The 109,926-nt window shown below is 70.3% G+C and carries 105 protein-coding genes, 1 tRNA gene, 3 pseudogenes and 1 riboswitch (2 of these 110 only partly in view); of the genes and pseudogenes, 57 read left to right on the plus strand and 52 right to left on the minus strand.

The genetic code is table 11. From position 1 onward, the window contains the following. On the minus strand, nt 1-475 hold the 5' end (the start) of the coding sequence (locus ACWDAG_RS06355) for a lipid-transfer protein (RefSeq protein WP_450694448.1). It extends 716 nt beyond the left edge of the window; the window shows 475 of its 1,191 coding nt (coding positions 1-475); the start codon lies at nt 473-475; its stop codon lies off the left edge, out of view. A 216-nt stretch (nt 476-691) separates the two neighbouring features. On the opposite strand from ACWDAG_RS06355, the gene ACWDAG_RS06360 reads away from it, so the two are divergent. From ACWDAG_RS06360 to ACWDAG_RS06385, 6 genes are all read left to right on the plus strand, one after another. After that, nucleotides 692-2,428 carry an MFS transporter gene (locus ACWDAG_RS06360; protein ID WP_450694449.1) on the plus strand — a complete coding sequence of 579 codons (1,737 nt, stop codon included), beginning with the start codon at nt 692-694 and terminating at the stop codon, nt 2,426-2,428. Between the two features lie 167 nt (nt 2,429-2,595). Then, nucleotides 2,596-3,249 (plus strand): class I SAM-dependent methyltransferase, encoded by a 654-nt coding sequence (locus ACWDAG_RS06365; protein WP_450694450.1) that lies wholly within the window; start codon nt 2,596-2,598, stop codon nt 3,247-3,249. 22 nt (nt 3,250-3,271) lie between these two features. After that, on the plus strand, nt 3,272-4,243 hold the full coding sequence (locus tag ACWDAG_RS06370) for an N-acetylmuramoyl-L-alanine amidase (protein ID WP_450694451.1): 972 nt from the start codon (nt 3,272-3,274) through the stop codon (nt 4,241-4,243). A gap of 83 nt (nt 4,244-4,326) precedes the next feature. Beyond that, nucleotides 4,327-5,106: a hypothetical protein gene (locus ACWDAG_RS06375; protein WP_450694452.1), complete on the plus strand. Its 780-nt coding sequence runs from the start codon at nt 4,327-4,329 to the stop codon at nt 5,104-5,106. A gap of 119 nt (nt 5,107-5,225) precedes the next feature. Then, entirely contained in the window at nt 5,226-6,236 is a 1,011-nt protein-coding gene (locus ACWDAG_RS06380; protein WP_450694453.1) for an LLM class F420-dependent oxidoreductase, read from the plus strand. A 55-nt stretch (nt 6,237-6,291) separates the two neighbouring features. Next, a complete protein-coding gene (locus ACWDAG_RS06385) occupies nt 6,292-6,579 on the plus strand; it encodes a hypothetical protein (protein WP_405873382.1) in 288 nt (95 codons plus the stop codon). 25 nt (nt 6,580-6,604) lie between these two features. Here the strand turns inward: ACWDAG_RS06385 and ACWDAG_RS06390 are convergent, their stop codons facing one another. Genes ACWDAG_RS06390 through ACWDAG_RS06400 form a run of 3 tightly spaced genes read right to left on the minus strand, consistent with a single transcriptional unit; the run spans nt 6,605 to nt 9,791 of the window. Continuing rightward, nucleotides 6,605-7,675 (minus strand): prenyltransferase/squalene oxidase repeat-containing protein, encoded by a 1,071-nt coding sequence (locus ACWDAG_RS06390; protein ID WP_450694454.1) that lies wholly within the window; start codon nt 7,673-7,675, stop codon nt 6,605-6,607. Continuing rightward, nucleotides 7,672-8,421, minus strand: a complete 750-nt coding sequence (locus ACWDAG_RS06395) for a class I SAM-dependent methyltransferase (RefSeq protein ID WP_450694455.1) — start codon at nt 8,419-8,421, stop codon at nt 7,672-7,674. Before ACWDAG_RS06395 ends, ACWDAG_RS06390 begins: the two co-directional genes overlap by 4 nt. Next, the gene (locus tag ACWDAG_RS06400) at nt 8,415-9,791 is read right to left on the minus strand and encodes a glycosyltransferase family 4 protein (protein ID WP_450694456.1); all 1,377 of its coding nucleotides are present in this window, start codon (nt 9,789-9,791) and stop codon (nt 8,415-8,417) included. The genes ACWDAG_RS06395 and ACWDAG_RS06400 overlap by 7 nt, the downstream gene beginning before the upstream one ends. Before the next feature lie 209 nt (nt 9,792-10,000). Between ACWDAG_RS06400 and ACWDAG_RS06405 the strand changes: the two genes are divergently transcribed. Together ACWDAG_RS06405 and ACWDAG_RS06410 are read left to right on the plus strand one after the other, a co-directional pair. Beyond that, the gene (locus ACWDAG_RS06405) at nt 10,001-10,645 is read left to right on the plus strand and encodes a TetR family transcriptional regulator (RefSeq protein ID WP_450694457.1); all 645 of its coding nucleotides are present in this window, start codon (nt 10,001-10,003) and stop codon (nt 10,643-10,645) included. Nucleotides 10,646-11,346: 701 nt separating this feature from the next. After that, the gene (locus ACWDAG_RS06410; protein ID WP_450694458.1) at nt 11,347-14,646 is read left to right on the plus strand and encodes an NACHT domain-containing protein; all 3,300 of its coding nucleotides are present in this window, start codon (nt 11,347-11,349) and stop codon (nt 14,644-14,646) included. A 325-nt stretch (nt 14,647-14,971) separates the two neighbouring features. On the opposite strand, the gene ACWDAG_RS06415 is transcribed toward ACWDAG_RS06410, so the two are convergent. Beyond that, a complete protein-coding gene (locus ACWDAG_RS06415) occupies nt 14,972-15,145 on the minus strand; it encodes a hypothetical protein (protein ID WP_450694459.1) in 174 nt (57 codons plus the stop codon). Nucleotides 15,146-15,312: 167 nt separating this feature from the next. Here ACWDAG_RS06415 and ACWDAG_RS06420 point away from each other — a divergent pair, with 167 nt between their 5' ends. Further along, a complete protein-coding gene (locus ACWDAG_RS06420; protein WP_450694460.1) occupies nt 15,313-18,927 on the plus strand; it encodes a hypothetical protein in 3,615 nt (1,204 codons plus the stop codon). A 6-nt stretch (nt 18,928-18,933) separates the two neighbouring features. Here ACWDAG_RS06420 and ACWDAG_RS06425 read toward each other — a convergent pair whose 3' ends face one another. Together ACWDAG_RS06425 and ACWDAG_RS06430 are read right to left on the minus strand one after the other, a co-directional pair. Next, entirely contained in the window at nt 18,934-19,167 is a 234-nt protein-coding gene (locus tag ACWDAG_RS06425; protein ID WP_450694461.1) for a ferredoxin, read from the minus strand. Between the two features lie 6 nt (nt 19,168-19,173). Beyond that, the gene (locus tag ACWDAG_RS06430; protein ID WP_450694462.1) at nt 19,174-20,631 is read right to left on the minus strand and encodes an aldehyde dehydrogenase; all 1,458 of its coding nucleotides are present in this window, start codon (nt 20,629-20,631) and stop codon (nt 19,174-19,176) included. Between the two features lie 188 nt (nt 20,632-20,819). Between ACWDAG_RS06430 and ACWDAG_RS06435 the strand changes: the two genes are divergently transcribed. From ACWDAG_RS06435 to ACWDAG_RS06445, 3 genes and pseudogenes are all read left to right on the plus strand, one after another. Continuing rightward, nucleotides 20,820-21,863, plus strand: coding sequence for an MBL fold metallo-hydrolase (locus ACWDAG_RS06435; RefSeq protein WP_450694463.1), 1,044 nt, complete (start codon nt 20,820-20,822; stop codon nt 21,861-21,863). A 42-nt stretch (nt 21,864-21,905) separates the two neighbouring features. Then, a pseudogene (locus ACWDAG_RS06440) lies at nt 21,906-22,352 on the plus strand (nuclear transport factor 2 family protein); the annotation flags it as partial. Nucleotides 22,353-22,415: 63 nt separating this feature from the next. Then, complete coding sequence (locus ACWDAG_RS06445; protein WP_450694792.1) at nt 22,416-22,760, plus strand: RidA family protein; 345 nt, start codon at nt 22,416-22,418, stop codon at nt 22,758-22,760. A gap of 5 nt (nt 22,761-22,765) precedes the next feature. Here ACWDAG_RS06445 and ACWDAG_RS06450 read toward each other — a convergent pair whose 3' ends face one another. Beyond that, the gene (locus ACWDAG_RS06450) at nt 22,766-23,005 is read right to left on the minus strand and encodes a hypothetical protein (protein ID WP_450694464.1); all 240 of its coding nucleotides are present in this window, start codon (nt 23,003-23,005) and stop codon (nt 22,766-22,768) included. A gap of 46 nt (nt 23,006-23,051) precedes the next feature. Beyond that, nucleotides 23,052-23,149, plus strand: a riboswitch (cobalamin riboswitch). Between the two features lie 137 nt (nt 23,150-23,286). Here ACWDAG_RS06450 and ACWDAG_RS06455 point away from each other — a divergent pair. From ACWDAG_RS06455 to ACWDAG_RS06480, 6 genes are all read left to right on the plus strand, one after another. Then, nucleotides 23,287-24,507: a prenyltransferase/squalene oxidase repeat-containing protein gene (locus ACWDAG_RS06455; RefSeq protein ID WP_450694465.1), complete on the plus strand. Its 1,221-nt coding sequence runs from the start codon at nt 23,287-23,289 to the stop codon at nt 24,505-24,507. Next, nucleotides 24,504-25,139 carry an SCO2322 family protein gene (locus ACWDAG_RS06460; RefSeq protein WP_450694466.1) on the plus strand — a complete coding sequence of 212 codons (636 nt, stop codon included), beginning with the start codon at nt 24,504-24,506 and terminating at the stop codon, nt 25,137-25,139. The genes ACWDAG_RS06455 and ACWDAG_RS06460 overlap by 4 nt, the downstream gene beginning before the upstream one ends. Then, a complete protein-coding gene (locus tag ACWDAG_RS06465; protein WP_450694467.1) occupies nt 25,132-26,319 on the plus strand; it encodes an energy-coupling factor transporter transmembrane component T in 1,188 nt (395 codons plus the stop codon). Before ACWDAG_RS06460 ends, ACWDAG_RS06465 begins: the two co-directional genes overlap by 8 nt. After that, nucleotides 26,316-28,073 carry an ABC transporter ATP-binding protein gene (locus ACWDAG_RS06470; RefSeq protein WP_450694468.1) on the plus strand — a complete coding sequence of 586 codons (1,758 nt, stop codon included), beginning with the start codon at nt 26,316-26,318 and terminating at the stop codon, nt 28,071-28,073. Before ACWDAG_RS06465 ends, ACWDAG_RS06470 begins: the two co-directional genes overlap by 4 nt. Next, nucleotides 28,070-28,882 (plus strand): ECF transporter S component, encoded by an 813-nt coding sequence (locus tag ACWDAG_RS06475; protein ID WP_450694469.1) that lies wholly within the window; start codon nt 28,070-28,072, stop codon nt 28,880-28,882. The genes ACWDAG_RS06470 and ACWDAG_RS06475 overlap by 4 nt, the downstream gene beginning before the upstream one ends. 321 nt (nt 28,883-29,203) lie before the next feature. Beyond that, nucleotides 29,204-29,623, plus strand: coding sequence for an aggregation-promoting factor C-terminal-like domain-containing protein (locus ACWDAG_RS06480; protein WP_450694470.1), 420 nt, complete (start codon nt 29,204-29,206; stop codon nt 29,621-29,623). Between the two features lie 15 nt (nt 29,624-29,638). On the opposite strand, the gene ACWDAG_RS06485 is transcribed toward ACWDAG_RS06480, so the two are convergent. Continuing rightward, nucleotides 29,639-30,895 carry an alpha/beta hydrolase family protein gene (locus ACWDAG_RS06485; protein WP_450694471.1) on the minus strand — a complete coding sequence of 419 codons (1,257 nt, stop codon included), beginning with the start codon at nt 30,893-30,895 and terminating at the stop codon, nt 29,639-29,641. 103 nt (nt 30,896-30,998) lie between these two features. Between ACWDAG_RS06485 and ACWDAG_RS06490 the strand changes: the two are divergent. Continuing rightward, nucleotides 30,999-31,624 (plus strand): annotated as a pseudogene (locus tag ACWDAG_RS06490) (YoaK family protein). A 42-nt stretch (nt 31,625-31,666) separates the two neighbouring features. Here ACWDAG_RS06490 and ACWDAG_RS06495 read toward each other — a convergent pair. Further along, nucleotides 31,667-32,500 (minus strand): alpha/beta fold hydrolase, encoded by an 834-nt coding sequence (locus ACWDAG_RS06495; RefSeq protein WP_450694472.1) that lies wholly within the window; start codon nt 32,498-32,500, stop codon nt 31,667-31,669. Nucleotides 32,501-32,663: 163 nt separating this feature from the next. Between ACWDAG_RS06495 and ACWDAG_RS06500 the strand changes: the two genes are divergently transcribed. Then, nucleotides 32,664-34,943 carry an ATP-binding protein gene (locus ACWDAG_RS06500; protein ID WP_450694473.1) on the plus strand — a complete coding sequence of 760 codons (2,280 nt, stop codon included), beginning with the start codon at nt 32,664-32,666 and terminating at the stop codon, nt 34,941-34,943. Here the strand turns inward: ACWDAG_RS06500 and ACWDAG_RS06505 are convergent. The 6 genes from ACWDAG_RS06505 to ACWDAG_RS06530 form a co-directional block, all read right to left on the minus strand. Beyond that, a complete protein-coding gene (locus ACWDAG_RS06505) occupies nt 34,916-35,146 on the minus strand; it encodes a hypothetical protein (protein WP_450694474.1) in 231 nt (76 codons plus the stop codon). The two genes, ACWDAG_RS06500 and ACWDAG_RS06505, sit on opposite strands and share 28 nt — an antisense overlap. A gap of 12 nt (nt 35,147-35,158) precedes the next feature. After that, complete coding sequence (locus ACWDAG_RS06510; protein ID WP_450694475.1) at nt 35,159-35,638, minus strand: hypothetical protein; 480 nt, start codon at nt 35,636-35,638, stop codon at nt 35,159-35,161. A gap of 51 nt (nt 35,639-35,689) precedes the next feature. Further along, nucleotides 35,690-36,208 (minus strand): N-acetyltransferase family protein, encoded by a 519-nt coding sequence (locus ACWDAG_RS06515; RefSeq protein WP_450694476.1) that lies wholly within the window; start codon nt 36,206-36,208, stop codon nt 35,690-35,692. 33 nt (nt 36,209-36,241) lie between these two features. Beyond that, nucleotides 36,242-38,431, minus strand: coding sequence for a tetratricopeptide repeat protein (locus tag ACWDAG_RS06520; RefSeq protein WP_450694477.1), 2,190 nt, complete (start codon nt 38,429-38,431; stop codon nt 36,242-36,244). A 37-nt stretch (nt 38,432-38,468) separates the two neighbouring features. Beyond that, nucleotides 38,469-38,942 carry a hypothetical protein gene (locus tag ACWDAG_RS06525; RefSeq protein ID WP_450694478.1) on the minus strand — a complete coding sequence of 158 codons (474 nt, stop codon included), beginning with the start codon at nt 38,940-38,942 and terminating at the stop codon, nt 38,469-38,471. 90 nt (nt 38,943-39,032) lie between these two features. After that, nucleotides 39,033-39,419 (minus strand): ATP-binding protein, encoded by a 387-nt coding sequence (locus tag ACWDAG_RS06530; RefSeq protein WP_450694479.1) that lies wholly within the window; start codon nt 39,417-39,419, stop codon nt 39,033-39,035. Between the two features lie 128 nt (nt 39,420-39,547). On the opposite strand from ACWDAG_RS06530, the gene ACWDAG_RS06535 reads away from it, so the two are divergent. Next, nucleotides 39,548-40,384: a helix-turn-helix domain-containing protein gene (locus ACWDAG_RS06535; RefSeq protein WP_450694480.1), complete on the plus strand. Its 837-nt coding sequence runs from the start codon at nt 39,548-39,550 to the stop codon at nt 40,382-40,384. After that, complete coding sequence (locus ACWDAG_RS06540) at nt 40,356-40,625, plus strand: DUF397 domain-containing protein (RefSeq protein ID WP_450694481.1); 270 nt, start codon at nt 40,356-40,358, stop codon at nt 40,623-40,625. The genes ACWDAG_RS06535 and ACWDAG_RS06540 overlap by 29 nt, the downstream gene beginning before the upstream one ends. Here the strand turns inward: ACWDAG_RS06540 and ACWDAG_RS06545 are convergent. After that, the gene (locus tag ACWDAG_RS06545) at nt 40,609-40,851 is read right to left on the minus strand and encodes a hypothetical protein (RefSeq protein ID WP_450694482.1); all 243 of its coding nucleotides are present in this window, start codon (nt 40,849-40,851) and stop codon (nt 40,609-40,611) included. The two genes, ACWDAG_RS06540 and ACWDAG_RS06545, sit on opposite strands and share 17 nt — an antisense overlap. Nucleotides 40,852-40,897: 46 nt before the next feature. Beyond that, complete coding sequence (locus ACWDAG_RS06550) at nt 40,898-42,067, minus strand: steroid 3-ketoacyl-CoA thiolase (RefSeq protein ID WP_450694483.1); 1,170 nt, start codon at nt 42,065-42,067, stop codon at nt 40,898-40,900. 247 nt (nt 42,068-42,314) lie between these two features. Here ACWDAG_RS06550 and ACWDAG_RS06555 point away from each other — a divergent pair, with 247 nt between their 5' ends. After that, nucleotides 42,315-43,550 (plus strand): cytochrome P450, encoded by a 1,236-nt coding sequence (locus tag ACWDAG_RS06555; RefSeq protein WP_450694484.1) that lies wholly within the window; start codon nt 42,315-42,317, stop codon nt 43,548-43,550. Here the strand turns inward: ACWDAG_RS06555 and ACWDAG_RS06560 are convergent. Next, nucleotides 43,513-45,585, minus strand: coding sequence for a bifunctional glycosyltransferase 87/phosphatase PAP2 family protein (locus tag ACWDAG_RS06560; protein ID WP_450694485.1), 2,073 nt, complete (start codon nt 45,583-45,585; stop codon nt 43,513-43,515). The two genes, ACWDAG_RS06555 and ACWDAG_RS06560, sit on opposite strands and share 38 nt — an antisense overlap. A 166-nt stretch (nt 45,586-45,751) precedes the next feature. On the opposite strand from ACWDAG_RS06560, the gene ACWDAG_RS06565 reads away from it, so the two are divergent. Both ACWDAG_RS06565 and ACWDAG_RS06570 read left to right on the plus strand, forming a co-directional pair. Then, complete coding sequence (locus ACWDAG_RS06565) at nt 45,752-46,885, plus strand: DUF2330 domain-containing protein (RefSeq protein WP_450694486.1); 1,134 nt, start codon at nt 45,752-45,754, stop codon at nt 46,883-46,885. Between the two features lie 103 nt (nt 46,886-46,988). After that, a complete protein-coding gene (locus ACWDAG_RS06570; protein WP_450694487.1) occupies nt 46,989-47,660 on the plus strand; it encodes an O-methyltransferase in 672 nt (223 codons plus the stop codon). 33 nt (nt 47,661-47,693) lie between these two features. On the opposite strand, the gene ACWDAG_RS06575 is transcribed toward ACWDAG_RS06570, so the two are convergent. Then, nucleotides 47,694-48,086, minus strand: coding sequence for a hypothetical protein (locus ACWDAG_RS06575; protein WP_450694488.1), 393 nt, complete (start codon nt 48,084-48,086; stop codon nt 47,694-47,696). Between the two features lie 81 nt (nt 48,087-48,167). Here ACWDAG_RS06575 and ACWDAG_RS06580 point away from each other — a divergent pair, with 81 nt between their 5' ends. Then, nucleotides 48,168-48,629 (plus strand): DnaJ family domain-containing protein, encoded by a 462-nt coding sequence (locus ACWDAG_RS06580; protein ID WP_450694489.1) that lies wholly within the window; start codon nt 48,168-48,170, stop codon nt 48,627-48,629. Here the strand turns inward: ACWDAG_RS06580 and ACWDAG_RS06585 are convergent. The 3 genes from ACWDAG_RS06585 to ACWDAG_RS06595 form a co-directional block, all read right to left on the minus strand. Then, the gene (locus ACWDAG_RS06585) at nt 48,618-49,040 is read right to left on the minus strand and encodes a hypothetical protein (RefSeq protein WP_450694490.1); all 423 of its coding nucleotides are present in this window, start codon (nt 49,038-49,040) and stop codon (nt 48,618-48,620) included. The two genes, ACWDAG_RS06580 and ACWDAG_RS06585, sit on opposite strands and share 12 nt — an antisense overlap. Nucleotides 49,041-49,045: 5 nt before the next feature. Then, a complete protein-coding gene (locus ACWDAG_RS06590; RefSeq protein ID WP_450694491.1) occupies nt 49,046-49,717 on the minus strand; it encodes a hypothetical protein in 672 nt (223 codons plus the stop codon). A 102-nt stretch (nt 49,718-49,819) separates the two neighbouring features. Then, nucleotides 49,820-50,311 (minus strand): CGNR zinc finger domain-containing protein, encoded by a 492-nt coding sequence (locus tag ACWDAG_RS06595; protein WP_450694492.1) that lies wholly within the window; start codon nt 50,309-50,311, stop codon nt 49,820-49,822. 64 nt (nt 50,312-50,375) lie between these two features. On the opposite strand from ACWDAG_RS06595, the gene ACWDAG_RS06600 reads away from it, so the two are divergent. Then, the gene (locus ACWDAG_RS06600; protein WP_450694493.1) at nt 50,376-51,080 is read left to right on the plus strand and encodes a hypothetical protein; all 705 of its coding nucleotides are present in this window, start codon (nt 50,376-50,378) and stop codon (nt 51,078-51,080) included. A 50-nt stretch (nt 51,081-51,130) separates the two neighbouring features. Continuing rightward, a complete protein-coding gene (locus ACWDAG_RS06605) occupies nt 51,131-51,628 on the plus strand; it encodes a GNAT family N-acetyltransferase (RefSeq protein WP_450694494.1) in 498 nt (165 codons plus the stop codon). Here the strand turns inward: ACWDAG_RS06605 and ACWDAG_RS06610 are convergent. Next, nucleotides 51,621-53,702, minus strand: coding sequence for a DHA2 family efflux MFS transporter permease subunit (locus ACWDAG_RS06610; protein WP_450694495.1), 2,082 nt, complete (start codon nt 53,700-53,702; stop codon nt 51,621-51,623). The two genes, ACWDAG_RS06605 and ACWDAG_RS06610, sit on opposite strands and share 8 nt — an antisense overlap. 168 nt (nt 53,703-53,870) lie before the next feature. Between ACWDAG_RS06610 and ACWDAG_RS06615 the strand changes: the two genes are divergently transcribed. Next, complete coding sequence (locus tag ACWDAG_RS06615; protein WP_450694496.1) at nt 53,871-54,827, plus strand: peptidoglycan-binding domain-containing protein; 957 nt, start codon at nt 53,871-53,873, stop codon at nt 54,825-54,827. Between the two features lie 217 nt (nt 54,828-55,044). Here ACWDAG_RS06615 and ACWDAG_RS06620 read toward each other — a convergent pair whose 3' ends face one another. Both ACWDAG_RS06620 and ACWDAG_RS06625 read right to left on the minus strand, forming a co-directional pair. Further along, the gene (locus ACWDAG_RS06620; RefSeq protein WP_450694497.1) at nt 55,045-55,710 is read right to left on the minus strand and encodes an HAD family hydrolase; all 666 of its coding nucleotides are present in this window, start codon (nt 55,708-55,710) and stop codon (nt 55,045-55,047) included. 192 nt (nt 55,711-55,902) lie between these two features. Continuing rightward, nucleotides 55,903-56,484 carry a TMEM165/GDT1 family protein gene (locus ACWDAG_RS06625; RefSeq protein ID WP_450694498.1) on the minus strand — a complete coding sequence of 194 codons (582 nt, stop codon included), beginning with the start codon at nt 56,482-56,484 and terminating at the stop codon, nt 55,903-55,905. A gap of 379 nt (nt 56,485-56,863) precedes the next feature. Here ACWDAG_RS06625 and ACWDAG_RS06630 point away from each other — a divergent pair, with 379 nt between their 5' ends. From ACWDAG_RS06630 to ACWDAG_RS06650, 5 genes are all read left to right on the plus strand, one after another. Next, entirely contained in the window at nt 56,864-57,508 is a 645-nt protein-coding gene (locus ACWDAG_RS06630; protein ID WP_450694499.1) for an HNH endonuclease family protein, read from the plus strand. Nucleotides 57,509-57,599: 91 nt separating this feature from the next. Beyond that, on the plus strand, nt 57,600-59,246 hold the full coding sequence (locus tag ACWDAG_RS06635; protein WP_450694500.1) for an alkaline phosphatase D family protein: 1,647 nt from the start codon (nt 57,600-57,602) through the stop codon (nt 59,244-59,246). 170 nt (nt 59,247-59,416) lie between these two features. Beyond that, on the plus strand, nt 59,417-61,306 hold the full coding sequence (locus tag ACWDAG_RS06640; protein ID WP_450694501.1) for an FAD/NAD(P)-binding protein: 1,890 nt from the start codon (nt 59,417-59,419) through the stop codon (nt 61,304-61,306). A gap of 82 nt (nt 61,307-61,388) precedes the next feature. Further along, nucleotides 61,389-61,844 carry a DoxX family protein gene (locus ACWDAG_RS06645; protein ID WP_450694502.1) on the plus strand — a complete coding sequence of 152 codons (456 nt, stop codon included), beginning with the start codon at nt 61,389-61,391 and terminating at the stop codon, nt 61,842-61,844. A gap of 194 nt (nt 61,845-62,038) precedes the next feature. Further along, nucleotides 62,039-62,650, plus strand: coding sequence for a DedA family protein (locus tag ACWDAG_RS06650; protein ID WP_450694503.1), 612 nt, complete (start codon nt 62,039-62,041; stop codon nt 62,648-62,650). 167 nt (nt 62,651-62,817) lie between these two features. Here the strand turns inward: ACWDAG_RS06650 and ACWDAG_RS06655 are convergent, their stop codons facing one another. Then, a complete protein-coding gene (locus tag ACWDAG_RS06655) occupies nt 62,818-63,042 on the minus strand; it encodes a DUF2277 domain-containing protein (RefSeq protein ID WP_030931896.1) in 225 nt (74 codons plus the stop codon). A gap of 93 nt (nt 63,043-63,135) precedes the next feature. Between ACWDAG_RS06655 and ACWDAG_RS06660 the strand changes: the two genes are divergently transcribed. Further along, nucleotides 63,136-64,038, plus strand: a complete 903-nt coding sequence (locus tag ACWDAG_RS06660) for a ketopantoate reductase family protein (protein WP_450694504.1) — start codon at nt 63,136-63,138, stop codon at nt 64,036-64,038. Here the strand turns inward: ACWDAG_RS06660 and ACWDAG_RS06665 are convergent. Further along, nucleotides 64,035-64,571 carry a GNAT family N-acetyltransferase gene (locus tag ACWDAG_RS06665; RefSeq protein ID WP_450694793.1) on the minus strand — a complete coding sequence of 179 codons (537 nt, stop codon included), beginning with the start codon at nt 64,569-64,571 and terminating at the stop codon, nt 64,035-64,037. The two genes, ACWDAG_RS06660 and ACWDAG_RS06665, sit on opposite strands and share 4 nt — an antisense overlap. A gap of 261 nt (nt 64,572-64,832) precedes the next feature. Here ACWDAG_RS06665 and ACWDAG_RS06670 point away from each other — a divergent pair, with 261 nt between their 5' ends. Further along, complete coding sequence (locus ACWDAG_RS06670) at nt 64,833-65,159, plus strand: hypothetical protein (RefSeq protein WP_450694505.1); 327 nt, start codon at nt 64,833-64,835, stop codon at nt 65,157-65,159. A 54-nt stretch (nt 65,160-65,213) separates the two neighbouring features. On the opposite strand, the gene ACWDAG_RS06675 is transcribed toward ACWDAG_RS06670, so the two are convergent. Then, nucleotides 65,214-65,285, minus strand: a tRNA-Val gene (locus tag ACWDAG_RS06675). Between the two features lie 173 nt (nt 65,286-65,458). Between ACWDAG_RS06675 and ACWDAG_RS06680 the strand changes: the two genes are divergently transcribed. Further along, entirely contained in the window at nt 65,459-66,241 is a 783-nt protein-coding gene (locus tag ACWDAG_RS06680; protein ID WP_450694506.1) for a DUF4097 family beta strand repeat-containing protein, read from the plus strand. A gap of 81 nt (nt 66,242-66,322) precedes the next feature. Continuing rightward, the gene (locus ACWDAG_RS06685) at nt 66,323-67,696 is read left to right on the plus strand and encodes a hypothetical protein (protein ID WP_450694507.1); all 1,374 of its coding nucleotides are present in this window, start codon (nt 66,323-66,325) and stop codon (nt 67,694-67,696) included. 151 nt (nt 67,697-67,847) lie between these two features. On the opposite strand, the gene ACWDAG_RS06690 is transcribed toward ACWDAG_RS06685, so the two are convergent. Both ACWDAG_RS06690 and ACWDAG_RS06695 read right to left on the minus strand, forming a co-directional pair. Beyond that, complete coding sequence (locus tag ACWDAG_RS06690; protein WP_450694794.1) at nt 67,848-69,125, minus strand: hypothetical protein; 1,278 nt, start codon at nt 69,123-69,125, stop codon at nt 67,848-67,850. A gap of 394 nt (nt 69,126-69,519) precedes the next feature. Further along, nucleotides 69,520-69,840: pseudogene (locus tag ACWDAG_RS06695) on the minus strand (transglycosylase domain-containing protein); the annotation flags it as partial. A 140-nt stretch (nt 69,841-69,980) separates the two neighbouring features. On the opposite strand from ACWDAG_RS06695, the gene ACWDAG_RS06700 reads away from it, so the two are divergent. Further along, the gene (locus tag ACWDAG_RS06700) at nt 69,981-70,196 is read left to right on the plus strand and encodes an FmdB family zinc ribbon protein (RefSeq protein ID WP_450694508.1); all 216 of its coding nucleotides are present in this window, start codon (nt 69,981-69,983) and stop codon (nt 70,194-70,196) included. An 87-nt stretch (nt 70,197-70,283) separates the two neighbouring features. On the opposite strand, the gene ACWDAG_RS06705 is transcribed toward ACWDAG_RS06700, so the two are convergent. From ACWDAG_RS06705 to ACWDAG_RS06715, 3 genes are read right to left on the minus strand one after another with little or no spacing between them, the layout of a single operon-like run. Beyond that, complete coding sequence (locus tag ACWDAG_RS06705; protein ID WP_450694509.1) at nt 70,284-71,102, minus strand: HAD family hydrolase; 819 nt, start codon at nt 71,100-71,102, stop codon at nt 70,284-70,286. Continuing rightward, on the minus strand, nt 71,102-73,762 hold the full coding sequence (locus ACWDAG_RS06710) for a phosphoribosyltransferase (protein WP_450694510.1): 2,661 nt from the start codon (nt 73,760-73,762) through the stop codon (nt 71,102-71,104). The genes ACWDAG_RS06705 and ACWDAG_RS06710 overlap by 1 nt, the downstream gene beginning before the upstream one ends. Nucleotides 73,763-73,790: 28 nt before the next feature. After that, on the minus strand, nt 73,791-74,957 hold the full coding sequence (locus ACWDAG_RS06715) for an HpcH/HpaI aldolase/citrate lyase family protein (RefSeq protein WP_450694511.1): 1,167 nt from the start codon (nt 74,955-74,957) through the stop codon (nt 73,791-73,793). A gap of 208 nt (nt 74,958-75,165) precedes the next feature. On the opposite strand from ACWDAG_RS06715, the gene ACWDAG_RS06720 reads away from it, so the two are divergent. Continuing rightward, nucleotides 75,166-75,951 carry a TerD family protein gene (locus tag ACWDAG_RS06720; RefSeq protein ID WP_450694512.1) on the plus strand — a complete coding sequence of 262 codons (786 nt, stop codon included), beginning with the start codon at nt 75,166-75,168 and terminating at the stop codon, nt 75,949-75,951. Nucleotides 75,952-75,984: 33 nt separating this feature from the next. On the opposite strand, the gene ACWDAG_RS06725 is transcribed toward ACWDAG_RS06720, so the two are convergent. The 6 genes from ACWDAG_RS06725 to ACWDAG_RS06750 all read right to left on the minus strand — a co-directional run bounded on the left by ACWDAG_RS06725 (nt 75,985) and on the right by ACWDAG_RS06750 (nt 80,504). Continuing rightward, nucleotides 75,985-76,722 (minus strand): TerD family protein, encoded by a 738-nt coding sequence (locus ACWDAG_RS06725; protein WP_450694513.1) that lies wholly within the window; start codon nt 76,720-76,722, stop codon nt 75,985-75,987. Between the two features lie 122 nt (nt 76,723-76,844). Beyond that, nucleotides 76,845-77,993, minus strand: coding sequence for a DUF475 domain-containing protein (locus ACWDAG_RS06730; RefSeq protein WP_450694514.1), 1,149 nt, complete (start codon nt 77,991-77,993; stop codon nt 76,845-76,847). A gap of 52 nt (nt 77,994-78,045) precedes the next feature. Further along, on the minus strand, nt 78,046-78,624 hold the full coding sequence (locus ACWDAG_RS06735) for a TerD family protein (RefSeq protein WP_351470240.1): 579 nt from the start codon (nt 78,622-78,624) through the stop codon (nt 78,046-78,048). Between the two features lie 121 nt (nt 78,625-78,745). After that, nucleotides 78,746-79,321: a calcium homeostasis/redox stress adaptation protein gene (locus ACWDAG_RS06740; RefSeq protein WP_115908402.1), complete on the minus strand. Its 576-nt coding sequence runs from the start codon at nt 79,319-79,321 to the stop codon at nt 78,746-78,748. 112 nt (nt 79,322-79,433) lie between these two features. Further along, on the minus strand, nt 79,434-79,892 hold the full coding sequence (locus tag ACWDAG_RS06745; RefSeq protein ID WP_099928631.1) for a peroxiredoxin: 459 nt from the start codon (nt 79,890-79,892) through the stop codon (nt 79,434-79,436). 180 nt (nt 79,893-80,072) lie between these two features. Continuing rightward, nucleotides 80,073-80,504 (minus strand): DUF3052 domain-containing protein, encoded by a 432-nt coding sequence (locus ACWDAG_RS06750; RefSeq protein WP_030931848.1) that lies wholly within the window; start codon nt 80,502-80,504, stop codon nt 80,073-80,075. Between the two features lie 369 nt (nt 80,505-80,873). Between ACWDAG_RS06750 and aceE the strand changes: the two genes are divergently transcribed. Beyond that, nucleotides 80,874-83,621, plus strand: coding sequence for a pyruvate dehydrogenase (acetyl-transferring), homodimeric type (aceE, locus tag ACWDAG_RS06755; protein WP_450694515.1), 2,748 nt, complete (start codon nt 80,874-80,876; stop codon nt 83,619-83,621). Between the two features lie 71 nt (nt 83,622-83,692). Continuing rightward, nucleotides 83,693-84,430, plus strand: coding sequence for a potassium channel family protein (locus tag ACWDAG_RS06760; RefSeq protein WP_450694516.1), 738 nt, complete (start codon nt 83,693-83,695; stop codon nt 84,428-84,430). 142 nt (nt 84,431-84,572) lie between these two features. On the opposite strand, the gene ACWDAG_RS06765 is transcribed toward ACWDAG_RS06760, so the two are convergent. Beyond that, nucleotides 84,573-84,881: a small hydrophobic protein gene (locus ACWDAG_RS06765; protein ID WP_450694795.1), complete on the minus strand. Its 309-nt coding sequence runs from the start codon at nt 84,879-84,881 to the stop codon at nt 84,573-84,575. 279 nt (nt 84,882-85,160) lie between these two features. Next, on the minus strand, nt 85,161-86,780 hold the full coding sequence (locus ACWDAG_RS06770) for an MFS transporter (protein ID WP_450694517.1): 1,620 nt from the start codon (nt 86,778-86,780) through the stop codon (nt 85,161-85,163). A gap of 66 nt (nt 86,781-86,846) precedes the next feature. Here ACWDAG_RS06770 and ACWDAG_RS06775 point away from each other — a divergent pair, with 66 nt between their 5' ends. From ACWDAG_RS06775 to ACWDAG_RS06785, 3 genes are all read left to right on the plus strand, one after another. After that, on the plus strand, nt 86,847-87,473 hold the full coding sequence (locus ACWDAG_RS06775; protein WP_450694518.1) for a TetR family transcriptional regulator: 627 nt from the start codon (nt 86,847-86,849) through the stop codon (nt 87,471-87,473). 113 nt (nt 87,474-87,586) lie between these two features. Further along, nucleotides 87,587-88,804 carry an alpha/beta hydrolase gene (locus tag ACWDAG_RS06780; RefSeq protein WP_450694519.1) on the plus strand — a complete coding sequence of 406 codons (1,218 nt, stop codon included), beginning with the start codon at nt 87,587-87,589 and terminating at the stop codon, nt 88,802-88,804. Between the two features lie 57 nt (nt 88,805-88,861). Then, nucleotides 88,862-89,716: a DUF4429 domain-containing protein gene (locus tag ACWDAG_RS06785; RefSeq protein WP_450694796.1), complete on the plus strand. Its 855-nt coding sequence runs from the start codon at nt 88,862-88,864 to the stop codon at nt 89,714-89,716. Between the two features lie 77 nt (nt 89,717-89,793). On the opposite strand, the gene ACWDAG_RS06790 is transcribed toward ACWDAG_RS06785, so the two are convergent. Next, nucleotides 89,794-90,810 carry an aldo/keto reductase gene (locus ACWDAG_RS06790; protein WP_450694520.1) on the minus strand — a complete coding sequence of 339 codons (1,017 nt, stop codon included), beginning with the start codon at nt 90,808-90,810 and terminating at the stop codon, nt 89,794-89,796. Further along, on the minus strand, nt 90,807-91,247 hold the full coding sequence (locus ACWDAG_RS06795) for a MerR family transcriptional regulator (protein WP_450694521.1): 441 nt from the start codon (nt 91,245-91,247) through the stop codon (nt 90,807-90,809). The genes ACWDAG_RS06790 and ACWDAG_RS06795 overlap by 4 nt, the downstream gene beginning before the upstream one ends. A gap of 112 nt (nt 91,248-91,359) precedes the next feature. Here ACWDAG_RS06795 and ACWDAG_RS06800 point away from each other — a divergent pair, with 112 nt between their 5' ends. Then, on the plus strand, nt 91,360-91,830 hold the full coding sequence (locus tag ACWDAG_RS06800) for a GNAT family N-acetyltransferase (protein ID WP_450694522.1): 471 nt from the start codon (nt 91,360-91,362) through the stop codon (nt 91,828-91,830). Between the two features lie 18 nt (nt 91,831-91,848). Continuing rightward, entirely contained in the window at nt 91,849-92,670 is an 822-nt protein-coding gene (locus ACWDAG_RS06805; RefSeq protein WP_450694523.1) for a serine hydrolase domain-containing protein, read from the plus strand. 240 nt (nt 92,671-92,910) lie between these two features. Here ACWDAG_RS06805 and ACWDAG_RS06810 read toward each other — a convergent pair whose 3' ends face one another. Beyond that, nucleotides 92,911-93,579, minus strand: coding sequence for a pirin family protein (locus tag ACWDAG_RS06810; RefSeq protein ID WP_450694797.1), 669 nt, complete (start codon nt 93,577-93,579; stop codon nt 92,911-92,913). Nucleotides 93,580-93,641: 62 nt separating this feature from the next. Between ACWDAG_RS06810 and fasR the strand changes: the two genes are divergently transcribed. From fasR to fabF, 5 genes are all read left to right on the plus strand, one after another. After that, entirely contained in the window at nt 93,642-94,847 is a 1,206-nt protein-coding gene (fasR, locus tag ACWDAG_RS06815) for a fatty acid biosynthesis transcriptional regulator FasR (RefSeq protein WP_450694524.1), read from the plus strand. A gap of 89 nt (nt 94,848-94,936) precedes the next feature. Continuing rightward, entirely contained in the window at nt 94,937-95,854 is a 918-nt protein-coding gene (locus tag ACWDAG_RS06820; RefSeq protein ID WP_450694525.1) for an ACP S-malonyltransferase, read from the plus strand. A gap of 21 nt (nt 95,855-95,875) precedes the next feature. Next, the gene (locus ACWDAG_RS06825) at nt 95,876-96,877 is read left to right on the plus strand and encodes a beta-ketoacyl-ACP synthase 3 (protein ID WP_450694526.1); all 1,002 of its coding nucleotides are present in this window, start codon (nt 95,876-95,878) and stop codon (nt 96,875-96,877) included. Nucleotides 96,878-96,984: 107 nt separating this feature from the next. Next, complete coding sequence (locus ACWDAG_RS06830) at nt 96,985-97,233, plus strand: acyl carrier protein (RefSeq protein WP_030931809.1); 249 nt, start codon at nt 96,985-96,987, stop codon at nt 97,231-97,233. A gap of 79 nt (nt 97,234-97,312) precedes the next feature. Next, the gene (gene fabF / locus ACWDAG_RS06835) at nt 97,313-98,584 is read left to right on the plus strand and encodes a beta-ketoacyl-ACP synthase II (protein ID WP_450694527.1); all 1,272 of its coding nucleotides are present in this window, start codon (nt 97,313-97,315) and stop codon (nt 98,582-98,584) included. Between the two features lie 165 nt (nt 98,585-98,749). Here fabF and ACWDAG_RS06840 read toward each other — a convergent pair whose 3' ends face one another. Next, nucleotides 98,750-99,244, minus strand: coding sequence for a DUF3145 domain-containing protein (locus tag ACWDAG_RS06840; RefSeq protein WP_450694528.1), 495 nt, complete (start codon nt 99,242-99,244; stop codon nt 98,750-98,752). A 268-nt stretch (nt 99,245-99,512) separates the two neighbouring features. Between ACWDAG_RS06840 and ACWDAG_RS06845 the strand changes: the two genes are divergently transcribed. Both ACWDAG_RS06845 and ACWDAG_RS06850 read left to right on the plus strand, forming a co-directional pair. Further along, on the plus strand, nt 99,513-100,400 hold the full coding sequence (locus ACWDAG_RS06845) for an SGNH/GDSL hydrolase family protein (RefSeq protein ID WP_450694529.1): 888 nt from the start codon (nt 99,513-99,515) through the stop codon (nt 100,398-100,400). 46 nt (nt 100,401-100,446) lie between these two features. Continuing rightward, on the plus strand, nt 100,447-101,421 hold the full coding sequence (locus ACWDAG_RS06850; RefSeq protein ID WP_450694530.1) for an aldose epimerase family protein: 975 nt from the start codon (nt 100,447-100,449) through the stop codon (nt 101,419-101,421). A 64-nt stretch (nt 101,422-101,485) separates the two neighbouring features. Here ACWDAG_RS06850 and ACWDAG_RS06855 read toward each other — a convergent pair whose 3' ends face one another. Beyond that, on the minus strand, nt 101,486-103,930 hold the full coding sequence (locus tag ACWDAG_RS06855; RefSeq protein ID WP_450694531.1) for a beta-glucosidase H: 2,445 nt from the start codon (nt 103,928-103,930) through the stop codon (nt 101,486-101,488). 144 nt (nt 103,931-104,074) lie between these two features. Between ACWDAG_RS06855 and ACWDAG_RS06860 the strand changes: the two genes are divergently transcribed. Further along, nucleotides 104,075-104,653 (plus strand): TetR/AcrR family transcriptional regulator, encoded by a 579-nt coding sequence (locus ACWDAG_RS06860; RefSeq protein ID WP_351470293.1) that lies wholly within the window; start codon nt 104,075-104,077, stop codon nt 104,651-104,653. A 9-nt stretch (nt 104,654-104,662) separates the two neighbouring features. Here ACWDAG_RS06860 and ACWDAG_RS06865 read toward each other — a convergent pair whose 3' ends face one another. Genes ACWDAG_RS06865 through ACWDAG_RS06875 form a run of 3 tightly spaced genes read right to left on the minus strand, consistent with a single transcriptional unit; the run spans nt 104,663 to nt 106,244 of the window. After that, complete coding sequence (locus tag ACWDAG_RS06865) at nt 104,663-105,001, minus strand: YrdB family protein (protein WP_450694532.1); 339 nt, start codon at nt 104,999-105,001, stop codon at nt 104,663-104,665. Between the two features lie 25 nt (nt 105,002-105,026). Beyond that, nucleotides 105,027-105,416, minus strand: coding sequence for a RidA family protein (locus ACWDAG_RS06870; protein WP_450694533.1), 390 nt, complete (start codon nt 105,414-105,416; stop codon nt 105,027-105,029). A gap of 9 nt (nt 105,417-105,425) precedes the next feature. Then, on the minus strand, nt 105,426-106,244 hold the full coding sequence (locus ACWDAG_RS06875; RefSeq protein ID WP_450694534.1) for an NAD(P)-dependent oxidoreductase: 819 nt from the start codon (nt 106,242-106,244) through the stop codon (nt 105,426-105,428). Between the two features lie 50 nt (nt 106,245-106,294). Between ACWDAG_RS06875 and ACWDAG_RS06880 the strand changes: the two genes are divergently transcribed. Together ACWDAG_RS06880 and ACWDAG_RS06885 are read left to right on the plus strand one after the other, a co-directional pair. Further along, nucleotides 106,295-107,245 (plus strand): LysR family transcriptional regulator, encoded by a 951-nt coding sequence (locus ACWDAG_RS06880; RefSeq protein ID WP_450694535.1) that lies wholly within the window; start codon nt 106,295-106,297, stop codon nt 107,243-107,245. A 134-nt stretch (nt 107,246-107,379) separates the two neighbouring features. Further along, a complete protein-coding gene (locus ACWDAG_RS06885) occupies nt 107,380-108,636 on the plus strand; it encodes a pyroglutamyl-peptidase I family protein (RefSeq protein ID WP_450694536.1) in 1,257 nt (418 codons plus the stop codon). On the opposite strand, the gene ACWDAG_RS06890 is transcribed toward ACWDAG_RS06885, so the two are convergent. Together ACWDAG_RS06890 and ACWDAG_RS06895 are read right to left on the minus strand one after the other, a co-directional pair. Beyond that, nucleotides 108,614-109,429 carry an EI24 domain-containing protein gene (locus ACWDAG_RS06890; RefSeq protein WP_450694537.1) on the minus strand — a complete coding sequence of 272 codons (816 nt, stop codon included), beginning with the start codon at nt 109,427-109,429 and terminating at the stop codon, nt 108,614-108,616. The two genes, ACWDAG_RS06885 and ACWDAG_RS06890, sit on opposite strands and share 23 nt — an antisense overlap. Nucleotides 109,430-109,482: 53 nt before the next feature. Next, on the minus strand, nt 109,483-109,926 hold the 3' portion of the coding sequence (locus ACWDAG_RS06895) for a hypothetical protein (RefSeq protein WP_450694538.1). 420 nt of this gene lie beyond the right edge of the window; 444 of the gene's 864 nt are visible here — the last part of the coding sequence; its start codon lies off the right edge, out of view; the stop codon is at nt 109,483-109,485.

The raw sequence follows: 109,926 nt of genomic DNA on the forward strand, positions 1-109,926 counted from the left end.
CACGGGCCGCGTCGCCGAAGATCTGGGCGGTGGGCGGGGTCATCTCGAAGCCGTGGCGGGCGGCCATGATGCCGTAGTGCCGGGCCACGGGTGAGGTGGAGAAGTCCCCGCTGTCGGCACCCCCGCCCAGCGCCCCCTTCTTCATCTTCTCGAAGCCCAGCGCCAGTACGCAGTCGGCCGCCCCGCCCTCGACGAGCTGCCGGGCCAGCATCAGCGCGGTCGAGCCGGTCGCGCAGTTGTTGTTGACGTTGTAGACGGGCACGCCGGTGAGACCCAGCTCATACGCGGCGCGCTGCCCGGCGGTGGAGGGCTGGAAGCAGTACCCGACGGGAACCTGTTCCACATCGCCGTACGAGATCCCGGCGTCGGCCAGGGCGGCGGCGCCTGCCTCCCGCACCATGTCCCAGTACTGCCAGTCACGGGTCTCCGGCCTCTCGAACCGGGTCATACCCACCCCGACGACGTAAGCCTTCATGGCGCGGTATGCCTTGCGCGGTATGCCTTCATGGCGCGCGAGACTAGAACACGCTCCACCAACCCGCCAGGCCTGACGACTGATCAGATTCCCATGACCGGGTCAAGAATTCATTAGAGACCTGAAGCAACGGAATAGTTGCCTGTGCATACGAGGTTTACCCACCACTTATCTCGCACAGCTCTTCATCTCGTACCGGCCTGGAGGCCTCACTCAATGACGCACACGACGACCGAACAGCCCGCCCGGCGGGCGAGCGGGGCCGTGGTCCCGGTGCTCGCCTTCGCGGGCATCGTTGTCGCGGTGATGCAGACCCTGCTCGTCCCGGTCATCAAGGACCTGCCGCAGCTGCTGGACACCGCACCCAGCAACGCCACCTGGGTCCTGACCTCGACGCTTCTCTCGGGAGCCGTCGCCACCCCGATCATGGGCCGCCTCGGCGACCTCTACGGCAAGCGGCGGATGCTGATCCTCAGCCTCGCCGTGATGGTGGTCGGCGCCCTGGTCAGCGCCCTCACCAGCGAACTGCTCACGATGATCGCCGGCCGTACGCTCCAGGGCTTCGCCATGGGCGCCATCCCGCTCGGCATCGGCCTGATGCGCGACATGCTGCCCCGCGAGAAGCTCGGCTCGGCCATGGCCCTGATGAGCTCCTCCATCGGCGTCGGCGGCGGCCTCGCACTGCCCCTCGCGGCCCTGGTCGCCCAGCACGCCGACTGGCACGCCCTCTTCTACGGCGCCGCGGGCCTCGGCGCCCTCTCGATCCTCCTCACCCTCCTGGTCGTACCGGAGTCCCCGATGCGCGCCGAGGGCTCCTTCGACCTGCTCGGCGCACTCGGCCTCTCCGCCGGCCTGGTCCTCTTCCTCCTCCCCATCACCAAGGGCAGCGACTGGGGCTGGACCTCGGGCACGACGCTCGGCCTGTTCGGTGCGTCGGCCGTCGTACTCGTGCTTTGGGGCGTTCTCGAACTCCGTACGAGCGCCCCGCTGGTGGACCTGCGGACGACGGCCCGCCCTGCCGTGCTGTTCACCAACCTGGCCTCGATCATGGTCGGTGTCTCCTTCTACGTCGTCTCCCTCGTCCTTCCCCAGCTGCTCCAGCTCCCGAAGGCGACCGGCTACGGCCTCGGCCAGTCGATGGTCGTCGCGGGCCTGCTGGTGGCCCCGCTGGGCCTGACGATGATGTTCACGGCGCCGGTCTACGCCCGTCTGTCGGCGAAGTACGGCCCGAAGTTCACCCTGATCCTCGGCATGCTGATCATCGCGATCGGCTACGGCGCGGGGCTGGGCCTCATGAGTGCGGCCTGGCAGAGCCTGGTCATCGCGGTGGTGCTGGGCGCGGGCATCGGCCTCGCGTACTCGTCCCTCCCCGCACTGATCGTAGGCGCGGTCCCGGCCTCCGAGACAGGCGCGGCGAACGGGCTCAACACCCTGATGCGCTCCATCGGTACGTCCGTGTCGAGCGCCGTCATCGGCATGGTGCTGGCCAACACGGCGAACAACGTCGGCGGTGTCGAGATCCCGACCATGCACGGCTTCCGCGTCTCCTTCCTGATCGCGACCGGCGCGGTCGCCGTGGGCCTGCTGATGGCCCTCTTCCTTCCGAAGCCGAACCGGGCGCCGCAGCTGCTTGCGAGCAGCGAGGAGGACGACGCCGTCGTGGAGCGCGCGGAGGAAGTGCTGCGTGGGTTCCGTGGCCGGGTGCTCGGCGCGGACGGCTCTCCGGTGGCCCGTGCCAAGGTCACGCTGATCGATCGGCGTGGCCGCCAGGCGGGCGCGACGCTGTCCGACGAGGACGGGAGCTATGTGCTGGCCGTGCCGGCCGAGGGGGCGTATGTGCTGGCCGCACGGGCTGTGGGGCATGGGCCGCTGGCTTCGTCTGCGACGCACGGGGGTGAGGAGCGGGCGGTGGATCTGGATCTGTCGCTGCCGGAAGAGACGGTGAGCGCGTAGCGCCTAACGGGTTGCCTCGACATGTCACCTTGCGTCTGCGGATGTGTCGTGGCTGGTCGCGCAGTTCCCCGCGCCCCTTAAGAGCCCTTGCTGCACCCCCCTGCCACGGAAGTGACGGGGGGTGCGGCAACATTGGCGCCTGGACACGTACGACCGAAAGGACCCGCATGCCCGCGGCCGCCCCCAAGCCCGAGATCCTGGCCGCGTTCGAAGCGGCGAAGGGGTTCATGCCCGTCGATGAGGGGCTGGCGCTCTACGCGGCCGCTGTCGAGGCGGGGGCGCTGGGGCTGCCGTTGCTGGAGGTCGGTACGTACTGTGGCCGCTCCGCGATCCTGCTCGCCGATGCCGCCCGCGAGACCGGGGTCACCGCGCTGACCCTCGACCACCATCGCGGCAGCGAGGAGCAGCAGCCGGGCTGGGACTACCACGATCCGGAGACGGTGGACCCGGAGATCGGCCTGATGGACACGCTGCCGACGTTCCGCCGCACGCTCCACAAGGCCGGTCTGGAGGAGCATGTGGTGGCACTGGTCGGCCGCTCCCCGCAGATCGCGAAGTTCTGGCGGACTCCCCTCGGTCTGGTCTTCATCGACGGCGGCCACACCGACGAGCACGCCACCGCCGACTACGAGGGCTGGGCCCCCCATGTGGCCGAAGGCGGCCTGCTCCTCATCCACGACGTCTTCCCGGACCCGAAGGACGAGTTCACCGGCCAGGCGCCGTACCGCGTCTACCTGCGGGCACTGGAGTCCGGCGCGTTCACGGAGGTCTCGGTGACCGACTCGCTGCGCGTCCTGCGGCGAACGGGAGCGGGGATCTGAGGGCCCGGTTAGAGTCGCAGACGTGTCGTACGTAGGCCCGGACTTCGATCCTCCCCAGCCCCGCCGCCCCCGGCGCAGCCCCCTGACCGTGGCGGTCGCCGCGCTCGTGCCGGGCGCGTTGCTCGGGTGGCTCGTGTACGCGGTCGTGGGCGGGAGCGGGGACGACGGCGGCGGGGTGGCCCACGCCACCGTACGGAGTTCCGCGGTGGCGACGTCCGGCGCGGCCGCCTCCTCCCCCGCCGGCGACGACAGGAATCCGGGCAGCACGGCGCCCACCCTCGCCTCCCCCACCTCGTCGGCTCCCGCCGCCTCCGGCCCCCTCAAGGGCAAGGTCGTCGTCATCGACCCGGGCCACAACCCCGGCAACTTCCAGCACGCCACCGAGATCGCCCGCAAGGTGGACATCGGCACGAACAAGAAGGAGTGCGACACGACGGGTACGTCCACCAACTCGGGCTACACGGAAGCCCAGTTCACCCTGGACGTGTCCCATCGCCTGAAGGCCCTGCTGGAGAAGCAGGGCGCCACGGTGAAGCTGACCCACGACGGCAACTCCCCCGTCTGGGGCCCCTGCGTGGACCGGCGGGCGCAGATCGGCAACAAGGCCCACGCCGACGCCGCGATCTCCATCCACGCGGACGGCTCCGCGGCCGGCAACCGCGGCTTCCACGTCATCCTTCCCGGCTCCGTCCACGCGGGCGCCGCCGACACCCGCCCCATCGTCGCCTCCTCCGCCGCCCTCGGCGAGCGCATCGCGGGCAACTTCGTCCGCGTCACGGGTGAACCGCCCTCCAACTACATCGGCGACGGCACCGGCCTCGTCACGCGTAAGGACCTGGGCGGTCTCAATCTGTCAACGGTTCCCAAGGTGTTCATCGAATGCGGGAACATGCGCGATAGCAAGGACGCGGCACTGCTCACCAGCGGGGCCTGGCGACAGAAGGCCGCGCAAGGAATTTCTGATGGAATCGTGAGTTTCCTGCACGGTTCGTGATCAGCGGGCCGATCCCGGCGGACGCCTTGCTCGGACGGACGATAGTGTCTACCGACGACGAGACGACTTACGAAGGACCTGAAGTGAATATCCGCTCCCTCACACGAGGCGACGGCGTGGTGATCGGAGCAGCGGTGTTGCTCTTCATCGCGTCGTTCCTCAACCTCTACAGCGTGTCCGGGTTCGACATCGACGTGAACGCGTGGGACACACTCGGCACGGGTCTCGGCGTGTTCATGGGCGGGGTCATCGGCGCCGCACTGATCGTCGTCAACCGCTGCCTTCCGCAGCCGCGCAAGGTCGCCGGGCTCGACCTCGGAGTGGCGGGCGTGGCGTTCAGCGTCCTCTCGGCCTGGACCCTGTTCTGGTACCTGGTCGACAGCGGCAAGAACACCAGCCCCGCCGCCGGCCTCGTCCTCGGCTTCATCGCCGCCCTGGTCCTGGCGGGCGCCGCCGTCGCCACTCCCCTCGTCCCCGCACTCCAGGCGGCCCTGATCCCGGCCCCCAAGCCCCAGGCCCCCCAGCCCTACGGCGCCCAGCCCCCCGGTGGCTATGGCTACCCCGGTGCCGGACAGCAGCAGCCCTACGGCGGACAGCCGCAGCCCGGCCAGCCCTACGGGGGTGCCCAGCCGCAGCAGGCGCAGGCTCCGCAGCCGCCGGCCGGGGACTTCTCGCCGTTCTGGTTCGCCGTTCCGGTGCCGCGGCCGCTGTTCGCGGAGGACGGTTCGCCCACGCCGATCGCCGAACTCGCGCCGGGCACCTGGTACCTGGCCGTCGAGCAGCGCGGCCCGGCCCTGGTCGCCCAGACGCAGGACGGCCGCCGCGGCGTGCTGCAGGACACCTCCGGGATCCAGCGCGGCTGACGCCCGCCAAGAACGGGCAGCCAACGGCCCCTCGCCCTTCCGGGCGGGGGGTCGTTGTCGTACAGTCGCAGCTCCCGGCCCCATAACTGACTGACCGTCAGATACCTGATGGAGGCGCCATGCGACTCGGTCTCGCCCTCGGTTACTGGGGCCGCGGCCCCTCCCCCGACCACGTACCGCTCGCGCAGGAGGCCGAGCGGCTCGGGTACGACTCCGTGTGGACGGCCGAGTCCTGGGGATCCGACGTCTTCACCCCGCTGACCTGGATCGCGGCGCAGACCTCAACGATCAAGCTCGGTACGGCCGTTGCGCAGATGGCCGCCCGGTCGCCGACCACCACCGCCATGCACGCCCTCACCCTCGACCACCTCTCCGGTGGCCGCATGATGCTCGGGCTGGGGCTGTCGGGGCCGCAGGTGGTGGAGGGGTGGTACGGGCGGCCGTTCCCGAAGTCGCCGCTGACCGCGACCCGGGAGTACGTGGACGTCGTGCGGCAGGTGCTCAGGCGGGAGGGGCCGGTCGTTCTCGACGGCCGCTTCCACTCCCATCCGTACAGCGGCCCGGACGGCACCGGCATCGGCAAGGCCCTCAAGTCCATCACGCACCCCTTGCGTCCCGACCTTCCCGTCCTCCTCGGTGCCGAAGGGCCGAAGAACGTCGCGCAGACGACCCGTATCGCCGACGGCTGGCTCCCCCTGTACTGGTCGCCCACCCGTCCCGAGGTCTACGAGGCCTCCCTCACCGATGCCCCCGACGGCTTCCTCGTCGCCCCCATGGCACAGGTCCGGGTCTGCGACGACGTACGCGAAGGCCTGCTGCCCGTGAAGACCATGCTCGGCTTCTACATCGGCGGCATGGGGCATGCGGCCCGTAACTTCCACGCCGATCTCATGGCGCGCATGGGGTACGAGGAAGAGGCCCGCCGGATCCAGGAGCTGTTCCTGACCGGGCGGCGCGAGGAAGCCGTCCTTGCCGTTCCCGATGCCTTCGCGGACGAGATCTCGCTGGTCGGGCCGCGTGAACGGATCGCCGAGCGGCTGGAGATGTGGCGGAAGGGACCGGTGACGGATCTGCTGGCCCTCTCCCCGGACCGGGCGTCGCTTCGGGTGCTGGCGGAGCTCAACTCGTAGCCACCGGTCAAACCCGTTCGGGTTTCATACAGGATTCGGCGGCAATCCGGAAAGTATGTCTCGATATAGCAGCGGCAATCGGGCCGGCGCGGTCATAGCGATCGTCGCCGACATCATGGCCCTCATCCTGGGCCTGTGGATCCTGATGTACCTGTTGGACGCCAACCGTGCCAACGACCTGGTGCAGTTCGTCCACAACGCGGCCAACTGGCTGGCCGGCTGGTCGCGTGACCTGTTCACCTTCGACAAGGCCTGGGCCCGCGTGATCGCAGGTTACGGCCTGGCAGCGGTGGTCTACCTGTTCGTCGGCCACGCGATCGCCGGACGGATGACCCGGCACTGACCACCCGTCCGGCCGCGCCCGGAAGTCAGGCGCAGCAGTCCGGGTCCAGCCCCCTGGGCAGCTGCTCGCCGCCGAACACCGTGCAGGTCGCCTCGTGGCCGCCGAGGGCGGCGACCGCCAGGAGCAGGGAGCCCGCCGTCCAGGTGGTCAGTTCCTGGGGCCAGATCGCCTCGTCCTCGAAGACGTAGCCCGTCCAGTACAGGCCGGTCTCCGGATCCCGCAGGTGCTGGATCGACTGAAGGATGTCCAGCGCGCGGTCGGACTCGCCCATCGCCCAGAGGGTGAGGGCGAGTTCGGCCGATTCGCCGCCGGTGACCCACGGGTTGGGGACGACGCAGCGCACGCCGAGGCCGGGGACGACGAAGCGGTCCCAGCTCTCCTCGATACGGGACTTGGCCTCCGCGTCGGTGAGCGCGCCGCCCAGGATCGGGTAGTACCAGTCCATCGAGTAGCGGTCCTTGTCGAGGAACCGCTCCGGGTGGCGTCGGATCGCATGGCGGAGGGCTCCGACCGCCAGCTCCCAGTCCGGCTGCGGCTCTTCACGCTGTTCGGCGACGGCGAGTGCGCAGCGCAGGGCGTGGTGGACGGAGGAGGAGCCGGTCAGCAGTGCGTCCGTGGTGGACGTCCCGTCGTCCTCGCCCTTCCAGCCGATCTGGCCGCCCGGCTGCTGCAGCCGCAGCACGTACTCGATGGCCGCGTAGACGGACGGCCACATGCGGTCCAGGAACGTGTCGTCGCCTGTGGAGAGGTAGTGGTGCCACACGCCCACCGCGATGTACGCGACGAAGTTCGTCTCGCGTCCGCGGTCGGTGATGTCCTCGGCGTCCCCGTCGGCGTAGGCCGCGTACCAGGAGCCGTCTGTGTTCTGGTGCCGTGCGAGCCACTCGTACGCCCGCTCGGCGGCCTCGTGCTCGCCCGCCGCGTCCAGGGCCATCGCGGCCTCGGTGTGGTCCCAGGGGTCCAGGTGGTGTCCCCGGAACCACGGGATCGCCCCGTCCTCCCGCTGTACGGCGAGGATGCCTCGGACGGTCGCGGCAGCCTGCTCGGCGGTGAGGACCCCGGGCAGGACGAGGTGTTCTGTCCGGGGGGTCGTCACTTGGCGTCCGTCCCGGCCTCGTTGAGCTTCGGCAGGTGGGGCTTGGTCGCGTAGGCCACGAAGCTCTTGCCGATCAGGGGGTTGAGGGCCTGTTCGGCGACCCGGGTGGCCAGGGGCTTCTTCATGATGTCCCAGACCAGGAGCTTGTGGTACGCCTTCACCGGCAGTGCCTTGTCGTTGTCGACGCCGAACGCGCACTTCAGCCACCAGTACGGCGAGTGCAGCGCGTGGGCGTGGTGCGTGCCGTACGGCTTCAGGCCCGCCTCGCGGATCTTGGCGAGCAGTTCGTCGGCCTTGTAGATGCGGATGTGGCCGCCCTCGACCTCGTGGTAGGCGTCGGAGAGCGCCCAGCAGACCTTCTCGGGGCCGTAGCGCGGGACGGTGATGGCGATCCGGCCGCCGGGCCTGAGCACCCGGACCATCTCGGCGAGCACGCCCTTGTCGTCCGGGATGTGCTCCATGACCTCGGAGATGATGACGACGTCGAAGGACTCGTCGGGGAAGGGCAGCGCCAGGGCGTCGCCCTCCATCGCCGTCGCGGTGGCGCCCGCCGGGGCCTCACCGGCCTCCTTCATCGCGGCGAACCACTTCGCGACCTCGCGGATCTCCTCGCCGTTCTGGTCCAGCGCCACGACCTGGGCGCCGCGCCGGTAGCACTCGAACGCGTGCCGGCCGGCCCCGCAGCCGAGGTCCAGGACGCGGTCGCCCGGGGCGAGCGGGAACCGGGAGAAGTCGACGGTCAGCACGTGGCCCTGCTTTCGGAGTAGACAGCCTCTGAGGCCGCGAAGCGGCCGGGATTCTTGGCGGCGGACCCGCCGATCGCCTCTCGGTACCGGGCCACCGTGCCCTCGGCGGCGCGCGCCCATGTGAAGTGCCGCAGCACCCGCTCACGCCCGGCGCGACCGAGCCGCGCCCTCAGTTGCGGGTCGGACAGGAGACGGTTCAGCCCTGCCGCCAACGCCCCCGAATCACCCGGCGGCACGGCGAGGCACGTCTCCCCGTCCCGCCCGGCGACCTCCGGAATCGCACCGCCGGTGGTCGCGACGAGCGGCGTGCCCGTGGCCATCGCCTCGGCCGCCGGGAGGGAGAAGCCCTCGTACAGGGAGGGCACGCAGGCGACCTCCGCCGAGCGGACCAGGTCGACCAGTTCGGCGTCCGAGATGCCCTTCACGAACTCGACGGCGCCTTCGAGGCCGTAGCGCTCCATGGCCTGGGCGACGGGCCCCTCGGCGGGCCGCTTGCCGACGACGACCAGGTGGGCGTCGGGGTGCTCGGTGCGGACCTTCGCCAGTGCTTCGACGAGGAACACCAGGCCCTTGAGGGGGACGTCCGCGCTGGACGTCGTCACGATCCGGCCGGGCACCACGGGGACGGACGGGTCGGGCGAGAAGAGGTCGGTGTCGGCGCCGATGTGGACGACGTGGATACGGTCGTCGCGTACGCCGAGGTGGTCGATGATCTCGGCGCGCGAGGTGCCGGAGACGGTGAGGACGGAGGGCAGGCGGCGGGCGACGCGCTTCTGCATGCGGGTGAAGGCGTACCAGCGCCGTTTGCCCCACCGCTGCTGCCAGTTCTCGGCGGCGTCCAGTTCCAACTGCCGGTCTACGGTGATGGGGTGGTGGATGGTGGTGACCAGAGGCGCGCCCACATCGCCCAACAGCCCGTAGCCGAGCGTCTGGTTGTCGTGCACGACGTCGAACTCGCCGCGCCGGGCGCGGAGATGGCGGCGGGCGCGCAGCGAGAACGTCAGCGGCTCCGGGAAGCCGCCGGTCCACATGGTGGCGACCTCCAGCGCGTCGATCCAGTCGCGGTACTCGTCGCGCCCCGGGGTGCGGAAGGGGTCCGGCGAGCGGTAGAGGTCGAGGCTCGGCAGCTCGGTGAGGCTCAGGCGGCCCGCGTGGTCCGCGCCCTCGTCGAGGACGGGGTACGGCTGGGAGCCGATGACCTCGACGCGGTGGCCGAGACGGGCCAGCTCGCGGGAGAGGTGGCGGACGTAGACGCCCTGGCCGCCGCAGAACGGGTTCCCTTTATAGGTGAGGAGCGCGATGTGGAGCGGTCGCTCGCCGTCGGCGGCGAGGTCCTCCTGGGGACCCGCCTGACTGGCCTCAGCGGTCACTCTGGGCCCCCTTCTGCGTGCACTGTCCCGCGAGATTACGCCGGGACGCTAATCTAGAACAAGTTTCAGACTTGATCGTCCAGGAGGCTCTGAATCTACCGGCAGGTAGGGGCGCGGTGAGCAGTGGATCAGGTGATTCGCGCCACGGCAAAGGCCCTGCCAAACTCGGTGCGATCACCAGCCCTCACCGACTGTCACGGACGGGATCCATGCCTGCGCAAGCGAAGGTGGCCAAGGTGGAAGCACGTACCTCGCAGCCGGCCTCCCCGCCCCTCACGGAGCGGCAGGAGGCGCGTCGTCGGCGCATCCTGCACGCGAGCGCGCAGCTGGCCAGCCGGGGTGGTTTCGACGCGGTGCAGATGCGCGAGGTCGCGGAGTCCTCGCAGGTGGCGCTGGGCACCCTCTACCGCTACTTCCCGTCCAAGATCCATCTGCTGGTCGCCACCATGCAGGACCAGCTGGAGCACATGCACGGCACGCTGCGGAAGAAGCCGCCGCAGGGGGAGACGGCGGCCGAGCGGGTCGCCGAGACCCTGATGCGGGCCTTCCGCGCGCTGCAGCGCGAGCCGCATCTGGCGGACGCGATGGTGCGCGCGCTGACCTTCGCCGACCGCAGCGTCTCGCCCGAGGTGGACCAGGTCTCCCGTCAGACCACCGTGATCATCCTGGACGCGATGGGCCTGGAGAACCCGACCGCCGAGCAGCTCTCGGCCGTCCGTGTCATCGAGCACACCTGGCACTCGGCCCTGATCACCTGGCTCTCGGGCCGCGCCTCCATCGCCCAGGTCAAGATCGACATCGAGACGGTGTGCCGGCTGATCGACCTCACGGATCCGGAGGGGCGCTCCCGCTGACACCCACTCCAACGACGCAGCGCGCCGGCAGCCGGTCAGCACCCTGAGCGCTGCCTGCCGTCGGGCCGGCTTGCGGGACCAGACGGCCGGAAGGGCGACGCCCGCATGGAGCGCGGCGAAGACAGCCACCGCTGGTGGTACAGGCAGTCGGAAAACGGGAACGCCGGGGGCTTGCTCCAGGACGATGGTCGGCCGTGTGCCGAACGAGAGTCGCCCCGGGCCGGTTCACCCAGGCACAACCTTGACTCCCGCCGAACCCGGGGCAAACCCCGCAGGTCAGGCCGTACGCTTCGGAATGGCTCGCCGAACTGCACCGAAGGGGTTGGGAGTTGGCCACACCACCGACGGGTCCCATCGCGGACTTCTGCACCGAGCTGAATCGCATTGTGGGCAAGTGCCGTGTGCCACAGGGAAAGATCGCCGAAGCGCTCGGCCTGAAGAGCACCAGCTCAGTCTCGGAGCTGCTGAACGGGCGGCGTCAGAGGGTGCCGGACTGGGAAACGGTGCGGCTCATCGTCACGCTGTGCGCGGAGCAGAACGGAACAGCCTCACCGCCACCGACCGTGAACCTGGACGTCCGATGGTGGAAGAGTCGGCACGCGGAGTTGGAACGAAGGGCCGAAACAGCCCCGGGCCCGGCCCGACGGCTGTCCGCTCGTACCACTCCCCCTCTGGAGCTCAGTGCAGGAGACAGCGTCAGCATGAGTGTCGAGGAAGCGGTTCGCATGCTGGCCACTGGCCGTATGGAGCTGGTAGCCGCCGTCGACACGCTGATGAGTCCGCCTCGCGGGAGGCGGAGCGGGCGGACGCAGAACGAGCCCGGCATCCTGCATGACCTGCTGAGGCACTTCCCAGAGCGTGTACGGGCAGCGCATGGTGTCGAACGCGCTGCCCTGATTCAGGCCGCGCGGGTGGTGCTCGTGGCGGCGGCAGTCGTGCAGGACACCCCGAGCCGCGAGGAAGCCACTCGTCGCATCCGAAGCCTGGCAGCCGGCATGCACATGGCCTACGCCTCCCCAGCGCGCACCCTCCCCCACTATTTCCCCGCCGAAGCAGTACCGCATGTCATCCGCGACTACGTCCGCCTGGCCACCCCGCTAGCCGCGTCATGCCCTGAGTTCGCGTTGGTGACAGACCTGCCCAACGTGACTCTGGGCGATACCTTGGACAGCCCGGCTGCAACCGCATTGGCCGGCCTGGGGGATCTTCTGTCGGAATTCGCTGTACGGGACGACGAGTTCTCCGTCACCGACCGATCACAACTGCGCCGTCCGATTGCCGAACTCGACTCCCACGGCCCTCAAGCCCCGAGCCTCGCGGAGGGCTACATCAACCCTCGTTTCCGGCTGGCCGACCGGTACGGCTCGTCACACGACGGATTGGCCGCGGACAAGTGGTGGAAGCTACAACCGTCGCACGACGGCATGGAGCGTTTTCTCGCCGCCCACTTCATTGGCCTCCCCGCCCTGCTCACACCTCTCGTCGTGCTTGGTGACCCGGGTGCCGGGAAGTCACTGCTCACAAAGCTGCTGAGCGCGCGGCTGCCGACCCGTGAGTTCCGCCTTTTGCGAGTGGAGTTGCGGCATGTCCCGGCGGAAGCGGACCTGCAATCGCAGTTGGAGCATGCGCTGAGAGAGGAGAAGGGCCGGCAAGTCCATTGGCCGGACTGGTCGGCGCAGGAGTCGGGGCCGGTGCCTGTGGTCCTGCTGGACGGGTTCGACGAACTGCTGCAAGCCGGGGCACAAAGGCTCGGTTCCGCAGGACATTGGAACTATCTGCAGGGCATCGAGGCCTTCCAACAGCGTGAGGCGCGGCTGGGTCGACCGCTGATCGTGATCGTGACGAGCCGCACGGTGGTCGCCGACCGTGCGGACATCCCCCGAAGCAGCCCCGTGGTGCGCCTGGAACCCTTCGAGGAGCCAGAGCTGAAGCGGTGGCTCGCCATCTGGAACGCCACCAACGCGGGTTACTTCGAACGACACCGCGTGCAGCCGCTGGCCCTGGAAGGGATACTCTCCCACCTCGAACTTGCGTCGCAGCCCTTGCTGTTGCTCATGCTGGCGCTGTACGACGCGGTCGACAACAAGCTGCACCGATCGTGTGACCAAGGAATCAGCCGGACCCAGCTGTACGACCGGATGCTCGAGGAGTTCATCCGACGCCAGGTGGACAAGGACAGACCGCTGCCCCCCGACAAGGCGGCCGTCGCGGTCGAACAGGAGTTGTACAGCCTGTCGGTGATCGCCCTCGGGATGTTCCACCGCGGAGCTCAGTCCATTGGCAGCGAGGAGGCCGACAGGGATCTGCAGGCGCTGGGCGCTTCGGCACCCGGCGACACGGAGAAGGGCTCGGGGCTGCTGTTCGGGCGCTTCTTCTTCGTGCACGAGGCGCAGGCCGTCGTCTCAGAGGAGAGACTACGAAGCTACGAGTTCATGCATGCGACCTTCGGCGAGCACCTGGCCGCCCGGCTGATCGAGAAGACACTGCGGGGGATCGCCGACATCGTGGCCGCAGGTTTGCGCACCACGCCCGACGACGGCGAACTGTACGCGCTGCTGTCTTTCGCCCCGCTGACCGACCGGGCGCAGCTCTTGCAGAACCTGCACGACATGGTCGCTGCCTGGCCGGACCAGGCGCGCACCGGCCTGGTACCCACACTCATCGACCTGTTCCGCGCGGCCGCGTGGGAGCCCGAACACCGGACGGCCGTGCCGCACACCCCGATCCGGCTGACGAGGACGTACCGGAACGCGGTGTACGAGGCCAACCTGGTGCTGATCGTCGTCCTGATGGCGGACGAGGTGTCCGCCTCGGAGCTCATCGAGCCCGACAGCGACGCGGTCGACGGCTGGCGACGTCATGCCTTGGGCTGGCAGGGGCAATTGTCCAGTGCATCCTGGACCGCGTTGACCTCGGCTCTCGTCGCGGAGCACTGCTGGCACGCCACTCTGACGGACACCGGCGAGCGGAGGACCGATCTGCGCATCAGTACACGCCGGACACCGCTCGTCCATCATGAGCTCAACTGGTCGCTCCGAAATTCCCCGCCCCGGGCCCCCAAGCCTCTGGCGGGGAATCTGGAGGATCGGCTCTCCGACACGGGCCTTCCGGATCTGATCAGGCGCGTCTCGTTCGTCGGCGATCAGGACATCGAGCTGCTGCTTCATGTCTGCTACCCGGTACTGCTCCAGCTGCCGAGCACCATCTCGCTGTTCAGCGTGGACTCAAACAGGCGAATCCAATCAGCCGCTCAGTCACTCGTCGCCCTGCTGACACGCGATGTGTACGCGCCCACGGTTCTGCCCGACCTGTACCGCGAGTGCCTCGAACACATAATGATGCTGGCGCGGCAGGAGCGCGGGCCCTATATCGAAGCGGTGCTGCGTCATCTGGTCCACGACGCCCCCGCAATGTCCGACGAAGTACTTGCGTCTGCGCTGTCCAAGCTGGGCGAAGCGTTCCTGGACGGCGAGGTCTCCCTCACCCGGGCAATGGAGCAGCCGCTGCTGGACTGCATCCGCCACGCCCTGGCCCGCGGAAGTCGTCTACTGGCCGACCCGGTCGACTCCTTGCGGGGGGCGTTCGTCCGGGACACCGACCCCGGGAACAGTCGCCACACCTCACTGCACCACCTGCTGCTCATGACCCACCTGAGCGACTCCACCCGCACCTGGCAATGGTCGGCCTCTTCCACTTGGCGCGGTCAGGCCGCAGCCCGCAGCTTCGACGGTCTGCTCAGCGAAGTCGACCTCTCCGCAGTCGCCGTCACCCACCCCTCCGCCGTCATCGACCTGCTCCGCCTCGCTGCGGAACTCGGTCTCGACACCTGGCTGAGCGAGCACGCGGCGCAGCTTCTCGGCGCGCTCCCCAGCACGGCTTTTGGTCTGCTGCGCCCCTCGGACCTGGCCCATCTACGGACCGCGCTGCCGGAGGGTGCGTACGCCACCGAGTTCGAGGAGATGGAGCGGGTCTGGCGAGACCCGAACCCTTCGTCACCTTGAGGTGCCCTCCGATCACCAAGAGCAACGCCGGGAGGGGTGTCAAGAACCTACGAGACGGGTTCCCTTCGCCGGCATTGCCCGGATCAGGTTCTGGGGGTCGCCTTCCGGCCTGACCACTGCCTTCCGGCCTCTCAGCCCGACCGTCGACGTCGGCCCCAGCGGATGCGGATGCGTCTCGCCGAAGTCGGCTACTCCGGTCGAACTCCCTCACTCGTCCCGTAGGCCAATACGAGAATAGAACGGCTGAAGGAATACAGAACCCCCCAAAGCTTACTTTTTTCGCTGCCTCCCGCCCCGGCCGACGGGTACCGGGGGACCTCCGTGGTCATCGCCTTCGGTGGCGGAAGGCGCCGAGGAGCTCCGTGAGCACCTTGAGGGCTGCGTTACGGCGGGCCGGGCGACGGGACCACACGGCGGGCAGGACGACACCTCCGTAGACGGCTACGAAGACGAGCGTGGCCGTGCAGAGGAACGGCAGGGGGAGCGACGGGAACGTCATGGTGTTTCTCCGGGTGCGACGGTTACGGGACGGCTTGCGTCCCGACGATCACCCGCCCGTACCGGGGCGCGGCCCGATCCCGACTCCCGCCGAACTTCCAGCGGAAGACGCAGGTCAGGCCCTACGCTTCGGAGGTATCCGCCGAACCGCGCCGAAGGGGTTGGGAGTTGGCCACACCGCCCGCGGGTCCCGTCGCGGACTTCTGTGCCGAACTGCGCCGCCTGGTGCGCGCCTGCGGTGTCGCGCAGGCGGAGATCGCGCAGGCGCTCGGCCGGGGCGCAAGCTCGGTCTCGGAGCTGCTGGGCGGGAGACGGCGTACCGCTCCGGACTGGGATGAGGTGCGGTTGATCGTCGGCCTCTGCGCACAACGGCACACGGTGCGGTCCCGGTCGGTGGGACCGCGCCCGGACGTCGAGTGGTGGCGCGGGCGGCACGCCGAGTTGGAACGCGCTGTGGAACGCACGCGGACGACGCCCGCGGCCGGTCCCCTTGCGCCGCTCTCCGTCACGCCTCCCCCTCCCGCCCCTGCCGCCTCACCCGTCCTCGACGCGGCCGACTGCCTCGACATGGGGGTGGACAAGGCGGTCTCCCTGCTGGCCGACGGCCGTACGGAGCTGATGGACACGGCGGACGGACTGCTGGAGCCGCTGCACGGGGACAGCCGCCCGCCGTACGTCCTGGACGCCCTTCTGGAGGGCTTCCCGCAGCGGGTACGAGCCGTGCACGGCCTGGCGCGTGGCGCGCTCCTCCGGGCCGCCAGGGTGGCACTGGCGGAGGCACTGACCCAGTGCGCGGAACATCTGTCCCAGCTGGGCGCCGAGGACTTCGTACGGCTTCTCACGCGCGAGGCGCTCCAGCCGCCGGAACCCGACCGGACGGACACCGACGACACGAGTGACAGCAACGACTCCGAGCAGCGGGCGCGCTACGTCCACTGCGTCCAGTCGGTCACCCGGCTGACCTTGTCCTGCCCTGAGTTCGCCCTCAATTCCGCTCCGCGAGGCACCGTCGTACGGGCCACCGCGGACGGGCCGGACGCGACCGGACTGGCCGGGCTGGAGGCGCTGCTGGCCGAATGCGCCGGTCAGGACATGCACCTTCGGGCCGAAAGTCCTCGGCTGCGCGACCCCATCGCCTCGCTCGATTCGCCCGGCCCACGGCTGCCCAGCCTGGCACAGGGGTACGTCAACCCACGTTTTCGGCTGGCCACCCCGCAAGGGCCGGAGGGCTTCGAGCGGGGCATCGCCTCCGACAAGTGGTGGGCACAGCAGCCCGCGTACGACACCGTCGAGCACTTCTTCGCTGCATACCTGCTCGGTCTGCCCGCCCTGCTCTCCCCTCTCCTCGTGCTCGGCCACCCCGGTGCCGGCAAGTCGCTGCTGACCAGACTCCTGGCGGCCCGGCTGCCGACGGGCGAATTCCGTCCGCTGCCGGTCGAGCTGCGGTACACGCCGGCAGAGGCCGATGTGCAGACGCAGCTGGAGCACGCCCTGAAGCGGGCCACGGGGCGGTCGGCGAGCTGGCCGGACTGGTCGGAGGCGGAGCCCGGGGTGATCCCGGTGGTGCTGCTGGACGGCTTCGACGAGCTGCTCCAGGCGGGTGCCCAGCGGCTCGACGCGGCACGGCAGTGGGGATATCTGCAGGAGGTCGAACGCTTCCAGCGACGGGAGGCGGAGCTCGGCCGCCCCCTGATCGTGATCGTGACGAGCCGCACGGTCGTCGCGGACCGCGCGGTCATTCCGCAGACCAGTCAGGTGCTGCGTCTGGAGCCGTTCGGACAACCGCAGATCGCGCGCTGGCTGTCCATCTGGAACACCGCGAACACCGACTACCTGACCCGGCTGGGCCTGCGCCCGCTGGCCATGGCAGACGTCTTCGCCCACCATGAACTGGCCGCCCAGCCCCTGTTGTTGCTGATGCTCGCTCTCTACGACGCGGTCGGCAACGGGCTCCAGCGGCTGCGCGAGGAGGACATCAGCCGAACGCAGCTGTACGACCGGCTGCTCACCGAGTTCGTCCGCCGCCAGGTCGAGAAGGACGGCCCGCTGCCTCCGGCGGAGACAGACGCGGCCGTCGAACGGGAACTGCATCGCCTGTCGGTGATCGCCCTCGGCATGTTCCACCGCGGCGCCCAGTCCATCAGCGGTCAGAAGGCGGGCCTGGACCTGGCAACGCTCGACACCTCGGCACCGGACGATTCCGGCCTGCTCTTCGGACGGTTCTTCTTCGTGCACGAGGCACAGGCCGTCGTGACGGAACAACGGCTGCGCAGCTACGAGTTCATGCACGCGACCTTCGGCGAGCACTTGGCCGCGAGGCTTGTCGACCAGGCGCTACGGCGGCTCGTGGACGCCGAATCTCCCGTGAACGACGGGGAGTTGTACGCACTGCTGTCCTTCACCCCGCTCACCGACCGGGCCCAGTTGATGCAGAACCTGCGGGACCGGCTGGAGGCGTGGCCGACGGACCGGCCGCCGACGGTCCTGGTCCAAGCGCTCATCGGCCTGTTCCGGGCGACAAAGTGGGACCCGGAGGACCGTACGCACACGAAGTACCGCCCGCTACGGGTTCCCCGGCGGTACCGGGAAGCGGTGTACGAGGCCAATCTCCTGCTGGTCATGGTGCTCGCGGCGGGCGAGGTGCACGCCTCGGACCTGATCGGGGCAGAGGACGAGACGGTCACCGGCTGGCGGCGGCACGCATTGGGGTGGCAGGCTCAGTTGTCCGGGAGCTCATGGGATCTGTTCTGCTCGACGCTCAGCCTCGAACGCCGTATGAGACGCCTCGATGACGGCGGGCCGTTGTTTCCGGATCTGCTGATCAGTACTCGCCGGACGCCACTCGTCCATCATGAACTCCGCTGGCCGACCACCGATACGGCACCGGATCCCCTGCCGGAGCGGATGCAGCTTCGACTCGACTCGACGGGCATCACACGTCTGATCAGGCGCAGCACGTTCGCCGGGGACTTCGACACCGACCTTCTGCTGCACCTCGGTTACCCCATGCTGCTCCAGCTACCTGACGCTGCGCGGATCCTGTCCGGCCCCCGGTCCCCGGTCCACGCGCTCCTCGCCCTGCTGACCAGAAACGTCTACGACCCCTGGGAGCTGCCGGGCCTGTACAGAACGTGCCTGGGGGCCATGCGATCGCTCGACGGCGACGAAGTGTCCCCCTACCTGGACTCTGTGCTGCGCCAACTGGTCCATGACGCCCCTACGTTGCCCGCCGAGGCACTCGCGTCCGTGCTGACCGAACTGTGCCGGGCGCTGTCGGACGAGCGGGCAACCTCTCAGGACACGGAGCGGCTGCTCCTGCGCATCGTGCGGGAGGCCCTGGATCGCGGAGGCCCCGACCTCATTCACGCCCTGGCCCCGCTCCGCAAGTTCTTCATCAGGCGTGGCAGCGCCGTCGGCTACCTTGAGGAGCTGACCCACATCAGCCACTCCACCCTGACGTGGAAGTGGTCGGGCTCGCTACGCGGCCAGACCGGCGCCCACCACCTCGATCGCGTCCTGGAGAACCTCGATCTGGCCACAACAGCCTCGACCCACCCCGCGGCCATCGTCACGCTCCTGCGCCTGGCCACGGAACTGGATCTCGACGACTGGCTGAAGGCGAACGCCCCGAAGCTGCTGGCAGCTCTGCCCGCCCGCGCCTTCGGCCTCCTGCGCCCCTCGGACCTGGGCCCCCTGCGGGCCGCGCTGCCCGAGGGGGCCTACGTGGAGGAGTTCGAGCAGATCGAATGGACCTGGCGCGACCCCGAACAGACACCATGGTGAGGCGAGCTACTCCTCCGGCGGGAACACCGGTTCCCCACTCCCCAACAGCGTGATCACGATCGCCTCCACCGGGCAGTTCTCCGCAGCCTCCAGGATGCGTTCGTTGGCGTCCGTCTCCGGCTCGACGGGATGCGACTGCATGGCGGAGTCGAGGCGGAAGGCGGCGGTCGCCCGGTGGACGCACTGGGCCGAGCCGATGCAGACGGAGCGGTCGACCTCGACGTGCCAGCGGTCGCCCATGGTCGCTCAGCCCTCCCAGCCCGCCGGGAGATGGATCATCTTGTGTTCGAGGTACTCGCCGTAGCCCTCGGGGCCGAACTCCCGCCCCAGGCCCGAGTTCTTGTAGCCGCCGAAGGGGCCGAGCATGTCGAGGCTGAAGGTGTTCACCGAGTACGTGCCGGTGCGGACCTGTCGCGCCACCTCGATGCCGTGCCCGACGTCCGCCGTCCACACGCTGCCGCTCAGCCCGTAGTCGGAGTCGTTCGCAATCTTCAGGGCCTCGGACTCGTCGCCGTACGGGAGCAGGCAGATCACCGGGCCGAAGATCTCCTCCCTCGCTATCCGCATCGAGTTGTCGACGTCGCCGAAGAGGGTCGGCTCGACGTACCAGCCGCGGTCCAGGCCCGGCGGGCGGCCGCCGCCGGTGAGGATCTTGGCGCCCTCCTCCTGGCCGATGCGGATGTAGTCGAGGTTGCGCTGCTGCTGGCGCCTGGCGACGAGGGGGCCGACCTGGGTCGCCGCATCCAGCGGGTCGCCGACGACCAGGGCGCTCGCCGCCGCCGCGAAGGCCTCGGCGAACTCGTCGTAGCGCGAGCGCGGCAGGAGGATGCGGGTCTGGGCCACGCAGGCCTGGCCGTTGTTCATCCAGGCCGCCGGGACCACGCCCGCGACGGTGGTCGCCACGTCCGCGTCCGGCAGGACGACCGCCGCCGACTTGCCGCCCAACTCCAGGGTGACGCGGGTGAGGTTGCGGGACGCCACCTCCATCACGCGCTTGCCCGCGGCCACCGAACCGGTGAAGGCGACCTTGTCGATCCCGGGGTGCCCGACCAGGTACTCGCTGACCTCGCGGTCCGCGGGGAGGATCGACAGCACCCCCTCGGGCAGGCCCGCCTCGCGGGTGATGTCGGCCAGGATGTACGCGTCCAGCGGCGACTCGGGCGACGGCTTGAGCACCACCGTGCAGCCGGTGAGCAGCGCGGGTGCGAGCTTGGCGGCGGCCACGAACTGCGGGACGTTCCAGGGGACTACGGCCGCCACGACCCCGACGGGCTCCCGCCGCACCAGGATCTTCCCGAGCACACCGTCGCGCTGCTCCTCGTGCGTGAAGTTCCGGGCGACCGTGATCGCCGCGTCCCACACCATCATCGCGCCGAGCGCCTGCGCGAGGACGCTCCAGGAGTACGGGGAGCCGTTCTCGGAGGAGATCACGCGGGCGATCTCCTCGTGCCGTACGGCGATCGCGTCCTTGATGCGGGTGACGACCTCGATCCGTTCGTCGAGGGTCATCCGCGGCCAGGGCCCCTCGTCGAAGGCGCGGCGCGCGACGGCGACGGCCCGGTCGACGTCTTCCCGCGAGGCGTGCGGCACCCGCCCGATGACCTCCTCCGTGTGCGGCGAGATCACCTCGATGACGTCCTTGCCGAGGGGGTCGGTCAACTCCCCGCCGATGAACAGCTGTCCGTGTTCCACGAGCTCGGTCATGGCCGACTGCCTCCCGGAGCGCCTGTCTCTGACGGTTCATCAGATACGGCACTGATACCAGTTCCCCTCGGAGGAGTCCACGGGCCGCACACGACTTGACCGCGTGAACAGGTGACTTGGGCTCCCATCGAAACGCGTTCTAGTTATAGTGGCCCGAGCGTGGCCGGTTCGCGGTGATTGGGGAGCCCATGACGCAGGAGCCCACGACGCAGGTGTACGACCACGGCGGAGGCGTCCGGTCGATCAAGGTCCCCATCCCGGACAATCCGCTCGGCCATACGCTGGTCTACGTCGTCGACACCGACCGCGGGCCCGTACTGATCGACACGGGGTGGGACGACCCCGCCTCCTGGGACACGCTCGTCGAGGCGCTGGCGGCCTGCGGTACGGCGGCGGGCGAGGTGCACGGCGTCGTCATCACCCACCACCATCCCGACCACCACGGCCTCTCCGGCAAGGTGCGCGAGGCGTCCGGCGCCTGGATCGCCATGCATGCCGCGGACACGGCGATCGTGCGGCGCACCCGCGAAACCCGGCCGGGGCGCTGGTTCGCATACATGACCGCCAAGCTGGTCGCCGCCGGCGCCCCCGAGGAGCACGTGGCACCGCTGCGCGACGCGGCCTCCCGCACCACCCTGCCGGGCTTCTCCCCCGCCCTGCCCGACCGGGAGATCGTCCCCGGCGAGCTCCTCGGCCTCCCTGGCCGCCGGCTGCGCGCGATCTGGACGCCGGGGCACACCCCCGGTCACGTCTGCCTGCACCTGGAGGAGCGCCATCCGGCTCAACTGCCCGGCCACGGGCGGCTGTTCTCCGGCGACCACCTGCTCCCCGAGATCACCCCGCACATCGGCCTGTACGAGGACCCCGACGACACCACGGTCACCGACCCACTCGGCGACTACCTCGACTCCCTCGAACGCGTCGGCCGTCTCGCCCCCGCCGAGGTGCTCCCCGCCCACCAGCATGTGTTCGCCGACGCCCCCGCCCGCGTACGGGAGTTGCTGGACCATCACGAGGAGCGGCTCACCGGCCTCCGGTCCCTCCTGGTGGAGCCGCTCACCCCGTGGCAGGTCGCCGAGCGCATGGAGTGGAACCGGCCCTGGGCCCAGATCCCGTACGGGTCGCGGAACATCGCGGTCTCGGAGGCCGAGGCGCATCTGCGGCGGCTGGTGAAGCTGGGCCGGGCGGAGGCGGTGGCGGGGAGCGATCCGGTGACGTATGTGGCGGTGTAAAGCGGTCGCGCCCGGTGATCCACCGCTGGTACGAACGGTCCCATGGACCCGTTGCAGCAACTCCTCGCCGAACGTGCCTGCGAGCGTCTGATCCTCGACTTCGTCCACCGCCTGGACCTCGGGGAGCCGGGTTCCGTCGCCGAGTTGTTCACGGAGGACGGCTGGTGGGAGTGGCCGCCTCCGGGAGACGGGCGGCGGTCCGAGGGGCGTGGGGCGCTGCGGGAGTACTTCGGCGCACGCCCCGCGGACAAGCTCTCGCGGCGGATCATGTCCAACATCCGCGTCACGGTGACGTCGGCGGACACGGCCGAGGCCACCTCGTACTTCACGACGTACCGCATCGAGGGCTGGACGGGCGGCATGGTCCCCGCCGGACCGCCCGTCCAGGTCGGCCACTACGAGGACACCTTCCGCCGCGTCGACGGCCGTTGGCTGCTCGCCTCCCGCACCCTGCACCTCCCCTTCGGCGGCCCGACCCCGCACGCCGGCCGCGGCCCTCTCGAACCCGTCCGCACCGACCTCGCGCCCTTCACCCCCTTCGCCGACGGCAGCATGCCGCCGCTCTCCCAAGGCGTCCGGAGTGGTCCGCTCCTGTTCACCTCCGGACAGGGCCCGCTGGATCCGGCGACCGGCGAGATGCCCACGGACTTCGGCGCGCAGGCGCGGCAGGTCCTCGCCAACGTCGAGGCCGTCGTCGAGGCCGCGGGCGGCGACCGGCGGTCGATCACCCGCTGCACCTGCTATCTGGCCGACCGCGGCCACTTCGCCGAGTTCAACGGCGTCTACCGGGAGTTCTTCGCGGACAGCTCGCCCCTGCCCACTCGTACGACGGTGGTCGCGCGGCCGGTGCGCGAGGGGGTGCTGGTCGAGGTGGACGCGGTGGCCGTCGTCGGCTGACCTCCCTACTTGAACGTACGGATCAACTCCTCGGCCTCCCCGGGGAGTTCGACCTCCCGTCGGCTCATCGTCGGGTTGGCCGCGCGCCGCCGTCGGGCCTCCGTCAGGCCGTCGTCGGTGAGGCGGGAGGGGTCGGCGAGGAGGGTGGTCAGCATGGCGCGGGCGGCGTCGGCGAGCGGTTCGTCCCCGACGGGTTGACCCGGCCCGTGCCGAGCAGCCTCCCCGTCGCCATGGCCCGAAGCCACCGCGGCCCGCGCCTCACAGGCGCCTCTCGGCGTGTTCCTACGGGCCGGTACAGTGGCCGGGTCGTCATCACGCCGTACGGGGGGAAGCCGGTGCAATTCCGGCGCTGACCCGCAACCGTGACCCGCCCACACCGGGCGGCCAGCCGGATCGCCCCGTGCGGTTGTGACCGGCTCACGTGCGTCGGCACCCGTCGGCGCGCGGCACCGTCGAGGCATACGGAGCCGAGCCGCCGGGGTTGTCCCGTGCTGCCCGCTCCCGCAGGGAGAGGCACCCGCCGATCATGAACGTCGTCCGCCGCAGCGTCGCGGTACTGGCCGCCACCACCGTCGTACTGGGTGCAGCCGTCCCCGCCTTCGCCGCGTCCCCCTCCCCGTCGCCCCTGCCAGACGGGCTGTACGGCACGTCCGACCCGAAGTACGACGGCGTCTGGCGCCAGTCGCTGGCGCTGCTCGCGCAGGACACCGTGGGGGTGAAGCCGGCGGCCAAGGCGGTGGACTGGCTGGCGGGACAGCAGTGTGCGAACGGGGCGTTCGCGCCGTTCCGCGCGGACACGGCCAAGGCCTGTGACGCGAAGCTCATGGTCGACACGAACAGCACGGGCGCCGCCGTCCAGGCCCTCGCCGCGCTCGGCGGACACGAGAGCGGCACCGGGAAAGCGATTTCCTGGCTGAAGTCCGTGCAGAACAAGGACGGCGGCTGGGGCTACGCCCCGGGCGGAGCGAGTGACGCGAACTCGACGTCCGTCGTCATCGGCGCGCTGACCGCCGTGGGCGAGAAGCCGGACCAGGTCGTGAAGGACGGCAAGTCCCCGTACGACGCCCTGCTGAAGCTCGCCCTGCCCTGCGACGGGGACGGCTCGGGCGCCTTCGCCTTCCAGCCTGACAAGAAGGGCAAGCTGTCCGCCAACGCGGACGCGACCGCGGCCGCGGTCGTGGGCGCACTCGGCAAGGGGCTGGCCGGGGACTCCCCCAAACCCACCGGCACCACTCCGACGTGCGAGAAGGCCACCGGCCCCGTACAGGCGGCGCAGAACGGTGCCGCATACCTCGTCAAGGCCCTGGCCAAGGACAAGCACCTGACGTCCACGCTGCCCGGCGCCAAGCCCCAGCCCGACTACGGCAACACGGCCGACGCGGTCCTCGCCCTCGCCACCGCGGGCCACGGTGACAAGGCCGCCGACGCCATGCGCTGGCTGGAGACCAACTCCGGGGCATGGGCGAAGCAGGCCGGACCGGCCGCGTATGCGGAGCTGATCCTCGCGGCGAACGCGGAGACCTTCGACGTCCACGACTTCGGCGGCCAGGACCTGGTGAAGCTCCTCGACGCGACCGGCCCCGCGCCCGCCTCGGCTGCGACGCCCTCCGCGCACGGCCGCCGCTCGGACAAGGGGCACAGGGACGACTCCGGCGTCAGCGTCTGGTGGATGATCGGCGTCGGCCTCGTCGGTGGCATCGGCGTCGGCTTCCTGATCAGCGGCCGCAAGAAGAAGGCGCAGCCGTGATACGCCGCTTCGTCCCGCTCCTGTGCGGGCTGTTCCTGACCCTGACCGGCAGCGGCCAGGCGCAGGCCGCCGGTTACCGCTACTGGTCCTTCTGGGACTACGACGCCGGTCACTGGACGTACGCCACCCAGGGCCCCGCCACCGCCCGCCCCTCCGACGGCGCCGTCCAGGGCTTCCGCTTCTCGGTGAGCGAGGACTCGGGCGACTCGGCGAAGCCGCGCGGGGCGGTGTCGTTCCCGGTGATCTGCGCGCGGACGCCTGCGCAGGAGGGCAAGAAGCGCGTGGCGCTCGTCCTCGACTTCGGCACGCCGGCCGACGCACCGTCCGGCGAGACACCGCCGGCCCGCCGCACGGTCTGCGCGCAGATGTCTGCCGACGGCACGACGGCGGATGCGCTGGCCTCGGTGGCGAAGCCGCTGCGGTACGACACGAACGCGCTGCTCTGTGCGATCGACGGGTATCCGCGGAAGGGGTGCGGGGAACAGGTCTCCGGCGCGAAGAAGCCGACCGCTGCCGCACAGAAGGGGGAGAAGACGGGCGGCCCGTCGGTCGGGCTGTTCGTGGGAGTGGGAGCTGTCGCGCTGCTGGCCGCGGCAGCGGTGTGGCAGGCACGGCGACGCAACCATGCATAGCCGCACTGCCAAGCCGGCGCAGCCTGCGGGCAGTCGTGCCGCCGGGGGCGGCACCCGACCCAAAGAGATCGGCACCCCGTCGCGCCGAATTGCGCACCCCACCCACGCGCACCCCCACCGCCCCGCACAACTCCACGCCGGCGCCTGGTGGCTGTGGTCCCTGGGCCTGGGCACCGCAGCCACCCGCACCACCAACCCCCTCCTCCTCGCCCTCCTCATCGCGGCGTCCGCCTACGTCGTAGCCACCTGCCGCACCCGGACCCCCTGGTCCCACTCCTACTCCGCGTTCCTCAAACTTGCCCTCGCCGTCCTCCTCATCCGCCTCGTCTTCGCGGTGGCGCTCGGCTCCCCCATCCCCGGCACCCACGTGATCGCCACCCTCCCCGAACTCCCGCTCCCCCACTGGGCGCAGGGCATCCGCCTGGGCGGCAGGGTCACCGCCGAGTCACTGCTCTTCGCCTTCTACGACGGCCTGAAGCTGGCCACGCTCCTCGTCTGCGTCGGCGCCGCGAACGCCCTGGCCAACCCGTCCCGCCTCCTCAAGTCCCTTCCCGGCGCCCTCTACGAGACGGGCGTGGCCGTGGTCGTGGCCCTCACCTTCGCCCCTCACCTCATCGCCGACGTCCAGCGGCTGCGCGCCGCCCGCCGCCTGCGCGGCCGCCCGGACAGCGGCATCCGCGGACTGCTGCAGGTCGGACTCCCCGTCCTGGAGGGCGCGTTGGAACGTTCGGTCGCCCTCGCCGCCGCCATGGACGCCCGCGGCTACGGCCGCACCGCCGAGGTCCCGCCCGCCGTTCGCCGCACCACCGCCGCCCTCACCCTCGGCGGCCTGCTCGGCGTCTGCGCGGGAACGTACGGCCTGCTCACCGCCGAAGGCGGCACATACGGCCTGCCCCTGCTGCTCGCCGGGGTCGCCGCGGCCCTGGCCGGTCTGCGGCTGGGCGGCCGACGCAGCCTGCGCACGCGATACCGGCCCGACCGCTGGGACATCCGCGCCTGGCTGGTGACGGCCTCCGGCGCCGTGGTCGCCGCACTGCTCACCCTCGCCGCCGACGCCGACCCGGCGGCCCTGCACCCCGGTGTCGTCCCGCTCGTCGCCCCCACGCTCCCCCTCTGGCCGGCGGCGGCCGTACTCCTCGCCCTGCTGCCCGCACTCATCGCGCCCAAGGAGCCGTCATGATCCGCTTCGAGGACGTCTCCGTGACGTACGAGGGGGCAGCCGAACCCAGCGTCCGAGGCGTGGACTTCGAGGTCCCGGAAGGCGAACTCGTCCTGCTGGTAGGCCCGTCGGGAGTCGGAAAATCGACGATCCTCGGCGCGGTCAGCGGTCTCGTCCCGCACTTCACGGGCGGCACCCTGCGGGGGCGTGTCACGGTGGCGGGCCGCGACACCCGTACGCACAGGCCGCGCGAACTCGCGGACGTGGTGGGCACGGTGGGCCAGGACCCGCTCTCCCACTTCGTGACGGACACCGTGGAGGACGAACTCGCCTACGGAATGGAGTCGTTGGGCCTCGCACCCGACGTGATGCGCCGCCGCGTCGAGGAGACCCTCGACCTCCTCGGCCTGACCGACCTCCGCAACCGCCCCATCGCCACCCTCTCCGGCGGCCAGCAGCAACGCGTCGCCATCGGCTCGGTCCTCACCCCGCACCCCCAGGTCCTGGTCCTGGACGAACCGACCTCGGCTCTCGACCCGGCAGCGGCGGAGGAAGTCCTCGCCGTCCTCCAACGCCTGGTCCACGACCTCGGCACCACGGTCCTGATGGCAGAACACCGCCTGGAACGGGTCATCCAGTACGCGGACCAGGTCGCGCTGCTACCTGCTCCAGGAGCCCCACTACAACTCGGCCCCCCGGCCGACATGATGGCCGTATCTCCGGTGTATCCGCCTGTGGTGGCTCTTGGCCGCCTGGCAGGTTGGTCCCCACTCCCCCTGACCGTGAGGGACGCACGCCGCCGGGCAGCGGACCTCCGCAACCGACTCTCGCAGCCTGCGGACAGCCGTACGCAGCCTGCGGGCAGTCGTGCCGCTAGGGCGGCACGGGTGGGCGCAGGCGGCACCCCGCAAGCGTGGGCAAGCACACCCGCCCCTACCCCAGCCCCCACCCACCGCTGGCTCCCCTTCCTCCGCAACCACAAGCCCACCCCCACCACACCCCCAGCAACAGTCCCACCCACCGCGGAAATCCACGCCCTATCCGTCCGCCGAGCCCGCATCCAAGCCCTCCGCCACATAGACCTGACCATCACCCCCGGCGAGACCCTCGCCCTGATGGGTCGCAACGGCGCCGGCAAATCCACCCTCCTCAACACCCTCGTAGGCCTGGCAGAACCCACCACGGGTTCGGTAAGCGTCGGCGGCCTCACTCCCCACCGCACACCACCCTCCACCCTCGTCCGCCACGTAGGCCTCGTCCCCCAGGAACCCCGCGACCTCCTCTACGCCGACACGGTCGCAGCCGAGTGCACCGCCGCCGACCGCGACGCCCAAGCCACCTCCGGCACCTGCCGCACCCTCCTCTCGAACCTCCTCCCCGACACCATCGGCATCACCGACGACACCCACCCCCGCGACCTCTCCGAGGGCCAACGCCTCACCCTCGCCCTGGCCGTGGTCCTCACCGCCCGCCCACCCCTGCTCCTCCTCGACGAACCGACCCGCGGCCTGGACTACGCGGCAAAGGTCCGGCTGGTGACCCTGCTCCGCGCCCTGGCAGCCGAGGGACACGCGATCGTCCTGGCCACGCACGACGTCGAACTGGCCGCCGAACTCGCCCACCGGGTGGTCCTGCTCGCCGACGGAGAGGTGATCGCCGACGGCCCGACGGCCGAGATCGTCGTCTCGTCCCCGTCCTTCGCCCCGCAGGTCACCAAGATCCTTGCCCCGCAGCAGTGGCTCACGGTCGCGCAGGTACGGGAGGCCCTGGCATGACGCCGCAGGCCCGCCCCATCCGCCTGGGCCCCCGTTCGCTCACCGCCCTCGCCCTCGTCAGCGCCGTGGGCGTGGCCGCCTTCGGCTGGCCCTTCCTCGCCCCGCCCACCTCACAGCTCGGCGCCCACGCCCAGGACGCCCCCTGGCTCTTCGCGGGCCTCCTGGTGCTGCTGGTCGCGGTCGTGGCCGCGACCATCGCGGAGTCCGGGCTCGGCCCGAAGGCGGTCGCCATGCTCGGGGTGCTCGCGGCGACCGGCGCGGCCCTGCGCCCGCTCGGCGCGGGGACCGCGGGCATCGAGCCGATGTTCTTCCTGCTGGTGTTGAGCGGACGCGTGCTCGGCCCGGGTTTCGGCTTCACCCTCGGCTCGCTCACCATGTTCGCGTCCGCGCTGCTCACGGGCGGGGTGGGCCCGTGGATGCCGTTCCAGATGCTGGCGATGGGCTGGTTCACGATGGGGGCCGGGCTGCTCCCGGGGCCCGACCGCCTGCGCGGCCGCGGCGAACTCGCCCTCCTCGCCGCCTACGGCTTCCTCGCCGCCTTCGCCTACGGCACGATCATGAACCTGGCCGGCTGGCCCTTCATGGGCGCGCTCGCCTCGGGCATCGCCTTCGACCCGCAGGCCGCCGTCCCCGCCAACCTGGCCCGTTTCCTCGCGTACTGCGCGGCCACCTCGCTGGGCTGGGACCTGGGCCGGGCCGTCGTCACCGTCGTACTGACGCTGACGCTCGGCCCGGCGGTGCTCAGGGCACTACGCAGAGCCACCCGCAGGGCGGCGTTCGAGACCGCGGTCACTTTCGACCCCCGTTGACCGGTGAACCACCCCACATGACCCACATCACCCACTAACCTACCTAGTAGTGCAAACCGGACGCCATGTCCACGCCATAACGGCCCCTGACCTGCACTTTGAGAGCCAGGTCACACAAACCCCGGCCCGCCCACATACGACCACAACTAGCAAATACGGTCATTGCGGACCCCTTCCGAGCCTGCTTCTCTGGATGACGTCGCACGGCGCCGATGTGCCCCCAGGGCCACGGCGCCGACGCATGCCCCCCCGGGTTCCCTCGGGTCTCCCGGGACTCCGGGACTGCGTGCGACCCCCTGTCCCCGAAGAAAAAGGTTCCTCGTGTTCGTCTCCCGCATCGCCCGCCGCATCGCGTCCCCGAAGAAGGCCCTCGCCTCCGCCGCCGTGGCCGCCGCCACCGCCGGCATGGTGCTGACCGCGGCTCCCGCTCACGCCGCGACCGCCTCCTCGGCCGCCGGCGCACAGGCGATCGCGCACAAGATGATCCCGAGCGCGGCGCAGTACAACGCCTTCAGCAAGATCGTCGAGCGCGAGAGCGGCTGGAACGTCACCGCCACCAACGCCTCCTCCGGCGCCTACGGCCTGGTCCAGGCCCTCCCGGGCTCGAAGATGGCCAGCGCCGGCTCGGACTGGAAGACCAACCCCCGGACCCAGATCAAGTGGGGCCTGGACTACATGAACTCCCGCTACGGCAGCCCGACCGGCGCCTGGGCGTTCTGGCAGGCCAACGGCTGGTACTGAGCCGCCGCACCCGGCTCATCCCCGAGCCCGTACGCCGTCGAAGAACCGCACCACCTGCGGAGCCGACACGGCGAAGGAGCCGAAGTGGTCCACGGCTCCCTGATCGACCACCCGCACCCTCGTTCCCTGACCGGCGAGGGTGCGGGCGCATGTGCGGGCATTGCCGATGGGCACGTCGGTGTCGTTGTCACCCGCGTACAGCCGCACCGGAACGTCCGGCTTCCAGTCGCAGGTGTGGTCGGCGGCGCGCACCGCGTCCAGCAGCCCGCCCGACGGGTGCCGCAGCCGCTCCCGGAAGGCGGGCGTGAGCAGGTCCCGCAGCGTGGGGGCGAGCCCCTTGATGACGTCGTCCTCCTCGTGGTTCCCGTCGTAGAGGCCCTCGACCCGGCCGGCGTACGGGGCGCGGAAGACCTCCGCCGGGTTCTTGTAGATCGGGTGGAGACGGTTCTGCGCGACCAGCCAGTACGAGATGTAGAGCACCCCGCTGGTGTCGTTGACCCGGCCGTCGAACAGCGCGGGCATCTCCTGGCGCTCCAGGGCGTACGGGCCGCTGATCGGCGCGAGGGCCTTCAGCCGGAAGTGCGCGTCGGCGCCCCGCCCCAGCGCCTTGCCCAGTGCCATGGCGACCTGGCCGCCCTGTGAGAACCCGGTCGCGTAGACGTCGCCGGTGAGCGGGCGACCCAGCCGCTCCGCCGCCGTGCGGGCCGCGCGCAGCATGTCGAGGGAGGCGGTGACGGAGGAGTGGGTGTCCATGTACGGATGCGGGCCAGGCCCCTCGCCCAGGCCCAGGTAGTCGGGGGCGGCCACCGCGCGCCCGGCGCTCGCGTTCAGATACGACGGGATCCGGCCGAAGTCCTCGCTCGCGGAGGGCGCGTAGCTGCGCTTGACCATCGTGCCGTGGGTGTCGGACACCAGGTCGAGCCGGTGGGCGCCGCCCTTGGGGAGGGTGAGGAGCCCGGTGGCGGTCGTCGGCTTCCCGTACGGGTCGACGGTCCGGTACGTCAGCCGGTACGCCTGTACGCCGTACCGAACGGGGTCCGTGGCGACGCCCCTGTCGGCCACGAACTTCCTGAGCTGCCCGGCGTCGCGGTCGGCGACCGGGGTGACGGAGACCAGGTCTCCGCGTCGCGGCCCGGGATGCGTCTGCCCGGCGGCGGTGGCCACGGGCGCCGCGGCGAGCCCCGCGAGCAACAGGGCGGCTACTCCGGCGAGAGCCCTCCGTGTTCGCCAACTTGCCTTGTTCTCTTGGGATTTATGCGTCTCATCGCTCATGTCCCCGACGCTACGGACACGCACGCCACGTCGACATCCGAGAGTCCCCCGCGTCCGTGGTGGACTTGAGTCCACCCTGGCCGTCCGGCCACCCGGAGAGTCGATGAGCGTGAACGAGAGCGACCAGGAGGCGCGCGGACTACGTCCGGTGCGCGTGCTGTTGGGGCTCACGGTGGTCAGTGGGCTGATCGATGCCGTGAGTTACCTGGGGCTCGGGCATGCCGGGGGTCTGGGGGTGTCCCCCAGACAAGCACAGCACGGCCAACATGACCGGCAACGTGGTCGTGCTGGGCTTCGCCGCCGGGGCGCCCGGGTTCTCCGTACCGCACACGGCGACCTCGCTGGTCTGCTTCCTCCTCGGCGCGGTGCCCGGAGGGCGGGTCCGCCGCGGCCGCCTTCGCCGCCCCGCACGCCGCCGCCACCGTGTACGCCCTCATCGCCCTCACGGCCTTCGCCATGGGCCTGCGCAACGCCACGGACCGCAAGCTCGGCATCATCGACCTGACCACGACGGTCCTGACGATGACCCGCACCGGCCTCGCCGCCGACTCCCGGACCGGCGGCGGCTCGGGCCACCGCTCCCCACGACGCTCGGCCTCGGTCGTCGCGATGGCCGCCGGTGCCTGCCTCGGCGCCTGGCTGGTGCTCCACCGCGGACTGGGCATTGCGCTGCTGGTGGCGGCGGGGGCGGCGGACGTGCTGGCGGTGGTTGGCGTCGGGGCGGAGTGACCCCGGCGCCCCCGTACCGCTCACTTGCCGATCACTCGCTGATCACTTGCTGAGGAAGGACAGCAGCGCGGTGTTGACCTCCTCCGCGTGGGTCCACAGCAGGCCGTGCGGGGCGCCCTCGATCTCCACGTACTCGGCGGAGGGCAGCAGGGCGCGGAACGGCCGCCCGGTCGAGTCGATCGGCAGGATACGGTCGCCGGTGCCGTGCAGGATCAGCGTCGGCACGTCGACCTTCGCCACGTCCGCGCGGAAGTCGGTGATCCAGGTCGGCACGCAGGCCACCGAGGCGTGCGCCGAGGCAGCGGCCGCCACGTTCCAGCTGTTGCGCACGGCCTCCTCGCTGATGCGGCTGCCGAGCGTCTCGTCCAGGTTGTAGAAGTCCTGGTAGAACGCGGTGAAGTAGGCGTACCGGTCCTTGCTGACGGCTTCCAGGATGCCGTCGAAGACCTGCTGGTCGACGCCGGTGGGGTTGTCGTCGGTCTTGAGCAGGAAGGGCTCCAGCGACGCCAGGAAGGCGGCCTTCGCCACCCGGCCCGAACCGTAGGTGCCCAGGTAGCGGCCCACCTCGCCGGTGCCCATCGAGAAGCCGACCAGGACGGCGTCCGTCAGGTCCAGCGTGGTCAGCACCTTGTCCAGGTCGGCGGCGAAGGTGTCGTAGTCGTAGCCCGTGGTCGGCTGCGAGGAACGGCCGAAGCCGCGGCGGTCGTAGGTGATGACCCGGTGGCCGGCCTCCAGCAGGGCGGGCACCTGCCGCTCCCAGGAGTGGCCGTCGAGCGGGTAGCCGTGGATGAGCACGACCGGCTGCCCGGTGCCGTGGTCCTCGTAGTAGAGCTCGATCGGCGCGCTGTTCTCCTCGCCGACGGTGATGTACGGCATGTCGGTTCCCCTTCCATGGGCGGGACGTTGCCAACGGCTACCAGCACACCACCGGTGATTAGTGGTCACCAGGCAGAAGCACAGGCGGAAGTACGGTCGATCGGCCAAACGGCGTCCGACATTCCGGCTCCGTGACGGATGGATGCTTGTTCTAATTGCCGTGATGACCAGAAATGATCCGGATGTTTCTCAGAGCGGTACGGCTTTCGGCGTCACGCTGCGCTCCCTGCGCCGGGCCGCCCGGCTGACCCTGGAAGGACTGTCCGAGGCGTCCGGGGTGAGCGTCCGCGCGCTCGGCGACCTGGAGCGCGGCCGGAGCCGCGGACCGCAGCGCCGTACCGTCGACGCGCTCGCCGCCGCCCTCGAACTGGACGGCGGACAGCGCGAGCGCCTGCAGCGGCTGGCCGACGCCGGCCGCGGACGCGGCGGCCCGACCGCACCGCCCCATCTCCTGCGCACCGTCGCCGACTTCACCGGCCGCGAGCGGGAACTGGCCGATCTGGAGGCACTCGCCACCACCGCCGGCTCCCGGGCCGCGGTGCTCTTCGGGCCGGGCGGGCAGGGCAAGACGACGCTCGCCGCGGAGGCCGTGCGGCGACTGGCCGGGCACTTCCCGGACGGCTGCGTCTGTGTGCGGCTGCACGGCATGAGCGAGGCACCGCTGCCCGCCTCCGAGGCGCTGTTGCTGGTGCTGACGGCGCTCGGTCATCCGCCCGACCGGATCCCGGTGGACCCGGCCGCCCGGGAGGCCGTCTACCGGGCCACCCTGGCCTCCCGCCGAGCACTGATCGTCCTCGACGACGCGGCCGACGAGGAACGGACCAGACCGCTGCTGCCGGACGCCGAGGGCAGCTTCGTGCTGGTCACCAGCAGGCGGCCGCTGGCCGGGCTGGAAGGCGTACGGCGCATCAGGCTCGGCGGACTCAGCGGCCGGGAGTCGGCGACGCTGCTGGAGCGCATCCTCGGCGCCCCGCGCACCGGCGGCCAGTCCGAGGCGATTGCCCGGCTGACCGAACTGTGCGGGCATCTGCCGCTGGCCCTGCGGATCGTCGGCAACCGCCTCTCCAGCCGCCCGGGCTGGACCCCGTCCCATCTGGCCGACCAACTCGGCGACGAGGAACGGCGGTTGAACGGCCTGATCGCGGGCGACCTCGCCGTGCGCAGCGCCCTCGCCCTCTCCTACGGACAGCTCACCGTCCCCCACCGGATGCTGTTACGCCGGCTCGCGCTGCTGCCCGGGCCCGACACCGGCCCCGGCCTCGCGGCCGTCCTGACCGGCGAGGACGCGTGGACGACCGAGGACTCCCTCGACGTCCTGGTCGACCGCGGCCTGCTGGAGGAGCCCGCACCGGGCCGATACGGCCTGCATGACCTGGTGCGCCTCTTCGCCCGTGAGCAACTCGACGAGGAGGAGACACAGCCGGTGGGCCTCCGCATGGCGGACTGGCTGCTGCGCTCGGCATCCGCGGCGGGCCGCTGGTTCGAGGCGCCGGGTGCGCCTCAGCCGTGGCCCGGTGAGGTCCCGGCCTTCGCGCCCGCGTCGGCCGACGAGGCGGAGGCGTGGCTGACGACCGAACGGCCCCACTGGGTCGGCGCGTTGCCCCTCATGTTCGAGGCGGGCCGGCACCAGGAGATCCTCCACACCTCACGCACCCTGTACTGGTTCTCCGACCGCTGGGACAAGTGGCCCGAGTGGCAGAGCCTGTTCTCGTACGGCGCCCGCAGCGCGGCGGCGCTCGGGGACCGGGCGGCCGAGGCCCACCAGTTCAACTGTCTCGCCTGGGCGCACACGTTCACCTTCCAGCACGAGCGGGCCGAGCAACTCGCCGAACGCGCACTGGCGTTGGCGACCGAGGCGGGCGACGTCGGGCAGCAGGCCTGGGCGTGGGCCTACCTCACCGGGGCCCGCATGAACCTGAAGCGCCCCGCGGAGGCGGAGCAGGCGGCCGAGAACGCCATACGGCTCTTCGAGGCCACCGGCGACACCACCGGAAAGGCGGTCGCCCAGCGCGTCCGCGGCAGCGCACTGCGCGAGGCCGGCCGCCCGGAGGAGGCCCTGGCCATCCACCGCGCCCTGCTCGGCGCCCGGGCCGGTGACGTGCCCGACCTCGACAACTACATGCGGGCCATCCTCCAGCACGAGACGGCCCTGGACCTGCTCGCCCTGCGCCGCTGGCCCGAAGCCGCCGAGGCCTACCGGGCCGTCACCGTCCCCGCCACCCACAAGGGCATCGACCACCTCCGGGCCCGCGCACTCTCCGGCCTGGCCACCGCCCTGGAACACTGCGGCGACCTGGCAGAGGCCCACACCCACTACACCCGGGCCCACACCCTGTTCACCGCGCTCGGCGACACGACCTCCGCCGCAAAGACAGCGGCCGCGATCGAGCGGACCCGCCCGGCCGACGCCGTCCGTCACCCCAGGTCGACCGCCACCCGATGATCCGGCTGCCCGTCCTTGGCCAGGATCGACTGCTCGTCGGCGACGGCCCGGTACAGCCGCATGCCGGACTCGCCCCGGACGTCCTCGGCGGTCCGGACCCGCCCGCCGTGCCGTACGGAACGCTGGGAGAAGACGTCCAGCCAGCGTGCGAGGCCGTCCCCCGCCACGCGCGCGGCGACGGAAGAACGCGCGGTAGCCCTCATGAGCGAGCGATCTCACTGCGGTTCATCGACGGCTTCCGCGCTGCTCCTGCGGTACGAGAGCGGGAAGTCCAGCTCCCAGTCGGCCGATGCGTCCGTCCGCTTCTCCCAGGCGCCGCGGATGGTGTCGCCGTCGTCTCCGATCCGCCCGACGAACCGCTGCCGAAAGCTCAGCGGCGAGAAGTCGGGCGACTCGCGCAGCAGCTGCCAGATTTCGCCGTCGAAGGTCATGGCATACGTCCGTACGACTCCCCGCGAGTCGAAGTAGTGCTGCGTGTACCCGCCCGTCTCCGGGTCGACGGCGATGATCGACATGCTGTCCGGAACGGGATGGGGGGCCTCGGAGCGCTGGACCAGGAACTGCCCGTCCAGACTCCACTCGAACACACTGCGCCCGGGCGGCACCTCAAGGCCCGGGAACTGGGCCTCCACCACCCACTCCCCGACCAGCACCTCCAGCCGCTTCAGGGCTTCCTGCCGTGCCGTAGCGTCCATCGCGAACACCTCCATCTCCTCACAGAGGCAGACGGCGGCCGCGAGGGAAACTCATCGGTCCGCGAGACTCAGCGTCGCCACGCACAGGCCTGTCTCCCCACGACCGCGCGTCCGGTTGCCCACCGTCGCGCCCGCCCCGTCCTGCGCCGGCCCGACCTCGAAGCCCAGGCTCCGCAGGAAGCCCAGCCCCGCCTCCCACCCGGCCGGACACGTGGCGGTCACCCTCCGCATCCCCCGCCCGGCGACCTCCTCCAGCAACCGACGGGCGACCTCCGTCCCGACTCCCTCGCGCCGCGCCCCGGGAGCGACGAGGAACACCCCCACCGCACAGCTCTCCGCATCGGGATGCCGGTCGACGACATCGACCAGCCCGACGACATCCGCGCCCCGGCACATCACCAGCAGCCGCTTCTGGTCGGGGTCCGCGCCCTCGGGAAGCGCGTAGTACAGGCTCTGTACGTCCGCCGGGAGCGCCGGATTTCCGGTCGCGGCGACGAAGTAGTCCTCGCAGGCGGCGAGGAGGGCGGCCACGGCGGGCTCGTCCTCCGGCCGCAGCTCACGCACCGTCACTGGGTCGCGCCCCCTCCTTGGATGAGCCCGTGCCTACAACAAAGCCAGAACGCCACTTCGCGGTGTGGAAATCTGCTGCATCTCCTCGATGGATTCCTGCGGGCTTTCGATCGGGGTTTCAATGCCTGTTGAGATGAGATCCATGTTCGGATCGCCCCGGTGGGCGACGGGCTCATAGGAAGGCTCCGTCCTCTTCGGTGGTTCAACAGGAGTCGCGACGGCCGCGTTCGGATTCTCCTGGCCGGTGGCGGCCTGGTCGCGGACGTTTGCGGCCTCCTCCGTCCGCCCCGAGGTCCTCAGGAGAATGGCGAGGTTGCGGGCTGCGTGCGGGTCACCCTGCTCGATGGCCAGACGGTAGAAGCGCTCGGCCTCCTGCGTCCGCCCCGAAGCCTCCAGGAGGTTGGCGAGGTTATTGGCCGCGTCCGGGTGCTCCTGCTCGACGGCCTGACGGTAGAAGCGTTCGGCCTCCTCCACCCGCCCCGAATCCTCCAGCAGGAGAGCAAGGTTGTGGACGGCGTACGTGTTGCCCTGCTCGACGGCCTGACGGTAAAAGCGCTCCGCCTCTTCCGTCCGCCCCGAATCCTCCAGCAGTACGGCCAGGTCGTTGGCTGCGTCCAATTGGCCATGCTCAATGGCCTGACGGTAGAAGCGTTCAGCCTCCTCCACCCGCCCCGAACTCTCCAGCAACAAACCAAGGTTGCTGGAGGCTTTCGGGTCACCCTGCTCGATGGCCTGACGGTAGAAGCGCTCGGCCTCCTCCACCTGCCCTGACTTGTGCAGGAGAACGGCAAGGCTGTGCACGGCCCTCGGATCACCCTCATCGACAGCCTGACGGTAGAAGCGTTCAGCCTCCTCCACCCGCCCCGAACCCTCCAGCAACAAACCAAGGTTACGGGCGACTTTCGGGTCACCCTGCTCGATGGCCTGACGATAGAAGCGTTCAGCCTCCTCCACCTGCCCTGACTTGTGCAGGAGAACGGCAAGGCTGTGCACGGCCCTCGGATCACCCTCATCGACAGCCTGACGGTAGAAGCGTTCAGCCTCCTCCACCCGCCCCGAACTTTCCAGCAACAAACCAAGGTCGCGGGCGGCCTTTGAATCACTCTGCTCGGCGGCCTGACGATAGAACCCTTCGGCCTCCTCCACCCGCCCCGAACCCTCCAGCAACAAAGCAAGGTTACGGGCGGCCTTCGGGTCACCCTGCTCGATGGCCTGACGATAGAAGCGTTCGGCGTCCTCCACCCGCCCCGCCTTGTGCAGGAGGACGGCAAGGTTGTGCACGGCCTTCGGAACACCCTCATCGACAGCCTGACGGTAGAAGCGTTCAGCCTCCTCCACCCGCCCCGAACCCTCCAGCAACAAACCAAGGTTACGGACGGCCTCCGAGTCCCCCTGCTCGACAGCCTGACGATAGAAACCCTCGGCGTCCTCCACCTGCCCCGCCTTGTGCAGGAGGACGGCAAGGTTGTGCACGGCCCTCGGAACACCCTCATCGACAGCCTGACGGTAGAAGCGTTCAGCCTCCTCCACCCGCCCCGAACCCTCCAGCAACAAACCAAGGTTACGAGCGGCCTCCGAGTCCCCCTGCTCGACAGCCTGACGATAGAAAACTTCAGCCTCTTCCACCTCTCCCTCATCGTGCAAGAGAACGGCGAGGCGGTAGACAGCTTTCAGTTCACCCTGCTCGACAGCCAAACGGAAGAAGTTTGCAGCCTCACGCGTCTGCCCCGAACCCTCAAGCAAAAGACCAAGGTTACGGGCGGCCTTCGGGTCACCATGCTCGACAGCCTGACGATAGAAGACTTCAGCCTCTTCCACCTCTCCCACATTCTGCAAGAGAATGGCCAGCGGATTTTCCGCATTCCAGAATTCTTGCTCAATTAGGCGCAGGTAGAATTTTCTAGCCAAATCTACACTCCCGGCAGCCGCCAAGGCGTTGGCAGCCTTAAGAGCAGACTCCAGATCCCCTATCAGCAATGCATCACGATAGAGGTTCTCCATCTCCTTTGCATCACTCGGCGCTATTTCACTCGCCAGACCCTCAAGGTCGGCGCCGGCATTCAGCGCTTCGCGGTAGCGTCCCTCGATTTCCTCGGCCTCATCCAGGGCGGCCTTGTAGTCGACCTCCGCCAGATTGATTCGAAGCAGCGAAGCAAGAAAGCGACCCGCCCACGAGTAGTGGTGACTGGTGCGCAAGATGGGATACTCGAAGGGGGTGCGCATTCCCCCCCACGTACCAACACTTGCCCGCTTCCTGGCACTACTGCTGACGGTCACCGGAAGCCGCCTCCCTTAGCGCTTCACTCTCATCCGGCTTCAGTTCATACACAGCCTGGGATTCAGGAACAGAACTTTCGATAGCGTCAGCAGACGGGTCAATATGGGTCGGTGAGCGCTGGGCGGCTATGAAGGAATTCAGCATTTTACTGCTCGCGAGATACGTAAGCATCGCCGGGGCGGAAATGCCGACGAGAGCGGCGGCCCATGCGCTCGTTATTTGATGTGATGCGGCAAAAAGGGCCCCTGCCGCGCCGCCGATTAACACCTGTAAGGCCGCAGCAGAAAGCTCCGAAGAAATTTTGTAGTAATCCGACCACATCGGGAGCTCGCTTTTGTCTTTCTTCTGCCTCAGATGCTTCCTACACGCGTCACGCCACGCGATGTTCAGTTCATAGACGTCAAGTAAGCCTCGCACTGAACCGCCGGCGGCTGCGATCACGGCAAGATCCCACATTCGCCACTCCCTCCCCCGGATAGGAGTATGCCACCCACGATTGCGGTTCAAGCGATAGAGCTGCCGATGATCTCGGACAAACACGTCGCTCTATCCCGACCAGCTCGGCCTGTCCGACCCACCGCACTCGAACCACACCGTCTTCCCTCCCCCGGACGCGGCCGACACGCCCCACTTGTCGACCACCGCGTCCAGGAGCAGCAGCCCGCGCCCGCCCTCCGCCTCCGGCGACAACTCCGCCGGAGAGCAGGGTGGTTGAGGAGAGCCGTCCGCCACCTCCACCCTGACTCCGGCCGCCGACCGCAACACCAGCAGCACACAGCGCCGGTCCGGAACATGTCGTACGACGTTGGCCACCAGCTCGGTCACGCCCAGCTCCACGGCGTCGGTCAGCTCCGCCAGCTCCCACTCGCCCAGCAGCGAGCGGACGATACGGCGGATGTGGCGGGCGGAGTGGGTGCCTACGGTGAGGCTCATGCGGTAGGTGGGGGGAATGAATTGATTCACAGGACGAGCCTGACGTTGCGCAACTACTCTGGGCTACGGGACGAGCACAACCAGTCCCGTAGTGGGCGGAGTTGTTGCACAGGCAGGGGGCCGTACACATGACCCAGATCAACACCCTCGACCCGGGCGCCTCGCCGCTCGATTACTACGGCTACGAGTTGCGTCGCTATCGCGATGCGGCAGGTCTGACGCAGCGGCAGCTCGGGGACATCGTCAACTACACGGGCTCGATGATCGGCCAGATCGAGACGGCCAGGAAACTGCCGACACAGGACTTCAGCGAGCGTGCGGACGCGGCGCTGGGGACGGGCGGGGCGTTGTCACGACTCGTCGAGCTGGTGATGCGGAGTCAACTGCCGGGTTGGTTCAGGCAGGTTGCCGAGCTACAGGCGCGGGCCACCGAGATCTGCTCCTTCGAGACGCACATGATCCACGGCCTCCTCCAGACCAACGAGTACGCCCGCGCGGTCCTGGGCGTCCTGGACCACAGCAACCTCGACGACCGCACCGCCGTGCGGCTCGCCCGCCAGAGCATCTTCGAGAAGGAGGAACCGCCGGTCTTCTGGGCCATCCTGAGCGAGGCCGCGCTAGATCAGGAGATCGGCGGCCGGGAAGCCATGCGCGGACAACTCGCGCATCTGTTGAGCTTCGAGCAGAACCCCCGGATCAACATCCAGATCCTGCCGTTCTCGTCCGGGGCACACGCAGGTATGCAGGGCTCGTTCGACCTCTACCGTTTTGCGAGCGACCCGACCATTGTCTACACCGAGGGGTACGGCAGCGGGCATCCGACCGCCAATCCGGACACCGTCAAGGACTGCTCACTCCGTTACGATCATCTCCAAGCCGCCGCGCTCTCCCTCAAGGACTCGGCGGAGCTGATCCGCAGAGTGATGGAGGAGCGCTATGGAGAACCGAGCGACTCAGTGGCGTAAGTCCAGCTACAGCGGCGACCAGGGCGGCAACTGCGTCGAATGCGCACCGATCGGCGCCCTGGCCTGGCGCAAGTCCACACACAGCAGTGACCAGGGCGGCGAATGCCTCGAAGTCGCCGAATCCCCCTGCGCCACCATCGCCATCCGCGACTCCAAGAACCCCGCCGGGCCGGTCCTGACCCTCCGGCCCGACGCGTTCCGCCGTTTCGTCTCCTGGACCGGCACTACGCCTGAGGTCTGACCGCACCCCCTGCCTTCGCCGCCCTGTGGGCTCTCCACTCCTTGCGGAAGAAGTAGGCGCGCAACACCGCGATCGCCAGGAACAGCAGCCCGAAGCCGCCCCGCCCCCAGCCCCCTACCTGCACGAAGTAGTAGAGGGCCAGGCCGGCGAAGGACAGGCTGACGGCGATGATGATGGGTTCGCGGAGGTAGAAGGGCAGGACGCGGAGGATTACGTTGATCAGCATTGGGTAAGTTGACCAGTCCGCGTCAATAGGCGCTACCGACTTACACCTACAGGCGCTGAATGATCGTGCCCGTGGCCAGCCCGCCCCCCGCACACATGGTGATGAGCGCGAACTCCTTGTCCGCCCGCTCCAGTTCATGAAGCGCGGTGGTGATCAGCCGCGCTCCCGTCGCCCCCACCGGATGCCCGAGCGCGATCGCGCCGCCGTTGACGTTGACCTTCTCCAGGTCCTGCTCGAAGACCTGCGCCCAGCTCAACACCACGGACGCGAACGCCTCGTTGATCTCGACGACGTCGATGTCCTTCAGGGACATGCCCGCCTTGCCCAGCACGGCCCGTGTCGCGTCGATCGGTCCGTCGAGGTGGAAGTGCGGGTCGGCGCCGACCAGCGCCTGGGCCACGATCCGCGCCCGTGGCTTCAGCTTCAGCGCGCGGGCCATCCGCTTCGACGCCCACATGATCGCCGCCGCGCCGTCGCTGATCTGCGAGGAGTTGCCCGCCGTGTGGATGGCCGTAGGCATGACCGGCTTCAGGCCCGCGAGGGCCTCCATGGTCGTGTCGCGCAGACCCTCGTCGCGGTCGACGAGCCGCCACATGCCCTGTCCGGCGCGCTGCTCCTGCTCCGTGGTGGGGACCTGGACCGCGAACGTCTCGCGCTTGAAGCGCTCCTCGGCCCAGGCCGCGGCGGCTCGCTCCTGCGAGATCAGGCCCAGCGAGTCGACGTTCTCGCGCGTCAGGCCGCGATGGCGCGCGATCCGCTCCGCCGCCTCGAACTGGTTCGGGAGGTCCACGTTCCACTCGTCGGGGAACGGCTTGCCTGGGCCGTGCTTCGAACCCGAGCCCAGCGGCACCCGTGACATCGCCTCGACACCGCACGAGATACCGACGTCGATCACGCCCGCGGCGACCATGTTGGCCACCATGTGCGAGGCCTGTTGCGAGGAGCCGCACTGGCAGTCGACCGTCGTCGCCGCCGTCTCGTAGGGCAGGCCCATGGTCAGCCAGGCCGTGCGCGCGGGGTTCATGGACTGCTCACCGGCGTGCGTCACCGTGCCGCCGACGATCTGTTCGACCGCGTCGGCGGGCATGCCGGTGCGGCCGAGGAGTTCACGGTAGGTCTCGCCCAGGAGATAGGCGGGGTGCAGGTTGGCGAGCAGTCCGCCGCGCCTGCCGATGGGGGTGCGGACGGCTTCGACGATCACGGGTTCCGCGGCCATGGGGGGATCCTCTCCTCCGGTACCCGCGCGGCGCGGGGGCGTCCCGGCCGGCCCCGCCACGCTGAACTAGTACGTGTTCTAGTTCTGCCAGCAGTCTGCTGACAGCGCGTCCGCAACCGCAAGAGGCGTGCATGCAATACGGCCCCAATTCGGCTTGCCGTACCCCTTGCCTCTTGTAGAACCCGTTACTACCTTCACGGCAAACCTGAAACCTGATGGTCCGTCAGAATTCGAGCCGGAGTCGCCCATGTCCTGTCCAGCTCTCCCCGACGGGTTCGACTTCACCGACCCCGACCTGCTGCACCGCCGCGTGCCCCTGCCGGAGTTCGCCGAGCTGCGGCGGGCCGAACCGGTCCGCTGGATCCCGCAGTCGGGCAACATCGCCGGCTTCCAGGACGAGGGGTACTGGGCCGTCACCCGGCACGCGGACGTCAAGTACGTCTCCACCCACCCGGAGCTGTTCTCCTCGTACCTCAACACGGCGATCATCCGCTTCAACGAGCACATCGAGCGGGACGCCATCGACGCGCAGCGGCTGATCCTGCTCAACATGGACCCGCCGGAGCACACCCGGGTTCGCCAGATCGTGCAGCGCGTCTTCACCCCGCGTGCCATACGGGCACTGGAGGACCGCCTGCGCGAGCGCGCCCACAACATCGCGCGGAGCGCCCGCGCGCAGACCGGCTCCTTCGACTTCGTCACCGAGGTCGCCTGCGAACTCCCCCTGCAGGCGATCGCCGAGCTCATCGGCATCCCGCAGGACGACCGGGCCAAGATCTTCGACTGGTCCAACAAGATGATCTCGTACGACGACCCGGAGTACGCGATCACCGAGGAGGTCGGCGCCGAGTCGGCCACCGAGCTGATCGCCTACGCCATGAACATGGCCGCCGACCGGAAGCAGTGCCCGGCCAAGGACATCGTGACGACGCTGGTGGCGGCCGAGGACGAGGGCAACCTCAACTCCGACGAGTTCGGCTTCTTCGTGCTGATGCTGGCCGTCGCGGGCAACGAGACCACCCGTAACGCCATCACCCACGGGATGCACGCGTTCCTGACCCATCCCGAGCAGTGGGAGCTGTACAAGCGGGAGCGCCCCGAGACGGCGGCCGAGGAGATCGTGCGGTGGGCGACCCCGGTCAACTCCTTCCAGCGGACCGCCACTCAGGACACCGAACTGGGCGGGAAGTCGATAAAGAAGGGGGACCGGGTCGGGATCTTCTACGCCTCCGCAAACCACGACCCGGAGGTCTTCACCGACCCCGACGCCTTCGACATCCTGCGCGACCCCAATCCCCATCTGGGGTTCGGCGGCGGAGGCCCGCACTACTGCCTGGGCAAGTCCCTGGCCGTCCTGGAGATCGACCTGATCTTCAACGCGATCGCCGATGCTCTGCCGGGTCTCACCCTCGTCGGCGACCCGTCCCGGCTGCGCTCGGCGTGGATCAACGGCGTGAAGCACCTTCAGGTCCAGGTCGGCTGACCGTCTCCGCCCGACCATGGTCTCGGGCCGGCGGCCTCCCGGCGCCGCCGGCCCGTCGGGCCGCGGTGGCCGCCCGCGGGCCCGACACCAGGTACTGCAGCCCGAAGCCCGCCCCGACCACGGTGGCGCCGCCCACCGCGTCCAGGAACCAGTGGTTGCCGGTCGCGATGATCGAGGACAGCGTGAACAGCGGATGCAGCAGCCCGAAGGGCTTCAGCCACCATCTGGGCGCGAGCGTCACGATCACGATGCCGCACCACAGGGCCCAGGCGAAGTGCAGGGACGGCATGGCCGCGTACTGGTTGGTGAACTCGGTCAGCGTGCCGTAGTTCGGCTTGGAGAAGTCCTGGACGCCGTGCACCGTGTCGATGAAGCCGAGCCCCGGCATCAGACGCGGCGGCGCCAGCGGGTACAGCCAGAAGCCCATCAGACCGAACCCGGTGGCCAGGCCCAGTGCCGAGCGCGCCCAGCGGTAGTCCACGGGGCGCCGCACATAGAGCACGGCGAGGATGGTGAGCGGGACGCCGAAGTGGAACGACAGGTAGTAGTAGTCGAGGAAACCGCGCAGCCAGTCGACCCGCACCACGGTGTGGTTGACCCACTGCTCGAAGTCGACGGACAGCCACTCCTCGATCCGGTGGATCTGGTGTCCGTGGTGTTCCGCGGTGGCCCGGTCGGCGGTCACCCCGAGCCGGATCCGCTGGTAGGCGGCGTAGGTGACCCGCATCAGGAGGAGTTCGAGGAACAGGTTCGGGCGGGTGAGGACCCGGCGCAGGAACGGGACGACGGGTACATGGCGGAAGCGGGACGGTACCGGGGCGGCGTACTCGGTCGGGACCGGGGACCGGTAGTACGGCGAGGTGCGGGACAGGAACGGCACGACGGTGGCCGCGGCGAGCGCGGCGACCAGCACCGTGTTGTCCCGCAGCGGGTACAGCTGCTCCAAGTCCGGCAGCAGCATCTTCGCCGGCAGGGTCATCACCAGCACCACGGCGACCGGCCACACATACCGGTCGGAGGCCCGGCTGCCGACCCGTCCGACGACCGCGAGCAGCACCCACAGCAGCTCGTGCTGCCAGGCGGTCGGCGACACCGCGATCGCCGCGCAGCCGGTGACCGCGACCGCGAGGAGCAGCTGCCCGTCGCGCGCGTAGCGCACGGCACGGCGCACGCCGAGCACGGCGACGACCGTGCCCAGCGCGAGGAAGAGGACGATCTCCACCGGGCCCGAGAATCCGAGCCGCAGCAGCGCGCCGTGCAGGGACTGGTTGGCGAGGTCGTCGGCCTTGCCGCCGAGACCGGCGCCCGCGATGTGGTGCACCCAGTAGGTGGCCGAGTCGTGCGGCATCGCGGCCCACGCGAGCCCCGTGCAGGCGGCGAACGTGATCCCGGTGAAGGCCGCGGCGCGGCGGCGCCCGGTGAACCACAGCAGCGCGGCGAAGAGCAGCACGGTCGGCTGGAGGGCGGCGGCGAGACCGAGCAGCAGGCCGCTGCTGCGCTCGCCGCGGACGACGAAGCAGCCGACCAGCACCAGCAGGACGGGGATGATGCTGGTCTGCCCCAGCCACAGCGTGTTGCGCACCGGCAGCGACAGCATCAGCAGGCTGATCGCGAGCGGCGCGGCGAACAGGGAGGTCCGCCGGCTCACCGGCTGCGGCAGCGCACGGGCCGCGATCAGGCCGAGCGCGACCACCAGCAGCAGTGTGCCGAAGGTCCAGCCCCAGCCCAGGGCCTGTTCGGCCGCCCGGGTGAGGGGCTTGAGGACCAGTCCGCCGAACGGTGTGCCGGTGAACCGCGTCGAGTCGTACAGCGATCCCTTCACATGGAGGACGCCGTGGGGACCGACCCAGGTCTCCAGATCCGTCAGCCGTTCGCCCCTGGGTGTACCGAGGACGACGGCCATCTGGCGTACGGCGAGCACGGCCGCGACCAGCCACAGGCCGAGGCGGACCACATGCAGGCGTCTGGGAGCTCCTCCGACGGCTGTCGCGCCGATGGTTTCCGCCGGTCGTCCGCTGCGCTCCACGTTCGCCACGCCTGGTCGGCCTCCCGCCCCTTCGCCCCTTTTCCCAACTTATGGCTTATATCGTCCCTGTTTGTCGAGATGACCATAGTGCGCCCGATAGGGGATCGCCTCCGGAACCGCCGCGACCCCCGTACCGTGTGAAGCTCTGTCGACGGCAGCACGGAGGCTTCGGGGAATGGTCCGTTTCCTGCGGAAACGCACACGCGTGCGGTTACTGGCGGTCGTGGTGACCTTGCTTGCGACACAGCTGGGGTCATTGATCGCACCGGCATACGCGTGCGGCTGCGGCGCGATGATCCCCGACGGGCAGCGGCGGATAGGCGTGGGCCGTGAAGAGTCCGTGGTCCGCTGGGACGGCCGCCGGGAACAGATCGTGATGAGCCTGACGGTCGAGGGGGACGCCGACCGGGCCGCCTGGATCATGCCGGTCCCGCACCGCGCGACGGTCGAACTCGGCGACCCGGCGCTGTTCACCCAGCTCGCCGCCACCACCGCCCCGGTCCACCGCGACCGCTATCACTTCTGGCCGCAGGACGGCGACTGGCCCCTGGTCACCGGTGACGGGAGCAGCGCGGCCGGGCCGCCCGGGGCCGGCGCCGCCGCGCCCGGCGTGGGCGTGGTCGGCCGCCAGAAGCTCGGCCCCTTCGACGTGGCCCGCCTGACCGCCACCGACCCTGCCGCCCTGAACCGCTGGCTCGACAGCAACGGCTTCGTCATGCCGCCCCGCCTGGCGGACGCCCTCCAGCCGTATGTGAGCCGCCACTGGGAGTATGTCGCCGTGCGCCTGTCCCCCGACACCGCGAACACCCCGCTGAGCGGCAGGCTCGACCCGCTCCACCTCACCTTCGCGTCCGGGCGGCCCGTCTACCCGATGCGCCTGTCCCGCCTCGCCCGCACCCCGCAGTCGCTCGGCCTGTACGTCCTCGCCGCGCACCGCATGGAGACGAGCTCGACGATCGGCGGCGAGCGGCCCCGGGTCACCTACGCCGGACGTGTCACCGCGAAGTCGGGCCCGCTGGCCGAGTTGGCCGCGGGCACACCGTTCCTGACCGCGATCGGCCAGGAGTTCCCGTTCCCGTCGTCGATCTCCGGCGACCACGTACTGCGCCGGGCGTCCGCGGACACCCCGTTCCAGCAGGTGATCTACGAGGACCGGCTGCGCACGGTGGCCGGGATCCCGGCGTGGCTGCTGACGGTCGTCGGCACCTTGGCCATCGCCGCCACGGCCGTGACCGTGTTCGCGGTACGGCGTTCACGGCGCCCGGTGCCGCCTCCGCCGCCGGTGCACGCGCCTCCACCGCTCAGCTGAACCGGGCCGTCATGATCTCCCTGAGAGGGGAACCGGCCCGCGGCCATGCTCATCAGGTCAGCCGGTCGGAGGCGCCAAGCAGTCACACGGAAGGCACAGCGAAATGAGCGAGTCGCAGCTCTGGGACGACGTGGACGAGTACTTCACCACCCACCTCTCACGGAACGACGACGCCCTCGAAGCGGCCCTCCGCGACAGCGACGCCGCCGAGCTTCCGCAGATCGCGGTCACCCCGCTCCAGGGCAAGTTCCTGCAGCTCCTCGCCCAGGTCCAGGGCGCCCGCACCATCCTGGAGATCGGCACCCTCGGCGGCTACAGCACCATCTGGCTGGCCCGCGCGCTGCCCGAGGACGGCCGCCTGATCTCGCTCGAGTACAGCGCCAAGCACGCCGAGGTCGCCACCCGCAACATCGCACGCGCGGGCCTCGACCGGATCGTCGAGGTGCGGATCGGCCCCGCCCTGGAGTCGCTGCCCAAACTGGCCGACGAGAACCCGCCCCCCTTCGACCTGGTCTTCATCGACGCCGACAAGGTCAACAACCCGAACTACGTGGAGTGGGCTCTCAGACTCACCAGCGCGGGCAGCCTGATCGTCGTGGACAACGTCGTACGCGGCGGCCGGGTGGCCGAGGCGGACAGCAAGGCACCCGACGTGCTGGGCAACCGCGCCGCCATCGAACTGATCGGTTCGCACCCGCGGTTGAGCGGCACGGCGATCCAGACGGTGGGCAGCAAGGGCTACGACGGCTTCGCACTGGCGCGCGTGCTGGCGTAGCCCTCACCTCCTCGGACACCGCTCGGATACTGCTCAGAACTCGTGATAGAAGCCGACGTTGACGCTGCGCGGGGCGGTGCGGTCCTGGACGACGATCTCGCCGCTGCCGCCTCTGGGCAGCGCCACGGTCCCGCCGTAGGCGAGCGGCTGCGCGTACTCCCCGACGATCAGCCGGACCTCGGAGGACGGGTCGGGCTGTGAGCCGCGCAGCCAGGTCAGCTGCCAGGTCCCCTCGGGGCCGCACAGGAACTCCAGGTGGACCCGGGAGATGAACAGCCAGTCCTCGGGCGTCACAAGACGGCACACGGAGGTGTCCCGCCCCACCCGCAGCACGGCACCGGGCTCACTGGGTGCGTCGGCCATGAGCATGCCGGCCGTGGCCCCCTCTTCCGCCCCGGAGACGGTGGCCATGGTCAGTTCGAGCACGCGCTGCTCCTCTTGAAGTGTCCTAACACGGCGGCCGCATGATAAATCGCCCGGGCATGCCGCGTCCGGCACAATGGAGTCATGACCGAGCGAAAGCCACCGGGTGTGCCGTTCGAGTCCTGGGTCGACAAACAGATCCGTGATGCCGAGAGACGCGGCGAGTTCACCCAACTGCCCGGCGCGGGCAAGCCGTTGCCCGCCGGCACCGACACCTCGTACGACGAACTGTGGTGGATCAAGCAGAAGATGGCCCGCGAGGGCCTGTCCGTGCTGCCGCCGACGCTCGCCCTGCGCAAGGAGGCCGAGGACGCGCTGGCGGCGGCGTATGCGGCGCCCTCGGAGCGGATCGCGCGGAAGATCGTCACCGACGTCAACGTCAAGATCCGCGACATGATGTTCAAGCCGCCGCCCGGCCCTCCGCTCGGGATGAAGCCGTACGACGTCGAAGAGGTCGCACGGGAGTGGCGGGAGCGCCGGACGACGGCGAGGGACGCGAGGGACGCCGAGAGGGATACGGGTACTTCGAACGGGTCACCCGTGTAGGAGTCGTTCCGCCAGGTTCCGGTAGTCCCGCAGGGCCAGCCGGAGTTGTTCGGTGTCCTCGCCGTCCTGCCAGGACATGCGCAGCGTGCGGCGCCGCCGGGTCAGGGCCTCGGTGAACCGTCCCGCGATCTCCTCGACCACGTGATCGGCCTCCTCGACGGAGTCCCGGGGCCCGTCCACGAACCCGGAGACCGCCTGGCGAAGACGGAGATCCAGCTTGTCGCACTCGTCCTGCGGGAGGAGACGACCGCTGGTCGGGGTCGGGGTGGTGGTGGCGGGAGTGCCGGTGGGCCGGCCGGCCTGGCCTGCCTCCTCCGTGACCTCGTGCGGGGTGGGTGTCACCGTGGTGCGGTTCGTCCTGTCGTCGGCCTCGGCACCTTCGGCTGCGGGGCCGGTCGTGGCGTCCGTCATGTCGCTCAACTCCCCTTGGCGTGACGACGGTTGAGGGCCCAGGGCAGGTGGCCGCGGCTCTCGTGTTTGTGGGCCTTGGTGCGGGTGGCGGCGGAGGCCGGGGCCTTCTCGGTGCGGCGGGGCGGGGCGGTCAGGTCCTCGAAGAGGGCCCGGGCCTCGACCATGGCCTCGCGCATCTCCTCGGTGTCGACCCGGTCGCTGTCCTGCCCGCTCGCGCCCACGCGTGCGACACGGTGGACGTGCCGGTAGCCGTGGACGTGGTCGGCATGGTGGACGGAGAGGGCGGCGAGCTGTTCCTCGTAGTGGCTGTCGTCGGGGAAGCCACGAAGGGCGGCGAGCTCCGCGAGCAGCCGGTCCGCCTCGGTGACCGCTTCCCTCGGCGCGTCGACGAAGCGCTCCTGCGCGGCCGTCCAGCGGGCCGTGAACTCCTCCAGCCTGCCCGGCTCCAGCGGCTGCTCACGCAGCGCTCCGTGCCGCTGCACGCGCTCCGTGAGCTCGCGCTCGGCGGCTTTGGTGTCCCCGTCGTGCCGAGCGAGCGTCCGGTCGTACTCGGGCCCGAAGCGCCGCTTCAGGTCCCGGCCGCCGTACCCGCCCCGGGCACGCAAGGTGAGGGCGGCCGCGACAACGACCACGGCCGCCACGATCACGATCAGAGCGATGATCATGCCTGTGGACATGGGTGCCTTCCGGTGTGTCGGCCCGGGCGGGCCGGTTCTCCGGACGGGTCACCCGGAAGCCCCCGCTCAAACGACGCGGGCACCCGGACGCCTCTTCGGGAACTACGGCTTCCTCGCCGCCCGGGCCCGATGCGCCGCGACCGTCGTGCGGCTCGCGCACGCGTTGGAGCAGAAGCGGCGGGTGCGGTTGCGGGACTGGTCGACGAAGTAGTTCCCGCAGCCGGCCGCGGCGCACCGTCCCAGCGTCACTGCCGGCTCCCCGGCCACGACCAGGGCGAGCTGGGCCGCGATCAGCTGACCGGCCCAGCGGGGGGCCGGGGTGCCGTTGCGGCTGAAGTGGATGTGCCAGCCGCCGGGGCCGTCGTGGTCGGACAGATGCATCTCCGGCGGGTAGTCGCGCAGCAGCCGGTGCACGGCGTCGGGGGCGGTGCCATCGACCGTCTGCGCCAGCGCCGTGCGCACGAGGTCCGGCAGTTCGCCGTAGTCGCCGTCCGGCGGCGGGGTGATCCCGTGCTCCGCGAAGAAGGTGGCGACCAGTTCGCCGCGCTCGTCGAGGGTCCCGGTGTTGGCCAGCTCGACGGCCAACCGTGTCACGTTCCCAATGTAGTCATCGTACTGCACTTGACCACCTACATCGCCGCTTCTTAATGTAGGCGCCATGATAGCTGATGACACCTACGCGGCCCGCCGTCTGACGATGCTCGGAGAGTGGGACGCGGCGCTCGCCGTCCTGGGCCCGGACGCCGATCCCGAATTGCGCGCGGAGATCGCTGTCGACCGCTGGTTCTTCCGGACCGAGGGCCACGAGGAGGCCGAGAAGGCGGTCACGGCGCTCGATCCGGCATCGCCGACCGCGCATCTGCTCACCGCGCGACTGGCCTACAGCCGACTGCTGTTCGGCCGCGACCCCCGTCTCGCCCCCGGTGTCGCCCCCCGCCCCGACGACCGCGCCACGGCCGAGGCCGGCTACCGCGCGGCGGCCGAGAGCGGCGACGAGAAGCAGCGCGCCTGGGCCGAGTACCACTGGGCCGTCCTGCTGGACAACATCGACGAGGACCCGGCCGGCGCGCTGCCCCTCTACGAGTCGGCTCTGGAGATCGCCGCGAAGACCGGCGACGGCTACTTCGAGTCCTACATCGTCCGCCACCTCGCCCCGCACAAGGAGCCCGCCGAGCGACTCGTGATGCTGCGCCGCTCACTCCACCTGCGCGCCGCCCTCGGCGCCCGTCCCCAGACGGTCGCCGCGCAGGCCCTCCTCGCCGACAGCCTCCCGGAGTCCGACCCGGAACGCGCCGAACTCATACGGACGTTCCGCCCCGCCGCGGAGGAACTGCGCATCGGCTGGCTCCTGTCCGAGGACTGATCCGCATATTCGCTTGCGTGGGCGACACGCCGGTTCCGCAGAATGGCCGGATGACGACGACCTGGACCATCGCCCCCGAGCCCTACGACTCCCCCGTGGCGGCGGCCCTCTGGCGGGCCTACTACACGGAGGTCAGCGACCGCTACTACCTCCTGCACGAGGGACGCAGGACCGACCCGGCCGAGCTGGAGCGGGAGATCGCGGCCCGCACCGGCGCCGAACTCGCGCCGCCCACCGGCCAGTTGCTCGTCGGACGGTACGGGGGTGAGCCGGCCGGTTCGGCGGGTGTACGACTGCTCGACGCCACGACCGCCGAGCTCACCCGGGTGTTCGTGTACGAGGGAATGCGCGGCAAGGGCGGGGCCGCGCTCCTCGTGGGCGCCGCAGAGCAGGCCGCCCGAGACCTCGGCGCCGGGCAGTTGGTCCTCGACACCCGGAGCGACCTCGTCGAGGCCCGTTCCCTGTACGCACGGCTCGGCTACACGGAGACCGAGCCGCACAACGACGACGCGTACGCCGAGCACTGGTTCCGCAAGGACCTCAACTGACCTTCGCCGCCGACTCCTTGTGCGGCTGCTCCTGGTCCGAGCCGCACATCTCCTCGGTCAGTTCCTTGACCAGGCGGTTCAGGTCGGTCGGCCGGTCCGGGCCCCACCAGTCGCCGAGCAGCTCCGCGAGGGACTCCTCACGGGCCTGCGCGAGCCGTTCGGCGACCTCGAAGCCCTGATCGGTGAGGATCAGGTCGAGGCCCTCCCGGACGGCAAGGCGCCGCACCTCGAGCTGGCGGGCGGCAGCGATCACGACCTGGAGCGGCACCGTGCTGCGCGCGGCGAGCACGGCCGGTTCCTCCCAGCCCTGCCTCTTGATCCGCAGCAGCAGCCAGCTCGCCGCGGGCAGCAGGTCGTAACCCGCCCGCTCGGTGATCCTCTGGTAGACCTCGCGCCGGCCCTCCCGCGTGCCCAGCAGGGACAGCGCGCGGCACACCTCGTCGTACGAGGACCGCTCGACGGGATTGCTGGCCAGGGTCTCCGTGACATCGGGCGCGGTGACGGAGCCGCGCAGCTTGTCCTCCTTGAGGAACCAGGCCAGGACGAAGCCGAGGAGGGCGACGGGGGCGGCGTAGAGGAAGACGTCGGTGATGGCCGCCGCGTACGCGTGCAGCGCGGGTCCACGCAGGGCGGGCGGCAGTGAGCCGATACCGCGCGGGTCGGACTTGAGGGCGTCCGCGGAGAGACCCCCGGGCAGCCGGGCACCGCGGAAGGCGTCCGTCAGCTTGTCGCCGAGACGGCTCGCGAACACCGTGCCGAAGATCGCCACGCCGAAGGAGGCCCCGATCGAGCGGAAGAAGGTCGCGCCCGAGGTGGCGACACCGAGATCCTCGTACGAGACGGCGTTCTGCACGATGAGGACCAGCACCTGCATGACCAGCCCGAGCCCGAGGCCGAAGACGAAGAAGTCGACGCTCATCACGGCGGTGGAGCTGTTCTCGTCGAGCTGGTGCAGGAGCAGCAGACCGAGGGTGGTGACGCCCGTGCCCGCGATCGGGAACACCTTCCAGCGGCCGGTGCGGCTGACGATCTGGCCGGAGGCCGTGGACGAGAGCAGCAGGCCGAACACCATCGGCAGCATGTGCACCCCGGACATGGTCGGCGTCACGCCCTGGACGACCTGGAGGAAGGTCGGCAGATAGGTCATCGCGCCGAACATGGCGAAGCCGACGACGAAGCTGATGACCGCGGCGAGGGCGAAGGTGCGGATGCGGAACAGCTTGAGCGGCAGGACGGGTTCGGCGGCCCTCCGCTCCACGGCGACGAACGCGACGGCCAGCCCGACGCCCAGCAGGATCAGCCCGACGATCTGTGTCGAGCCCCAGCCCCAGGTGGTGCCGCCGAGCGAGGCCACCAGGATCAGACAGGTGGCGACCGCGGCGATGAGGAAGGTGCCGAGGTAGTCGATGACGTGCTGCGCGGTCCGGCGCGGGATGCGCAGCGCGGTCGCGATCACGGCGAGCGCGACGACGCCGACGGGCAGGTTGACGTAGAAGACCCAGCGCCAGCTGAGGTGTTCGGTGAACAGCCCGCCGAGCAGCGGTCCCAGCACGCTCGTCGCACCGAAGACGGCCCCGAACAGCCCCTGGTATCGGCCTCGTTCACGCGGCGCGACGACGTCCCCCACGATCGCCATCGACAGCACCATCAACCCGCCGCCGCCCAGGCCCTGGACCGCCCGGAACGCGATCAACTGGGGCATGTTCTGCGCCATTCCGCAGAGCGCCGATCCGATGAGGAAAATCACGATCGCGGTCTGGAACAGCCGCTTCCGCCCGTACTGGTCACCGAGTTTGCCCCACAGCGGGGTCGCGGCGGTCGAGGCCAGCAGATACGCGGTGACCACCCAGGACAGGTGGTCGAGGCCGCCGAGATCGCTGACGATGGTGGGCAGCGCGGTCGACACGATGGTCTGGTCGAGGGCGGCGAGCAGCATCCCGAGGAGCAGGGCGCCGATCGACACGAGTACGTTCCCGGACACGTGTTCCTGGGTGGCGCCGCCCCGCTGCGGGGGCCTCGCGGATGCCTGTGCGTCTCGCACATTCCCCGTCATACCGTGCGCATCCCCGGCCATGAAGACCTCCCGCGGCTCTCGTTACACGTCCATGGTGATCGGTGTGACCGGTTATGGCCTGTTGAGTCCTGGTGGAACCCGATATTCCGGGGGCTGCGGGCACGACGTGATGATGATCTGGATAACCTCTGAAGTTCGCGAGGGGAGCGTGAAGGGAGGGACGAACGCGTGACAGACCCGAAAGGTCACCAGTGCCCGGAGTGCGGAGCGCCCAGAGGGGCTGACAACACCCCGTCCTGCGGCTGCACCCAACGGGCGTCCGACGCCCTGCGCGACGCCCGTACGGCCGAGCAGGCCGCGGCGGAGGACTTCGACCCGCTGCGAATACGGCCGTATGTCGAGCTGGAGGGCGTGGCGAGCGAGCCCGCCGCAGCTCCCGCGATGCCGGCGGTCGAGGCGACGATGCCGCTGCGGGCGGTGGGTGCCGAGGTGCCGAGCACCAGCGACCTGCGCCTGTTCGAGGGCGCGGGCACAGAGGGCGCCGAGGGCGCCGAGGGCACCGAGGACCCGTACGACACGGCGGGCAGGGCGCGCCGCAGACGGCGCACCGTGGTGCTCGGTGTCGGCGGGGCGGTCGTCGCGGTGATGACAGCGGCCGGGATGGCGAGCGGGCTGTTCTCCTACGAGCCGCCGACGCGGGACAAGGCGCTGCCCGACGACGTACGGGCGAGTGTGCCGGACGTGTCGCCGAGCTCGGAGTCCGCGTCGCCCTCGCGGAGCGCCACATCCGTACGGCCCGCACCGCCGGCGCCGGTGGTCAGCGCGAGCCCGTCGCTCTCACCGTCCCCGTCGGCGACGAGCGCCTCGCCGAGCCCGTCCCGCTCGCCCGAGCCGACCCGGACCCCGCCGACGGCCACCGCCAGCGGCAGCATCGGAGCGACCGACAGCCGCCAGACAGCGCCCCCCGTGCTGCGCCGCGGCTCCGAGGGCCCCGAGGTCACCGAACTCGAACTGCGCCTGACCCAGCTCGGCCTGTACACGAGAAAGCCGAGCGGTCACTACGACGAGGGCGTCGAGGACGCGGTCAGCAGATACCAGTGGGCACGGGGGATACAGGGGGACGAGCTGGGGGTGTACGGCTTGGAGACCCGGGCGCGGCTGGAGTCGGAGACGTCGCAGCCGTGAGGCCGCGCGCCTCCGGCAGGAGGTTGCCGCCCCCAGACCCCCGCTTCGGCCTGAACGGCCTCGTCCTCAAACGCCGGACGGGCTGAAAACCCAGCCCGTCGGCAGCCGAATAATGCCGCCCCAGCCTGCGGGCAATCGTGCCGCCCAGGGCGGCACGGGCGGGCGCAGGCGGCACCCCGCAAGCGCCGGGCTGCGCACCCACCCCCCAACGGCACCTTCAGCGGACGTACAGCCGGATCCCCCCGGCCACACCCTCGACCCGCACCCGCGTCAGATCCCGCACCACCACATCCGGCTCATACAGATCCGCCCGCGCCCCCACCCCCACAACTCGCATCCCCGCAGCCCGCCCCGCCTCAATCCCGGCAGCGGAATCCTCAAAGACAACGCAGTCGCCCGGCTCGACACCCAATTCAGCCGCCCCCTTCAAAAACCCCTCGGGGTCCGGCTTGCTCGCCCCCACCGACTCGGCGGTCACCCGTACCTCCGGAAGGGCCAGCCCAGCCGCCCCCATCCGCGCCGTGGCGAGAGCCAGATCGGCCGAGGTCACCAGGGCATGCGGCAGCCCCCGCAGCGAGGCGAGGAACTCAGGAGCGCCGGGGATCGCCACGACGCCGTCCACATCCGCGGTCTCCTCCGCGAGCATGCGCGCGTTGTCGGCGAGGTTCTGCTCCATGGGCCGGTCGGGCAGCAGCAGCGCCATGGAGGCGTAGCCCTGGCGCCCGTGCACCACCTTCATGACCTCTTCGGCGTCCAGCCCGTGACGTTCGGACCAGCGATGCCAGATGCGCTCGACGGCGGCGTCGGAGTTCACGAGGGTGCCGTCCATGTCCAGCAGGAGGGCGCGGGCGGTGAGGACGGTGGGCACGGTGGTGACCGTCATCGGCAGCTCCAGGGCGCGAAGGAGGAAACAAGGCGGCCCCGCCCGCCGGTCAGGGAAAACGGGCGGGAGCCACTTTGTTTCTCTACGGTACAAAACCGGTCCGACATCCGCCAGTGCCCCAGGAAACAGTTCACCCGCTGTTCAGCTCGGCCGGTGCGCAGCCAGCCGGTGCACAGCCAGCCGGTGCGCAGCTCACCCGGCGACGGCCTCCCACAGGCTCCACACGCCGAGCGCCAGCATCAGCAGCGCCGCGATCTTGGTGATGAGGGCCAGCGGTACCCGCTTCATCAGCGCCTTCCCGCCGACGATCCCGAGCCCTGCCACCGCCCACAGCGCCAGCACCGCCCCCAGACCGACGGAGAGCGGGTCGTCGTAGCGGGCTGCGAGGTTCGCCGTCATGATCTGGGTCAGGTCCCCGAACTCGGCGATCAGGATGAGCATGAACCCGGCGCCCGCGACCTTCCAGAAGGACTGGTTCTCGGGCCGCCGGATGTCCTCCTCACCCTCGTCCTTCCTCAGCAGCAGCACCGCGGCGCCGCCCAGGAAGAGGACGCCCGTCAGCGCGTGGACGATCTGCTGGGGAAGCAGGGTGAGCACGCTTCCGGCCGCCACCGCCAGCGCGACATGCAGCGCGAACGCCGCGGCCACGCCGGCGAAGACGTACGAGGCGCGGTAGCGGGTGCCGAGGACCAGGCCGGCGAGTGCGGTCTTGTCGGGCAGTTCGGCGAGGAAGACGACGCCGAAGGCCAGGGCCGTGACGGTGAAGCTGATCAAAGTTCCTCAATCGGTCGGGGCCGCCCCGCCGAGAGTGCTGTGACTGCGATACGACACCTCGGCACGGCAGCACACAGCGGAAGACACAGATGTGCACTGCTTTGCCGAAGGTCTCGCTGGCAGGCCTCGCGTACGAGGCTGCCTCCGGGCGCCGGCTCAGACGAGCTGAGCAGTATGTCGACGGTCCGGCGAAGAGCTACTCCCCTTCTGCGCGGTCCATCGTACGCGACCGCGGCGCGGCCGAAAGTTCGGCCGTAAACCTTGTCGTGTCATGTACGCGACATTAGCTTCTTACCGAACGCTCACCTCTCCGCAACACGGCGCCGCGAGCATTCCCCCTGCTCGCACCCCAACCCCCCCATACCCCAAGGGAGTTCGCATGCCGAAGTTCTACGCGCGTGGACGGCTCAGCATACTCGCGGCTCTTACCGGACTCATAGCCTCCGTCGGCCTTCTCAACGGTCCGACCGCCTCGGCCGCGCTCCCCACCCCGGTCAGCGCCGCCACCGCCCGCACCTACCTCGCCTCGCTGACCGTGGCGAGCGAGGACCGCACCGGCTACGACCGCGATCTGTTCCCGACCTGGATCACGATCTCCGGGACCTGCAACACCCGTGAGTACGTCATCAAGCGGGACGGCAGCAACGTCGTCACCAACTCCGCCTGCACCGCCACCAGCGGCTCCTGGTACTCCCAGTACGACGGGGTCACCACCACCGACCCCAGCACCTTCGACATCGACCACCTGGTGCCGCTCGCCGAGGCCTGGGACTCCGGCGCCAGTGGGTGGACCACCGCCCGGCGCCAGGCGTTCGCCAACGACGTCACCCGCCCGCAGCTGATCGCCGTCTCCGCCAGTTCCAACCGCTCCAAGAGCGACCAGGACCCGGCGGAGTGGGTGCCCACCCGCTCCGCCTACGTCTGCACCTATGTCCGCGCCTGGGTCCAGGTGAAGTACTACTACGACCTCTCGGTCGACTCCGCCGAGAAGTCCGCGCTGACCAGCTACCTCGCCGGCTGCTGATCGCGCGGATGTTGCGGCGGATTCTGTAAAGGAACCTCCCCGCCGACCCCCGTCGTTCCGTACCGTACGGGGCGACGGAGGAGGGTGCCGCGTGGCCGAACTGCGCCTGGGTCCACTGCTGAGGTATGCCGACGGCGCGTCCGCGACCGTCTGGGTCGAGGCGAGCCGTCCGTGCACCGCCGAGGTGCGCTGTGCGGACGGCGCCCGCGGCGAGGCCCGCACCTTCCAGGTCTCGGGCCATCACTACGCCCTCGTGCCGGTCACCGGTCTCACACCGGGCACGACGACGCCGTACGACGTCCTCCTCGACGGCACGCGCGTGTGGCCGCTGCCCGACGCGCCCGACTCTCCGCGGAGGTTCCCGCCCTCCGTCATCCGTACCTCGCACGACGGCGACGGCGTCCGCGTCGCCTTCGGCTCCTGCCGCTGGGCCGCCCCGCCCGCCGAGGAGAGCCACGATCCCGTCGGACCGGACGCGCTGGACACCCTCGCAGCGCGCATCGCGGCCGACCCGGACGGCGAACGGCCGGATGTGCTGCTGCTGTTGGGCGACCAGGTCTACGCCGACGAGACCTCCGAGGCGACCCGCCGCTGGCTGGCCGCCCGGCGCGATCTGAGCGACCCGCCGGGCAGCGAGGTCGCGGACTACGAGGAGTACACCCGCCTCTACTACGAGTCCTGGCTCGACCCCGAGGTGCGCTGGCTGCTGTCCACCGTGCCCAGCTGCATGATCTTCGACGACCACGACGTCATCGACGACTGGAACACCTCCGCCGCCTGGCTGGAGGACATGCGGGCCACCCCCTGGTGGCGGGAGCGGCTGTTGAGCGGTCTGATGTCGTACTGGGTGCACCAGCATCTGGGCAACCTGTCGCCGGCCGAGCTGGCGGCCGATCCGCTGTACGCGGCCGTACGCGAACTGCCCGACGGCACGGACGAGTTGCGTGCCTTCGCCTGCAAGGCCGATGCCGACCCCAGCGCCGTGCGCTGGAGCTACCGGCGCGACTTCGGCCGCGTACGCCTGCTGATGGTGGACACCCGGGCGGCCCGCGTTCTGGACGAGGACAACCGCGCGATGCTCGACCCCGGGGAGGCGGGGTGGCTGCGCGATCAGGCCCTGACGGAACGGGGGTCGTACGACCACCTCCTCATCGGTACCTCCCTGCCCTGGCTGCTGCCCCACCTGGTGCACGACGCCGAGGCGTGGAACGCGGCACTGTGCCGGGGTGAGCGCGGGGCGCGCTGGGCGCGGTTCAGGGAGGATCTGCGGCGGCGGGCCGACCTGGAGCACTGGGCGGCCTTTCCGGCCTCCTTCACCGCGCTGACCGAGCTGATCGCCCAGGCCGGTTCGGGGGCGGAGGCGCCTGCGACGGTGCTCGTCCTGTCGGGAGACGTGCACCATGCGTATGTGGCCGAGCCGACGTGGCCGTCCGGCGCCCCGGACGCCCGCGTCCTGCAGCTGACCTGCTCCCCGGTCCACAACTCCATCCCCCTGTCGATCAGGATCGGCTTCCGCTTCGGCTGGAGTGCGGCGGCCCGCGCCCTCGGTCGGCGCTTCGCCCGGCACGGTCGGTGCGCGCGGCCACCGGTCGAGTGGCGCAAGAAGGGCGGGCCCTGGTTCGGCAACCAGTTGATGACGCTGACGCTGAAGGGCCGCTCGGCGCGGCTGCGACTGGAGCAGGCGCAGCCGAACAGGGCGCTGAAGACCGTGGAGGAGTCCACCCTCACCCCCACATGAAGCAGCTCTCACCCCCTATGAAGCAGCACATTACGGACACATGAGTGACAAACGGGGTGTCTGAGACGCGCGTTGGCTTCCGTGGCGTGCGAGGGCAATGATGAGCCGGACCGTCCGCTTCCGTTCCGGCGGATTGCCGCCACGCGCCCCCCACGCCCGGAGTCACCCCCTTGTCTGCACCGACCGCAGAACAACCGACCGTCTCCCTTGCCGTGGTCGGCGCCGGACCGCGCGGCACAAGCGTCCTGGAACGCCTCTGCGCCTCCGTGCCGGAACTCCTCCCGCGGGGCGTTCGGCTGACCGTCCACGTCGTCGACCCCGCACCGCCCGGCCCCGGCAGCGTGTGGCGCACCACTCAGTCCCCCGAGCTGCTGATGAACACCGTGGCCTGTCAGGTGACCCTGTTCACCGATGACAGCGTGGACTGCTCGGGGCCGATCCGACCGGGTCCGAGCCTCTACGAGTGGGCGGGCGGCGAACTCGGCGCGGACGAGTACCCGACCCGCGCCCAGTACGGCCGCTACCTGGAGTGGGTGTTCGCGAAGGCGGTGCGCGAGGCGCCGCCCGCCGTACGCGTCGAGACCCACCGGGCACGGGCCGTACGGCTGGACGACGCCCCCGACGGCCGCCAGACCCTCACCCTCGACGACGGCCGCACCCTGACCGGTCTGTCCGCCGTCGTCCTCGCCCAGGGCCACCTCCCGGCAACCGCGGACGCGGAGCAGCGCCGCCTGGCGGACCACGCCGACCGTCACGGCCTGCGCCACTTCCCGCCCGCCAACCCGGCCGACGTCGATCTCTCCGCCATAGCCCCCGGCGAACCGGTGCTGCTGCGCGGCCTGGGCCTCAACTTCTTCGACCACACGGCCCTGTTGACCACGGGCCGCGGCGGCCGGTTCGTCCCCGGTCGCCGCGGTCTGCGCTATGTCCCCTCCGGCCGCGAACCGCGCCTGTACGCCGGTTCCCGGCGCGGCATCCCGTACCAGGCACGCGGCGACAACGCGAAGGGACCTTACGGCAGACACACCCCGCTCGCCCTCACCCCCGAGGTGATCGCGGCCTTCCGCAAGCGCGCGGACTCCGGTGAGGCGCCCGACTTCCTCACCGAGATATGGCCGTTGGTGGCGAAGGAGGTGGAGACGGTCTACTACGCGGCGCTCACCGGCCGGGAGGACTTCGCGGACCGCTTCCTCGCCGTGCCCCACCGTGACCCCCAAGAGGCGTACGTACTCGACGAGTTCGGCGTCTCGGCGGCCGACCGCTGGAGCTGGGACCGGATCTCCCGGCCGTATACGGAAGGCCAGTTCGCGCATCCGCGCGAGTGGCGGGCGTGGCTGCTGGCGTATCTGCGCGAGGACGCGGCGCAGGCCGCCCTCGGCAATGTGGACGGCCCGCTCAAGGCGGCCCTGGACGTGCTGCGCGACCTGCGCAACGAGCTGCGGCTCATCGTCGACCACGGCGGCCTCACCGGCGCCTCCCGCCGCGAGCACCTGGACCGCTGGTACACCCCGCTGAACGCCTTCCTGTCCATCGGCCCGCCCCGGCGGCGCATCGAGGAGCTGGCCGCGCTGGTGGAGGCGGGGGTGGTGGAGGTGCTCGGCCCCCGCCTCGAAGTACGGCCCGAGCAGGGGGCGTGGGTGGCACGCTCCCCCGAGGTGCCGGGGTCGGCGGTGCGTGTGACGACCCTCATAGAGGCCCGCCTTCCGGAACCGGATCTGCGACGCACCGCCGACGAACTCCTCGCCCGGCTGCTGAAGACGGGACAGTGCAGGCCGCATTCCGTCGGCGGCTACGAAACCGGAGGGCTGGACGTGACGGAGCGGCCGTATCGCCTGATGGACCGTCAAGGGCGCGTGCATTCAAGACGGTTCGCGTTCGGGGTGCCCACGGAAGGGGTGCACTGGGTGACGGCGGCGGGGGCCCGACCAGGGGTGGATTCGGTCACGCTTTCGGACGCGGACGCGGTGGCCAGGGCCCTGCTACGTGCGGCTACGGGCGAAGCGGAGGCGGAAACGGAACCGGATCGATGGCCAAATGTTGAACTTGCAAGCATCGATTAGGCAGACCTACCGTGAATTACTCACTCGGCTCGTCCCCGGCCGGTCCGCCCCGGACCGGCCCGACCGAAGGAGTACCCCCCACATGACCGCTCGCCTCAACAACGCCCAGCCGTACGCCCTCGGACTGTTCCGCATCGTCGTCGGTCTGCTCTTCGCCTGCCACGGCGCCGCCTCGCTCTTCGGCGTCCTCGGTGGCGCGCCGGGCACGAACGGCGGAACCGTCGAGTCCGGCGCCTGGCCGTTCTGGTACGCAGCCGTCATCCAGCTGGTCGGCGGCATCCTCGTACTGCTCGGCCTCGGCACGCGTGCCGCCGCGTTCATAGCCTCCGGCTCGATGGCGTACGCCTACTTCAAGGTGCACCAGCCGAACGCCCTGTGGCCGATGGAGAACGGCGGCGAGGCCTCGGCGATGTTCTGCTGGGCCCTTCTGCTGCTGGTCTTCACCGGCTCCGGCGCCCTCGGCCTGGACCGGCTGCTCGCGAAGCGCGCCAGGACGCAGCACAAGGCCACGGCGGAGCAGACGCCGGTCGCTGCCTGATCGAGTGCGCCGGTCCCTTGAACCCCCGAGGGACCGGCGCCCGGGTGAACGGCCTGTGCCGATCCCACACTCCCCCTACGAATCTCCCGTCACAGCACAGGCGTACGCTGTATGGCTGTCAAGGCCGCCCTTGCCGCTCCCGCGCGACGTTCGCGGCACGGTCCGGTCCACGGGGGAGTCACGGGGAGTTCGCGGTGCTGGAGAGTGTGGGGCTGCTGACCGGCAGTCCATGGATCTACGCCATGGTGGCGCTGTCGGTCCTGCTCGACGTGTTCGTGCCGGTCCTGCCGAGCGGGGTGCTGGTGATCACGGCCGCCACGGCGGCAGCCGCCGGCTCGGCGAACGGCCAGGTACCGCACGCGGTCCCCGAAGTCCTGACGCTGACGCTCTGCGCCGCCACCGCCTCCGTCCTCGGCGACCTGGTGGCGTACCGACTGGCCTGGCGCGGCGGTGAACGTCTGGACCGCGCCATCGCCCGCTCACGCCGGCTGACCACCGCGCAGGAACGTCTCGGCGCCGCCCTGGCCCGCGGCGGCGGCGCCCTGGTCATCCTCGCCCGCTTCGCCCCGGCCGGCCGCTCGGTCGTCTCCCTCGGCGCGGGCGCAGCCCACCGCCGCGCCCGCGACTTCCTCCCCTGGTCCGCCCTCGCAGGCCTGACCTGGGCGACGTACAGCGTGGCGCTCGGCTACTACGGCGGCCAGTGGCTGGGCACCACCTGGGTGGCCACGGCGGTATCGGTACTGGCGCTGTTCGGAGCGGGGGCAGGGGCGGCGTACGTGATGCGGCGGCCGACGAAGGCGTCGTAGGGCTGGGGCCTGGACGTGCCCTGAGCCGGGCGGGCGAAGTTCGCGCCGGGTCCAGCAGCGCCCCTACAGGGGCGCGGGGAACTGCGCGACCAGCCACGACGAAGCCGCAGCCGACTGACAACCGATCTCCCCCGCGGCGGAGCCGCAGATCCGGGCGGCCGCCAAAGCTAGGCAGACGCCTTCTGCCCCCGCACCTCAAGCCCGGCCAGCAACTCGGCCGTGGCCTCGGCAACCGCCTCGACGGCGCGGTCGAAAACCTCCCGATTGTGTGCGGCCGGCGCCCGAAAGCCGGACACCTTCCGTACGAACTGCAGGGCCGCAGCCCTGATCTCTTCCTCCGTCGCCTCTTCGGGCAACGCGGGCGGGCGAAGTGTCTTGATGCTCCGGCACATGGGACCAGTCTCGCCCAACTCCGGGCCGCCTGCGATGATCCTTCGCGAGGCGGCCACCATCACGGGGCCGACCGACGGAAGGACAAAACAATCATGGCGAACGACGCACTCACGGTGGCCGTCCTCGGCCCCGGCGGCATCGGCGGTCTGCTCGCAGGGCTCCTGTCGCGCGCCGGCCACCGGGTGATCTGCCTATCTGGCGAGGCCACCGTCGCAACCCTGCGCACGGACGGGATCCGCGTCCGCAGCGGTCTGTTCGGCGACTTCACGGCCGGCGTGGACGCCGACACCGTCCTGCGCGAGCCGGTCGACGCGTGCCTGGTCGCGGTCAAGCACACCTCCCTGGCCGCCGCCCTCGACCGCGTCCCGCCCGCGGCCCTCGGTGACGCCCTCCTCGTACCGTTTCTGAACGGCGTCGAACACCCGGAGGCCCTGCGCGCCCGCTACCGCCCCGACCTGATCGCCCCGGCGGTCATCCGCGTCGAGTCGACCCGGGTCGCGGCGGGAGTGATCGAGCACGGCAGCCCCTTCGCCGAGATCGACCTGACCGGCGAGGGAGTGGACCGCGACCGGCTGGACTCCCTGGCCCAGGCCCTCGACTCCGCCGGCCCGGCAACCCGCGTGCTCGACGACGAGACGGCCGCACTGTGGGCGAAGATGTCGTTCCTGGCGCCGTTCGCCCTCCTCACCACCAGGTACGGCCTTCCGCTCGGCGACGTACGCACCCGGCACCGCGACGAGCTGACGGCCCTGGTGGACGAGACTGCCGCCGTCAGCCGCGCAAGCGGAGGCCCCGCGGACCCGGCCCAGGCACTGGCCCGCTACGACGCCTTCCCGCCGCAGACCAAGTCCTCGATGCAGCGCGACGCCGAAGCGAGCCGCCCGCTCGAACTGGACGCGATCGGCGGGGCGTTGCTGCGCGCGGCCGAGCGGCACGGGGTGAGCGTGCCGGTGACGGCGCGGGTGGTACGGGAGTTGGCGGACGGCGGCCGCTAGCCGCCGGTGCGGCCGGGCTGACGTATGGACTGCAGGTCCACCCGCCAGTCGTTGGACGTGATCCGGTGCCCCTTCGGGTACTCGATGTCGACCGGCTCGAGCAGGGTGAACCCGGCCCGTCGGCAGACGGAGTTCGACGGGCCGTTGTCCTCCTTCGGAAACGCGTGCAGATAACGGTGTTCACCGGCATCCCGCGCGGCCTCCGCAACGGCCCGCGCCGCCCGTACGGCCAGCCCCCGCCCCTGGAACTCGGGCAGCACCGCCCAGCCCGCCTCCCACACCAAGCCGCCCCGCCACTCCCGGGCCCAGAACCCCACCGAGCCCACGCTCTCCCCGCTGCCCGCCAGCACGACCCGGTACATCTGCCCGGTCTCCAACTCCAGATACCGCCGATGCCGGTCGGCGAGCTTCTCCTCGCTCTCGGGCCCGCCCAAGTGCGCAGTCATCTCGGGGCTGTTGGCCCGCCGCAGCAGCCAGAAGTCGCCCTCGCCCCACGGTTCCAGCCGCACCTTCTCCACGTCCGCGAAGTCCATGCCGCCAACCATAGGAGCCGGTTCTGACAACGCCGGCAGACGTTCACCGAGGACGGTGACGCCGAGGACCGCTGCCACGGCGGGCTCGGCCAGGGGCAGCGAGGTGGCCACCGACGCCGCGGTGTGGCGCAGCCCGGGGTGCGGCCCGGCACGGCCGCCGCGGTGGCGACCGTCCAGCGGGCAGCTGCCCGGGACCACCCGTCCGCATGAACCCCGGGAAGGAACTCGCATCCCAAATTCGAACAGGCGTAGCATTGCGCCGTGGCTACGACCTATGACTTTCCGAGTGACCTCCTCGCCGGTCAAGAGGAGCTGCATCAGGTCCGTTCGGAGCTGTCGGCCCTGCTCAAGCGGCTGCCCTGGTCGGTCGAGCCCCTGGACGGCTTCAGCGACACGGGCGGCTGGCGCAAGGTGGAGCGCCCCGCCTCCCCCGGCTGGACGGCAGACGAACAGGCCGAGGTGGAGAAGCTCCGCCGACGCGAACACGAACTCGCCGTGTTCGTCAGCACCCACCGCTTCTGGGCGGAGGTCGCGACCGAAGAACGAGTGGACGCCCGCACCAGGCTGAAGCACGCGCACGAGGCATGAACGACAGGACACAAGAAGACCCCGGCCATGATCGGCCGGGGTCTTCTTCCCGTGTGGGCGCGGACGGTTTCGAACCGCCGACATCCTGCTTGTAAGGCAGGCGCTCTACCCCTGAGCTACGCACCCGAGACGAGTCGACAGCCTACCTTGCCCGAGGCAGTGCCCTGCAAACCCGTATCGGAAGCCGGCTCGTGCGGGGGTTAGCCCCACCCCGGATCCGGGAGCGGCCCGGATCCCCCCGCGGCCCCCCACTCCGTACGGTCGAAGCACCTTCAGCATCCGTCCAGGGGGAGATCGTCATGGCCCGCGTCCGTTTCCGTCCCGTCGTCGCCCGTACCGGTCTTGCCGCCGGGGTCGTCGTGGTTCTCGTCGGGGGTGTCGCCGCCTGTGGGGCTTCCGCGGGGGACGACAAGGAGCCCGATCACCGGTCGTTCGCGTTGGCCGGGCACACCCTCACCGTGGACTCCGACGACTCGGCGCTGGAGATCGTCGCCGCGGACGGGAATCCCGCGGGGAAGGTCGAGGTCACCCGGTGGTTCCAGGGAACCGTCGCCATCGGGAAGGGCCCGAAGGTGAGCTGGGGGATGGCGGGCGACAGGCTGACGCTTCGGATGAGGTGCTCCGGTGTCGTCGCCGACTGCTCGGCCAGGCATCGGATCGAGGTGCCGCGCGGGGTCACCGTGAAGGTCGAGGACAAGGACGGGAGCGTGCGGGCACGGGGGTTCCAGGATGCGCTGAGCATTCGTACGAGGGACGGGTCCGTGCATGTCACCGACTCCACCGGGCCGCTGGACGTGCACACCGGGGACGGGTCCGTGCGGGCCGCCGTGTCCTCGCGGCGGGTGCGTGCCGAGACGGGGGACGGTTCCGTGGACCTCGAACTCGGTGCGGTGCCGGACCTGGTGGACTCCCGCAGTCATGACGGTTCCGTCACCGTCGCTCTGCCCAGGGCCACGTACCGTGTGACGACCCACACCGGTGACGGCTCGGTGGATGTGTCCGTGCCGCGGTCCGGTTCCAGTTCGCACGTGGTGTCCGCGCGCACCGGTGACGGCAAAGTCACCCTCAGGACCGCGAACTGACCGGCCCGTGTGTTCGTCCTTAACCGGTGGGAGAATGAAACGAGGCACCGGCCAGGACGGATGACAGCACGGGAGAGGGATGTGACGGCGACACCTTCGCAGCCGTACTCGCCGTTGGTGCCGGGTGCACATCGTCAGGCGGTGAGGGATGTCCTCACCCTCGTCGCCCTGCCCCTCGTCGCCGCGCTCGCGCTGCCCGCCGCGTTCGCCGGCGGGGGCACCCGGCGCTGGTTCGGCGGGCGCGCCGAGAGTCAGCGGGCCGAGGCGCAGGCCGCGAAGGACGCCGCGGCGGCCGCGTTCTACGAGCTGGACACCGCGCAGCGCGATCTACGGATCTCGATCGAGACGATCACAGCCGTCGACGACACTCCTGCCGCCCGGCGGGCCGTGTCCGATTTCGAGGCACTGGGGCGGCGGATCGACGAGGCCAGTCATCGCTATATCGAGGCCGTCGACGCGCACGACCTCGACCGGGACGATCTGGAGGCGTCGGTCGCGGCACACGCGCGTACCGAGCTCACGAAGGCCAGGGACGATCTGGCGAACGTCAAGCGGGAGCTGGATCGTTTCGGTGACAGTCTCGGGCCGCTGCTCGGCAAGGCGGAGACCCAGCTGGCCCGGGTGGCTCCGGCGGTGGAGCGGGCGCGGCAGGGTCTGCTCGCCGCTTCGAACGCGCTGGATGCCGTACGGGAGACAAAGCTCAGGGCGGATGATCTGGCGGCCCGGCTGGCCGCTCTCGGCCCCGAGCTGACGAAGCTCAACCAGGGCGCCGGGCAGCACGGGGTGCCACAGACGCTGGAGCGGGCCGAGCGGGTGGCGCGGGAGGCCGAGGCGATCCGGGTGGAGGCCGAGCGGCTGCCGGAGAAGGCAGCCGAGATCGACCACCGGCTGGTGTCGCTGCGCACCCGCGCGCAGGCTCTGACCACGCGGGCCGGGCAGGTCGATCCGGTGCTGAGCGAGCTGCGGCGGCGGTTCGTGGCGGCGTGCTGGCAGGACCTGCAGCATGTGCCGGAGCAGGCCGCGGAGAACGTGCGCCAGGCCGAGCTGAAGCTGAGGGAGGCGCAGGCCGCGCGGGACGCCCAGCGCTGGCCGGACGCGACCTCGCTGCTGGCGACGGTGCGGGCGCTGCTGAACACGACCGACGAGTCGGTGTCGGCGGCGCGGGACCGGCTGCAGCGGCTGAACGCCGTGCAGAAGGACCCCCAGCAGGAGATCGACCGGACGCGGTTCGCGATCCGGGACGCCCAGCGGCTGGCGATGACGGGACGGACGACGCCGGATCCGCGGCACGCCCGCCCGCTGGACGACTCGGTGTCCCGGCTGGAGCGGGCGATCGCCGGCCTTGAGGGCCGCCACCCCGACTACTGGCACTTCCTCACAGAAACAGAGGCAGTACGGCAGACGGTGGCCGGGGTGGTCACCCGGATCCGGGAAGAACGCGGTTCTGCCAACTAGCACTTGGTGGCGGTGCCCGGCTCTCGGCGAGCGGGCCATGCCCGTCCCCATCGCGCTGCCTGCGTGGAGCCACCCGCGCGCCCCCTCGATCCACAGCGCCCGCGTGGGCGGCGTGGCCGCACGGGGTCTTCTCCTTGCGGTGGGGGGCGGTTCATTTCACGGCCGTCGACCAGGCGGGCGACTGCGCCGGGTCGAGGCCGCGCAGTCGCGCCAAGGTCTCCGGCTTCTGCACGTCCAGCCAGTCGGCCAGTTCCTTGAAGGACACGCACTTGACGCCCTTCTTCGTGCAGACGTTCTTGACGATCCGGTCGACGGCCTTCATGTAGATGCCGCCGTTCCAGTCCTCGAAGTGGTTGCCGATGAACAGCGGGGCGCGGCTGCCGTAGTAGACGCGGTTGAAGCCGTTCATGTAGGAGGCGACGGTCTGCTGTTCCCACCGGTGGTAGTCGGCGGGGTTGCCGTGGGTCTTGCCGTCGGACTGGTTGTAGAGGAAGTTGAAGTCCGTCGACAGGCCCTGGTAGTCGGTGCCCGAGTACGGGAGCAGCTGCAGCGGGAAGTCCCAGACGCCGTTCTTCTTGGCGGGCCAGATCTGGAAGTCGCCGGTGGAGGAGGCGTCGTAGCGCCAGCCGTAGCTCTTGATGGCCTTGAGCAGGTTGTTCTGGCCCTCCAGGCAGGGGGCGCGGCCGCCGGTGATCTCCTTCTTGAAGTCGAAGGGCAGGGCGGGGACGTCGTCGAAGCCGGTGTTGGTCTTCCACTTCTCGGCGAACGCGTAGAACTGGTCGATCTCGCTCTTCCACTCCTCGACGCTCCAGTCGCCGCCGCCCCTCTTGCCGCAGAAGTGGCCGTTGAAGTGGGTGCCGATCTCGTTGCCGTCCTCGTAGGCGAGGCGCAGTTGTTGCAGCGTGGTGCGGATGTGGTCGTCGGTGGCGTAGTCGATGGCGGCGGAGCCCGCCGGGTGCCGGGGCGGGTGGTAGAGCTTCGCCTTGTTCTTGGGCAGCAGGTGGATGCCGGTGAGGAAGAACGTCATGTGGGCGTCGTACTTCTTCGCCAACTCCCGGTAGTGGGAGAAGAGGTGGTCGCTGCCCTCCAGTGCGCCGTCCCAGGAGAAGACGACGAACTGGGGCGGCTTCTGGCCGGGCTTGAGCGGCTCGGCCTTCAACTCGCCTTTCTGTGGGCCGGTGTCGGAGGTGGAGCCGTCGCCGAGGATCTCGGTCTTTCCGTCCCAGGTGGGTGACGGGGTGGCTGGGCGGGCGGCGGTCTTGGGGCTCTTGTCGGTTTCGGCGGCGGGCTGGGTGTGGTCCTGGCGGGTCAGTATCAGGGAGGCGGCAACCAGCGAGGCCACCATCAGGAAGGGTGCGAGGGTCGTGAACCCCAGCCGGGTGGTGCGGCGGTCGGGGCTCCCGCGGCGTCGGCCGGTGGGCGGTCTCATGCCGGGCAGGTGGCGTTCCAGGGGCATGCGGTGCTCATTCTGCGTGGGGGAGGGTGGGGGGGTGCAGTGCGGGTCTCGGGGGTCAGCCGAGGCCCATGGCGCCCGAACAGACGGCGTACGGGACGCTGTCGGCGGGTGCTCCTGTGATTCCCTTCAGCGGCAGCGGCTCCAGGGAAGTGGGCAGGTCCGTGCGGTGGACGACGACCGCGGTCGACACGGACTCGGCGGTGCCCGTGTACCAGGCGGCGGTGTCGTCCGTGGGGCTGCCGGACTTGCCGGTCGCGGTGGAGACGGTGGGGGTGGTCAGCCGGATCGCCGCACCGTTGTGGGTGATACGGCGCACCGAGTACGGCTCGGTGCGCTTCCCGGCCGCGGCGCAGGTGGCGTAGCCGCCGGCCATGGGTGTGCCGTCGGACCAGAAGTAGACGGTGTCCTGCTGGGTGGCGTAGCTGTTCAGGTTCGGCGGGATGTCGGTGGCTGCGTAGGCGACGCCCGAGGACAGGGCGGCCAGGCCGACGGATGCCGCTGGGCCGCCGGGTAACCGGCGCCAGGACGGGAGCCGGCGGCGTCGGCCGGTGGGGGCAGGGCGCGGGTGGGCGGGGCGGAGGCGGCGTAACGCCGCCCGGGGAAACCACTTCGGTGCCGCTGCCGCCCGTCGGCGGCGTGGACGGCGGCGGTCGGCCCGCCGGCCACTGCGCTGTGCTGTCCCGGTCACGACCGGAAAATATCAACGATCTTCGCAGGTTCTCCACATGCGAATCCAACAGGAACGATCACATACCGAGCAGTAGATAACATGATGGACGCGTGACTTGAGTCACACTCGCTGCTGCGTACCACCGCTAACCTGGTCGCATGCCTCGCTATGAGTACCGCTGCCGGAGCTGCGGCGACACGTTCGAACTGAGTCGGCCGATGGCTCAGTCCTCCGACCCCGCGGTGTGCCCTGCCGGGCATGGGGACACGGTGAAGCTGTTGTCCACGGTGGCGGTGGGCGGTACGGCCAGTGCACCCGCCGCGGCGCCGAAGACAGCGGGCGGCGGGTGCTGTGGTGGAGGGTGCTGCGGCTAGCCGTACACGGCGCGCTGTGGGCTGCGGGTGCGTGGGAGTGATCGCGCCCACGCGGCGGAGCCGCAAATTGATACAGCCCCGCGCCTCTTAGGGGCGCGCTGCCGTGCGAGTCGCTTTCAGGAACTCCCGGAGGATCCGCTCCCCGGCCAGTACACCCCGCTCGGGGAGCGCGCTGACTGCCGGAGCCGTCCACTCCGCGTCGGCCAACTCGCCGTGCCCCGGGCGCCAGCCCTGGTCCGCCGCCAGCAGGAGGTCGGCGTCGAGGAGTGAGTCGCCCGCGGCCAGCGTCAGGTCCGCGCCCGTGCGGCGGGCGACCTCGTGCATCGCCGCGCTCTTGGTCAGCGGCTTCGGGACGGCGTAGATCTTGCGGCCCTGGAGGGAGACCGTCCAGCCGCGGTTCTCCGCCCACACCGCGAGTTCCTTGACCCACTCCTCGGGCAGCAGCTCGCGCTCCACGACCAGGTAGGCGAAGAGGTCCTCGGCGACCCGGTGCTTGCGCACCCACGCCGGGTCCGCCGTGGCCAGCAGCTGCTCGCGCACCTCGTCCAGCGGTGCGCACTGCTCGGCCAGTCGGGCCGTCACCTGCGCATGCCAGTCGAGGTCGGAGACGCCGTCCACCATCAGATGGCCGCCGTTGGCACAGATCGCGTACTTCGGCGCCGGGCCCGGCAGGTTGATGCGCTGGTACTGCTTGCGGGTCCGGGTCGTCGTCGGTACGAAGACCGCCGCATCGCCCAGATCGGTCAGCAGGCCGGCCGCGGTCTCGGTCATGAACGACAGGGGCCTGCTCTCGTGCACCTCGACGCAGAGCAGCCGGGGCGCCCGCGCGTCCGGCATGGTCAGCGCGAGGGCCGCGGAGGAGTAGATGAGCGTACGGTCGAGGTCGCTCGCCACCAGCACCGGCATCAGACCGTCACCGCCTTGCCGTCGGCGCCCGTGGCGCCCCGCGTGTACTTGGGGTGGATCAACCCCACGCAGGTGTACGGCAGTTCGGCCACCTCTTCCACCGGTACCCCTCTCTGCTCGGCGAGCAGCCGTACGTGGTCCAGGTCGGCGCCCGCTCCGGCCCGCGCCAGGATCTTCCACGGCACCCGGCGCAGCAGCACGCGGGTGGTCTCGCCGACGCCGGGCTTGACGAGGTTCACGTCGTGGATGCCGTACTCCTCGCTGATCCGCTCGACTGCCGCCCAGCCCTCCCAGGTCGGCTCGCGGTCGCCGGACAGCAGCTCCTTGACCTGCGTGGTCACGGCGTCCGCGACCTCCGGGAAGCGGGCGGCGACGGCGTCCAGGAAGTCCACCGAGACATCGGTGCCGGCGAGTTCGCGGTAGAACTTGGCGCCGTGGAAGTCGTGCGGCCCGACCAGGTCGGCGCGCAGCACGGTCCGCGAGATCAGGCCCGAGACGGTGGAGTTGAGGCAGGCCGAGGGTATGAGGAAGTCCTCCCTCGTGCCGTACGTCCGCACGCACGAGCCCGGGTCGGCCAGCACGGCGATCTCCGGGTCGAAGCCGGTGATGCCGTCGGACGCCTCGAACTCCTCGATGGCGTCGGCGAGTTCGCGGGTGATGGCGCCCTTGCCGGTCCAGCCGTCGACGAAGACGACGTCGGACGGGTCGTGGTGAGCGGCCAGCCAGCGCAGCGCGTTGGCGTCGATACCGCGGCCGCGCACGATCGAGACGGCGTAGTGCGGCAGGTCGAGGCCGTGCCGGAACTGTGCCCAGCGCCGCATCAGGACCCCGACGGGCGTACCGGCGCGGGCCAGCGAGACGAGCACCGGGCGGGGCGACCGCTCGGCCAGCACGATCTCCGTGACGGCGCCGACCGCCAGGGCGAGACGCGCCGCGGACTCCTTCAGCGCCGCGTGGAACAGCTCCTGGTACTGCTCGCTCGGCTGGTACTCGACGGGCAGCGACTCGGCGTAGTGCGCGCCGCCGCTCTGGATGGCCTCTTCCCGCTCCTCGGTCGGCGCCTCCAGCGTCACGTCCGAGAGGTCCTGCAGCAGCCAGCCGACCTCCTCGGGCGGGTACGAGGAGAAGGCGGGGCCGCGGAGGGGCTCGGGCAGCATGGGGGGCCTTTCGGGGACGTACAGGGGTCCTGGCACGTAGGAGGGGACGACACCCAGCAGGACGTGCGGGGTGTGGGCGGCCAGCTGGGCCAACAGGCCGTCCGGCGCGTGCAGTTCGGGGGTGTCGGCGGCCGAGTCGACGACGGCGACCACCGCGTCGAAGCCGGCACCGGCGACGTTGTACGCGTAGCGCTCGCCGGGGCCGTCGGCCGGGTCGTCGTGGGCGGGGAAGACTATGCGGCTGCGTATCGCGTAACCGGGGTCGTCGACCGCGAGGACCGGTGAGCGGGTGGTGGTGGAGTACCGCACCTCGGCGTCGGCGATCTGCTCCAGTTCGCGGGCGAGGCGCAGGGGGGCGTACATCAGCTCCTCGAAACCGAGGACGAGTACGCGGCGCGCGTCGGCGGGGAGTGCCTCTGCGAGGCGGGCTGCCATCGCGGGCAGGGCTTTTTCGAGGCGGGCCCGGTGGCTCGGCGTGAACCCGTGACGCCCGCCGTCGGGCAGGCCGCGGGGCCAGCAGAGGTCTATCCGGGTGGGCAGGGGGTGGTTGCGGCTGTCGTCCGAGTGCGGGCCGGTGGGGGCTTGTCGCGCAGTTCCCCGCGCCCCTAGGGGGGTGGGGTGCACGTCGGCGACATGAGTGCCCCGTGCGTCCGGGGCGTTGGAACCTGCGTCGACTGCAGCGGCTTTCAGGGGCGCGGGCCTGTGTCTATTTGCGGCTCCGCCGCGGGGCGCGACCAGCCCCGACGTGCCCGCAGACGACGAACTGCCTGCCGCGGCACTCTCTGCCTCGTACCGCGCGACGAGAGCCTGCCCCCGCTCCAACACGCCGTGAGGCAACCGCACCGTCCCGGAAGCCGCCGCCACAAGGTCGACCCTCGCGCCGATCTCCCGCGCGAACTCCTCCAGCCGCCCCAGGTCCGCCGCCGACCGCATGTCGACCAGGGCCACGACGACGTACCGCCGCCGCGGATACCGCTCATGAAGATCCCGGATCGTGTTCAACACCGTGTTCCCGGTGGAGAACTCGTCGTCGACCAGCACCAACGGCCCGTCTCCCACCAGCAACGCCGGATCCTCCGGCAGCAACAAGTGAGACGTGGCATGCGAGTGCGACTCCTCGAAGCCGCCCGCCGGGGCCACCGAGGCGACCGGGCGGCGCGTGGAGTGCAGGTACGGGGCGAGTCCGACGCCGTCGGCGACCGAGTGGCCGAGCCCCGTCGCCGTCTCCGCATACCCGAGGACGACCGCCCTCGCGGCCTCCTCCGTGCCCAGGAGCTCCCGCACCCGGCGTCCCAGTGCGAACCCGTATCCGTACACCACGGACGGCGACTGCGGCACATGCTTGCCGAGCACGTTGGAGACCAGCAGATGCGCCCGCTTGGGATTGCGCCGCAGGGCCAGCCCCAACAGGTCGGTCAGCTTGTCGTCGCCCACGAGTTCGACACCGAGCCGCTCGGCGACCCACGTGCCGGACCAGACCGGGTTGTTCACTGCGTTGATCACTGGCTCCTGGATACCTAGATCGTGTGGCTCAGCCGGGAATGCCCGCGGCGAGCAGATCCACAAAACTGACGTCCTCGCGGGCGACGCCGAACACCTCGGCCCGCAGCATGGTCCGCTCGGCCCATGCGCGGTGCGGCTTCACCTCGTTCATCTTGTTGGTGTACGCCGACCTCAGTACACCCCCGCCGCCCCGCTCGGGCCGCAGGATGTCCGCGGCGTCGCCGAACTCTTCGTGACTGACCACGGACAGCGCGTGCACGGGCAGTACGTGGGAGGGGTGGATGCAGGTCTTGCCCAGCAGGCCGTTGGCCTGGTCCAGGGAGATCTCCCGCAGCAGCCCGTCCATGGCGTGCTCAATCAGTTTCTCGCGCAGCTCGACGGCCTGCCCCTCAAGGAAGGGGCTGGTCCGCAGCATCGGCTTGAACATGCGCTCGGGGACCCGGAAGTACTCCCACACCGGCCCGGTCACGGTGAACCCGGTGCCGTCGGCCCGCCCCAGCAGGTTCACCACGTCGGAGATCACGGAGGCGACGACATGGACGTCGTACGCCGTCATGTCGGGGGCCCGGCGCAGGCCGTACGAGGAGCAGAAGTCGGTCACGCCGAGGCGCAGCGCGAGCACGCGGTCGCGGTACTTGTCGACGGCGCGGGCGATGCCCTCCAGGCTCTCCACCCGGGACTCGCGGTAGAGCAGCTCGGGCGACTCCAGCACCGGCATGGCGAACAGCCGGTGCCCGCTCGCGACCTCGGCGCCCGCCAGGGCCTCCAGGAAGGGGATCCCGCGCTCCTCGGTGAACTTGGGGAGCACGAATCCGGACAGCAGCCGGACGCTCACCCCGAGCCGCCGGACGAGGTCGGGGATCTGCTCGGGCGTACGGACCCGGACGAACAGCAGCGGCAGCTCGGCGCCGTCCCGCGCTGCCAGGTCGGCGAACTGGCGGACGAGGTTCTCCTCCCCCGCCGGCACGTCCGCGTCGTCGATCGAGTCCTCCAGGCACAGCACCATCGAGACCACGCCGAGTCCGGCCTGCTTGACGATGTCGTCGGCGAGCCGCGGCCGCGTGGCCGGACTGTAGAGCGTGGCGCCCAGGGCCGCGGAGAGCAGCCGGGCCGGGGAGTCCGTGGTGAACTCGCACGGCTCCTGATGGAAGAGGCGCTGCCGCACCTCCGGGGCGATGTGCCCGAAATGACGCATAGAACTCCCCCGTGACGCCAGGTAAGGCTATGGATTCGGTAATGGGTGGCCGGTAATAGTACGTAGAAACCCATGTCAGGGGTTCCCGCAGGGCATGAATTTCTGGTAACTCGGCCATGTCGACGGCGATTCGACAGGCCGTCGACCCGGCTGCGGCTCCCCCCACCCCGCGTTGTCGTGATCAGGACCGAGAGGGCAGGATGACCGCATGACGCACGCGATGCTGAAGGGGTCGAACGTCCCGCTGGAGGCCACCACGGTGCGCGCCGTGCTGCGCTGGACGCCCGGGCAGGGGGTCCCGGACGTCGACGCCTCGGCGCTGCTCCTCGGCCCCGACGGTCGTGTGCGCTCCGACGAGGACTTCGTCTTCTACAACCAGCCCCGGCACCCCTCCGGGAAGGCGAGGTGGCTCGGCAAGAAGCGGGTCGCCGACGGCCTCACCGACACGATCCAGACAGATCTGGCCGGAGTCGAGGCCGATGTCAGCCGGATTCTTCTGGTCGCTTCGGCGGACGACGTCACCTTCGACCGCGTACAGGGACTGCGCATCCTGCTGTACGACGCGGCGAGCGCGGCCGACGAGCCGCTGATCCTTTTCGACATCAAGCCCGAGACGGGCCGGGAGACCGCCCTGATCTGCGGCGAGCTGTACCGCCGCGACGAGCTCTGGAAGTTCCGCGCCCTGGGCGAGGGCTACTCGGACGGCCTGAAGGGCCTGGCCACGGAGTTCGGCATCTCGGTGGACGAGTCGGAAGCCACGGACCCGGCCCCCGAGCTCTCCCGGCCCCTCCCCCCGGAACAGCCCACGGCGGTCCCCACCCAGCCGGCCTACGGCTACCCCCAGCAGCCTCCCGCGACCCAGCCCGCCTACGGCTACCCCCAGCCGGCGGCGGCAGCCACCGGCTACGGCTACCCGCCCCCGGTGACGGTCCCGGCCGCCCCGAACCCGGACTTCCGGCTGCCGCCACAGGGCCCGCAGTTCATCGGGCGGTAGGGGAAGCGCTCCGGGCTACTGGGCGACCGGCGGCTACTTCTCCACCTTGGACTTGTAACCCCGCCCCCACTGCAGCCCCCACCCGTACAACCGATCCAACTCCGCCTGGAACCCGTAGACGAACTTCACCTCACGCCGCACCACCAGTTCCCCCTTCACGTTCTCGATCATCACCACCGCACACGACCGAGCCTGCGGATGGCGCTCATCGAGGTGGATCTCTATCCGGGGCCCGTTGCTCGGGTACAGCGTGACGATCGCATGCGTACGGTCGAACGCGGGCGTCTGGTCGTAGATGTACACAAAGACCAGCAGCCGCTTGATCTCGTCCCGGTGGTCGAGGTTGACGTACATGGTCTCGCCGGAGGCCGACCCGAACCGGTCGTCGCCGCTGAGCTTGACGTACGGAGGCGCGTTGACGTCCCCGAAGTAGTTGCCGAGCGGCTGCACGACCCCCTTCGTGCCGTCCTGGAGCTCGTACAGACACGCCAGGTCGAGGTCGACGTTGACCATGCTCTGCCCGTGCCCCATGAGCTCCGGGGGCTTGAGCGCCTTGAAGGGGTGGCGCAGCAGGGAATCCCGCTGTGTGCCGCCGATGTCGGACGTCCGCATCCGCCAGGTCAGGTTGACGCGCAGATGCCCGGTGGCCGCGCCCTGCTTGGTGAGGGAGACCTGGTGGTGCCGTTTGGTCAGCTCGATGGAGTTGGTTGCGGCGCTGCCCGAGTCGAAGTCGGCCTCGCGTCCGCGCCACAGTCCGTCCAAGAAGCCCATTCCCGCCCCCAGATTCACCAGATTCAGCCGGGTCCCGCTTGACCCGGTTACCCCTTGAAACACCGGCGGGGCGGCCGGAGGCCGGCCGCCCCGCACAGAGCGTTCCCTCACCCGCAGGTGCGTCACACCCCGGACGGGATCTCAGTCTTCTCGTCCGAGCCCGTGGCTTTTCCCTCGGCTTCCGCGAGTGCCTTGTTGCGGCGCACCGAGGACCAGAAGGACCAGCCGATCAGGATCACGCCGACGAGGCCGGTGATGACCTCGTTGATCTGGTACTGGATGGTGACCATGAGGATCACGGCCAGCGCACCGATCGCGTAGTGCGCGCCGTGCTCCAGGTAGACGTAGTCGTCGAGGGTGCCCTGGCGGACCAGGTACACGGTCAGCGACCGGACGTACATGGCGCCGATGCCGAGGCCCAGCGCCATCAGCACGATGTCGTTGGTGATGGCGAACGCGCCGATCACGCCGTCGAAGGAGAAGGACGCGTCGAGGACCTCGAGGTAGAGGAACATGAAGAACGCGGCCTGGCCGGCGAGGGCGACCGCCGAGCGCTTCTTGCCGGTGCGCGCGGCCTCTTCCTCCTCCTCGTGCTCCCGCTCCTCCTCTTCCTCGAGCCTGTCCTCGAAGTAGCCGGAGAGTCCGCCGACGACCATGTACGTGATCAGACCGGCGATGCCGGAGATCAGCACCGTCTGCGCCTTGTCGACGTGCGCGCCGCCGTGCTGGTGGGCGTGGACCGCGAAGGTGAACGAGGTGATCAGCAGGACGACCAGGGCGATGCACACCGCCAGCATGTCGACCTTGCCGAGCTTGGCCAGCGGGCGCTCGATCCAACGCAGCCACTGGATGTCGCGGTCCTCGAAGATGAAGTCGAGGAAGATCATCAGCAGGAACATGCCACCGAAGGCGGCGATCGCCGGGTGGGCGTCCGTGACGAGCTGCTGGTACTGGTCCTTGTCGGTCAGGGCCAGGTTGACGGCGTCGAGGGGGCTCTTCTTCGCGGTGACCGCGACGATGACGACCGGGAAGACCAGACGCATGCCGAAGACGGCGATGAGGACGCCGACGGTGAGGAAGATCTTCTGCCAGAAGGCGTTCATCCTCTTCAGGATTCCGGCGTTGACCACCGCGTTGTCGAACGACAGCGAGATCTCGAGGATGGAGAGGATCGCCACGATGCCGAAGGCCTCCCACCCCCCGTAGAGGACGGCGACGGCCAGGCCGACCGCGGTAATCGCGAACGACCAGCCGAAGGTTTTCAGAAGCACTGGCTACCCAATCCGTAGCGGTACGGGTCTCTCCCCCGCGCCGTACTCGGCTTTACGAAACGTTGACTCCGAAGTCTAGAGCGATGCCGCGCAGTCCCGACGCGTACCCCTGTCCCACCGCCCTGAACTTCCATTCGCCCTGGTAGCGGTACAGCTCACCGAAGATCATCGCGGTTTCGGTGGAGGCGTCCTCGCTGAGGTCGTAGCGTGCGAGCTCCTGGCCGTCGGCCTGGTTGACGACGCGGATGAAGGCGTTGCTGACCTGTCCGAAGGTCTGGGCGCGCTCGTCGGCCATGTGGATCGAGACCGGAAAGACGATCTTCTCGCAGTGGGCCGGCACCTGGGTCAGATCGACCAGGATCGACTCGTCGTCGCCCTCGCCCTCACCGGTGAGGTTGTCGCCCGTGTGCTCCACCGAGCCCTCCGGGCTCTTGAGCTGGTTGTAGAAGACGAAGTACTCGTCCCCCAGGACCCGGTTGCCCGCGCCGCACAGCAGGGCGCTGGCGTCGAGGTCGAACGGGGCTCCGGTGGTGGAGCGCGCGTCCCAGCCGAGCCCGATCATCACCTGGGTCAGGTTGGGTGCGGCCTTGGACAGGGAGACATTGCCCCCCTTGGCGAGCGTGACGCCCATGATGCTGGTCCTCCCCGAGATGGTGCTTCTTTGGTTGTCCTGCACTCCCCCAGAGGGGGCACCCCCGGGCGCCGCACGCGAACGGTGCGGCGCCGGACGGTTCGAGACCCGGTGACGGATCTCAGACGTTCACGCCGAAGTCCTGCGCGATGCCGCGCAGGCCCGAGGCGTAGCCCTGGCCGATGGCGCGGAACTTCCACTCCGCGCCGTGCCGGTACAGCTCGCCGAAGACCATGGCGGTCTCCGTCGAGGCGTCCTCGGAGAGGTCGTAGCGGGCGATCTCCGCCTCGCCCGCCTGGTTCACCACGCGGATGAACGCGTTGCGCACCTGGCCGAACGACTGCTGGCGGTTCTCGGCGTCGTAGATGGAGACCGGGAACACGATCTTCTCGACGTCGGCCGGGACGGCCGCGAGGTTGATCTTGATCTGCTCGTCGTCGCCCTCGCCCTCACCGGTGATGTTGTCACCGGTGTGCTCGACCGAGCCGTCCGGGCTCTTGAGGTTGTTGAAGAAGACGAAGTTGGCGTCGCTGCTGACCTTGCCCGAGGAGTTCAGCAGCAACGCGCTGGCGTCCAGGTCGAAGTCGGTACCGGTCGTGGTGCGGACGTCCCACCCCAGACCGACGATGACCGCGGTCAGGCCCGGGGCCTCCTTGGTCAGCGATACGTTGCCGCCCTTGCTGAGGCTGACTCCCACGAGTCCTCCATTGGTTTCAGGGGCGGGGAGCCCCGCCGTGCGTTTGATACCGGATCAACGAGTCGATCCTAGTGACGGGTTCCCGCCCCACGCATGGCTTGGAGCCGAAGAATCACAGGGTGTCGAGCGCCTTCACGTACTCGTTCAGGTCGCGGGCGTCCGGCAACGCGTTCTCGACCTTCCAGCGCACGACGCCCTCCTTGTCGATGACGAAGGTGCCGCGCACCGCACAGCCCTTGTCCTCGGCGAAGACGCCGTAGGCGCGGGAGACCTCGCCGTGCGGCCAGAAGTCGCTCAGCAGCGGGTACTCCAGGCCCTCCTGCTCGGCGAAGACGCGCAGGGTGTGGATGGAGTCGTTGGAGACGGCGAGCACCTGGGTGTCGCGGTCGGAGAACTGCGGCAGGTTGTCCCGCACCTCGCACAGCTCGCCGGTGCACACACCGGTGAAGGCGAAGGGGTAGAACAGCAGGACCACGTTCTTGCTGCCACGGAACTCGGAGAGCTTCACGGTGGCGCCGTGGTTGTCCTTGAGTTCGAAGTCGGGGGCCTTGTCGCCGACCTGGATCGCCATGGTCGAGTTTGTCCCTTCGGTGGGGGCTGTTCGGGTGGCACCCACCCTACGCAGCGATCACCGAAAGCCGATGGACGGGCTGAGTGAACTCAGCCCGTCCGGCGTTTGAGGACGAGGCCGTTCAGGCCTAAAGAGGGTTCCGGGGGCACCGCCCCCAGCCACGGTCACTGCGGCCGGCGGTCACCTCTTGGACTTGGCGGCCTTCGGCGTCACCAGCCGGCTGCCGCTCCAGTCCTTGCCCACGCTGACGCTCTTGGAGGCGGACAGCCCCGCCGTCGTCGCGGCTTCGGAGATGTCGCTCGGCTCCACGTAGCCGTCGCGGCCGGTCTTCGGCGTCAGCAGCAGGATCGAGCCGCCCTCCTCGATGTACGTGGTGGCGTCCACCAGCACATCGGTCAGGTCGCCGTCCTCGTCGCGGAACCAGAGCACCACGGCATCGGCGACGTCGTCGTAGTCCTCGTCCACAAGGTCGCTGCCGATGACCTGCTCAATGGCCTCGCGGAGTTCCTGGTCTACGTCGTCGTCGTAGCCGATCTCCTGGACCACCTGCTCGGGCTGGAACCCCAGCCTCACGGCAGGGCTCGTCTCCGCGTGGTCCGCGGTCGCGCTCACGGGTTGCCTCCTGATCATGTTTTGGAATGGGGGTCCCCCTCTGGGGGATTCAGCCACGCGCGTGCGCGAAGCATTGGCCGTAGTCCACACGGGCGGGGCGGATCGCGCAAGTACCCGGCCGTTCAGACCGCCGAAACGGTGACGATCCTGGCCGTGTCACCCCAACTTCAGGCATGCAACCGCCGCCACAAGTGACCTACACCACACCTTTCTGCCCCCTTTGCGGCATTGGGAACCAGTCGGAGCTGACGTAGGTCTCGGTTACCTCTCAGTAGAGATGACGTTTGCTTTCCCGAGGTACACGATGGGGAACGGTGCAGGCGTACCGAAAAGCAGCTCAATGCAGCCCTCTGACAGGTAAGGAACAGCGTGGCTTCCGGATCCGATCGCAACCCGATCATCATTGGCGGCCTTCCGAGTCAGGTTCCTGACTTCGATCCCGAGGAAACCCAGGAGTGGCTCGACTCCCTGGACGCCGCCGTCGACGAGCGCGGCCGTGAGAGGGCCCGCTACCTGATGCTGCGCCTGATCGAGCGGGCCCGCGAGAAGCGCGTGGCCGTGCCCGAGATGCGCAGCACGGACTACGTCAACACGATCGCGACCAAGGACGAGCCGTTCTTCCCGGGCAACGAGGAGATCGAGCGCAAGGTCCTGAACGCGACCCGCTGGAACGCGGCGGTCATGGTCTCACGCGCCCAGCGCCCCGGCATCGGCGTCGGCGGCCACATCGCCACCTTCGCGTCCTCCGCGTCGCTCTACGACGTCGGCTTCAACCACTTCTTCCGCGGCAAGGACGAGGGCGACGGCGGCGACCAGGTCTTCTTCCAGGGCCATGCCTCTCCGGGCATCTACGCCCGGGCGTTCCTGCTCGACCGACTCACCGAGGAGAACCTCGACGGCTTCCGGCAGGAGAAGTCGAAGGCCCCGCACGGGCTGTCCTCGTACCCGCACCCGCGCTCGATGCCGGACTTCTGGGAGTTCCCGACCGTGTCGATGGGCCTCGGCCCGATCGGTGCGATCTACCAGGCGCGGATGAACCGCTACATGCACGCGCGCGGGATCGCCGACACGTCGAAGTCCCATGTGTGGGCGTTCCTCGGCGACGGCGAGATGGACGAGCCGGAGTCGCTCGGCCAGCTGACCATCGCCGCCCGTGAGGGCCTGGACAACCTGACCTTCGTCGTCAACTGCAACCTGCAGCGCCTGGACGGCCCGGTACGCGGCAACGGCAAGGTCATCCAGGAGCTGGAGTCGGTCTTCCGCGGCGCCGGCTGGAACGTGATCAAGCTGATCTGGGACCGCTCCTGGGACCCGCTGCTCGCCCAGGACCGCGACGGCCTCCTCGTCAACAAGATGAACACGACGCCGGACGGCCAGTTCCAGACGTACGCCACCGAGTCCGGCGCCTACATCCGCGAGAACTTCTTCGGCGACGACCAGCGGCTGCGCGCGATGGTCGAGGGCATGACCGACGACCAGATCCTGCACCTGGGCCGTGGCGGTCACGACCACAAGAAGATCTTCGCCGCGTTCTCGGCCGCCAAGGCCCACAAGGGCCAGCCGACGGTGATCCTGGCCAAGACGATCAAGGGCTGGACGCTCGGCCCGAACTTCGAGGGCCGCAACGCCACGCACCAGATGAAGAAGCTGACGGTCGACGACCTCAAGCGCTTCCGCGACCGGCTGCACCTGCCGATCTCCGACAAGGACCTGGAGAGCGGGCTTCCGCCGTACTACCACCCGGGGCGGAACTCGGAAGAGATCCAGTACATGCACGACCACCGCAAGCAGTGCGGCGGGTACGTCCCGACACGCGTCGTGCGCTCCAAGCCGCTCGCCCTGCCGGACGACAAGACGTACGCGACCGTGAAGAAGGGCTCGGGTCAGCAGTCGATCGCGACCACGATGGCCTTCGTCCGGCTCCTCAAGGACCTCATGCGGGACAAGGAGCTCGGCAAGCGGTTCGTGCTGATCGCGCCGGACGAGTACCGCACGTTCGGCATGGACTCCTTCTTCCCGAGCGCGAAGATCTACAACCCGCTCGGCCAGCAGTACGAGGCGGTGGACCGCGATCTGCTGCTCGCGTACAAGGAGTCGCCCACCGGTCAGATGCTGCACGACGGCATCTCCGAGGCGGGCTGTACGGCCTCGCTGATCGCGGCGGGTTCGGCGTACGCCACACACGGCGAACCGCTGATCCCGGTCTACGTCTTCTACTCGATGTTCGGTTTCCAGCGCACCGGTGACCAGTTCTGGCAGATGTCCGACCAGCTGGCGCGCGGTTTCGTACTGGGCGCGACCGCCGGTCGTACGACCCTGACCGGTGAGGGTCTGCAGCACGCCGACGGCCACTCCCAGCTGCTCGCCTCGACCAACCCGGGCTGTGTCGCCTACGACCCGGCGTACTCGTACGAGATCGCGCACATCGTGCAGGACGGTCTGCGCCGGATGTACGGCGGCGACGCGGAGCACCCGCACGGCGAGGACGTCTTCTACTACCTCACCGTCTACAACGAGCCGATCCAACACCCGGCCGAGCCGGAGAACGTGGACGTCGAGGGCATCCTCAAGGGCATCCACCGGCTCTCCGAGGGCACGTCGGGATCGATCCCGGCGCAGATCATGGCGTCCGGTGTGGCGGTGCCGTGGGCCGTCGAGGCGCAGAAGATCCTCGCCGAGGAGTGGAACGTCAGGGCCGACGTCTGGTCGGCGACCTCCTGGAACGAGCTGCGGCGCGAGGCGGTGGACGTCGAGCGGCACAACCTGCTGCACCCCGAGGAGGAGCAGCGGGTGCCGTACGTGACGCAGAAGCTGTCCGGCGCGCAGGGGCCGTTCGTGGCCGTCTCCGACTGGATGCGGGCGGTTCCGGACCAGATCGCGCGATGGGTGCCGGGGTCCTACCAGTCCCTGGGTGCCGATGGGTTCGGCTTCGCCGACACCCGGGGGGCCGCCCGGCGGTTCTTCCACATCGACGCGCAGTCGATCGTGGTGGCGGTGCTCACGGAACTGGCCAAGGAGGGGAAGGTCGACCGGTCGGTGCTGAAGCAGGCCATCGACCGGTACCAGCTGTTGGATGTGTCGGCGGCGGATCCGGGTGCCGCAGGCGGCGACGCGTAACACCGAGGCCGATGTGAGGGCGGCGGGACCGGATGGTCTCGCCGCCCTTACTCATTCCTTACGATGCGGGCATGAAGCAACAAACGGCGCAGGGTCGTTGGGAGCAGTACACCCAGCGGCCCCTGCTGGCGCTCGCGGTGGCTTTTGCCGTCGCGTATGCCGTGCCGATCGTGGACCACTCCGCGGGGCACTCGCTGACGTCCGCGTGCACGGTGGTGGAGTGGGTGGTCTGGGGGGCGTTCGCCACGGACTATCTGGTGCGGGTGGGGCTCGCCCCGCGGCGCAAGGAGTTCGTGCGCACGCACTGGCTCGACCTGTGTGCGGTCGTGCTGCCCATGCTGCAGCCGTTGCGGCTGCTGCGGATGGTGTCGACGCTGATACTCGTCGGGCGGCGGGCGCGGATGGCCTCGCAGATCCAGCTGACGACGTATGTCGCGGGTGCCGTCATCGGGTTGCTGATGTTCGGATCACTGGCCGTGCTCTCGGTGGAGCGGGAGTCGCCGAACGGGAACATCCGCACGCTGGGTGATGCGGTGTGGTGGTCGTTCACCACGATGACGACCGTGGGGTACGGGGATCATGCGCCGACCACCGGGCTGGGGCGGATGATCGCCGTCGGGCTGATGCTGGCCGGGATAGCCCTGCTGGGTGTGGTGACCGCGAACATCGCCGCGTGGTTCATTGCGCGGTTCGAGAAGGACGACGTGGAGGAGCGGCGGCAGACGGAGGCCATTGAGGCGCTGACGGAGGAGGTGCGGGCGCTTCGGGCCGAGGTGGCGGCGTTGCGGGAGCCGTCGGGTACCCCGTGAACGGGGTTGCAGCGGGGGTGGGTGTGCTTGCCCGCGCCTGCGGGGTGCCGCTGCGCCCACCCGTGCCGCCCTTAGCGGCACGATTGCCCGCAGCTACGGCGGCCACGAGGCCGGGCGCAGCGGCTTCCCTCACTGCCCCGGGTCAGAAGAGACCGTTCCCCGGGGTTGCCGCTCCTGCCAGCCAGATGACCGCCAGGAGCGTGTCGATGGCGCCCAGAACGAGGGCGACCAGGGCCGGAATTGGGCCTGAACGTGCCCAGGTGCGGCCCATTGCGAGCCAGCCGCAGACGATCGCAAGGGGGCCGAGGATGATCCCCAGCACAAAGAATCCCGCGACCGCGCAGATGGTTCCGATGATTCCGAGCGTTGCGCGATCCGGCCCGGTCCGTGACCACGTGCGGCCACGTGAGCGGGGGTGCCTGCGCGTTCCGTGTCCGAAGCCCGCCATCATCAACTCCCAGAACCCCGGGGTCTGTTCGGGGTTCAACGAGGCGGGTACCCCCGATGCGCTTCCTAATCCTCGGGCTGCCGGCGCGCTGCCCCCCTCCGGCAGCGCGCCGCAGCACCGGTCGCCCTCCGCACCGTACGAACTTGCCCGAGGAACATGCCGTGTGGGAGGGCTTGACCACTGTGGCCTGCGGTGCGCAGCGGATGCGAGGAATCTTTAGCTTCTTCACCCTGATAGGCGAAGTCCGTTGAAAACCCGTCAGGTTCGCCGGGCTTCCCCGCGTCAGATGTGGGCCGCGCCCGCACCCGCCTCCGCGTTCTCGCCGCGCTTGGTGAGCAGGGCGACGAAGATCGCCACGAACGCGACTCCGCAGGCGACCAGGGACGCCAGGCTCATGCCTGAGATGAATGTGTCGTGCGCCACGTCCGCGATCTTCGCAGCGATCGTCTCCGGGGTGCCCTTGGCGACCGGGGCCACACCGACCTGGACGGCCTCGGAGGCCTGGCCCAGCTGGGTCGGGGTGAGCGGAGGGAGCCCCGCGTCCTTCCAGTTGCCCGCGAGGTCGCTGTCGACCTTGGACGCCATCACGGCGCCGAGGACGGCCGTACCGAGGCTGCCGCCGATCTGCATCGCCGCCTGCTGGAGGCCGCCGGCGACGCCGGAGAGCTCCATGGGCGCGTTGCCGACGATGACCTCCGTGGCGCCGACCATGACCGGCGCGAGGCCGAGGCCGAGCAGGGCGAACCAGAGGGACATGACGGCACTGCCCGTGTCCGTCTGCAGCGTCGACATGCCGTACATGGCGATCGCGGTGGCCGCCATGCCGCCGGCCAGCGGGATGCGCGGGCCGAGCTTGGTGATCAGCGCGCCCGCGAGCGGGGAGCCGACGATCATCATGCCGGTGAGCGGGAGCAGGTGGAGACCGGCGTCGATCGGCTTCATCCCGTGCACGTTCTGCAGGTAGAACGTCACGAAGAACAGGCCGCCCATGAAGGCGATGGCCATCAGGACCATCAGCACCACACCCGCGGAGAGCGGGACCGAGCGGAACAGGCCGAGCGGGATCAGCGGCTCCTTGACCTTCGTCTCCCAGAAGGAGAAGAGGGCGAAGCCGAGGACGGACGCGGCTATGAACGTCCATGTCCTGCCATCGCCCCAGCCCCAGGCGGGGGCCTTGATGAGCGCCCAGACCAGGCAGAACATCGCGCCCGAGAGCAGGGCGATGCCCAGCAGGTCGAAGGAGCGCGGGGCGTTCTCAGCGCGGTGGTCGCGCAGGATCAGCAGGCCCAGGATCAGGGCGATCGCGCCGACCGGCACGTTGATGAAGAACACCGACTGCCAGTTGACGTGCTCGACCAGGACGCCGCCGAGGATCGGGCCGCCGGCGGTGGAGGCGCCGATGACCATGCCCCAGATACCGATGGCCATGTTCAGCTTCTCGGCCGGGAAGGTCGCGCGCAGCAGGCCGAGCGCGGCCGGCATCAGCAGCGCGCCGAAGAGGCCCTGGAAGACACGGAAGGTGACGACCGCGGCGATGCTGTTCGACAGGCCGATGGCGCCCGAGGCGGCGGCGAAGCCGGTCACGCCGACCAGGAAGGTCTGGCGGTGCCCGAAGCGGTCGCCGAGCTTGCCCGCGGTGATCAGCGAGACCGCGAGGGCGAGGAAGTACCCGTTGGTGATCCACTGGACGTCGGCGAAGCTCGCCTTGAGGTCCTTCTGGATGGCCGGGTTGGCGATGGCCACGATGGTCCCGTCGAGGGCCACCATCATGACCCCGACGGCGACGGTGATGAGGGTGAACCACGGGTGGCCGCGCAGCCCGGAGGCCCCCGGCGCGTCCGACGGGGCCACTGGTGCCTTGTCCCCCGGCCCCGTCGTGTCGATGGTGGTCTGACTAGTCATGCGTTCGAGGCTAGTGACAGCCGCTGACAATTGACAAACCAATTCACAAGTCAGTAACTGACGGACATGGAAACACTCCGCGAACGCAAGAAGCAGCGCACCCGGGACGCGCTGATGCGGGCCGCCGTCGAACTGTTCACCACGCGCGGGTACGAGCAGACGACCGTCGACGACATCACCGAGGCCGTCGACGTCTCGCAGCGCACCTTCTTCCGCTACTTCGCCGGCAAGGAGGAGGCCGCGCTCGCCCTGCAGGAGCTGGCGGTGGCGCGGTTCCTCCAGGCGGTACGCGAACGGCCGGCGGGCGAGGCGCCGATGGAGGCGCTGCGCCAGGCGGTCCTGGAGGGCTGGGACACGCTCCACGAGGTCATCGAGGCCGTCGTACCGGTCGAGCTGTATCTGCGGATGTACCGGGTGATCGAGTCGACGCCCGTCCTGCTCGCCGCGCATCTGCGGCGCAGCGAGGAGACCGAGGACACCATCGCGCGGGTGCTTTCCGAGAGGGAGGGCCTCGACGTGGAAGCCGACCCCCGGCCGCGGCTGGCGGTGGCGGTCTTCAGCGGGGTGATGCGGGTGACGGAACGGCAGTGGTCCACCGGTGAGGACTTCAGCGTCGAGGCGATGCGCGCATTGACGATCTCGTACCTCGAACAGGTGGGCCCGGCACTCACCGAGAGCTGGCGAACACGCTGAGACATATTGCGAGGACATTGACAGACACTGAGGTCATCGCCACGTTTATCGAAACGTGATACCCGTCACTCAGCTCACGCGAGACCCTCTCGTTCTCCTAGTGTGTCCTCCCAGTGACTTCCTTCGACACCTCCCCGCAACTGAACGTCTGGCGCGCTCTGCTCGCGCTGGCCGTCGTGTTCGTGATGCTGGCGACCACCGGCTGGACGGCCCTGCGCAGCCATCGCGCGGTGACTCCGCTGCAGGCCTCGATCTCCTCCTGGGAGCACGGCCGCATCCACGGGCACCATCTGCCGGACCCCGACGCGTCCCCCGTGCGCCTCGCCCGCTTTTTCGCCTCGCTCACCGCTCAGGAGCGCAGCCGTCTCGCCCACCGCTATCCCCTTGCGGTCGGCAACATGAACGGTGCGCCTGTCGCGCTGCGCTACCGCGCCAACCGTCTCGCGCTCACCGAGCAGCGCAAGGTCGAGCGGGGGCGAATGCACGACAGCCGGCTCTCGCCGGTCGGGCAGCGCGACGCAGGCCGCCGTATGCACCGCTACGAGTCGTTGCTGCAGCCTGACCGGCAGATCCTCGCCTTCGACCCCGAGGGCTCGGGGCGGGTCGCGGAGGTGATCGGGAATCTGCAGCGGGCCGAGCGTGTGTCGGTCGTCGTCCCCGGCGTCGACACCGACCTGCTCACCTTCCAGAAGACCAACCGCCCGTACTCGGCGGCCGTCGGCATGGCCAGGTCGCTGTACGCGGCGGAGCGGGCGGCGAGCCCGACGACGCGTACGGCCGTGATCGCCTGGGCCGACTACACGGCGCCGGCCGGGCTCGGCATCGACTCGGCGACGGCGATGCGCGCGGCGGAGGGCTCGCTGCGGCTGAACGCGATGCTGCGCGGGCTGCCCGGCAAGGCGCCGGTCTCGCTGTTCTGCCACAGCTACGGCTCCGTGGTGTGCGGCATCGCCGCGCCCGGACTGCCGCGCCGGGTGGCCGACATAGCGGTGGCGGCCAGCCCGGGCATGCGCGTGTCGAACGCCTCCCACCTGCACACCACCGCCCAGGTGTGGGCGATGCGGGACGCCACGGACTGGGTGCAGGACGTGCCGTACCTGGAGCTCGGCGGGCTGGGCCACGGGGCCGACCCGGTGTCCGCCGCGTTCGGCGCGCGGGTGCTGTCCGCGCAGGGTGCGAAGGGGCATGCCGGGTACTTCGAGCCGGGCACGGAGAGCGTGCGGAACTTCGCGGAGATCGGGGTTGGCGCGTACCGGTCGGTGCGCTGCGCACGCGAGGACAACGTGTGCCGGGAGGGTTTGTCCGGTGCGTCCGCGGCCGGACGCGCGTAGAGGCGCAGAAACCGCGGTCTGCGCGGGGTGGAGACGAAGGAGCGGGTCATGCCTACGATGAGCCGCATGGGTGACGTACTGGCCGGATTTCATGCCGCCTGGGAGTTCGAGTCCGACTCTGTGCTCATCCGTTACGAACGAGGGATTCGAACGCCCAAGCTGTTCCAGGCGCTGGGGGAACGTCGTGTGCCCCTGGAGGCGATCTCCGGGGTGACGCTGTCCCCCGGGAAGCGCGGCACCGTCGTCCTGCGGGCCGAGGTGCGGCCCGGGGCCGATCCCCTGCTGGAGGCGGCCGCGGGGCAGCTCAAGGAAGGGTGCGATCCGTACCGGCTGGTGCTGCCTGCCGAGCGGGACGCTCTCGCCGAGTACTACGCCGACGAGCTGCGGGGGCTGCTGACCGCGGACGGCGAGCCCGCCGAGCGGTTTCTGGTGGCCGCGCCCGAGGCGCCCCGGCAGTTCAAGGCCTATGACGCGAAGGCGTCCTTCGACGGGAAGACCGTGCACTTCCGGTGGTTCTGGACGGGGGCGTCGTCCGCCAAGTGGAAGGCCGGGGACCAGAGTTTTCCGGTCGGTGAGCTGAGCGGCGTGGAGTGGCGGTCGCCGGAGGTGTTCGAGGGGCATCTGCGGTTGCTGCGGGGTGCTGCGCAGGCCGTGCAGGTGGATCAGGATCCGGCGGCTGTGGTGTTCGGGTTGGGGTATGGGCCTGTGCATGAGTCGTTGCCGTTTGCGGCGGCTGTGCTTGCCGCTGTGCGGGATGCCGGGCCGGCGGCTGTGGTGTCGGCCGGTGCGCCGAGGCGCGATCCGGCCGACATTGCTGAGCGTATTCGGCACCTGGGGGAGCTGCATCAGGCGGGCCTGGTGACGGATGAGGAGTTCTCCGTCAAGAAGGCGGAACTGTTGGCTGAGCTTTAGCGTCTGCCGGGTCCGGTGCGTTGGCTGGTGCGGGTTCGTTGTGGCTTGTCGCGCGGTTCCCCGCGCCCCTAAAAGATCTACTCCCGCCCGGCAGAGGCGAACCGCATGTCCGGGTAGCGCGTTCCTGCCACCTTGTCCGCGATCGGCTCCAGGAGCGCCAACTCAGCCTCCGTGAGGACGATGCCCGTCGCCGCCGCGTTCTCTTCCACCCGGTGGCGCTTTGTTGTGCCGGGGATCTGGGCCACTGCCAGGCCGTGCACGTCTGCTCGCTGCTGGACCCAGGCCAGGGCGATCTGGGCCGGGGAGGCGCCGTGGGCCTCGGCCACCGCTCGGATCGGTTCCAGGAGCGTTGCGTTGGTGGCCGCGTTGTCGCCCTGGAAGCGGGGCATCGTGCGGCGGACGTCGCCGTCGGTGAGGTCCTTGTCCGCGTCGGAGAAGGAGCCGGCGAGGAAGCCGCGGCCGAGCGGGGAGTAGGGGACCAGGGCCACGCCCAGTTCGCGGGCGGCCGGCACCACGTTGGCCTCGATGTCCCGGCTGAACAGGGACCACTCCGACTGCACGGCGGCGATCGGGTGCACGGCCTGCGCGGCGCGCAGTTCGTCGGCGGTGACCTCGCTGAGGCCGAGGTGCTTGACCTTGCCCTCGGCGACCAGCTCGGCCATGGCGCCGACGGTCTCCTCGATCGGTACGTTCACATCGCGCCGGTGCATGTAGTAGAGGTCGATGACGTCGACGTCGAGGCGGCGCAGGCTGCCCTCGACGGCCTGGCGGACGTACGGGGCGTCGCCGCGGATGACCCGCTTGGTGCGGTCGCCCGCCGGGACGCGTACGCCGAACTTGGTCGCGATGACGACCTCGTCCCGGTGCGCCTTGAAGAACGGCGACAGGAAGCGTTCGTTGTCGCCGTCGCCGTAGCCCTCCGCCGTGTCGTACAGCGTGACGCCCAGCTCCAGTGCCCGCTCCAGGGCGGCCCGCGACTCCTCCGCGTCGGAGGGGCCGTACGCCCAGCTCATGCCCATGCAGCCAAGGCCCTGTACGCCGACCTGCGGGCCGTCTGCGCCGAGTCGTACGGTCGGGATCCTGCTGTCCGTCATCGCACCTTCTCCGCGTAGAAACTGATCTTCCGGTCGAGCACCGCGAGGGTGTCCTGGAGCTCCGCCATCCGGGACAGCACGTCCCGGCGGGTCTGCTCGAGCAGCTCGAAGCGCTCGCCGAACGTGTGGTCGCCCTCGCGCACCAGCTCCGCGTACCGCACCATGTCGGCGACCGGCATACCGGTGAGCCGGAGCTTGCCGACGAGGTCCAGCCAGTCGAGGTCGCGGTTGCTGTAGCGGCGCTGGCCCGTGTGCGAGCGGTCCACGTGCGGCATCAGGCCGATGCGCTCGTACCAGCGCAGGGTGTGCGCCGTCAGGCCGGTGAACGCGACGACCTCGCTGATCGTGTAACTGTCCTGGCCTTCGGGGCGCCGGTGCGCCTGGGGTGGGGCGCCGCAGCTGTCGGTCCTGGTGGGCGTGGTCTCCATCACCGTCATGACCTCAACGCTATGGCCTTCGAGTGCACTCCAAGCAAGCGGAACCCGTAAGAAACAAGCACAGCAGAAATCGGCGGGACATGGGGCTGCGGCGGTGACTAGCGTGCGGGGCATGAGTCTTGTACGCCGGGCCGTGCCCGAGGACGCGCAGGAAGTGCTGCGGCTGCGTCAGGTGATGATCGACGCGCTGCCGGGGTCGGATCCTGCCACGGACTGGCACGAGCAGTCACTGCCGGGGCTGCGGGAGAGGCTGGGCGAGGCGGACGGGAACTTCGCCGCGTTCGTCGTCGACCATCCCGAGCGGCCGGGGGCGCTGGCTGCGCTGGTGGCCGGGACGGTCGACTACCGGATCGGAAAGGCGGGCGATCCGCTCGGGGCGGTCGGCTTCGTCTTCAGCGTGGCGACCGACCCGGACGCGCGCCGTCGCGGGTACGCGCGCGCGTGCATGGACACGCTGCTGGACTGGTTCCGGGAGCGCGGGGCCGCGCGCGTGCACCTCACCGCCTCCCCGGACGCCGAGCCGCTCTATGTCTCCCTCGGCTTCAAGCCCAAGCCCGACCCGTTGCTGGAGCTCACGTTGTGAGCGCTTAGGCTCGACGGCATGTCGCTGAAGAGCCTTGCGCTGATCGAAAACTGGCCGGTTCCCACCGCTGCGGCGGGTGTGGTGCGGGGCGACGGCACGGTCCTCGGCACCCATGGCCCGAGCGGCCACCGCTTCCCGCTGGCCTCGGTCACCAAGCCGCTCGCCGCGTACGCCGCCCTCGTCGCGTACGAGGAAGGCGCGATCGAGCTCGACGAACCGGCCGGTCCGCCCGGCTCGACGGTCCGCCATCTGCTGGCCCACACCTCGGGGCTCGCGTTCGACGAGCACCGGGTGACCGCGCCGCCCGGGGAGCGGCGGCTGTACTCCAACGCCGGGTTCGAGCAGCTCGGCGACCACATCGCCAAGGCGACGGACATCCCGTTCGGGGAGTATCTGCGGCAGGCGGTGCTGGAGCCGCTGGGGATGAGCGGTACTTCCCTGGAGGGCTCCCCCGCCAAGGACGGCGTCTCGACGGTCGAGGATCTGCTGCGGTTCGCGGCCGAGGTGCAGGCGCCGCGGCTGCTGGATCCGCGGACGGTGGCGCAGGCGATGACGGTGCAGTACCCGGGCACGAAGGGCGTCCTGCCGGGGTACGGGCATCAGAACCCGAACGACTGGGGTCTCGGCTTCGAGATCCGGGACTCCAAGTCCCCGCACTGGACGGGCTCTTCGTCCTCTCCGCGCACGTTCGGGCACTTCGGGCAGTCGGGTACGTTCCTGTGGATCGACCCGGATGCGGGGGTGGCGGGCGTGGCCCTGACGGACCGGGCCTTCGGGCCGTGGGCGGTCGAGGTGTGGCCGGTGTTCACGGATGCGGTGCTGGCGGAGCTGCGGGGCTGAGGTAGCGGGACCCCGGGTTTCTTCGCCCCCGCCGCCCCTACCCGTCCCGTACCGGGGGCCAGCCCCCGGACCCCCGCTCCTCAAACGCCGGAGGGGCTGATTTTCGCCGGGCGGGGCTTGGTCTTTCAGCCCGTCCGGCGTTTGAGGACGAGGCCGTTCAGGCCGAAGCGGGGGTCTGGGGGCGGCAGCCCCCAGGGACGGGACGGGTAGGGGCGGCGGGGGCGAAAATCCTGGGCGCGGTCACCACCGGCCCGCCTCGTTCTCAAGCGTCCAGATCAGCAGCTCCGCGTCCGTCGCGGCCAGTGCCTCCATGTCCTTGGCGTCGGTGATGCGGGCCGCGTCACCGACGCCCAAATGCTCTCCGTCCAGGGTCACTTCGCCCCGCACCACGTGCGCGTACACGTACGCCCCGTCCGGCACCGCCGTCCGCTCCCCCACCCCCAGGCGGCGTACATGGAGCATCGCGCCCGCCTCCGGGACCGCGTACGGAGTGGAGTCCGCGATGCCGTGGACGATCTCGTAGGCGGGGTCGCCGCCGGGGTCGCGGGGGGCCAGCCACATCTGGACGAAGGTCAGCGGCTCGTCGCCGTCGTTGCGCTCCACGTGGCGTACGCCCGCCGCCGAACTCAGGCGCTGGACGTCGCCGGGACGGACCGTCGTCTCGTGGCCGAAGGAGTCACGGTGGGTCAGCTCGCCCTCGACCACCCACGTCACGATCTCGGTGTGGCTGTGCGGGTGCTCGTCGAAGCCGGCACCGGGCGCGAGGCGCTCCTCGTTGCAGGCGATCACCGCGCCGAAGCGAAGGTTGTCGGGGTCGTAGTGCGGTCCGAAGGAGAAGGCGTGCCACGACTCGATGCCTGCTGCCGGGTCGCCTCCTGGGTAGCGCTCCGCAGCGCGCCGTACGTCCATCACGGACTCCACGGTAGACCCGGCGACGCACGCTCCCGTCCGGATAAGGCAGTCTTGTCCCCGTGCCCGAACCCGAAACGAGCAAGCCCGAAGCCGCCGCGCCCGGCGTCCACTCGCACGCCGCGACCCTGAAGCGACTGGAGAAGTCCTCCGGTTCTCTCGCCGCGCAGGCCATCGCGCGGATGGACGAGACGCTGCCGTGGTACCGGGCGATGCCTCCGGAGAACCGTTCCTGGATCGGGTTGGTCGCCCAGGCCGGTATCGCCGCCTTCACCGAGTGGTTCCGGCATCCCGACGCCCCGCAGGCCATCTCGACGGATGTGTTCGGCACCGCGCCCCGCGAGCTGACCAGGGCGATCACGCTGCGCCAGACCGTGGAGATGGTCCGCACCACCATCGAGGTCATGGAATCCGCCATCGACGAGGTGGCGGCACCCGGTGACGAGAGCGTGCTGCGTGAGGCACTGCTCGTGTACGCCCGGGAGATCGCCTTCGCCACCGCCCAGGTGTACGCCCAGGCCGCCGAGGCACGCGGTGCCTGGGATGCGCGTCTTGAGTCCCTCGTCGTCAATGCGGTGCTCAGCGGGGAGGCCGACGAGGGCGCCGTCAGCAGGGCCGCCGCCCTAGGGTGGAACGCCCCCGAGCATGTGTGTGTCGTCCTGGGGACCGCCCCCGACGGGGACTCCGAGCTGACGGTGGAGGCGATCCGGCGGGCCGCCCGGCACGCCAAGCTGCAGGTCCTCACCGGGGTGCTCGGGGACCGGCTCGTCGTCATCGCCGGTGGCAGCGACAATCCGATCGCTGTCGCGAAGTCGCTGATCGGGCCGTATGCCGCCGGGCCCGTGGTGGCCGGGCCCGTGGTGGCCGATCTGCTGGCCGCGACCCGGTCCGCGCAGGCCGCGGCCGCCGGGCTCAAGGCGTGTTCCGCCTGGCAGGACGCCCCGCGGCCGGTGCTGGCGGACGATCTGCTTCCGGAGCGCGCGATCGCCGGTGACCCGAGCGCACGCGAGCAGCTGGTGGAGGAGATCTACAGACCGCTGGAGGAGGCCGGCTCGGCGCTTCTGGAGACGCTCTCCGTCTATCTTGAGCAGGCGAGCAGTCTGGAAGGCGCGGCCCGGATGCTCTTCGTTCACCCGAACACCGTGCGCTACCGGCTTCGACGTGTGACTGACGTCACCGGTTGGTCACCTTCCGATGTACGCTCCGCGTTCACGCTGCGGATCGCGCTGATCCTGGGGCGTCTGGCCGACGGGGATCTCCCCGCCTAGTCTTTTGTCGGGGGTCCACAAAACCCCCTCGTGTTCTTCGTCCCTGTCCTCACGGGCGGCCTTGGCCGTCCTCAAGAGAGAGTGTGAGAGTGCTCGTACTCGTCGCTCCCGGCCAGGGCGCCCAGACGCCCGGCTTCCTGACTCCCTGGCTCGAACTGCCCGCTGCCGCAGACCGCGTCGCCGCCTGGTCGGACGCCATCGGACTGGACCTCGCCCACTACGGCACGAAGGCCGACGCGGAGGAGATCCGCGACACCGCGGTGGCCCAGCCGCTGCTCGTCGCCGCCGGCATCCTGTCCGCCGCGGCACTCGGTGCCATCACGCCGGGCGCCGTCGCGGGCCACAGCGTCGGCGAGATCACCGCCGCCGCCTTCGCGGGGATCCTCGACGACGCCTCCGCGCTCACCCTCGTACGCAAGCGGGGTCTGGCCATGGCCGACGCCGCCGCGGTCACCGAGACCGGGATGTCGGCGCTGCTCGGCGGCGACCCGGAGGTCTCCGTCGCGCACCTGGAGAAGCTGGGCCTGACCCCGGCGAACGTGAACGGCGCGGGCCAGATCGTCGCCGCGGGCACGCTGGAGCAGCTCGCCGTGCTGAACGAGGACAAGCCCGAGGGTGTCCGCAAGGTCGTCCCGCTGAAGGTCGCCGGCGCGTTCCACACGCACCACATGGCGCCCGCCGTCGACGCGCTGGCCGAGGCCGCCGCCGAACTGGTCCCCGCGGACCCGAAGTTCACGTACGTCTCGAACAAGGACGGGCAGACGGTCGCCACCGGCGCCGAGGTGCTTCAGCGCCTGGTCGGCCAGGTCGCCAACCCGGTCCGCTGGGACCTGTGCATGGAGACCTTCAAGGAGCTCGGCGCGACCGCGATCATCGAGGTCTGCCCCGGCGGCACGCTGGTCGGCCTCGCCAAGCGCGCGCTGCCGGGCGTGAAGACGCTCGCGCTCAAGACCCCCGACGACCTCGACGCGGCCCGCGAGCTCATCGCTGAGCACGCCGACGCCTGACATCCAAGGAGCCGTACGAAGATGTCGAAGATCAAGCCCAGCAAGGGCGCCCCGTACGCGCGCATCCTCGGTGTGGGTGGCTACCGCCCGACCAGGGTCGTGCCGAACGAGGTGATCCTCGAGACGATCGACTCCTCCGACGAGTGGATCCGTTCGCGCTCCGGCATCGAGACCCGGCACTGGGCCTCCGACGAGGAGACCGTCGCCGCGATGTCGATCGAGGCGTCCGGCAAGGCGATCGCCGACGCGGGCATCTCCGCCGAGCAGATCGGCGGCGTGATCGTCTCGACCGTCTCGCACTTCAAGCAGACCCCGGCCGTCGCGACGGAGATCGCCGACAAGCTCGGCACGAACAAGGCCGCAGCCTTCGACATCTCGGCGGGCTGCGCCGGCTTCGGCTACGGCCTCACCCTCGCCAAGGGCATGATCGTCGAGGGCTCTGCCGAGTATGTCCTCGTCATCGGCGTGGAGCGGCTGTCCGATCTCACCGACCTGGAGGACCGTGCGACGGCCTTCCTGTTCGGCGACGGCGCGGGCGCGGTCGTGGTCGGCCCCTCCCAGGAGCCGGCGATCGGCCCGACCGTGTGGGGCTCGGAGGGCGACAAGTCCGAGACGATCAAGCAGACCGTGCCGTGGACGGACTACCGCGAAGGCACGGTCGCCAAGTTCCCTGCGATCACGCAGGAGGGCCAGGCGGTGTTCCGCTGGGCCGTGTTCGAGATGGCGAAGGTCGCCCAGCAGGCGCTGGACGCGGCCGGGATCACCCCGGACGACCTGGACGTCTTCATTCCTCACCAGGCCAACGAGCGGATCATCGACTCGATGGTGAAGACGCTGAAACTGCCGGAGCACGTCACGGTCGCGCGTGACGTACGCACCACCGGCAACACCTCGGCCGCCTCGATTCCGCTCGCCATGGAGCGGCTTCTGGCGACCGGTGAGGCGAAGAGCGGCGACACCGCGCTCGTCATCGGCTTCGGGGCGGGTCTCGTGTACGCCGCGACGGTCGTTACCCTCCCCTAGGCACTCCGTGCCGGATCATCATCGGGTCCGGTGCGGAAAGCACTGCAAACCTGCCGCTGACGCGGCGGGCGCCACACCCTCTGGATTACTACGAAGGAGCGCCTGACATGGCCGCCACTCAGGAAGAGATCGTCGCCGGTCTCGCCGACATCGTGAACGAGATCGCCGGCATCCCGGTTGAGGACGTCCAGCTGGACAAGTCCTTCACCGACGACCTGGACGTCGACTCGCTGTCCATGGTCGAGGTCGTCGTCGCCGCCGAAGAGCGCTTCGACGTCAAGATCCCGGACGAGGATGTCAAGAACCTCAAGACGGTCGGCGACGCGACCAACTACATCCTCAAGCACCAGGCCTGAGCCTTCTAGGCCCGGCTGCTTTGCCCCGCCACCCGGCGGTGGCGCCGCTGAATCCCGATCCGTTGGAGAAAGAATTCCCGTGAGCCCGACCAATCGCACCGTGGTCGTCACCGGTATCGGCGCAACCACACCGCTGGGTGGCGACGCAGCCTCTACCTGGGAGGGCCTGATCGCCGGCAAGTCCGGCGTGAAGCCCCTGGAGCAGGAGTGGGCCGCCGAGCAGGCGGTCCGTATCGCCGCGCCGGTCGCCGTGGAGCCCACCGAGGTCATCCCGCGGCCGCAGGCCCGCCGCCTGGACCGCTCGGCGCAGTTCGCGCTGATCGCGGCCAAGGAGGCCTGGGCGGACGCCGGTTTCACCGACAAGGCCGGCGACGACGCCGCCATCGACCCGGACCGTCTCGGTGCCGTCATCGCCTCCGGCATCGGCGGTGTGACGACCCTCCTCGACCAGTACGACGTGCTCAAGGAGAAGGGCGTACGCCGCGTCTCCCCGCACACCGTCCCCATGCTGATGCCGAACAGCCCCTCCGCCAACGTGGGTCTCCTCGTGGGCGCCCGTGCGGGCGTGCACACCCCGGTCTCCGCCTGCGCGTCGGGCGCCGAGGCCATCGGCTATGCCATCGAGATGATCCGCACCGGCCGCGCCGACGTCGTCGTCGCGGGTGGCACGGAGGCGGCCATCCACCCGCTTCCCATCGCCGCGTTCGGCAACATGATGGCGATGTCCAAGAACAACGACGACCCGCAGGGCGCCTCGCGTCCCTACGACGTCGCCCGTGACGGCTTCGTCCTCGGCGAGGGCGCCGGCGTCCTCGTCCTGGAGTCCGCCGAGCACGCCGCCAAGCGCGGCGCCCGCGTGTACGCGGAGGCGGTCGGCCAGGGCATCTCCGCCGACAGCCACGACATCGTGCAGCCGGAGCCCGAGGGCCGCGGCATCTCGCACGCCCTGCAGAACCTGCTGGAGCGCACCGACCTGGACCCGGCGGAGATCGTGCACGTCAACGCGCACGCCACCTCGACGCCGGCCGGTGACGTGGCCGAGTTGAAGGCGCTGCGGAAGGTGTTCGGCGACGACGCCGACCACATGGCTGTCTCGGCCACCAAGTCGATGACCGGTCATCTGCTGGGTGGTGCGGGTGGTGTCGAGTCCGTCGCCACGATCCTGGCGCTGTACCACCGGGTTGCCCCGCCGACCATCAATGTCGAGAACCTTGATCCTGAGGCGGAGGCTGCGGCGGACATCGTCCGGGGCGAGGCGCGGAAGCTGCCCGTTGAGGGCCGTATCGCAGCCCTCAATGACTCCTTCGGGTTCGGTGGGCACAACGTGGTGCTGGCGTTCCGGACGGTCTGATTTGCCGTGAACGGCGGGTGGCCCGTCCCCGGGTTGGGGGCGGGCCACTCGCCGTTTTACGTCTGTCGTCGGCCGACTGCGGGCCGTCTGTGGCTGGTCGCGCCCACGCGGCGGAGCCGCAAATCGATACAGCCCCACGCCCCTGAAGACCAAAAGCAGGGCGGTTCACACCACCTGGTGCAGCCAGCGCACCGGGGCGCCCTCACCCGCATACCGGAAAGGCTCCAACTCGTCGTCCCAGGGCTTTCCGAGGAGCTTGGTGATTTCGGACTCCAGTTCCGTCTCGCCCTGCTGTGAGCGGGCCAGGGCGGCGCGGAGGCGGTCCTCGGGGATGAGGATGTCGCCGTGGATGCCGGTGACGGCGTGGAAGATGCCGAGGTCGGGGGTGCAGCTGTAGCGTTCGCCCTCCGCGGTGGGGCAGGGCTCGGCGGTGACCTCGAAGCGGAGCAGATGCCAGCCGCGCAGCGCCGAAGCCAGCTTGGACGCCGTGCCCACCTGGCCCTGCCAGGAGAACTCCGAGCGCCAGGTGCCGGGGGCGGCGGGCTGCCGGATCCAGTCGAGGTTGACGCGTGTGCCGAGCACCCCGGCGACGGCCCACTCGACGTGCGGGCACAGCGCGCGCGGTGCGGAGTGCACGTACAGAACCCCACGTGTCGTCACCGGGACCTCCGGGCAGAGCAGGACAATCTGGGCGGACTGGCGGTCGGCCGTGGCCAGGCGGCCACGTTGATGGCGAGGCTACCGTGCGGCGGCGCAAGGAGTGTGACGTACCGTCGGTCCCGGTGCGCTGAAACGTCCGCCATTCACCCGGCAGGACGCTTGTACGGGTGTGAACCGTTGCAGGGTGCGTGGATCGGGAACTCCCGCGCGTTGTTATGGGGGGACACATCCGTACGTAGACGGACTGCATCGAGGGGATCAACGGCGTATGCGGAAGCCAAGCCACCGTTCACGGACCGTTCTCGCCGCCGTGGCGGCGACCGTCCTGGGCGTCGCCGGCTGCGACGCCGTCGGTGGCAACTCCGCCGGGCCGACGGGCACCGAGGCGCACACCGCGAAGCCTGCGCCGGCGTGGGACGTGAGCCCCCGTTCGATCGCCGCGGTCGGCGACTCCATCACCCGCGGCTTCGACGCCTGTACGGTCCTGTCGGACTGCCCGGAGGTGTCCTGGGCGACCGGCAGCAGCGCCAAGGTCGACAGTCTCGCCGTACGGCTGCTGGGGAAGGCGCAGGCAGCCGAGCGCAGCTGGAACTACGCGGTGACCGGGGCGCGGATGGCGGACCTGCCGGGCCAGATGGCGCAGGCGGTGACGCGCAGGCCGCAGTTGGTGACGGTGATGGCGGGGGCGAACGACGCCTGCCGGGCCAGCACCGCGGCGATGACCTCGGTGGAGAGCTTCCGCGCGGACTTCGAGGACGCGCTGAGCACCCTGCACAGGTCGCTGCCGAAGACGCAGGTGTACGTGGCGAGCGTGCCGAACCTGAAGCGGCTGTGGTCGGAGGGCCGCACCAACCCGCTGGGCAAACAGGTGTGGAAGCTCGGCATCTGCCCGTCCATGCTGGGCGACGCGGACGCGCTGGACTCGGCGGCGACACTGCGGCGGGACACCGTGCAGAAGCGCGTGGAGGCGTACAACACGGTGCTCAAGGAGGTATGCGCGAAGGACCGGCGGTGCCGGTTCGACGGGGGCGCGGTGTACGACTACCGGTTCGGCACGGCCCAGTTGAGCCAGTGGGACTGGTTCCACCCCAGTGTGAACGGCCAGGCGCGGCTGGCGGAGATCGCCTACCGGAAGGTCACGGGGAAGAAGGCGTGAGGTGCTGCGCCCGGGGACCGCAGGGCCGTGGCCTAAAGTTCCGCACATGAACGAACTCTTCGGCGCACTTCCCGACGGCACCCCGGTTCACCGCTGGACCCTGGAGCGGGCCGGCGTGCGGGTCCGGATCCTGTCGTACGGCGGGATCGTGCAGTCGCTGGAGGTCCCTGACCGGGAGGGGCGAGCCGGGAACGTGGTGCTGGGGTTCGCGGACCTGGACGGCTATCTCACGCACCCGGAGCCGTACTTCGGCGCGCTCGTCGGCCGGTACGCCAACCGGATCGCGGGCGGCCGCTTCCCGCTGGACGGGGTGACCTACGCGCTCGAACAGAACACGCCGCCCAACTCCCTGCACGGCGGCGAGCGCGGCTTCGACAAGCGGGTGTGGGACGTGACGCCGGCCGGGGAGTACGGGGTGCGTCTGAGCCGGGTCAGTGCGCATGGCGAGGAGGGCTTCCCGGGGCGCCTTGAGGTCTCGGCGACGTTCACGCTCGACGGGTCCGGCGCACTGCACATCGCGTACGAGGCGGTGACGGACGCGCCGACCGTGGTGAACCTGACGAACCACAGCTACTTCAACCTCGGCGGCTCGGGCAGCGCGGGCGGCCACGAACTGCGGCTCGCCGCCTCCCGTTACACCCCGGTCGACGCCGACCTGATCCCGACCGGCGAGCTCGCCGACGTGACGGACACGCGCTTCGACTTCCGTCAGGCGCGGAAGGTCGGCGCCGGATACGACCACAACTTCGTGCTCGACGGCGGAGTGACCGAGTCCGCCCGTGAGGTGGCCGAACTGCACGACCCCGCATCCGGCAGGGTCCTGACGGTGGCCACCACCGAGCCCGGCCTCCAGCTCTACACCGCGGACCACCTGTCCGCCCCCTTCGCCCCCGGCGACGGCATCGCGCTGGAGACGCAGCACTTCCCCGACTCCCCGAACCGCCCGGCCTTCCCGAGCACGGTGCTGCGGCCGGGCGAGGTGTTCCGGTCGGAGACGGTGTACGGGTTCACCGCCGGCTGAGCATTGCCCCGGCCCAGGGGTCAGGTCCCGGGCCGGGGCCGTTCGCGGGGAGACTTGTCCCGGATCAGACGTTAATCGTCGCGGTGAGACGGCGGTCGGTGATCGAGCGGCCCACCTGGATCTCGTACCAACCCTTCACAAGTGACCATGAGTCCGTTGCCTCGTCCCAGACCTCGAAGGCGCGGCGGGGGACCTCGATGACTGCTTCCACCGTCTCGCCGGGGGCCGCCGCCACGCCCGCGAAGCCCGCCAGCCGGCGTGCCGGGCGGTCGGGGCCGGGCTCGGTGGGCGCCAGGTAGACCTGCACGACCTCCCGGCCCGCACGCTCGCCGGAGTTGCGGACGCGGACCGTGGCGGTGGTGCCGTCGACCTCGACGGACTCGTAGGTCCAGTCGGTGTAGCCGAGGCCGTGGCCGAAGGGGTACGAGGGGGTGCGGCCCTGCTTCTCCCAGGCCCGGTAGCCGATGAAGACGTCCTCGGTGTAGGCGAGTTCACCGTCCTCGGGCACCACCTGGGTGACCGGGGCGTCGGACAGGGAGCCCCAGGTGGTGGGCAGGCGGCCGCCCGGCTCGTACGCGCCGGTCAGCACGTCGGCGAGGGCCGCGCCGCCCTCCTGGCCGGGGAACCAGCTGAGCAGGACCGCGGCGACCTCGTCCCGCCACGGCAGTTCGACCGGGGAGCCGGAGTTGACGACCACGACGGTGTTCGGGTTGGCGGCGGCGACGGCTCGGACCAGGTCGTCCTGGCGGCCGGGGAGGGCGAGGTCCTTGCGGTCGAAGCCCTCCGACTCCACGCGCTCGGTGGTGGCGACCACGACGACGGCTGTGTCGGCGGCGCGGGCGGCCTCGACGGCCTCGGCGATCAGGTCGTCGGGGTCGCGTTGCGGCTCCTGGTGGGCGAGGGCGAAGACGACGACCTTGAAGGGGGCCTCCTCGGGGAGCGCGCAGACGTGGGTGAGGGAGACGTCGACCGGTTCGCCGGCGGTCAGTTCGGGCTGGGCACGAGGTACCGGGGAGTCGAAGAACGCCTCGAAGGGGTCGCCGTCGGCGGCGGGGCGCTGGACGTCGTCGTGGTACGTCGTGCCGGCGACGGTGAGGGTGAAGTGGCCCGTGCCCCTGATGCCGAAGGTGTGCGGGCCGGTGTCGCGCGGGGTGAAGGTGCCGGTCAGTTCGATGGTGTGGAGATTGCCGAAAGTGACGCCGCCGGGGAGGTCCGTGTCCGCCCACTGGATCTGGCCGCTGGGCACCGAGCGCGTACCGATGACGTTCCCGTCGGCGTCCCGGCACACGGCCCGCAGTTCGAAACCCTTGTCCGCCACGGCGAGTTCGGTGTTGGGGTCGGCGCCGACCGCGTAGGTGAGTGTGCCCTCGGTGAGGGCGGCGGTGAGGCCGTCGAGCGGGGAGACGACTCGGGCCGGGAAGACCGTCGCCGAACCCCCGCCGAGGACACGGGCGTCGCGGGCGGCGGCGCCGATCAGCGCCACCGTGCCGGACTTGAGGGGCAGGGCCTCGTTGTCGTTCTTCACGAGGACGAAGGCCCGGCGGGCGATCTCACGGGCCAGTCCGATGCCGTCCACGGTGCCGGGCAGTTCGGTGACGGCCGGTTCGGCGCCCTCCAGGGCGCCGACGCGGGCGGCCAGTCGCAGGACGTTGCGTACGGCCGCGTCGACCACGACCTCCTCGACCTCGCCGTCCCGTACGGCCTGGGCCAGCGGGGCACCGTACACGGTCTGCGGGCCGGGCATGGCGACGTCGAGACCGCCCTCGATGGCGCCGACCGTGGACCGGGCGGCCGTCCAGTCGGAGACGTTGTAGCCGTCGAAGCCCCATTCGCCGCGCAGGACCTCGTTCACGAGATACCGGTGCTCGGTCATCGTCGTGCCGTTGACCGTGTTGTAGGCGGTCATGATGCCCCAGGGACGGGCGTTCTCGACGATGATCTCGAAGGGGGCCAGGTAGAGCTCGCGCAGGGCGCGTTGGGAGACCAGGTTGTCGACCGTGAAGCGGTCGGTCTCGGCGTCGTTGGCGACGAAGTGCTTGACCGTCGTGCCGACGCCGCCCGACTGGACGCCTTGCACATAACCCGCGCCGATCAGTCCCGTCAGATACGGGTCCTCGCTGTACGCCTCGAAGTGCCGTCCGCCGAGCGGGGAGCGGTGGAGGTTGACCGTCGGCGCGAGGAGCACGTGCACGCCCTTGCGGCGGGCCTCCTGGGCGAGCAGGGTGCCGGCGCGGCGGGCGAGTTCCGGGTCCCAGGTGGCGGCAAGTGCGGTCGGGGAGGGCAGGGCGATGGAGGGATCGTCGGCGGTCCAGCGCACACCCCGGACGCCGATCGGCCCGTCGGACATGACGATCGACTTCAGACCGATCTCCGGCAGGGCGGGGAGGGACCACGTGTCCTGGCCGGACAGCAGCCGGGCCTTGGCGTCCAGGTCCAGCTTGCCGAGCGCCGCGTCGACGGCGGCCTCGCGCGCCCGGTCGGCCGGAGAGCTTCCAGGGGTTCCCGCCATCGCGGCGCCTCCTCATCGAGTCATGCTGCCAACGTCGTCCATGTAGTTCTGCATGTAGTCCATGTAGTCCTGCGCCCCATCGTGCACCCGCTCCCTGTAACACGGTAGGTTTCGTTATCGTGCCGTGATATTGCCTGTACGGGGATGTCGTACGGTGACGCCATGAACGCCAGGGTCAGAAGCGAGGAGCGGCGCGCGGAGATCGTGCGGGCGGCACTGGAGGTGATCGCCGAGCGCGGGTACCGGGGCGCGTCCCTGGCGGCGGTGGCCGAGCGGGTCGGGCTCACCCAGCAGGGGCTGCTGCACTACTTCCCCACCAAGGACGCGCTGCTGGTCGCCGTCCTGAAGGACCGGGACCAGTGGGATGCCGTACCGGCCACGCAGTGGCGGGTGGATCTGCTGGCCTCGCTGGTCGAGTACAACGCGATGCGGCCCGGGATCATCCAGACGTTCTCGGCGCTGCTGGGCGAGAGTGTGACGGAGGGGCATCCGGCGCGGGCGTACTTCACCGGGCGGTACCGGCAGGTCCGGGAGAGCATGGCGGCGGTGTTGCGTGCCGAGTACGGGGAGCGGTTGCCGAACGGGCTCACGCCGGAGCGGACGGCTCCGCTCCTCGTGGCGGTGATGGACGGCCTGCAGTACCAGTGGCTGCTGGACCCCGAGTCGGTGGACATGCCGGGGGCCTTCCGGGATTTTCTGACCCTGCTGGGCGAGGAGGTCTGAACTCCCCCGCTACTGACGCCAGATCACGGCGAGCGTCTTGCTCACCGCGCACACGGCGGCGAAGGCGATCGCCCAGCCCACTGCCCCGGCGGCGAACAGCGCGGCCACCCCGGCCCCGAACCAGATCAGTTCGAAGCCGACACGGACCGCGCCGCGCGTCTTGTACGACGCCTTCTGGGAGCCGAACAGCGCCCACAGCACGATCAGTACCGCCGGAGCCCCCAGGCCGAGCAGCCAGGTGAGCGGCGTGGCCACGTCCCGGGTGAAGCCCCAGTAGGAGACGGCCGCGAGGGCGCCGAGTTCGATGAGGAACAGGACGCCGAGGTTCGCAGCCTTGATTGCCATCATGGGCGGCAGTATCGCCCGGAAGCGATCACTCCGGGGCGGTTACGGCGGCGACGATCTCGATCTCGATCTGCGCCTCGGGCCGGAACAGCCGCGAGACCTCGAAGGTCATGCTCGTCGGCGGCGTCCCGGTGAGGAACTCCCGCCGTACGGCGCCGTATTCCTGCAGCTTGGCGATGTCGGTCAGGTACGAGCGGATGTTGATGACGTCGGCCAGGGTCGCCCCGTGGGCCCGCAGCAAGGCGTCGAGCCCCTCGAAGATGCCACGCGTCTGCTCGGCGAGGGTGTCGCCCTCGGCGATCTGCCCGGAGACGAACAACAGGGCGCTGCCGTCGGGGTGTTCGACGCGGGCGACCTGGGAGTAGTAAGGGCTGGCGGGTTGAGGGGCGTCGGCCGGGTTGTCCAGGGTGACCTTCATGGGGTCCCTTCAGGCGGTTCGGATGCGGGCAGCGGCGCGGGAGAGGTCCGCGTCCGCGAGGGCGGGGTCGGCGGCGGCTCGGAGGTAGTGGCCCAACGCGGCTTCCATGGCGGGCAGTTCGGCCGCCTTCGTCGCCAGGACCAGGTCCTTGACCGCGAGGGTGGTACCGAAGTGCACGCCCTCGGCGAAGGCACGGACGACGGCTCCGCCCACGGGGCTGTTCGCGAGGGCTGAGCGCGCGAGGTCGCCGTCCACACCCAGGGCGTCGGCCAGGCGCAACGCCTCGGCGACCAGCGCCACCCCGCCGATGACGGCCGAGTTGAGGACCAGCTTGAGGGCGGCGGCGGAGCCGGGGCCGCCGGTACGGGTGACGGTGCCGAGGCGGGCCAGGACATGCTCGACGCCCGCCGTGTCGCCGCCGGCGAGGATGCCGAGCTCACCGGCCGCCGCCCGGTCGGTGCTGCCCATGACGGGGGCGTCGATGACGGTGGCCGACTCTCCTGCCCTGGCGGCCAGTTCGCGTACGGCGTCCGGGCCGACGGTCGACATCTCGAGCCACCGGGTGCCGGGGCGCAGCGCGGGCACGATCTCGGCGGCGACCGCGTCGAGCGCGGCCGGGTCGGCGAGCATCGTGATCACCACGTCGGCGTCCCGCACGGCGTGGGCGGGGGACGCGGCGAGCACGGCCCCGTCGGCGACCACCGGTGCGGCCTTGGCGGCGGTGCGGTTCCAGACGGTCAACGGGTGCCCGGCGGCGAGGAGTCGACGGGCCATGGGGGCACCCATGTGTCCCAGGCCCAGGAACGCGATCTGATCCAGCTGCGGCATGCCATCGACGCTAGGCCCGCCACCTGCGATGCGACAAGCGAATGTCTAGCATGGCTCCCATGCCGAAACAGCATCCCTCAGCAGGGGCACCGGTACCGGACCTCTCCACCGTCTGGCTGCGGGTGTTCCTGGTGGTCGCCCGGCACGGATCGTTCACCGTGGCCGCGCGGGCGCTCGGCTGGACGCAGTCGGCGGTCTCGCGGCAGATCTCCTCGCTGGAGGCGGCGCTCGGCGGCGCCCCGCTCTTCGACCGGCTGCCGCGCGGTGTACGGCTCACGGAGGCGGGCCGGCTGCTCGTCCCGCACGCGGAGACGGTGGCCGAGACGCTGCACGGCGCCGCGCGCGAGCTGGCGGCCCTGCGTGAAGTGGCGGGCGGACGGCTGCGGTTCGGTGCGTTCGCGACGGCCGACGCGGCTCTGGTGCCGCACGCGCTTGCCGCGTTCCGGGCCCGCCACCCCCGGGTCCGGCTCTCCCGCGAGGAGGGCCTCACACCCCGTCTGCTGGACCGGCTGGCCGCGGGCCACCTCGACCTGGCGGTCGTCTCGACGACCGGGCGCGCGCCCCTGGAGTCGTACGAACTCCACCATCTCCTCGACGAGTCGCTGTACGTCGCCGTCCCGGCCGACCACCCGCTGGCCGGCCACGAGGGCCCGGTACGGCTCGGCCAACTCGCCGACGCCGACTGGATCTCCGGGAGCTCCCGCCCCGAGGGCACCCTCCTGGACGCGGCCCTGCGCCAGGGTTTCCGCCCACGCGTGACGCATGTCGTCGCCGAGTGGACCGCCAAGCAGGGGTACGTCGCCGCAGGGCTGGGAGTCACTCTGGTCCCCGCGCTGGCCGCCGAGTCCGTACGCCCGGACATCGCGCTGCTGCCGGTCCTCGACGAAGGGGCTCCGGCCCGGGCGGTGTACGCGGCGACGGCACGGGGGCGGGCGCCCACGCCGACCGTGGAGGCGTTCGTCGGGGCGCTGCGGGAGGCGGTGGCCCGTATCCCCGGGTAGGTGGGCGCACTTACTCCGATACTCCTCTGCACACCTGACACACGTGCACCATGGCGTAGACCACTTCCGTCGGGCGATACTGCGGCCGTCGCACCACGCTCCCCCACAACGGCGACGGAAGGACCTGAACTCCCTTGAACTCCATACGTGTTCGGATCGGCGTATTCGGACTGGCACTGCTGGCCGGGTTCGCTGCCCCCACCACGGCGACCGCCGCCGCGACCGTCCCCTCCCCCACCGTGGAGGAGCAGCGGCTCGACAAGGCCGTACCGCAGGAGATCCTCGAACGGTCAGGGTTCGACGACGTGGCCCCAGGGCTCACCCGTGCACTGGAGGGGGCCTGTTCCTATGCGCAGGCCCGCCGCATCGTCGTGCACGAGGGGTCGGCGCTGTGGCGGCGGGCCGTGGAGCGGGCTCAGGGGCGAGGGCCCGCGGGCGGGGACCTGGCCCGGGACGACGACCGGCCGCTGTACTGGGCGCGGCTCGGGATGACCCGGGACCTGCGGACCTGGGAGCCGGAGTTCGGGCTCAGCGACCAGCAACGGGCCGCGCTGATCGACGCGTTGGAGCGCACCTCGCGCGGGCAGACCGACGTCCGCTACCCGCAGCACGGCAAAGGTCTGAAGCGTGTGCTGGTCACCGGCTTCGATCCGTTCACCCTGGATCGGGACATCCGGATCTCCAACCCCTCCGGGGCCACCGCGCTCGCGCTCGACGGAACGGTGATCGAGACGGCGGACGGGCCGGCGCGGGTCGAGACCGTGGTCTTCCCTGTGCGCTGGCAGGACTTCGCGGACGGCACCGTGGAGCGCACCCTGCGGCCGTATCTGAAGAAGGTGGACCTGTTCACGACCGTGAGCCAGGGGCGGGTCGGGCGGTTCGACGTGGAGCGGACCAACGGGGCCTGGCGGGGCGGGTTCGCCGACAACGACAACATCAGCCGGACGGAGACCGTCCCGGTCACCGATCCCGCCTCACAGCCGCAGTGGACGACCACCACCCTGCCGTACAAGGCGATCGTGGCCGCGAACACGGGACGCTTCCCCGTGTACGACCACACCGAGGTGACCGAGATCCCGGCGGGCGGCACGGATGCGGTGGTACGGCCGGACGGGCCGACTCCCGGCTCGACCGCTCGGGCCGGCGGAGGGGGCGACTACCTCTCCAACGAGATCGCCTACCGGGCCACCCTGCTGCGGGACCGTCTCGGGCTGCACGACACCCTGCCCGGCGGCCATGTGCACACACCGGTGCTGCAGTTCGGCACGGGCAACACCGATCCGGCGACCGGGACGGTCACGGACCCGCAGTTCCTGCGGAACCGGCAGGACATCATCACTCAGGTACGGGCGATCCTGACCGTGGCGGTCAACGCCACGAGCGCTGGGTGACGTCTTCGCCGTCGGGGTCTTCGGCGGTGTCGTCGGCACCCCCGTCGGTCTCCTCGCCCAGCAGCTCCCGAGCCAGCAGCGTCGCGCCCGCGACCGCGCCCGGCATCAGGAACACCGCGACGAACGGGACCAGGAAGGCCAGGCCCAGCGGGGTGCCGAAGCCCCAGACCAGGGTCTTGCGGGAGCGGAGCAGGGTGAGGCGGGCGCGCAGTTCGACGCCGCGGCGCTGGAGGGCCACCGCGGTGAGTTCCTCCGTGAGGAAGAAGCCCGTGACGAAGAAGCCGATCACCGGGACGACGGTCTGGCCGACGAGCGGGAGGAAGCCGAGGGCGAAGAGCAGGACGCCCCAGAGCAGGGCGCGCGCGAGGATACGGAGGCTGTCGCGGGCCGAGATCCACAGTTCACGCCAGAGCGGGAGGCCCGACCGGGGGGCGGTACCGTCGGGCGACACGTCCGCGTCGACCTTCTCGGAGAGGCTCTCGTAGAAGGGCTGGCCTATGAGGAGCGTCACCGCCGTGAAGGTGAGGACGGCGAGGAGGAGGGCCAGGGCGAAGAGCACTGCCGTCAGGAAGCCGCGGAAGAGGCCTTGCCAGGGGCCGGACCAGTCGTCGGCGAAGGGGGTTGCCCAGGTGACGGCGTCTTCGCCCCAGAGGGCGAGGGTGGTGAGCGCTGCCGCGTAGAGGACGAGGGTGATCAGGCCCGGCAGCAGGCCGAAGCCGTATTGCCTGCCGTGGCCGGCCACCCATCGTTGGCCCTTGATCAGGTAAGTGAAGCCCGCCCCTAGATCGCGCATGTGGGAACCCTATCGGGCCCCGATTTGCCGGACGGCACCGCCAACACCTGGCACTACACCGGGGTAACGGACACCACAACCCCTGGCTCCGCCGCAGGCGACACCGCCGCGCTCACCCGTATCGCCGCTGCCCGCGCCACCCGCCCCGCACGGGACGCCGCAGCCAGCAGCAGGGGTTGGAGCTGCTCCAGGCCGGTCACCAGCAGTTCCTCGCTCGCGACCAGCACCGGTCGGGCCGCCTTCGTCGTTGCCGCTGCCGCCTCCGCGAGGTCGGCCAGTGGGGGCAGGGTCGCCCGGACGACGCCTGCTCCGGCGGCTGCGGCGCGTTCCGCGAGGGCGACCTGGAGTGGCATCAGCGGGGCGAGGGCGGCGGTCAAGGCGTCCGCGACGCGCCGGAGTTCGGGCGAGGACTCGCGCAGGACGTCCGCCGCGGCCCGCAGCACCGGCGTCACCGCGAGAAGCGCGCCCGCGGCCACGCCCGCCGCCGCGGGCAGCAG

It is taken from the genome of Streptomyces sp. NPDC001157, assembly GCF_053598255.1.

Excerpts from the sequence above, each read along its gene's own strand:
- ACWDAG_RS06610 (WP_450694495.1), bottom strand. The coding sequence starts at position 53,702 with ATGGCCGGGGATGCGCACGGTATGACGGGGAATGTGCGAGACGCACAG.
- ACWDAG_RS06570 (WP_450694487.1), top strand. The coding sequence starts at position 46,989 with ATGAGCGAGTCGCAGCTCTGGGACGACGTGGACGAGTACTTCACCACC.
- ACWDAG_RS06445 (WP_450694792.1), top strand. The coding sequence starts at position 22,416 with ATGCCGCCGCTCTCCCAAGGCGTCCGGAGTGGTCCGCTCCTGTTCACC.
- ACWDAG_RS06795 (WP_450694521.1), bottom strand. The coding sequence starts at position 91,247 with ATGACGGTGATGGAGACCACGCCCACCAGGACCGACAGCTGCGGCGCC.
- ACWDAG_RS06865 (WP_450694532.1), bottom strand. The coding sequence starts at position 105,001 with ATGATGGCAATCAAGGCTGCGAACCTCGGCGTCCTGTTCCTCATCGAA.
- ACWDAG_RS06890 (WP_450694537.1), bottom strand. The coding sequence starts at position 109,429 with ATGCGCGATCTAGGGGCGGGCTTCACTTACCTGATCAAGGGCCAACGA.
- ACWDAG_RS06800 (WP_450694522.1), top strand. The coding sequence starts at position 91,360 with ATGAGTCTTGTACGCCGGGCCGTGCCCGAGGACGCGCAGGAAGTGCTG.
- ACWDAG_RS06810 (WP_450694797.1), bottom strand. The coding sequence starts at position 93,579 with ATGGACGTACGGCGCGCTGCGGAGCGCTACCCAGGAGGCGACCCGGCA.
- ACWDAG_RS06720 (WP_450694512.1), top strand. The coding sequence starts at position 75,166 with ATGACGCACGCGATGCTGAAGGGGTCGAACGTCCCGCTGGAGGCCACC.
- ACWDAG_RS06385 (WP_405873382.1), top strand. The coding sequence starts at position 6,292 with ATGTCTCGATATAGCAGCGGCAATCGGGCCGGCGCGGTCATAGCGATC.
- ACWDAG_RS06380 (WP_450694453.1), top strand. The coding sequence starts at position 5,226 with ATGCGACTCGGTCTCGCCCTCGGTTACTGGGGCCGCGGCCCCTCCCCC.
- ACWDAG_RS06665 (WP_450694793.1), bottom strand. The coding sequence starts at position 64,571 with ATGGACTTCGCGGACGTGGAGAAGGTGCGGCTGGAACCGTGGGGCGAG.
- ACWDAG_RS06660 (WP_450694504.1), top strand. The coding sequence starts at position 63,136 with ATGGCGAACGACGCACTCACGGTGGCCGTCCTCGGCCCCGGCGGCATC.
- ACWDAG_RS06845 (WP_450694529.1), top strand. The coding sequence starts at position 99,513 with ATGCGGAAGCCAAGCCACCGTTCACGGACCGTTCTCGCCGCCGTGGCG.
- ACWDAG_RS06760 (WP_450694516.1), top strand. The coding sequence starts at position 83,693 with ATGAAGCAACAAACGGCGCAGGGTCGTTGGGAGCAGTACACCCAGCGG.
- ACWDAG_RS06805 (WP_450694523.1), top strand. The coding sequence starts at position 91,849 with ATGTCGCTGAAGAGCCTTGCGCTGATCGAAAACTGGCCGGTTCCCACC.
- ACWDAG_RS06365 (WP_450694450.1), top strand. The coding sequence starts at position 2,596 with ATGCCCGCGGCCGCCCCCAAGCCCGAGATCCTGGCCGCGTTCGAAGCG.
- ACWDAG_RS06425 (WP_450694461.1), bottom strand. The coding sequence starts at position 19,167 with ATGGGCGACCGCTGGCACGTCGAGGTCGACCGCTCCGTCTGCATCGGC.
- ACWDAG_RS06725 (WP_450694513.1), bottom strand. The coding sequence starts at position 76,722 with ATGGGCTTCTTGGACGGACTGTGGCGCGGACGCGAGGCCGACTTCGAC.
- ACWDAG_RS06470 (WP_450694468.1), top strand. The coding sequence starts at position 26,316 with ATGATCCGCTTCGAGGACGTCTCCGTGACGTACGAGGGGGCAGCCGAA.
- ACWDAG_RS06600 (WP_450694493.1), top strand. The coding sequence starts at position 50,376 with ATGATAGCTGATGACACCTACGCGGCCCGCCGTCTGACGATGCTCGGA.
- ACWDAG_RS06850 (WP_450694530.1), top strand. The coding sequence starts at position 100,447 with ATGAACGAACTCTTCGGCGCACTTCCCGACGGCACCCCGGTTCACCGC.
- ACWDAG_RS06715 (WP_450694511.1), bottom strand. The coding sequence starts at position 74,957 with ATGCGTCATTTCGGGCACATCGCCCCGGAGGTGCGGCAGCGCCTCTTC.
- ACWDAG_RS06775 (WP_450694518.1), top strand. The coding sequence starts at position 86,847 with ATGGAAACACTCCGCGAACGCAAGAAGCAGCGCACCCGGGACGCGCTG.
- ACWDAG_RS06790 (WP_450694520.1), bottom strand. The coding sequence starts at position 90,810 with ATGACGGACAGCAGGATCCCGACCGTACGACTCGGCGCAGACGGCCCG.
- ACWDAG_RS06830 (WP_030931809.1), top strand. The coding sequence starts at position 96,985 with ATGGCCGCCACTCAGGAAGAGATCGTCGCCGGTCTCGCCGACATCGTG.
- ACWDAG_RS06855 (WP_450694531.1), bottom strand. The coding sequence starts at position 103,930 with ATGGCGGGAACCCCTGGAAGCTCTCCGGCCGACCGGGCGCGCGAGGCC.
- ACWDAG_RS06705 (WP_450694509.1), bottom strand. The coding sequence starts at position 71,102 with ATGCCGGTGCTGGTGGCGAGCGACCTCGACCGTACGCTCATCTACTCC.
- ACWDAG_RS06585 (WP_450694490.1), bottom strand. The coding sequence starts at position 49,040 with ATGACGGACGCCACGACCGGCCCCGCAGCCGAAGGTGCCGAGGCCGAC.
- ACWDAG_RS06520 (WP_450694477.1), bottom strand. The coding sequence starts at position 38,431 with ATGCGCACCCCCTTCGAGTATCCCATCTTGCGCACCAGTCACCACTAC.
- ACWDAG_RS06580 (WP_450694489.1), top strand. The coding sequence starts at position 48,168 with ATGACCGAGCGAAAGCCACCGGGTGTGCCGTTCGAGTCCTGGGTCGAC.
- ACWDAG_RS06630 (WP_450694499.1), top strand. The coding sequence starts at position 56,864 with ATGCCGAAGTTCTACGCGCGTGGACGGCTCAGCATACTCGCGGCTCTT.
- ACWDAG_RS06765 (WP_450694795.1), bottom strand. The coding sequence starts at position 84,881 with ATGATGGCGGGCTTCGGACACGGAACGCGCAGGCACCCCCGCTCACGT.
- ACWDAG_RS06465 (WP_450694467.1), top strand. The coding sequence starts at position 25,132 with ATGCATAGCCGCACTGCCAAGCCGGCGCAGCCTGCGGGCAGTCGTGCC.
- ACWDAG_RS06875 (WP_450694534.1), bottom strand. The coding sequence starts at position 106,244 with ATGCCGCAGCTGGATCAGATCGCGTTCCTGGGCCTGGGACACATGGGT.
- ACWDAG_RS06530 (WP_450694479.1), bottom strand. The coding sequence starts at position 39,419 with ATGAGCCTCACCGTAGGCACCCACTCCGCCCGCCACATCCGCCGTATC.
- ACWDAG_RS06485 (WP_450694471.1), bottom strand. The coding sequence starts at position 30,895 with ATGAGCGATGAGACGCATAAATCCCAAGAGAACAAGGCAAGTTGGCGA.
- ACWDAG_RS06525 (WP_450694478.1), bottom strand. The coding sequence starts at position 38,942 with ATGTGGGATCTTGCCGTGATCGCAGCCGCCGGCGGTTCAGTGCGAGGC.
- ACWDAG_RS06410 (WP_450694458.1), top strand. The coding sequence starts at position 11,347 with ATGAGTGTCGAGGAAGCGGTTCGCATGCTGGCCACTGGCCGTATGGAG.
- ACWDAG_RS06555 (WP_450694484.1), top strand. The coding sequence starts at position 42,315 with ATGTCCTGTCCAGCTCTCCCCGACGGGTTCGACTTCACCGACCCCGAC.
- ACWDAG_RS06405 (WP_450694457.1), top strand. The coding sequence starts at position 10,001 with ATGCCTGCGCAAGCGAAGGTGGCCAAGGTGGAAGCACGTACCTCGCAG.
- ACWDAG_RS06360 (WP_450694449.1), top strand. The coding sequence starts at position 692 with ATGACGCACACGACGACCGAACAGCCCGCCCGGCGGGCGAGCGGGGCC.
- ACWDAG_RS06645 (WP_450694502.1), top strand. The coding sequence starts at position 61,389 with ATGACCGCTCGCCTCAACAACGCCCAGCCGTACGCCCTCGGACTGTTC.
- ACWDAG_RS06680 (WP_450694506.1), top strand. The coding sequence starts at position 65,459 with ATGGCCCGCGTCCGTTTCCGTCCCGTCGTCGCCCGTACCGGTCTTGCC.
- ACWDAG_RS06690 (WP_450694794.1), bottom strand. The coding sequence starts at position 69,125 with ATGAGACCGCCCACCGGCCGACGCCGCGGGAGCCCCGACCGCCGCACC.
- ACWDAG_RS06500 (WP_450694473.1), top strand. The coding sequence starts at position 32,664 with ATGACCAGAAATGATCCGGATGTTTCTCAGAGCGGTACGGCTTTCGGC.
- ACWDAG_RS06785 (WP_450694796.1), top strand. The coding sequence starts at position 88,862 with ATGAGCCGCATGGGTGACGTACTGGCCGGATTTCATGCCGCCTGGGAG.
- ACWDAG_RS06590 (WP_450694491.1), bottom strand. The coding sequence starts at position 49,717 with ATGTCCACAGGCATGATCATCGCTCTGATCGTGATCGTGGCGGCCGTG.
- ACWDAG_RS06535 (WP_450694480.1), top strand. The coding sequence starts at position 39,548 with ATGACCCAGATCAACACCCTCGACCCGGGCGCCTCGCCGCTCGATTAC.
- ACWDAG_RS06860 (WP_351470293.1), top strand. The coding sequence starts at position 104,075 with ATGTCGTACGGTGACGCCATGAACGCCAGGGTCAGAAGCGAGGAGCGG.
- ACWDAG_RS06700 (WP_450694508.1), top strand. The coding sequence starts at position 69,981 with ATGCCTCGCTATGAGTACCGCTGCCGGAGCTGCGGCGACACGTTCGAA.
- ACWDAG_RS06565 (WP_450694486.1), top strand. The coding sequence starts at position 45,752 with ATGGTCCGTTTCCTGCGGAAACGCACACGCGTGCGGTTACTGGCGGTC.
- ACWDAG_RS06545 (WP_450694482.1), bottom strand. The coding sequence starts at position 40,851 with ATGCTGATCAACGTAATCCTCCGCGTCCTGCCCTTCTACCTCCGCGAA.
- ACWDAG_RS06540 (WP_450694481.1), top strand. The coding sequence starts at position 40,356 with ATGGAGAACCGAGCGACTCAGTGGCGTAAGTCCAGCTACAGCGGCGAC.
- ACWDAG_RS06605 (WP_450694494.1), top strand. The coding sequence starts at position 51,131 with ATGACGACGACCTGGACCATCGCCCCCGAGCCCTACGACTCCCCCGTG.
- ACWDAG_RS06870 (WP_450694533.1), bottom strand. The coding sequence starts at position 105,416 with ATGAAGGTCACCCTGGACAACCCGGCCGACGCCCCTCAACCCGCCAGC.
- ACWDAG_RS06495 (WP_450694472.1), bottom strand. The coding sequence starts at position 32,500 with ATGCCGTACATCACCGTCGGCGAGGAGAACAGCGCGCCGATCGAGCTC.
- ACWDAG_RS06475 (WP_450694469.1), top strand. The coding sequence starts at position 28,070 with ATGACGCCGCAGGCCCGCCCCATCCGCCTGGGCCCCCGTTCGCTCACC.
- ACWDAG_RS06455 (WP_450694465.1), top strand. The coding sequence starts at position 23,287 with ATGAACGTCGTCCGCCGCAGCGTCGCGGTACTGGCCGCCACCACCGTC.
- ACWDAG_RS06880 (WP_450694535.1), top strand. The coding sequence starts at position 106,295 with ATGGCTCCCATGCCGAAACAGCATCCCTCAGCAGGGGCACCGGTACCG.
- ACWDAG_RS06550 (WP_450694483.1), bottom strand. The coding sequence starts at position 42,067 with ATGGCCGCGGAACCCGTGATCGTCGAAGCCGTCCGCACCCCCATCGGC.
- ACWDAG_RS06435 (WP_450694463.1), top strand. The coding sequence starts at position 20,820 with ATGACGCAGGAGCCCACGACGCAGGTGTACGACCACGGCGGAGGCGTC.
- ACWDAG_RS06430 (WP_450694462.1), bottom strand. The coding sequence starts at position 20,631 with ATGACCGAGCTCGTGGAACACGGACAGCTGTTCATCGGCGGGGAGTTG.
- ACWDAG_RS06415 (WP_450694459.1), bottom strand. The coding sequence starts at position 15,145 with ATGACGTTCCCGTCGCTCCCCCTGCCGTTCCTCTGCACGGCCACGCTC.
- ACWDAG_RS06505 (WP_450694474.1), bottom strand. The coding sequence starts at position 35,146 with ATGAGGGCTACCGCGCGTTCTTCCGTCGCCGCGCGCGTGGCGGGGGAC.
- ACWDAG_RS06620 (WP_450694497.1), bottom strand. The coding sequence starts at position 55,710 with ATGACGGTCACCACCGTGCCCACCGTCCTCACCGCCCGCGCCCTCCTG.
- ACWDAG_RS06510 (WP_450694475.1), bottom strand. The coding sequence starts at position 35,638 with ATGGACGCTACGGCACGGCAGGAAGCCCTGAAGCGGCTGGAGGTGCTG.
- ACWDAG_RS06735 (WP_351470240.1), bottom strand. The coding sequence starts at position 78,624 with ATGGGCGTCACGCTCGCCAAGGGGGGCAATGTCTCCCTGTCCAAGGCC.
- ACWDAG_RS06745 (WP_099928631.1), bottom strand. The coding sequence starts at position 79,892 with ATGGCGATCCAGGTCGGCGACAAGGCCCCCGACTTCGAACTCAAGGAC.
- ACWDAG_RS06655 (WP_030931896.1), bottom strand. The coding sequence starts at position 63,042 with ATGTGCCGGAGCATCAAGACACTTCGCCCGCCCGCGTTGCCCGAAGAG.
- ACWDAG_RS06770 (WP_450694517.1), bottom strand. The coding sequence starts at position 86,780 with ATGACTAGTCAGACCACCATCGACACGACGGGGCCGGGGGACAAGGCA.
- ACWDAG_RS06825 (WP_450694526.1), top strand. The coding sequence starts at position 95,876 with ATGTCGAAGATCAAGCCCAGCAAGGGCGCCCCGTACGCGCGCATCCTC.